Origin of the sequence: Rhizobium sp. WYJ-E13, assembly GCF_018987265.1 — a bacterium.
GTDB lineage: Bacteria > Pseudomonadota > Alphaproteobacteria > Rhizobiales > Rhizobiaceae > Rhizobium.
This window is the reverse complement of sequence record NZ_CP076854.1, coordinates 1379243-1494585: the sequence shown is the minus strand read 5'-3', so window position 1 is coordinate 1494585 and position 115343 is coordinate 1379243. Positions and strand designations below refer to the sequence as shown.

Below are 115343 nucleotides of genomic sequence, written 5' to 3'. Positions count from 1 at the left end.
AGCAATTGCTCGATGAGATGAGTGGCTCTGTTGTTGCTGGTCACCAGATCCGAGATGATCGCCTTCTGCTCCTGCTGGTCATCGGTGCTCGCCAGCATCTGCAGCAGCAGCTTGACGCTTGCCTGCGGCGTGCGCAGCTGATGGGCGGCCAGATCGGAAAAGCGCCGCTCCAGGGTCAGGGATCGGCCGAGCTTTTCGAGAAGCTGGTTGATCGACCGGCCGAGAGGCAGGAGGTCCTTCGGTAGATCCCCAACAGCAATGGCAGAAAGATCGTCCGGCGAACGGGTGCGGATCTGGCGCACAAGTCCGTGGATGGTCCGCAGACCGTTATGAATTCCGAGCCAGATCAAAAGGCCGATCACGGGGACCAGCACGAGCAGCGGAAAGAACAGGTTCAGAAGGATGTTGGAGACCAGCGTCTGGCGCAGGGAAATCTTTTCGCCGACTTCCATGACAATGCCGGAAGCCGGGATCGGCAGCGAATAGACGCGCCAGTCCTCGCCGCGATAGGCAAGGTCTGTGAAGCCCGCCTTCTGATACGGCACATCGGAGAGAAAGGCCGTGCTGCTATAGAACATGATTTTGCCGTTCACCCAGGCACGGAACATATGCGCATCGGCGTAGTCGTCTGCGTCCTCGTTGAAGGCGAGTTGATTGTCCATGCTGAAGTCGATGTCGTCGACCTGTTGCGGCGTGTGCTCCGGCGAATGCCGCAGCCGGTTATGCAACAGTCCCCACAACACGTTCGCATCGTTGATGAGTTGCGCGTCGTAGATGTTGTCGATCTCGCGTGTGGCGCTGTTGAAGGCGAAAGCGGCGATGACCATGATCGTCACCACGACGACAGGGGCGATCCTTAGGAAGAGCTTGCGCGTGAGGGTTGATGGGCTCATCGGTCGATCATGTAGCCGATGCCGCGGATCGATTTGATGAATTCGGTGCCGAGCTTCTTGCGCAGATTGTAGATCGTCACTTCGATGGCATTGCTTTCGACGCTGCTATAGGCATCGTAAAGTGCGTATTCTATGTCGTTCTTTGTCACGTAGCGACCGCTGCGCTCCATCAGCAGCTTGAGCAGATGGAATTCCTTTGCCGTCGTATGCACCTGTATATTGCCTTTGCGCGCCACCATTGCCGATGGATCCACCTCGACATCGCCGCATCGCAGCAGGCTTTCTGTCCGGCCGTCGCGGCGTCGGATGAGCGCGCGCAGGCGGGCAAGCAATTCATCGAGGTCGAAAGGTTTGACCAGATAATCGTCCGCGCCCTCGTCGAGACCTTCGACCTTGCTCCTGATCGCGTCGAGCGCCGTCAGCAGTAGGACGGGAACGGTGTTGCCCTTCCGTCGCATGCCTTTCAGGACCTCTATGCCGCCAAGCAGCGGCAGGTTTATGTCGAGTATAACGGCTGCAAAATCCGAATGCTCCGCCGCTTCGAGGCCTGACTGGCCCTCGCGCATCCAGTCGACGCCATAGGCGTGCTTCTCCAGTGCCTTCTTCAGGGATGAGCCGAGAATGCTGTCGTCTTCAACAAGCAGAATGCGCACTTTCGCTCCATTCCTGACGCAGGCAGATCCGGCTGATGTGAATTGCGATTTGAAGCATTGTTGTGGCAAGCCGCGATGGAAACGATCGCATGGATCACAATAGGCTGAACAATGACGGGCATCTTCCGCCAACCTGCGCCCAGCCTTGGTGAGGATCCGGCAGCTTGAGGCAGCGTGGCTAGGAAAGGCTGGCAGCTCCGGAAGAGCCTGGTCCGGTCATCCAACCGGCCAGAGCGCAATCACAAACGTCATCGAACCTGATCAATGAAGGTCGAGAAGCGCGTAAGGGTGGGGACCGACTGAAGAAGGCCTGTACTCACATCGTCGGCGAAAGCAAGGCTCTCTATGCCGCAATCGACAATAGCCTGCCGCGCGGCCGCCATCGAGGTGGGAGTCCACGATCCTGCCCACATTGAAGCCGAGCCTAAGGAAACGCTCATGCTCGGCGGAGTCCGATCGATACTCAATGAAGGCCCTGCAGCCGATTTCGCCGCTCACTCAACAATTCACGTTGAACCAGCTCTCTCGCTTCGTTCGAAAGGCCATTCGGCCCGGATAGTCCGAGCTCGACCAACCTCGCCTCGATTGTTCGGGGAACACTTTCTGCTTCGTGCTGGCAGAGCCGCACCAGCCACTTCCATTCATCGTTCGTCATGTCCCGTCGCACGACCATCAACTGCCTCCCCAAGGACGATCTTATTTTTTAGAGTATCACAATTCTCGGGGAAGGGCAGCAATGTCAACCGCCTCACAAAACGGGCGTCCGGGCTCCTCTGGAAGCCCGAGGCGAATTCATGCCACGCGCTTCAGCGCATCGCCGATCTTGGAGACAATCGTTTCGATCTCGCTCTTCTCGACGATCAGCGGCGGGGATAGGGCGATGATGTCGCCGGTGACGCGGATCAGCAGTCCCTTGCTGAAGCAGTCGACGAAGACGTCATAGGCACGCGTGCCCGGCGCTCCTGATCGAGGTGCGAGTTCGACTGCACCGACAAGGCCGAGGTTGCGGATGTCGGTGACATGGGGATGGTCCTTCAGCGCATGCAGGGCTTCCTGCCAGTGGTCGGACAGATCCGCGGCACGCGTGAGCAGCCCTTCTTCCTCGTAGACGTCGAGCGTGGCGATGCCCGCAGCGCAAGCGACCGGGTGGCCGGAATAGGTATACCCATGGAAGAGCTCGATCGCGTTTTCCGGACCCACCATCAGACCGTCATGGACCTTCCGGCTGGCAAACACCGCGCCCATCGGGATCGTGCCGTTCGTCAGGCCCTTCGCCGTCGTGACCAGATCCGGAGCAACGCCGAAATAGTCCGTTGCAAATGGTGTTCCAAGCCGACCGAAGCCGGTAATGACCTCATCGAAGATCAGGAGAATGCCGTATTTGTCGGCCGTGGCGCGCAATTTTTCCAGGTATCCTTTCGGAGGCAGGATGACGCCCGCCGAACCGGACATCGGCTCGACGATAACGGCGGCGATCGTCTCGGCCCCGTGCAACTGAACGAGACGTTCGAGATCGTCTGCAAGTTCGACGCCGTGGTCCGGCAGGCCTTTGGTGAAGGCATTGCGTTCCACGTCGAGCGTGTGGCGCATGTGGTCTGCGGGAATCTGCGGGAACATCCGGCGATTGTTGACGAGGCCTCCAACCGAGATCCCGCCGAAACCGACGCCATGATAGCCCTTCTCCCGGCCGATGATGCGGGTGCGTGTGCCCTGGCCGATTGCCCGCTGATAGGCGATTGCGATCTTCAGCGCAGTGTCGACCGATTCTGAGCCGGAACCGGTGAAGAAGATCCTGTCGAGCTTCGCATCGGCGCCGCCGGGTGCAATTTTCGCCAGTCTGGCGGCGAAGTCGAAGGCGATCGGATGTCCCATCTGGAAGGTCGGGGCAAAATCCATCGTCGATAGCTGACGCTCGACGGCCTGAGAGATTTTCTTGCGGCCGTGGCCGGCGTTGCAGCACCAAAGGCCCGCCGTTCCATCGAGAACGCGGTTGCCGTCGAGATCGGTGTAGTACATGCCCTCGGCGGACGCGAGCATACGGGGTGCCGCCTTGAACTGGCGGTTTGCCGTGAACGGCATCCAGAAATTGTCGAGCACCGGAGCGTTCGTCTTGCTGATCTGATCCATCTTGTCCTCCATTGGCTGCAGCAAACGTCCGCTAATTTCCTTGATCGAACAAGTCTTTTTCATTGGGTGCATAAGCTATTGATTTTACGAACTTGTGTTCGTAAAGTTTTCGGTATTTTGAACAACGCAAACGGTGCATGCATGTCGTTTGATATAGGCAATCGTCTTCGCTATGTCCGAACCGCCCACAAGCTTTCGCAGCGTGAACTGGCAAAGAAGACAGGGGTGCGAAATTCGACGATCTCGCTCATCGAATCGAACGCTTCGAATCCCTCGGTCGGCGCGTTGAAGCGCATCCTGGATGGCATTCCGATCGGGCTTGCGGAATTCTTCGCACTGGAGCCGGAGAGGCCCAAAAAGGCCTTTTACGCTGCCGAGGAACTGGTGGAGATCGGCAAGGGCGGCATCTCATACAGGCAGGTCGGCGAGAGTATGTTCGGCAGGCACCTGCAAATACTGAAGGAATGCTATCAGCCGGGTACCGACACGGGAAAGGTGCCCCTCGTCCATGAAGGCGAAGAGGGCGGTATCGTCCTCTCGGGGCGGCTCGAAGTCACCGTCGACAATGAACGGCGGATCCTCGGGCCGGGTGATGCCTATTATTTCGAGAGCCGTCGTCCGCATCGCTTCCGATGTGTCGGCCCCGTTGTCTGCGAGGTCGTCAGCGCCTGCACGCCCCCGACCTTCTAGGGACGGCCCACAATGCGGGCAGGAACCCGGTCAAGCGCCGTGGAGCTTCCGACGACGCCGATATTGCGATCGTCATGGCTTGCTCCGGGAGCGAGGACTGTCACACAGCGTCAGCTTTCAGTCTCGTAAATGCCGCGCCCGAAAGCTTGTCGAATACGTGGACACGATGCTGCTCGACGACAAGCTCGAGAATTGATCCGTCTGTGATCGCCACATGATCGGGAAGATGGATAACCGCAGAGGTTTCGCAGGATTCGACCGTGCCATAGACATAGGTTTCCGTTCCGATGCTTTCGGCATAGTCAACATGATAGCGAACGCGAAGACCGTCGCGGGTTTGATCCCGCGCCAATCCGAAATGACTGGGACGGACGCCAAGCGTGACCGCCTGGCCGATCTGGGCATCGGGGGCCTCCAGCGGCACGTTGAGCGCACCGAATCCAGGCACCTGCAGGGCTATCCCCCCGGGGCCAAAGGAAAGCAGTTCGCCTTCGAAAAAATTCATCTGGGGGGATCCGATAAACCCTGCGACGAACCGGTTCGCCGGCGTCTCGAAAAGCTCCAGGGGCGTGCCGATCTGTTCGACACGGCCGGCATTGAGCACGACGATGCGGTCCGCCATCGTCATCGCCTCGATCTGATCGTGCGTGACATAAATCATCGTTGCGCCCAGGCGCTTGTGGAGCCGGCTGATCTCGCCTCTCGTCTGTACGCGAAGTGCTGCGTCAAGATTGGACAGCGGCTCGTCGAAAAGGAACAGCTTGGGGTTTCGAACGATGGCTCGTCCGATCGCCACACGTTGCCTCTGTCCTCCCGACAGCTGTTTTGGACGCCGCTCAAGAAGTGGTTCAATCGCCAGCATCCTGGCCGCTTCCATGACACGGGCATCAATTTCGGCTCGCGTCATTTTGAGGTTTTCGAGGCCGAATGACAGGTTTTTCGCGACGGTCATGTGCGGGTAAAGTGCATAGGACTGAAACACCATCGCAATTTCTCGTTCGCCAGGGGCGGCCTGCGTAACGTCCTTGTCGCCGATCAGGACGCGTCCTCCCGTGACGTTCTCAAGTCCGGCGATCAATCGCAGAAGGGTCGATTTCCCGCAGCCGGATGGGCCGACCAAGACAACGAATTCACCCTCGTTCACATCAAGATCGATGCCGTGCAGAATACCGTGGTGGCCAAAGCTTTTTCTGACATCGTTCAATCTCAAACCGGCCATGTCCACTGTTCTCCCAGTAAGCTATGTCAAGCGAAGGTCGCTGATCGAGGCATAATTCAGCCGGCACTTTGCGGGGAACGAATTAGTTCGTCAAGATGACGAACATGAATTTTGCGCTTGCAGATGTTTCCATCCAGAGCGCGCCTGTCCGGATTCGCTTTCAAATGAGATGGGCGGGCGCGCCGCTCCTGGCTGCGGATCGTCCTCAGACCGGCGGGGGGAGGCGCCGTTGCTCGGGAAGGGCCTGCGGAGAAAAGAGAAGGTTGTGCAGGTGGTTGAGGCCGATGGCGAGCGCTCCAATCAATGTGGCGCGGCTGCCGAGGGCGCTTGCTTCGACGGTTATCCTGCGCCGGCTGGCCTTGGCGATGCCTTCGCGAATGCGCTGGACCATCAGCGGATGGCGGCCGATGCTGCCCCCAATAATGATGATGGTAGGATCAACGATGGCGTTCACGGACACGATCAATAGCGCCGCAATGTCTCCGACTTTCCGGATAACCTTGGCTGCAATCGGATCCTCCTCTTCGGCAAGCCTTAGGATATCTCGAACGGACGTGTCCTTTGCGCCACCTGAACGCTGGTAGAAGTCGCTGATTCCTTGCGCTGCAATGGCGCATTCCAACGCCCCGCGTTCCAGGCTGTCCTCGGCATAGGGATCGGCTCCGAACGGCAGGTAGGAAATCTCGCCTGCTGCGCCGCTCGCGCCACGCATCAGTTTGCCGTCCTGAAGCACGCCAAGGCCGATACCGGTACCAAGCGAAATGAATGCCACCGTATCAACCGCGACGGCGTGGCCCTGCCAAGACTCGCCTATGGCGGCTGCGTTGACGTCATTCTCCAAGACCACTGGACATGCAAGCCGATCTGCGAGCGTCCTGGCAATATTGATGCTGTCGAGGTCGACAAGGTTCGGGGCCATCGACAATGCGCCGGTCGTGGGTTCAACGACGCCAGGGGTTGCGATAGCGGCCACGAGGACATGCTCGCGCGCCACTCCGCTCTCGGCGAGAATTCGAGCAAGGGCTGACTCAACCTGTTCCAGCTGATGATAGCCACCACGACGGTCGGAAGGATATTCTATCTCTCCAACGATGTGGCCCACGATGTTGCCGAGCACGACCCGCGTTGTCGTTGCGCCCATATCGACGCCGACGGCATAGCCGGCGGTGCCGTTCACCTCGTAGGTAATGGCGCTGCGGCCGATGCGGCCGGTCGTAACGCCTTTTTCGCGAACCCAGCCGGCTTCTTCCAGAGTTCTGATGACCTCGGACATTGTCTGCTTGGAGAGCCCGGTGATCTTCGACAGGTCCGCCCGGGATGTTGGGCCGGTATGCAGCAATACGTCCATGACGGCGCGAACCGAAATCTGTCGCAGCACAGGAGGTGCGTTCTCAGTCAATGCCATGAGCCAAATATTCCGGTCGATATACGATTCCGCTTTTCGTCTGCATCTGCTTTTTCCACGAATGCCCGCCAATTTCAAACTGGTTGTTGACAGACCAAAGGCTCACCAATAATAAATTCGTCAACCTGCCGAACAAATATATAAAGAGAGCTGCGTTTGTCAAATATCTCAACTATCGCGCCAGATCTGCGGCCGGCGGTTGGCAATCGCCGCACGAAAGCTCCGGGTCTCGTCGCCGGTGTTGATCTCGGTGGCACGAAAGTGCTCGCGGGCCTATCTGACCTTGACGGCGACCTGCTGGCGACGATGGAAGAGCCGACGGCGCACGGCGAAGGCGCTCCTGTTCTCAAGCAAATTGTGCGCATGATCCTGACTCTTGCGGAGAGGCACCGCGATCGTGGTCCCTTGCTCAAGGCGGTCGTTGGCGTGCCGAGCGCCGTTTCGCCCTCCACTGGCCTTGCCTCCTTGTCGCCGAATCTCGCAATCCCGGCGGACAAGCCGCTTGCTCGCCTGCTTGAGGCCGGGTTGCCCTGTGGCGTGGTTGTCGAGAATGACGTCAATCTGGCAGCGTTTGCCGAGGCGACCCTCGGAAAGGCGCGAGATTGCACTTCTGTGGCCTTCATCGCCTTCGGAACGGGGGTTGGTATGGGGCTTGTTATCGACGGCAGGCTTTTTCGCGGTCACCACGGCCGCGCCGGGGAGCTTGGTCTTCTACCGCTCGGCACAAATCCGCACGATGCCGCACCGAAAGCAAGGGCTGGCCTCTTTGAGGACCAAGTCGATTCGCCGGCCGTTCGTGCTCTCTACCGAGATGGAACCGTGCCGGTGAGCGAGATCTTCCTCAGAGCGGGTTCAGGGGACGGGGAGGCGGCCGCTGCCATCGCAACGCTCGCAAAGTCCGCATCGGTCGGCCTCGCGTCCATTCAGGCGGTCTTCGATCCAGCATTGATGGTACTCGGAGGCGGCATCGGCTCGCGTCCGGAATTCGTCGAGCTCGTCTCGCAGCATATGTCGTCCCTGCTGCCGTTTGCGGTGCAGATTGAACCGACTTCTCTCGGTCCAGAGGCCGGAATGCGCGGTGCCCTGATGCTTGGTTTGCACGAACTTTCCAGCCAGGCTGCCGCATAAGAACAGGAGTTCGCCCATGACGAAGCCACGTCCAAAACCGCGTGTCCTTAACCCGCTTGCCGATGGGCAACTCGTATCGGAAAAGCCGGTCCAACTGCCGTTCATGGCACCGCGCCTGCAGGGTGATTGCTGGCCGGACGGCAAGATCGAAATTTCTGTCTGGGGTTGTGGAAAGATCGCGAACCTGACCTTCAGCGGTTGGCGTGGGCCTTTCATCTATGCGCCGAACCGCGTCGAAACCAGCGGCGGCGGCCTTTATGTGGCCCAGTCGGCACCGGTCGTGTTTTTGAAGGGGGCGAAACTGCGAACACTCATACCCTCGCGTCGTTGCGCTTGGTGGGGAAGCACCACGAAACGCGAACCGGTCGAGCGGCTGGGTGAACGGCGGATTGCCAGAACGGGATGGGGTGTCGCAATCGCCGAGCAGCGACCGGCCGGCATATTTCTCAGTGCAGGCGCATCGATCGAAGAAGCCACCAGGGCTCTCGACCTCGCTCAGGAGGACGTGATTGCGGAGGCCAACGCCTATGTAGCGCGTTGTGATGAGATGCCCGAGGCTTCTCCACTGATGCGCAGCATGGTTTCGCAGAGCCTTCATGCCGCACTTTCAAGCATTCGTCAGGACGAGCATGGGGATTTTGGCGGCCTTGCTGCCGGCCAGGCCTACAGCGCGCCGGCACGAACCTATTATCGCGACGGGTACTGGACGCTTCAGGCCCTGCTGGCGCGTGCACCCGATGCCGTACGCTCGCAGATCGAGCTACTGGCGCGCGGCATACAGCCTGACGGGGAGGCGCCGAGCGGCGTCATCCTGACCGGGCCGGCACAGGCCGAGGAATGGGAGAAGGTTCGCAGATCGCATCCACAGATCAAAGAGGAGCACCTGCGTCCAGGAGATTGGTGGAGCGACCACTTCGACAGTCCGTTGTTCTTCATTCTGACGATCGGCGACTATATCCGTTCGACGGGTGACAATTCTCCGCTGTCTGCTCATTGGGACAAGGTCGTTGCCATCCTTGATCGCTACTGCGCCTTGGATGAGGCCGGAAACGGCCTGCCGGTCAAGCCTGCCCACGATCGCGATTGGGCCGACAACGTCTACCGCCACGGCTACGTGTCATATGATATCGGCCTGTGGGTCGGTGCTCTCGACGTGATCGCCGCTTACGGCGAGGCAATTGACGAAAATATTGCCGCCAAGGCAGCCGCCATCGCCAAAAGAGCTCGCGCATCGATTGACGACGTCCTTCTTCAGGAAGGCGGAACCTATGCCGACTATGGGACGAAACAGGACTTCGTCGAGGATCATATGACGCTCGACAGTCTCACGCTGCTTCGGTACCGAGCCGTTTCGGCAGAAAGCGCAACAAGGGTTCTGGCCAAGGTGGCGTCGACCCTGGAAAGCCGCAGCAACAGCGATCAGCCCTACGGTGACTGGGGCGTCATGTGTGCCTTCCCACCCTTCAAGAGGCCTAAAGACACCCGCTCAAAATCGGCCTTTGCATATCGCTACCACAATGGATCGGACTGGCCCTACCTGTCGGGTCTTTATGCCGAACAGCGCCTGGTACACGGCCTTGCGGATGCGGAGTATCCGCTGCTGCGCTGGTGGGAAACCTGCCTGGAAGAAGGGTGGATGGGCGCCGTCGAATATTTTGCGCCGCCATGGGGGCGCGGCTCGCTGCTCCAGGGATGGAGCAGCATGCCGGCGATGGCTGCCCTTGCGCACAAAGACAAGCTGCGTTTGCGATGAGCTGAGACGTCGGCTCCGCAGAACATCGTCACGACCTTGTGGGGGGCAAACAATGCAAAAAAGCCGCCCGGAGGCGGCTTTTTCATTTGCTCGGGACCGGCTTTGGCTACTCTTTGGTCGCTCCGGCCATCAGCCCGCTCATCAGCATCCGCTGAAGGGCGGCGAACATGACGAGCACTGGCAAGACCGAGAGTACCGACATCGACAGCAGTCGCGGCCAATTGATGCCAAATCGTCCAACCGTATTGGCGAGCGCGACCTGGACGGTCCATTTGTCCTGATCGGTGATGATCAGGAACGGCCATAGGTAGTCGTTCCAGCGCCAGACGAGGTTGAACGCGAGAAGCGTACCAATTGCTGGGATCGAGAGCGGCACGATGATGCGCAAGAGGATACGCCACTCGGGCGTTCCGTCGATCCTGGCGGCCTCCAGAAGACTGTCGGGAATGTTCGTAATGTATTGCCGCATCAGGAACACCCCGGTCGGCGTCGCAGCGGGGGCGATGATGATGCCGGCGAGCGTATCGAGAAGATGAAGATCGCGCAGGACAAGAAATACCGGGATCATGACGATCTGCAGCGGCACCATCAGCGATGACATGATCAGCAGGAAAAACAGGGTATCGCCTTTGAACCTGAATTTCGCAAGCGCATAACCCGCCATGACGCTGATGGTGACGGACAGCAGTGCCGAGAGCACGGAGACGATCGCCGAATTGCGAAAGAAGATGAGGAATTTGGCTCGCGACACCGTTTCGATGAAATTCTGCAGCGTTACATGGGCTGGAAAAATGGTTGGCGGCCACTGGAATATTTCCTGTTGCGATTTCAGCGACGACAAGAACAGCCACACCGGCGGCATCAGGAAGACGAAGAGCGTCAGGGCCACGAAGGCGAGCCGCCAGGGCGAATAGATCCGTGTCATGTCTGGCTCCTCGACAGGCGCAACTGGACGATCGTCAGCAGCAGAAGAATTGCAAAGAGAACCATCGACTGGGCAGCGGCAACGCCGGCCTGCATCGGCTTTTGAAACGCCGTATCGTAGATCGTCTGGATCAGATAGACCGTCGCCTTTCCTGGCCCGCCCCCCGTCAGAGATACGACGAGCTCATAGACCTTGAAGGCCTCGATCGAGGACAGCACCAGAACCACCGCCATTGTCGGCCTGAGGAGCGGCAACGTTATATGTGTGAACTGGCGCCATTTGCTGGTGCCATCAATTGATGCGGCTTCATAGTAATCCGCCGAGATTGCGGTGAGGCCGGCGATGAAGATCATCATGTTGAAACCGGCCTGAGCCCATACCCAGGCGATGATCATCGCAATCTGAGCCATGGTATCTTGTTCGAGCCATGGAACGGGAGCAATTCCCGCAAGCGATAGCAGATAGTTGACGAGACCGTTGTTCAGGCCGAAAAGCCAGCGCCACGAGACGCCGATGATCAGCAGGCTGATCATCGAGGGAAAAAAGACGATCGTCCGGACAACTGCAAAGAACCTCGTCTGAGGCGACAGAAGCAGCGCCAGTGCCAGGGAGGCGACGATGTTCAGCGGTACCGCGATAACAACGAAGACGACCGTCTTGACGAGCGAGGTCTGAAAGTCGGCATCGCTCAAAAGCCCAAGGAAATTATCAAAGCCCACATATTGCGGAAGAGTGCTCGGCACCTGCGGGACGACCACCACGCCTCGCTTGAAGAATGCCATCATGAGGCCCTGGACAAGCGGATAGAGAGTAAAAGTAACGAGCAATGCGATCGTCGGCAGCATCAGCAGATACGGCCAACCGAGATTGAAAAGGCTGTTGCGCCGGCCTTTCGGCACCGGGTGGAAACCCAGTGCCGAACTGCCTTGTTGCGGGATCGCCGCCGTCACTTGCTCGCCTCAAGCGAACCGTCGGCGGCTTTCTTGATCTGCGCGATCGCCTCGGCCGAGGAAATCTGACCGGCGACAGCCTGAGTGACGGCGGTCTTGACCGTACCCCAGACGGCCTGCATTTGCGGCCAGGCCTGATCTGTCGCCGCGTAGACGGGGCTCGCGTTCAGTTCGTTCTGCATCGTGGTGATCGCCGCCGTCGCAGCCGGATTGTCATACTTGACCGGGGGTGCCTTGAGGTTGGCGGGGATCATGCCGAACGTCTTGGCGTATTGCGCCTGGATCTCGGGCGAGGTGACCCACTTTATGAATTCGATGGCTTCCGGCAGGTGTTGGCTGGTGTTGAAGGCGACGATGTAGTCACCCCCATAGATCGATGAAGCAACCGTTCCACGCGGCGTCGGTCCGGCCTGCCAGGCGAATTGCGCATTGGTAGCCAGGCCGGCGATCTGCCAGCTGCCGGACATATAGGCTGCCGCCTGACCTGCCGTGAAAAGTTCCTTTGGATTGTCCGAGCTCGCGCCGCTCCACAGGCCGGGCGGCATGGCAGCCTTGGTGATGTCGATGAATTTATCGAGCGTGCTCGTCCAGGCCGCCTCGTCCATCACGACCTTGACGGGTTCCTTCTCGGTGTAGATGTGGTTGCCATATTGATATTCGTGAACGATCCAACGGCTCGCCGAAACATCCCAGACCAGCGGATAGCGAGTGCCGGATTTCTCTGCGACCTCCTTGATCTTCGGAATGAACTCTTCCCATGTCCAACCGGTCGCCTGGTCCGGGATGGCAACGCCTGCCTTTTTGAAGGCGTCAGCGTTCAAGAAGATGCCAGTCGAAGTGACGCGCAGGGGTGCGGCAATCACCTTGTCGCCAAGCTTGGCTCCATCGGCCCAACCCTTGACGAAGTCGTTGATCCATTCCGGTCCAATCTCCTTGCTGAGGTCTGCCAGGAAGGGCCTGATGACCGGCTCCATGGAGGATGTCAGCGACAGATCCGGCATGATCCCCGATGCAGCATATTGCTGGAATTTCTGAATCATCCCGTCATAGGGTGTAATTTCAAGGTCGAAGGTCGTTTCGGGATGCAGCTTCGTGTACTGATCGAGGAGCGCGCGCGTATCCGCTTCCTCTTGATCGTTTTCGACATACCATACGAGCTTGAGCTCAGAGGCCGCGGCGAAGGACATTGTCATCGCCAGGGCGCTGGCGGTCATTAGAATTGTCTTTAGCGTTTTCATAGTTCTCCCTCTCTGGCTTGTCATTCTGACATCCGAAATGAACGGCCTGCAACTGAACTCCCTCAGGCCTTTGTTCGTAACCATGACGAATTAAATACGAGTTTTCCGGACTGTCAACACAACACATTCGGTTCAATGTGATTTAGTTCGTCCTGTTGACGAATAAATGCCGCATGCTATGAAAAGCCCAGAACAGGCGGAGGCCAGAATAGGCGGAGGTATGTGATGGAGATATTCGTCGAAGCGGTGGACGGCGGTATTCAGATGGCGCTCGATACGATCGCGGCAGCGGGAGGCGGAACGGTCTTCCTTCGGCCGGGCCGTCACTCCACAGGCGCGCTCCGATTGAGAAGCGATGTTACCTTGCATATCGAGGAAGGCGCTGTCCTCGCATTCGTGGCCGATTATGAGCTTTATTCCGAAAATGCCGTCAGCGTGCGCGCTGAGTCCTCAAACCGCGCCTATATCGTCGCGCAGGAGGCAATGAATATTGCCATCGTCGGCAAAGGCTCGATCGATGGACGCGGCGATGCCTTCCACACTGGCTTCGACGAGGGGGTGGGCACCTTCACTCCGGTAGCCGAACGTCCACGCGTGATCGTTTTTGAGGATTGCACCAACATTCGTTTGGAAGACGTCCACATTACGGATTCGCCTATGTGGACGATCCATCTCGTGCGCTGCCGGGATATCGGCGCTCGTGGGCTTCGCGTCTCCAATAACCGCCAGCTCCCCAATACGGACGGGATCGTTATCGACAGTTGCAGCGACGTCACGATTTCTGAAGCCGTCATTCGCACCGCCGATGACGGTGTGTGCCTGAAGACGAGCTTGAGCGACAAAGGAATTGGACGCTGCGAGCGGATCGAGATCTGCGATAGTGTGATTGAGAGCAAGAGTTGTGCTCTCAAAATCGGCACGGAGAGCTTCGGCGATGTATCTCAGGTCCGATTCCTGCGCTGCCGGATCGAGAATTCGAACCGTGGTCTTGGCATCTTTTCGCGCGATGGCGGCAAGATTGAAGACGTCGTTTTCCGCGATATAGAGCTCGATTGCAGCGAGACGCCTGATGGGTTCTGGGGCTCCGGAGAACCGTTCACGATAACCAAGCTCACACGCCGCCCGGAACGCCCCGCAGGAGCAGTCCGGATGGTGCTGGTCGAAAACGTCTCGGGGCGAAGCCACGGTGCCGTCAATCTCTTTGCGGAGGAGCCGGGCGGTATCGATGGGATCGTTCTGCGCGGGATCGATATCAAAATGGACGAAGGGCCGCTTGGCGCCGCAAAGCGGTACGACTTGCGACCGACAAATGCCGATCTGGCGCCGCCGAAGGGCGCGCAGGGGCGCGGCAACGCCTGGGTGCGAGGACAGGACGGGCAAATCGTCGGGCTTTTCGACTATCCAGGGGGATTGCCGGGCGTTTTTGCGCAAAATGTGACAGGGCTCGAGTTGGAAGACATAACGATCCGCCGGCCAGAACCGCTGCCTGCAGGATGGAACCCGGCAACCACAGTGCTGATCTCCTGAGACCGGCATGGCCTCTTTTCGACACTGAATGCTCAGACAAGGAGAAAATCATCAGAAAATTTGTGATATTGTGATTTATACTTGTTCCACTTTTGTGAGTGTGCGATCCTTCTAGACTGAAGCCAACGATTTCGACGTGCTTCACGTGAGGGGGTGTTCAATGGCGCGCATTACGCTCAGGCAGTTGCTGGATCACGCGGCGGAGGAGGGCTACGGCGTTCCCGCCTTCAACATCAACAACATGGAACAGGCGCTCGCCATCATGGAGGCCGCAGATGCGGCCCGCGCCCCCGTCATCATGCAGGCATCACGCGGCGCGCGCGCCTATGCGCATGACATCATGCTCAAGCACATGATGGACGCGGTCGTCGAAATCTACCCGCATATCCCGGTTTGTGTGCATCTCGACCACGGTAACGACCCGGCCAGCTGCATGACAGCCATTCAGGCGGGCTTTACCTCTGTGATGATGGATGGCTCGCTGAAGGCGGATGCGAAGACACCCGCCGACTGGGACTATAATGTCGGGGCGACAAAGCGGGTGACCGAGATGGCCCATCTCGGCGGCATTTCCGTTGAAGGCGAGCTCGGCGTGCTTGGCTCTCTGGAGACCGGGATGGGAGAGGCCGAGGATGGACACGGCGCGGAAGGCAAACTGTCTCACGACCAGCTGCTGACCAACCCGGACGAGGCGGTGAAGTTCGTGCGTGAAACACGGGTCGATGCACTGGCAATCGCCATGGGGACCTCGCACGGCGCCTACAAATTCACGCGCAAGCCTGATGGTTCGGTGCTGGCGATGAATGTCATCGAAGAGATCCACCGCAAGCTGCCGAACACGCACCTCGTCATGCACGGGTCGTCGTCGGTGCCGGTCGAGCTGCAGGAGATCATCAACAAATACGGCGGCCAGATGAAACCCACCTGGGGCGTACCGGTCGAAGAGATCCAGCGCGGCATCAAGAACGGCGTGCGCAAGGTCAACATCGACACCGATGGCCGTATGGCCATGACCGGGCAGATCCGCCGGGTCCTTCAGGAAGATCCGAGCGAATTCGATCCCCGCAAATATCTGAAGCCGGCAATGGCTGCACTCACCAAGCTATGCAAGGAGCGCTTCGAACAGTTCGGCACCGCCGGCATGGCGGATCGGATTACGCCCCTTCCGGTTTCGGCGATGGCAAAGCGCTATGCATCCGGCGCGCTCGATCCGGTGTTTTCCTAGATCTCATCGACTGACGGGCCGGACGCTTTTTCCCGGTTCGATATCCGGTGTCCCGGCTGACAGCGTCTGGCCGTGAAACGCCTTGAGCAGGGAGACGACATCATCGGTCTCACGCTCAACACGCGGAGCATCCCAGCCGAGTGCTTTTGCGGCGATGCCGGCAATATCCGTCAACCCTTCGTAGCTCAGCTGGCCCTCGATTGCGATCGTCGTGCGCCGGAGCACGATATCGGAGAGGTGAACCACAAGCTCATTGCGTGCGATCCAGTCGATCTCCCGGAAACTATAGTGTTCGGCAGCCGATACGCGCCGCTCGTCGGAATGATCGGAGGGGGAGATCACCATCGCCTCGGCCGTCGTCCCGTAGCGGTTCAGAAGTTGTTCTGCGCGTGCGGCGGTGATGCCTGCAGCCTTCGCGATCCTGTCGACGAAGACCCGCCTCGCCTGCGCGTCGGCCGGAAATGCCTTTCCGCCGCCAATCGGAAGGTAACGGGTCGACTGCTTGCGCGAACGCTCCAGCCGGGAAAGAACGGTGTCGGCAACCTCCTCGGCAAAACCGCGAAACGTCGTCCATTTGCCGCCGACGAGCGACATGATGGCAAATGGCCTCTGGTCGTCCGGTTCGATGACCGGGGCTGAATGGTCGCGGCTGATCAGGCCAGGGGCAGTTCCGTCGGAGGCCGGAAGCGGCCGGATGCCGCTATAGGTGTAGACGATCTGGTCGCGATCGAAGCGCAATGTCGGAAGCAGCGATTGCAAGCTCTGCAGGAAATAATCGATTTCTGGATCCTCGCAGCGCACAGTGTCGGGATCCCGGCTTGGAATATCCGTCGAGCCGACGAGCGCCAGTCCGAGATAGCCGTAGACCAGGCAGATGCGGCCATCATCGGCCTCGAAATAGATCATATGGCCGTTCAGGCTGCGAACCAGTTCTGGATGATCGATCAGGATATGGGAGCCCTTCGTGCCGCCGATCAGGCGAGAGGGCGCACCGAGTGCTTCGTTGACATGATCGATCCACGGCCCGGCCGCGTTCACGACGAGCCTCGGCCGGACCGAGAATTCAGTTCCATCCTCTTTTCGGAAAGACAGGCGGCCTTCGGATCTGGCCGTCAGGGTGGCAAAATTTGCCGCGGCACAATGTGGGTTCGCCTCAAGCCCGTCCTTGACGAGTTCGTAGACGAGGCGCTCCGGCCGGCTGATCTTTGCGTCGTAATAGATCCCGCCGGCAACGATGTCCGGCGTGACATGCGGCATTTCCTGCCTGGCCTTCCTTTTCAGGATCAGACGGTGGCGCGGCATTACACGATCGCGCGAACCGAAGAAGTCGTAAAGGGAAAGACCGATCTTGATGAGCACGGCTCCGCGGCTGCGGGGCGCGGTCTTAGAACCGGCCAATGTCCTGAGTGCCGCCCAGATGCCGCGTGTCCAGGAAAAGACCGGAATGAATGTCGGCAGCGCCTCGACGCAATGCGGCGCGTTCTTCAAGAGCAGATTGCGCTCCAGAGTGGATTGGGCGACCAGGCCGAATTCCCCGGTTTCCAGGTATTTCAATCCACCATGTATGAGGCGGGAGGGTGCTGCACTCGTTCCGGAACCGAAGTCCGACTTATCGACGATCATGCAGCTGACGCCCTGCAGCGCCAGGTCGCGAAACAGGCCGGCGCCATTGATGCCTGCTCCGAGGATGACGACGTCAATGTCGTTCTCGCTTGTATCCGGGCTGCGCTCGAGAGGGGTGAGGGTCATGGCACTGTCGTCCTAAACTGCGGCGTCTGCCGCGCTTTCCTGCGCAAGGCCAGCGATCTTTGGCCAGAGCGGCTTCATTGTTTCGGCGATCTCCAGGAACAGCCGGTAGCGCTTGTCATAGTCGGCGCTGCGGATGGGATTTGGCATGCAGTTTTCGCCCTGTTTTTTCGTCGTCGACGCGCTTTGCGGATCTGCGTAGATACCGGCGCCTGCGCCGGCGCAAAGTGCGGCTCCCCAGGCGGCGGCCTCGTCGGTGCCAGTCACCGTCACGGGCATTGCAAGAATGTCGGCAAACATCTGTACGACGGCGGGGTTGCGCGATACGCCGCCGGCAAGCCGCGCCTCCGTGAAGGCAAAGCCGTCGCGCAGCGCATCGACATGGATGCGGTGGTTGAATGCGATCCCCTCCAGCACGGCGCGCAGCATGTCACCGCGGTCATGCCAGCCGCCGAGTCCGAAGAAAGCCGCGCTTGCCGAAGCGCCATAAGGCGATCCGTAGAGATAGGGATGGAAAAGTACGGGAGAGGGGCGCTCGAAAGCCGCGTCGATTTCGGATGCGAGCAGAGCGTGGATGGATGTGCCGTCGGCGTCGCAACGTGCCCGATCGCCGGCGCATAGTTTTTCGATGAACCATTCGTAATTCGCGCTCGATGCAGGCGAAATCGACATGCTGTTCCAGACGCCCGGTGCAATTCCGTTGCGGCAGAACCAGCGTCGATCGACGCGCGGTTCAGAAGACAGCGTCTCATTGATCGAATAGGTTCCAGCAATGACGGCAACGACGCCATCGGCATAACCACCCGCGCCAAGGGCGGATGCGGTGACATCATGCAAGCCGGCAGCCACAGGCGTGCCCTCGACAAGGCCGGTCAGACGCGCCGCATCGGCTGTGATCCGTCCAACGATCTCGTCCGAGCGTGCGGCAGGCGGCAGAGTGCCAACAAGCGCCTGCAAGCCGAACAGACGCAGGGCGTCCTCGCTATAGTCTTGTGTCCTTACATTGGTGAATGAGGTGCTGGCTTCGGTCCGATCTGTGCCGACAGTGCCGGTCAGGCAAAAGCGCAGCCAGTCCTTGCAGCTCATGATGTGGCCGATACGCTTGAACCGTTCCGGCTCATGGTCGCGCATCCAGGCCAGTAGCGCCGACGGCGCCGAGACATGCGGGACTTGACCTGTCAGCTCGATCGCCTCTTCGGCGACCTTATTTTTCATCCACTGATCGACGATATCACCTGCGCGGCTGTCCAGCGATACGATGCCGTTGCCAAGCGGCATCTCCGACTGATCCAGCACATAGATTCCGTCGCCATGCGCCGTTGCCGCGACGGCCTGGATATCGTTTGCCGGGCGGCCGCTGAGAGCAATGGCCTCGCGGATCGCTTCGGCCGTTGCGGTCCACAATTCGTGCATGTCCCGTTCCACGAACCGCGGCCTCGGGATGAGCTGGGTCACGCGCCGCCGCGCGACGGCGATGGGTGTGCCGTCTATATCGAAAATGACGGCCTTCGTGACAGTCAGGCCACTATCGATCCCGAGAAGGCTCGGCATGCGTATTCACCTTTCTATCGTGACCGGGCAGCCCGGTCACATGCGCCCGCCACTGGTCCTGGCAATGACGACATTGATATCCTTGGACCGCATCCGATCAATGTGGACGGGCGGCGTCTTGTCGTCGACGATGACGACGTCGAATTCATCAAGCGCCGCGAAGCTGTGAAGCGCGCGCCGCTCGAACTTTGTATGGTCGGCAAGCAGGATGCGTTTGACGGAACAGTCGAACATGGCACGCTTCGTATCGACGGTTTCGGGCGATTGATGCAGCACGATCCCGTCGCTGATGGCGGACATCGAGATGAAGGCGATATCCGCCCGCAGACCCTTGATCTCACTGATCGTCATGCGCCCCATGAAAGCATTGCACCAGTTGTAATACTGGCCGCCGAGCGCCAGCAGGGTGACATCGTGCATGCCGGTCAGCGCATTCATCAACGTCAGCGAGTTGGTGATGGCGGTGATCGGCACTTTTGCGGAAAGATGCGATGCCATCTGCAATACGGTCGTCGAGTCGTCGAAGAAGATCGCCTGTCCGGGCTCCACGAATTGCATCGCCGCCTCTGCAATCACTTTCTTTTCCGCCGACTGTCGGCTTGAGCGGTAGACATCGCTGGACTCGATCAGATTGGTGGCCGCCGCAGTGACGATCCCGCGCGTTTTCCTGAAGATCCCGCGGCTGACGAGTTCATCCACATCGCGATGCGCCGTCATCAGGCTGATGCCGAAGCGGTCGGTCAGATCTTCGATGCGCATCGAACCCTCACTCATGACGGCCTCCGCGATCATCCGCCGGCGGGCGACCTGGCGCGTCTGGCGGCTGTCGCTGGTCAGTTGGTCCAACAGCTCATCGCCCTGATTGGTCTTCTGTGTCACGGGTCACCCTTGTCGCTGAATTCCATACCCCAGCTTCGTATAGTGATTGCCGTGCCAAGGCAAAGAAGGCGAAAGCGGCTTGACGTGGTTGAAAGGTCAAGGAGGGCGCCCGGTCGGGCGCCCTCCATCGCATTATTGGGCCAGAACGAACGGGCCGGTATACTTGTCGATATTGTCCTTGGTGATCAGCAGGCAATCGAACAGCTGCTTTTCGCTCTTGGCGCCGGTGCTGCCCGTCTTGATGACGTTATCAGCTTGCTTGACGGCCTCTTCGGAGAAGACGGCAACGGGCTGTAGGACGGTGTATTGCAACTCGCCTGCCTTGATCGCGGCGACCGCATCCGGTGAGCCATCGAAGCCGCCGACCTTGACGTTGGCGAGCTTGCCGGCTTCTTTCAGCGCTGAGATCGCGCCGAGTGCCATTTCGTCATTGCCGGAGATCACGCCGATGATGTCGGGATTGGCCTGCAACATGGACTGCATCTTGTTGTGACCCTGGGTGCGGTCCCAGTTAGCGACTTCCTGGGCGACCTTCTGAAGGTCGGGATACTGTGTCAGGACGGTCTCGTAGCCGTTGGAGCGCGTGGCGGCGTTGTTGTCAGATGGTGCGCCCAAGAGTTCGGCATACTTGCCCTTGTCGCCGACCGCTTCGACCCACTGCTGCGCGCCGATCGCCGCCCCCTGGGCGTTGTTCGAAACGAGCTGCGCCTTGGCGAGGCCTTCCTGGTTGATCTCGGCATTGACGAGAATGACCGGGATACCGGCGGCCACTGCCTTCTTGACCGCGCCGATCGAACCGTCGGCGTTTGCCGGATCGAGGATGATGGCGACCGACTTGTTGGTGATAGCCGTGTCGATCAGGTTGCTTTCGGTGTTGGTGTCGCCCTTATGCGCACTGACCGAGGCGGTGTAGCCGAGCTTTTCGGCTGTCGCCTTGGCGACGTTGCCTTCTGTCAGCCAATAGGGATTGGATGGATCATTGACGATGATCGTCATCTGGCCCGCCGCCCAGGCGGAGCTGACGAGGATCGGGGCAACAGCTGCGGCTGCCAGAAGAATGCGCATGCCTTTCTTAAACATAGTCTCTCTCCCTTTGTGAGTTCAGGTGCTGCCGGAAACCGGCGGTGCTTTCCGCGATCGGCCTTTTGGAAATCCAGGTACCGTCGTGGATAAGTTCTGCTGCTGACGTCAGGACGATTTTGTCCGGCGTCCGTATTGGATACTGTTCATGAGGACCGCGAGGACGATGACCGCGCCGGTAAAGACGGTCTGCCAGTAGGCCGACACACCGATGATGACGAGACCGTCCGACAGGAAGCCGATCACGAACGCGCCGAGCATCGTGCCGCGCACTGTGCCGCGCCCGCCGGTCAGCGCCGCGCCGCCGATGACGACAGCCGCAATCGCCGTCAATTCGTAGGTCGTGCCCGCCGTCGGACCGGCAGAGGTCAGCTGCGATGACAGGACCAGGCCGGCAATTGCCGCGCAGACGCCCGAAAGCACGTAGACGATGACCTTGACGCGCTTGACCGGCACGCCCGAGAGATCGGCCGCGCGCTCGTTGCCGCCAGAGGCGTAAAGCCAGCGGCCGAAAGCCGTGCGGCTCAAGACGATGCCGCAGATGATCGCAAGTACGGCGAGCACGATGACGCCGATCGGAATGCCGGCGAGGCGGTTGAAGCCGAGCCAGTCGAAACCGGTATTGCCGAGTTCCGGACGACCGCCGAGATTGTTGTAGGTCAGGCCGTTGGTCATAAGCAGCGCAATGCCGCGGGCGACATAGAGCACGCCGAGCGAGGCGACGAAGGCCGGAACCTTCAGATAGGCAACCAGCACGCCATTGACTGCGCCGACGACAGCGCCAAGAGCGCAGGTAATAACCACAACTGCCCAAACGGGCGGATAGAGAATGACGCCGAAAGCGCTAAGGGTGACGCCCTGCATGAGGAAGCCGGCAATGCAACCCGCAAGCCCGAGCGTCGAGCCGACCGACAGGTCGATGCCGCCATTCAAGATCACCAGAAGCATGCCGATCGCCAGAATGCCGAAGATCGCGACATGCGAGGCCATGGTCAGGAAGTTACCGAGGGTGAAGTAATAGGGCGACAGGAAGGAGAAGACCGCGATGATGACGATCAGCGCGAAGAAGGCGCGGCCTTCCAGGATCAGGCGCACGAGGTTGGTATTGCGCTTATGCCCATGCGATACTGATTTCTGTTCGGTAATGTTCGTGACTGACATAATCAGTGCTCCATAATTCCGGGCTAGTGCGCGACCACGGCTTCGCCTGACGCGGCCATGATCTTTTCCTTGGTGACGTCAGCACCGAATTCCGCTGAGATCCGGCCACGATGCATGACGATGATGCGGTGCGCGATGCTCAGGCACTCGTTGACCTCGGACGTCGAGTAGATGACGGCGAGACCCTGGCGGGCGCGTTCGGCAAGCAGCTTGAAGACTTCCGCCTTGGCGCCGATGTCGATGCCGCGGCTCGGCTCGTCGAGAAGAATGACTTTCGGGTCGGTCGCCAGCATCTTGCCGATAACCACCTTCTGCTGATTGCCGCCCGACAGCGAGCCGATGGCCGCCTCTCCTCCATCGGTCTTGACGTGGACTTTGCGAATGGAGGCATCGACGAGCTCACGCTCGCGACGGACGGATGTGAACAACACATTGGTAAAGGCACCGATGCTGGCGAGCGACAGGTTGGAGCCGACCGTCATCGTCTGGACGAGGCCGTCGCGCTGGCGATCCTCTGGCACCAGCACGAGGCCGCTTGCGATACGTCCGGCGATGCTCAACTGCCCGACGTCCTGGCCTTCAAGACGAATGGTGCCGCCACTGGCGCGCAACCGCCCGGCCACGCATTCCAGAAGCTCGGTGCGACCGGCGCCCATCAGGCCGTAAATGCAGACCACCTCTCCGGCCCGCACGTCCAGCGACAGGCGATCGACGGAGTTGAAGGCTGATCCCGAGGGGCCGGGAACGGTGAGATTATCGATCGAAAGCGCAGGCTTACCGAACGCATAACCTTCAGGCGGGTTGCCGAGATCGAAGTTGTCGCCCACCATGTTTCGCACGATCCATTCGAGATCGATGTCCCTGCGTTGCGCATAGGCAGTCATGGTGCCATCGCGCAGCACGACCGCATGGTTGGTGATCTGCAGCGCTTCCTCAAGATGATGCGAGATATAGACGATCGATACACCGCGATCGGTCAGGTCGTGGATGACTTTGAAAAGCATCTCGACTTCGGTGGCGCTGAGTGCTGAAGTCGGCTCATCCATGATCAGGATACGAGAATTGACCGACAGCGCCCGGGCGATTTCGACGATCTGCTGCTGGCCGAGACGCAGATCTTCCACCTTGGTCAGCGGATCGATCTCCTCTTCCAGTTCTTCCATCAAAATGCGCGTCTGGCGCTCTTCCTCCGCGAAGTCGACCACGCCGCCCTTGACGATCTCGCGGCCCATGAAGATGTTGTCGCGAACGCTGAGGTTGGGCGCGAGGCTGAGTTCCTGGTGAATAATCGAGATGCCGCATTCGCGTGCATGAGTGGAAGAGTTGAAGCTGATCGGCGTGCCGTCGAGAATGATCTCGCCTGACGTCGGCTGGACGACGCCTGAAAGGATCTTCATCAGGGTCGACTTGCCTGCGCCGTTCTCGCCGAAGAGGGTCGTCACCTGTCCACGACGAATATCGAAATTGACGCCTTTGAGAGCATGCACATTGCCATAAGATTTGGCTATGTTGCGGGCAGCCAGGACGACCTCGCCAAGGGTCTCGGATATGGGCATCGGCTCGCTCATTTGACTGTGACCTTGACCGGAGTGACGAGCCAGTTCTTGGGGTTGATCAGTTTGAACACGCCGACGACGGTCGCCGTCTTGCCATCGAGCTGGTCCGGATCGAGGCCGGCAAATACGGCCTTCTTCATCTCGTTATTGATCGCCGAACCGGCATCCTGATACTGGATCTGGTTGGTGAACTGGCCGAACTCGATCGCCCCCGTGGCATCGCGGAGGTCCGTGCCATTGACCGCAGGGCCGGTCTGGACACGGACCACCGTCTCGGGGGGGAGGCCGTCGATCTTCATCTCGTTTGTATTGGATTTGCGCGCGCCGAAAGTGCCGCTCAGCGTCACCGGGATGACCGGGCCGGTACTCGTGGCAACCCCGTATTTCTCACCGGCCGCCTTCTTGTCTGCAGCGATCGCCGCTGCGAGGTCGGACGCGGCAACGGCTCTCTTCTCGACATCCGCCTGGATCTTCGGAAACTGCTCGGCGCCGAAGGATTCCGGAGAAAAGGCCTGCTGCCGCACATCGCTCTCCGAGCCGATCTTGATGACGGTTGTATCGAGCGCAATTGCGCCGACGACCATGATTGCCACAACGGCACTGACGATGAACTTGAAGTTGCCTTTGCCTGGCGCGGATGTTGCGTGAGCGGGCTGAGTATTCATTGCTGGCGATCTTTGCGGCTGGTCGGATCTATGTCGAAAGAGGAGGAAACGGGTGAAGCCTCGCGGCTACTTCATCGAAGACGGCGCGTGTCGAAATCCGCATCGGCGCACAAAAACCTGCCGAGCTGAAAGGCGCGATGATCAGCGGAAACAATGTGCATCCGAACCTCCTCCATGCAGAACCAGCGCTTGTCTCCTCCAACCGCCAGGACCGTGGTTTTCTATCAGCGTCGATGGCCGCATGATAGGTAAGTGGTATTTATGTCAAAAATCATGTTATCAAATTTTGCGCCTGTCAACAGGTCTTTTGGCTCTCCGGGTCCTATGGCGTGAGATGCGCAGCTTCTGCGCGCAGCGATTAAAGAAGCTCTTTCGCGCACTTCGCTGTCGCTCAGGCAGCCAGAGCCTTTGCGTAACGTGGATTTATCTATTTGATTATAAGATATAAAATAAGCCTAATCCAGCACTCCGCAAATTCGATCGCCGGCGGAATGGTTCGAGAGCGTGGCCGTACCTCGCCCCTATCATGAATAGTATTTTACATGGAAAAAATTTCACAGTCAGAAAAATCTTACTGGAACAATGATATCTTTGTGTTATATTTTTGATGAGGCCTTGGGAGGTTTCGAAGAGCGCCAAGTCTGCAAGCCGCCAAAGGTGGACTGCCGGCTTTGCTCCGAGATTCGAAGTGTGGTCGTGTACGCTATTGCAGCCTGTGGCGACCAGGAGGATATGAGACATGACATCGACGCGCGCTTTGCCCCTCGCGATGTTCGACCTGGCAGGCGAATAATTTCAGATGACCACCAGCCGCGAGCTCATCATCGGTATCGATGCCGGTACGTCGGTCATAAAGGCCGTCGCCTTCGACCTTTCCGGCCGCCAGATCGCGACCGCATCTGTTCGCAACAAATATGCGAGCGGTAGCGACGGCTCGGCCACGCAGCCGCTTGCCCAGACCTGGAAGGATTGTGTGGCAGCCCTTCGTAGCCTTGGCGAGAAGGTCGAGGATCTTGCTTCGCGCGCGGCCGCCATCGCGGTGACGGGGCAGGGTGACGGAACATGGCTGGTCGGTTCGGGAAACCGACCGGTCGCCGATGCTTGGCTCTGGCTCGATGCTCGCGCTGCACCGACAGTGATTTCGCTTGCGGGCGAAGTGTCGAACCGGGCTCGTTTTGAACAGACAGGCACCGGGCTGAACACGTGCCAGCAGGGTGCGCAGCTTGCTCACATGGACCGGGTAATGCCGGAACTCCTGGATCAGGCAGAGACCGCGCTGCATTGCAAGGATTGGCTCTATCTCAATTTTACCGGCGTGCGGGCGACCGACCCCTCAGAGGCAAGCTTTACCTTCGGTGATTTTAGGATACGGCGTTATTCGCCTGTTGCCATCGAGGCGCTCGGACTGACGCATCGCCGCGCGCTCTTGCCCGATATCCTTGACGGGACGGAATTTATCCATCCGCTGACGGAGGACGCTGCACATGCCTGCGGGCTTCTCGCCGGCACACCGGTCAGTCTCGGCTACGTCGACATGGTGATGACCGCGCTCGGTGCCGGCGTTCGCAGCGGCGGACGCAACGCGGCCTGCTCGACGATCGGGTCCACTGGCGTGCATCTGCGGGCAAAGCCGGTGGCCGATGTTCATCTCAATCAGGAAGGCACCGGCTATGTCATTGCCTTGCCGATCCCAGGCACCGTCACGCAGGTGCAGACCAATATGGGCTCGACGATCAATATCGACTGGCTGCTGGATATGGCCACCTATCTGATGGCGGAGGCCGGAAAGCCTGCCACCCATGCCGAACTCGTCGGACGGATCGACCGCTGGTTTTCCGAAAGCCGGCCAGGTTCGGTCGTCTATCATCCCTATATTTCCGAGGCCGGAGAGCGCGGCCCCTTCGTCAATGCGCAGGCCCGCGCGGGATTTTCCGGCTTGTCGGTTCGCCACGGATTTCCGGATCTTGTTCGTGCGGTGGTCGAAGGTTTGGCGTTGGCGACGCGCGATTGCTACGCCGCCATGGGCGACATGCCCGAAGAATTGCGCATTACTGGCGGTGCCGTGCGCTCAAGTGCGCTTCGCCGTTCGCTCAGCGCGTCCATCAACGCGCCGATCCGTCTGTCTCGTCGCGAGGAGACAGGGGCGGCCGGTGCAGCGATGATGGCAGCTGTCGCGATCGGTGCCTACAAGACAATGGATGACTGCATCGCCGACTGGGTGACGCCGCTTCTCGGCGAAGCCGAAGAGCCGGTTGCGGAGGAAGCCCGGCGCTTCGATCTCTTGTTTTCCGCCTATGGCGATATTCGAAAGGCCATGCCCGCCGCCTGGGAAACACTGGCCAGAGCCGCGGCGATGCCGTCCATCAAATAGATCGTTGATGCAACAGGCATCCAAGGGAGCATGACATGACCGAACCTGAAATCCTGGATCTTTTCGTCATCGGCGGCGGCATCAACGGTGTGGGAATTGCCCGCGATGCGGCGGGGCGTGGCTTGAAAGTCGCCTTGTGCGAGAAGGACGATTTGGCACAGGGGACATCGTCCCGCTCGGGCAAGCTCGTGCATGGGGGGCTCCGCTATCTGGAATATTACGAGTTCCGCCTCGTACGGGAGGCGTTGATCGAACGCGAGGTGCTGCTCAATGCCGCACCGCACATCATCTGGCCGATGCGTTTCGTGCTGCCGCACAGTCCCGAGGATCGGCCCGCCTGGCTCGTCCGGCTCGGCCTCTTCCTCTACGATCATCTCGGCGGCCGCAAGAAATTGCCAGGCACCCGCACTCTCAATCTGCTGCGCGATCCCGAAGGCACGCCCATTCTCGATCAATATACCCGCGGCTTCGAATATTCGGATTGCTGGGTGGACGATGCCCGCCTCGTCACCCTGAATGCGGTGAGCGCGGCTGAGAAGGGCGCCCTGGTGCTCACACGGTCGCCGGCAGTGTCGGCGCGCCGGGAAAACGGCCAATGGACGATCAGCACGAAAAGCAGCACGAGCGGCGAAACGCGGACCTTCCGTGCCAAATGTCTCGTCAATTGCGCCGGCCCGTGGGTCACCGACATCATCAACCGCGTCGCCGGCTCCAATTCCAGCCGCAATGTGCGTCTCGTCAAGGGCAGCCACATCATCGTGCCGAAGTTCTGGTCCGGCTCCAACGCCTATCTGGTCCAGAACCATGACAAGCGTGTCATCTTCATCAATCCCTACGAGGGCGACAAGGCGCTGATCGGAACGACCGACATCGCCTATGAGGGCCGGGCCGAGGACGTGGCGGCCGACGAGACGGAAATCGACTATCTGCTGAAGGCGGTGAACCGCTATTTCAAGGAGAAGCTGCGCCGGCAGGATGTGCTGCACAGCTTCTCCGGCGTGCGTCCGCTGTTTGACGATGGCAAGGGCAATCCATCGGCGGTGACCCGCGACTACGTGTTCGATCTCGACGAGACGGGGGGAGCGCCGCTTCTCAATGTCTTCGGCGGCAAGATCACGACATTCAGAGAGCTTGCCGAACGTGGCATGCAGCGCCTCAGACATGTCTTTCCCAACATGGGCGGCGACTGGACGGAAAAGGCGCCGCTGCCGGGCGGTGAAATGCCCAATGCCGACTATGAGACTTTCGCCAACAGCCTGCGCGACACCTATCCCTGGATGCCGCGCAAGCTCGTCCATCACTACGGCCGTCTCTATGGCACACGCACGAGGAACCTGATTGCCGGGGCAACGGATCTGCAAGGTCTCGGCCGCCACTTCGGCGGGCAGCTTTATGAGGCGGAAGCCCGTTATCTCGCTACCGCCGAATGGGCGGAGACGGCCGAGGACATCCTCTATCGTCGAACCAAGCATTACCTGCATTTGAGCGAGGCAGAGCGAGCAGCCTTTGCCGACTGGTTTGCTTCATCCCATCTTGCCGCCGCCTGAGGAGGCCTTGATGCCGCTTTCGCTTTCGCTGAATACCAATCCGCTGGTCAACCGTTTTGCCGACCCGGACGACCTGATCGAAACGGTGGCGCGAGATCTGCGCATCCGCGATCTCCAACTGACGCATGAATTCATCAATCCGAGCTGGCAGGCCGCGGTCATCCGCCGCCTGACCCGCCAGATGAAGGCGGCGTTGGCGCGCACCGGTGTTCGCGTCACCTCGGGCATGACCGGACCTTATGGACGGTTGAACCATTTCGGGCACCCGGATACCGAGGTGCGCCGCTATTATGTGGATTGGTTCAAGACCTTCGCCGACATCACCGCTGATCTCGGCGGACATTCCGTCGGCACGCAGTTTGCGATCTTCACCTACAAGGACTTCGATGACGCAAGCCGGCGCGAGGAGCTGATAAAGATCGCTATCGACTGCTGGTGCGAAGTCGCGGAGCACGCCAGGGCTGCCGGCCTTTCCTACATCTTCTGGGAGCCGATGAGCATCGGCCGGGAATTCGGCGAGACGATCGAATCCTGCCTTTTGCTGCAGGCACGATTGACTGCTGCCGACATGGCGGTGCCGATGTGGATGATGGCCGATATCGACCATGGCGACGTCACCTCCGCCAATCCCGACGACTACGATCCCTATGCCTGGGCGCGGGTCGTGCCGAAGCTGTCGCCGATCATCCACATCAAGCAGAGCCTCATGGATAAGGGCGGCCACCGGCCGTTCACGGCGGAATTCAATGCCAAGGGGCGGATTCAACCTGCGCCACTATTGGACGCTTTTGCGGCAGGTGGCGCCAGTGACAACGAGATCTGCCTCGAACTTTCCTTCAAGGAACGCGAACCGAACGATCGCGAGGTCATCGCGCAGATCGCCGAAAGCGTCGCCTTCTGGGCGCCGCATATCGACACTGGCGCCGCAGACTTGAAGATATGATCCGGCCATCTACAAAGGCTGGTTGTTATCGGGCGAGATCGCCGTCGGAGAAATGGGAAGGATGCGTTGATGACGGATGCCGATGATACGCTTGCCGTGCGGGCCGCCTGGCTTCATTACGCGGGCGGACTGACGCAGTCCGACGTCGCCCGGCGCCTGGGCATCCCCTCGGTCAAGGCGCATCGGCTGATCGCACGTGCCGTGGCCGATGGTGTCGTCAAGGTCACGATCGACGGTGATATCGTCGAATGCGTCGAACTGGAGACGCGGCTCGCCGAGCGCTTCGGATTGCAATATTGCGAGGTCGCGCCCGATCTTGGCGAAGAGGGTCTGCCGCTTCGCGCGCTTGGTCATGCGGGGGCTGGCTATCTGAAGCGCGAGATCGAACATGGGGATCACTCGGTCATTGGTCTTGGCCATGGCCGCACGCTTTCGGCCGCCGTTCAATATATGCCGCGGACGAACGCCAAGCATATGCGTTTCGTTTCCCTGCTTGGGGGCCTCACGCGAAACTACGGCGCCAATCCCTATGATGTCATGCACCGCATCGCGGAAAAGACCGGCACGCACGCTTACGTCATGCCGGTCCCCTTTTTCGCCAACACTGCAGAGGACCGGGAGGTTCTCAGGGCACAACGCGGTGTCAAGGAAGTGTTCGATCTCGCCAATGCCGCCGACCTGAAGCTCGTCGGCCTGGGAACGGTGGACGCCGAGGCCCAGCTGGTGCTCTCCGGCCTAGTCGAGCCAGGCGAGATCGAGGACATCGCGGCCGCGGGCGGCATCGGCGAAATCCTCGGTCATTTTTTCAATGCGGATGGCCAGATCCTCGATACCGCTCTGACTGCACGCACGCTTTCGGCTTCCTTTCCGACAACGAAGAAGGAACGCCTCGTGGCACTGGCAGGCGGACAGGCGAAGGTGGCCGCCATACGGGCCATCCTGCGAAGCCGCCGCCTTCACGGGCTCATCACCGACGAACGGACCGCGCAAGCTCTTCTGGTCTGACGATCTGTTGTTAGCCAGTCGACCGCATAATCACATTTCATTTTGTTGATTTTCACATTTTTGATGTTATATTGTTGCTAATTAGGATTGGAGACCGATGAAACGGGAAGAACGCCAGCAGCTGATCGTCAATCTGCTCGTCGAGGACAAGACCGTCGACGTGGACGATCTTGCCGAGCGCTTTTCCGTATCCAAGATGACGATCCACCGCGATCTCGACGACCTGGAACAGGCAGGTGTCCTGCGTAAGGTGCGCGGTGGCGCGACGATCGATGCCGGTACACAGTTCGAGAGTGATTTTCGCATTCGCGAGCGTCAGGATGGCGAGGCCAAGGTTGCCATGGCGCAAGAAGCGCTGGCCATCATCGAACCTGGCATGACGATCATGGTCAATGACGGTTCGATGGCCGCGGTTCTCGGCGAGATGTTGTTGCGTAAGCGACCGCTGACGGTGATAACCAACAACGCGGCAATCATGGAGCGGTTGAAGGGCGAAAACGGCATAACCCTGATTGCACTCGGGGGCATTTATTCTGCTAAATTCAACGCCTATTTCGGCGTCGTGACCGAAGAGGCGCTGTCGCGCCTCAGGGCCGACATCGCTTTCATCTCGACGCCGGCGGTCAGCGGCAGGCTTGCCTATCACATGGACGACAATGTCGTTCGCGCCAAGCGGGCAATGATCTCTTCCTCGACAAAAAGCTGCCTTCTGGTGAACCACCAGCGCATCGGCCACACGGCGCTGCACGTCATGGCGGATCTGGCCGATTTCGACACTGTCATCACCGACAGCGCGCCAGCGGCCGCTGTCCTCGACGAATTCGATCGGGCGGGCATCAAGCTCACGATCGCTCCGGCACAGGATCAGGCATGACCGATAAACCGAAATTCTGGATTGGCACCAGCTGGAAGATGAACAAGACGCTTGCGGAGGCCGAGCATTTCGCGCGCAGCCTCGGGGCGGCCGATGCCGCGCGCGATCCGCTCATCCAGCGTTTCGTGATCCCGCCCTTTACGTCCGTGCGGGAGGTCAAGCGCATGCTTGCGAAGACCTCCGTCAAGGTCGGTGCGCAAAACATGCATTGGGCCGACCAGGGCGCCTGGACGGGGGAGATTTCTCCGCTGATGCTGAAGGATTGCGATCTCGACATCGTCGAACTCGGGCATTCCGAACGCCGCGAGTTTTTCGGAGAGACGGATGAGACAGTCGGGCTGAAGACGGAAGCTGCCGTTCGACATGGCCTGATTCCGCTCATCTGCATCGGTGAGACCCTTGCTGACCGGGAAGGTGGAAAAGCTGCGGAGATACTGGCGGCGCAGGTGCGCGGGGCGCTGTCGAAGCTCTCCGACGAGCAGAAATCCGCCGAAATCCTGCTTGCCTATGAGCCCGTCTGGGCGATCGGCGAAAAAGGCATTCCGGCGACGGCGGACTATGCCGATGCGCGCCAGGCCGAGATCATCGCGGTCGCCGAAGCGGCGCTCGGGCGGAAAATCCCCTGCCTCTACGGCGGGTCGGTCAATCCGCAAAATTGCGAGGAACTGATTTCGAGCCCGCATATCGACGGGCTCTTCATCGGCCGTTCCGCCTGGAACGTCGAGGGTTATCTCGACATTCTCGCGAAATGCGCCGCCAAACTCCAAGGAGAAAAACGATGAAGCTTGCAATTGCGGGAGATAGCGCCGGCGAAGGTCTCGCCAAGGTGCTCGCCGAACACCTCAAGGACCGTTTCGACGTTCATGAGGTGTCGCGCATCGACGATGGGCTCGACCCGTTCTATGCCAACCTATCGGATCGTGTCGCCTCGGGCGTGGTCGATGGCACCTATGACAAGGCAATCCTGGTCTGCGGCACCGGCATCGGCGTCTGCATCTCGGCCAACAAAGTGCCTGGCATCCGCGCGGCCCTGACGCACGACACCTATTCGGCCGAGCGTGCCGCTCTTTCCAACAACGCGCAGATCATCACGATGGGCGCGCGCGTCATTGGACCTGAGCTCGCGAAGTCGATCGCCGACGCATTTCTCGCCCAGACATTCGACCAGAACGGCCGTTCGGCCGGCAATGTCTTTGCGATCGATGAGCTTGATGCAAAATACAATGCGCGTTGAGAGCGGGACAAAAGTGGCCGGCCATCCGCCGGCCGCTCGTTTTCGCCGTAGGAATAATGAACGCAGTGATCATCATACCCTGGTTGACATCCGGTCGATCCGCTCGATAATTCTCAATCCTCCTCGTCCGGAGCGATCCGGTATCTATGCATCGATCAATCGTTGAGCGGTAAACTTATCGGTTATCAGCGTGCCGATGACACCGACACGCAAGGCGCCGGCGATTGCGGCTGTTTTCTTTGCGCCGCCGGCGAGCGCTATCACGCGGTCCACCCGGGTAAGGTCTTCAAGGGGCAGGCCGATGACGCGGTCGTCGAGAGGCGTCTTCACCGGTTTGCCGTCCTTGTCGAAGAAACGCAGAGAAATGTCTCCGACGGCGCCGGCCTCTGCGAGATCGGCGAGTTCGCGCGACGAAAAGATGTTGCCGGAGCGGGCAAGCAGTTCGGACGGCTCCACCGCGCCGATGCCGACGATGGCGAGCGTGATGCTCCCGAACAGATCCATAGTCTCACGAACGAAGGGATCTGCCTGCATCAGCAACTTGGCTTCCCTCGATGTCGTTACGCCTTGTACGGGAAGCAATTTCGGTTCGGCCCCCGTCAACCGCGCCAGGCGGGTGGTGAGCTGTGTGGCATGTGTCTGCACGGAGGGGTCGCCCATGCCGCCGAGGGTCTGGACGACATATTTCACCTGGGCGCTTTTCTGGGGATGGATGTTTTCGACCATCTTGAAGATCGTCTGACTCCAGCTTGACACGCCGATGATCTCGCCGGGTGAAAGCGTGACCTCGAGCAGGTGGGCAGCCGCTTCGCCGATACGGGCCATGATGGCGCCGTCCCGGTCCTCGGTACATTCGACGACGATTGCTTCCGGCAACTTGAATTTGTCGCGGAGCCCGCCTTCAAGTTCGCTATAGGTTCCGACAGGGGGGATCACGCTCGTGCGGACGATATCTTCCGCCTCGGCCCGTTTCAACATTCGCGATACCGTCGCCTGGGAAAGGCGCAGATGCTCGGCGATCTCCGCCTGCCGTCGCCCTTCGATGTGATACATCTGGGCCACTCTTGAAATCAGGCGGAGTTCATTGAGACGGGACATGAGCGATACCGGCTTGAATTTTTATTCACACTTAGCCGGTGTCGGTCGCGACGTCGAGCGGGCCAGCGCATCATTCCACGTATTCAGGAGACCGGTCCGATCGATCTCTTCGGGCCGGAGGACGTGCGTGCTTCTGGGTAACGCCTCGATCGTTTCGAGATCTTTCCACAGACCAAGCGAAAGCCCGGCAAGATAGGCGGCTCCGAGGGCGGAGGCTTCGGGAGCCTCGCACTGGATCACGGCATGCTCGATCAGGTTCGACACACATTGCATGAGGAAGCGGTTCTGGCTCGGGCCGCCATCGACGTAGAGGGCGCCGAGTTGGCCGCCGCTCTGGGCGCGCATGGCGGCGATCACGTCATGGACCTGGAAGGCGATTGAATCCGTTACCGACCGGGCCATCTGCGCGCGCGTCGTGGAAAAGTTGATCTGGGAGAAGAGGGCGCGGGCGCCGGAGCTCCAGTAGGGTGCGCCCAGACCAACGAAAGCCGGCACGAAGCCTGGTCCGCCCGGCTCGGCGGTCGCCGCGAGATCAACGAGGGCCGCCACATCGGCAAGGCCGAGAATGTCTGCCATCCAGGGAAGGCTTGCGGCTGAAACGAGGATGTTACCCTCGAAGGCGAAGGTCGGCACGCCGGCGATGCGCCATGCAATCGTCGTGGTTATGCCGTTTTGCGGCGCAATGAAGCGCGGCAGCGTCGTCATGACGGAAGAGCCGGTGCCGAACGTCACCTTGCCATCGCCCGGCTTGAAGGCGCCATGACCGAAAAGCGCCGCATGGCTGTCGCCGATGGCGGATCGGATCGGCGTGCCGTCCGGGATGCCGGGAAGGCCACGTATCGTGCCGAAATCGGCAGAACTGTCGAGCACTTCGGGCAACAGGGCGATATCGACGCCGAAGATCTGGCCGAGTTCCTCGCTCCACACCTGGCTTTGCAGGTCGAACAATTGGCTGCGGGCGGCATTGGAGGCATCGCAGACGTGGCGGCTGCCGCCCGTCAGGCAATGAATGAGCCAGCTGTCGATCGTGCCGAGACGCACGCGGCGACCTGCCGGAACGCGATCGAGCAGCCAGCGAAATTTCGATCCGGGAAACATCGGGTCGAGGGGAAGGCCGGTCAGCGCCTCCACACGGTCCAGATGCCCTTCGGCGATGAGGCGCTCGCAGTCCGGCGCGGTGCGGCGGCACTGCCAGCTGAGCACTGGTCCGAGCGCTTCGCCGGTTTCGGCATCCCAGACGGTTACGGACTCGCGCTGGTTGGACACCGCTATTGCCTCCACGGTGACGCCGGAAGCGTTTTTCAGGCATGCCTCGATCGCTTCGCAGACAGAGGCAAAGATGCGGCGGGGATCCTGCTCGACCCAGCCCGGCTGCGGATAGGAGATGCCGACGGCGGCCGATCCTCTCGCGACGACGTCGCCCGTCTCGGAAACCAGAACGGCCTTCGAATTGGTGGTGCCCTGGTCGATCGCCAGAATTGCCCGCATCATCTTCTCCTCAAACGAATGGCCGGGGCGGATGCCCGCCCCGGCTCAAAAGACCTGCTATCAGATTATTTACGCTTGATGAGCGCGGCGGCGGCATCGGCGATCGCTGCAGGTGCCATGCCGAATTCGTCGAGCAGGAATTCGGCAGAACCCGTCGGAGCGTAAACGCCGGGCACGCCGAGACGTTTCATCGGCACGGGGGCATTGTCGACGACCACTTCGGCGATGGCCGATCCCAGTCCACCGAAGATCGAATGCTCTTCCGCCGTCACGATCGCACCGGTCTCGCTGGCAGCGGCGATAATGGCCGTCTCGTCGATCGGGCGAACGGTTGCCATATTCAGAACGCGCGCCGAAATACCCCGCTCGGCCAGAATATCGGCAGCCTTGATCATGCGATGGGTCAACGTGCCGTTGGCAATCAGCGTCACGTCGGAGCCTTCGCGGAGAAGGTTCGCCTTGCCGAGCTCGAACCTATGCCCTTCAGCCAGAAGGTCGGGCACGCCGACGCGCGACAGGCGCAGGAAGCACGGACCATTGTAGCTTGCGGCCCATTCGACGGCGGCGGCAGTCTCGATCCGGTCGCAGGGGGCAATGACGGGCAGGTTCGGCAGAACGCGTGTCCAGGCGAAATCCTCGATCGAATGATGGGTCGGGCCGAGTTCGCCGTAAGCCATGCCCGAGGAAATGCCGACGAGCTTGACGTTGGCATTGGAGTAGGAAATGTCGGCCTTGATCTGCTCGAGCGACCGGCCGGTCAGAAACGGCGAGGCGGCGCAGACATAGGGCAGGCGTCCGCCATTGGCGAGGCCGGCACCAACGCCGACCATGTTCTGCTCGGCAATGCCGACATTGACGAGGCGATCAGGAAATTTCGACTTGAAACCACCAAGTTTCGACGAGCCGACGGAGTCGTTGCAGACGGCGACGATCGTTTCGTTTCCGGCCGCCAGGCGCTCAAGCGTCGCGGCAAAGGCATCGCGGCAGTCATAGAACTTCGTTGGGTTTACGGGCGCGTTCATTAGAGTGCCTCCGACAGTTCTGCCAATGCGGTTTCATACTGTTCCTTGCTCGGAACCTTGTGGTGCCAGTCGACCCGGTCCTGCATGAACGAAATGCCATGGCCCTTGTTCGTATGCGCAACGATGCAATGGGGGCGGTCGCTGCGATGCTCGAGAGCGGGCACGATCGCGCGCATGTCATTGCCATTGATTTCGCTGACCTCCCAGCCGAAGGCCTCGAGCTTCGGGCGAAGCGGGGCGAGATCGTTGGTGTCCGCGAGGGATGCACCCTGCTGGAATCTGTTGTGGTCGATGATCAGCGTCAGATTGTCGAGGCGGAACTGATATGCCGCCATGATGGCCTCCCAGTTGGACCCTTCCTGCATCTCGCCGTCGCCGGTGATGACATAGGTATGGTATTTCGCGCCCGAGAGTTTTGCCGCTTTCGCCATGCCGACAGCGACCGGCAGCCCGTGTCCGAGCGGGCCGGTATTCGTTTCGACGCCCGGCACCTTGTTGCAGTTCGGATGGCCGTTCAGGCGGGAATGCGGTTTCAGGAAGGTCGAGATTTCCTCTTCCGGAATGAAGCCGCGCTTGGCGAGTGCAACATAGAGCGCGCAGGCCGTATGGCCCTTCGAAAGCACGAACCTGTCGCGATCGGGATGCTTTGGCTGGTCGGGCCAGACGCGCAGCACGCGGAAGTAGAGCGCGGTGAGGAGATCGATCACCGACATCTCGCCACCGATATGGCCGGCGCCCGCCTCGTATACGGCCTGGAGGTCGCGCAGACGGATCTGGCGAGCAACACGTTCAAGTTCGGAAGGCTGCATCGTTTCCTCTTGTGAATAAATATTCATGTATTTATATTTTTGCACAGGCGCCGACTTAGTCAAGCCCCCTGTTAATCATTCTGCGCTGGTCATCACCCCAAAAGCTGGTTGACAGCACTTAGGCAAGTTGTTAATGAATTTTCCAGCAGGCATGAATATTTATTCTAGCTTGATGAAATACTGGCCGCCGGCCTTAATCTTCAGGGAGGAATGATGGTGGCGATCGACGTGAATGAGCAGAGCCGTCCGTCCGGCACGTTCGTCAGCAAGCTCACGGGAGCAACAGGCCCGCTGATCGGACTGCTTCTGCTCTGCCTTTTCCTGAGCTTCAGCACTGACGCCTTTCTTTCCGTCCGCAATGGTCTGAACATTCTCGACCAGATCACCGTGCTTGGGATCATGGCGGTGGGCATGACCTTCGTGATCCTGATCGGCGGCATCGACCTTTCGGTCGGTTCGGTTCTCGCTCTCGCGATGATGGTGATGGGCTGGACGGCGAATATCGCCGGCCTGCCACTCGGCGTCGGGATTGTAGTGGCGCTCATTGCCTCGATGATCAGTGGCCTGATCGTCGGTATCATGGTTACCTGGTTCAGGGTGCCTGCCTTCATCGCGACGCTTGCGATGATGTCGGCTGCGCGCGGCGTGGCCAACATGATCACTGATGGCCAACAGATCGTCGGCTTCCCCGACTGGTTCATGATGCTGGCGATCGACCGCCATTTCGGCATCCTGACCGCAACCGTCTTCCTGATGCTGGTTGTCGTCGCCGCGGCCTGGGTTTTCCTGCACTTCCGCGCAGAAGGCCGCATGCTCTATGCAGTCGGCGGCAATCCCGAAGTTGCCCGTCTTGCCGGCATCAACGTCCAGCTTGTGACCATTCTTGTATATGTGGCGAGTGCCGCGCTTGCAGGTCTTGCCGGTATCGTTCTTGCTGCCCGTCTGGACTCGGTTCAGCCGTCCAGCGGTTTTGGCTACGAACTGGACACGATCGCGGCCGTCGTCATCGGCGGAACGTCTCTGTCGGGAGGCGCAGGCGGCATTGGCGGCACACTGATCGGCGTGCTGATCATCGGCGTGCTTCGCAACGGCCTCAATCTGCTCAACGTCTCGCCCTTCCTGCAGCAGGTCATCATCGGCGTCGTCATCGTTCTCGCGGTCGGTGCGGAAACGATCCGCAAGCGGCGGGCTGCCTGATCATTCGGCTCGCAGATGGTGCGGCCGCCAGAAATTCCTCTCCGAAAGGTTTGGAGCGGAGCTATCACCCGAGGGGGAGGATACCCGAGGGTTCACTAACAACGGAGGAACTGACATGAAATTTGCGCGCACTCTGCTCGCGTCTGCCGCCCTGCTTGGCCTCAGCCTCGGATCCGTCCAGGCGGCCGAAGTCAAGAAGCTCGGCCTTGCCGTCGCCAATCTGCAGGCAAACTTCTTCAACCAGATCAAGCAGTCCGTCGAAGCTGAAGCCAAGAAACGTGGCATCGAGGTCGTCACCGTCGACGCCAAGGGCGATGGCCCGACCCAGGTCAACCAGATCCAGGACCTGCTGACCCAGGATATCGACGCGCTGATCTACATCCCGGCAGGCGCTGCTGCAGCCAGTGTGCCGGTCAAGCTCGCAAAACAGGCCGGCATTCCGGTCGTCAACGTCGACCGCAATGCTGAAGGCGCTCCGGGCGATACCTTCCTGGCGACGGATTCCGTCGCCTCCGCCAAGGCGGTTTGCGACTACATCCTCAAGGAAGCCGGCGGCAAGGGCAAGATGGTCATCATCCATGGCCAGAAGGGCACCACGCCTGAACTGGACCGCACCAAGGGGTGCCAGGAATCCCTGAAAGCCTATCCGGACGTGAGCGTCGTCGCCGAGCAATATTCCAACATGTGGAGCCAGGACGAGGGCTTCCAGATCATGCAGAACATGCTCCAGTCGAATTCGGATGTCTCGATCGTCTTTGCCCAGGCAGACGGACTGGCGCTCGGCGCGGCCCAGGCGATCAAGGTCGCCAATCCATCGCAAAAGATCGTGGTCGGTGGTTTTGATGGCGACACCGCCGCACTCGAGGCCCTCAGCAAGGGTGTGTTCGATGTGACCGCGACACAACAGACGCAGAAGATGGGCCGCGATGCGGTGGAGAACGCGGTCAAGCTCGCTGCCAAGGAAAAGGTGCCGCCGGTCCAGCTGATGGATGCCACGCTGACGACCAAGGAAAACGTGGCAGGCTTCATCGCCAACCATCCCTAATCAGCCGAAATCTCGAGGAGGTGTGCTGTGACCGAGCCGGTTTTATCCCTGAGGGGCATATCCAAGCGCTACGGACCGCTCCAGGTTCTGAAGAATGTTGACCTGGACGTCTATCCCGGCGAGGTGGTGGCGCTGCTCGGTGAAAACGGCGCAGGCAAGTCGACGCTGTCGGGCATTATTGCCGGATCGCGCACACCATCCGAGGGCACGATGACATGGCTGGGGCAGCCTTATGCCCCGGCCGCTCCACGCGAGGCGATCGACAAGGGCGTGGTGCTGATCCATCAGGAACTGCAGCTTTTGCCGCATCTTTCCATCGCTGAAAATGTCTTCATCGGTCGGTGGCCGATGAAGAATGGCGTGGTCGATCGCGCCCAGATGGTTCGCCGCGCCCAGGAACAACTCGCACGGCTGAATCTCCACATTCCCGCGACCCGAAAGGTCGCCGGCCTCTCGACTGCCAACCAGCAGCTCATCGAAATCGCCAAGGCGCTGGCATTGAACGCAAAACTCCTGATCCTCGACGAGCCGACCGCAGCCCTTGGCGGGGCGGAGACGGAAGCCCTGTTTGAGCAGGTGCGCAAGCTCCGCGCCGAGGGCGTCGGCATCATCTACATCTCCCACCGCATGGAGGAGATCAAGAAGATCACCGACCGGATCGTCGTGCTTCGCGATGGAGAGCGCGTCCATGAATTTGCCGACAGCTCGACGCCGGTGCGCACGATCGTCGAAAGCATGGTCGGCCGCTCGCTCGATCGCCTGTTTCCGACCCTTCCCGAGCCGACCAGCCGACCCGTACTTGAAGTGTCCGGCCTGACGTCGCCGGACGATTCCTTCCGCGATGTGAGCTTCGATGTTCATGCCGGCGAGATCCTCGGCATTGCCGGCCTCGTCGGCGCCGGCCGCACTGAACTCGTGCGGGCGATCTCTGGCGCCGATCCGATCAGCGCCGGCTCGGTCAGGCTGGAAAGCCAGCCGCTGAAGCTGCGCAGTCCCGCGGATGCGATTGCCAAAGGCATCGTGATGGTTCCGGAAGACCGCAAGGACCAGGGCCTCGTCGTTGCACACAGGATCAGCGAGAACATCATCTACGCCAATCTCGACAAGCTCGGCGGGCGCTGGATCACTGCCGGCATGAAGCGCGTCTTCGCCGAAAAGGCAGTGGCGAAATTCGGCGTCAAGGGGCGTGCGGAGCAATTCGCCTCCGATCTCTCAGGCGGCAACCAGCAGAAGGTCGTCATCGCCAAATGGCTGATGCGCGATCCCAAGGTCGTCGTGCTGGACGAGCCGACGCGGGGCATCGATGTCGGCGCCCGCGCCGGCATCTACGATATCATCGTCAACCTGGCCAAGCAGGGTGTCGCGGTGATCGTCGTGAGCTCCGATCTCGAGGAGGTTCTCGGCGTGTCGAACCGCATTCTGGTTCTGGCGCAGGGCAAGCAGGCAGGCATTCTGAAGCGTGACGAGGCGAACGACGTCTCGGTCATGGAACTGGCGACAATATAGGCAAAGACAGAAAGGAAGAGCGGTGTCCGACATCTCTCTCAACGCACCGAAACTATTTGATCTCAGCGGCCAGGTTGCCCTCGTGACGGGCGCCGGCAGCGGCATCGGGCAGAGGATCGCGATCGGTCTTGCCCAGTGCGGCGCCGACGTGGCGCTTCTGGATCGCCGCAGCGATGACGGTCTTGCCACAACTGCCAGCCATATCCGGGCTGCCGGCCGCCGTTCGATCGAAATCGCTGCCGACGTCACCAGCAAGACGTCTTTGGCCGACGCCGTCGCCCGCACTGAAGCCGATCTCGGGGCTCTCTCGCTTGCCGTCAATGCCGCAGGCATTGCCAATGCCAATCCCGCCGAGGAGATGGAAGAGGATCAGTACCAGACGCTGATGGACATCAACCTGAAGGGCGTCTTCCTGTCCTGCCAGGCCGAAGCGCGCGCCATGCTGAAGAACGGCCGCGGCTCCATCGTCAATATCGCCTCCATGTCGGGCGTCATCGTCAACCGCGGTCTCAGCCAGGCGCATTACAATGCCTCCAAGGCTGGCGTGATCCATATGTCAAAGTCGTTTGCCATGGAGTGGGTTGGGCGCGGCATCCGCGTCAACACGATTTCGCCGGGCTATACCGCAACGCCGATGAACACCCGCCCGGAGATGGTGCATCAGACCAAGCTCTTCGAAGAGCAGACTCCGATGCAGCGCATGGCTGGTGTCGACGAGATGGTCGGTCCGGCCGTCTTCCTGCTGTCGAATGCTGCAAGCTTCGTGACGGGCGTCGATCTGCTCGTCGACGGCGGCTTCTGCTGCTGGTGATGTCATGCGCAAGCTGATCGCAGGCAATTGGAAAATGAACGGTCTCATCTCCTCCCAAGCTGAGATCGAGGCGCTGAAGGGACTAACAGGCAGTGCGACGTGCGATATCGTCGTCTGCCCGCCCTTCACGCTGATTGATCGCGCCGTGGAGCGGGTCAAGGCTTCGAACCTGGTCATCGGCGCGCAGGATTGTCATGCGCAGCAGTCAGGCGCCCATACCGGCGAGGTCTCTGCCGAAATGCTTGCCGATATAGGCGCGCGTTATGTGATCCTCGGACATTCCGAGCGCCGCGTGTCTCATGGCGAAGATGATGAAATCGTCCTCGCAAAGGCGGTTGCTGCTCATCGGGCGGGCTTGATCGCGATCGTCTGTGTCGGCGAAACGCGACATGAGCGCGACGAAGGACGGGCGATCGAAGTGGTTGGCGGGCAGCTGAGAGAATCCGTTCCCGAGGGAGCGACGAGTGCAAATCTGGTCATCGCCTATGAGCCGGTATGGGCGATAGGAACCGGTCTGGTGCCGACCAATGAACAGATTGAGGAGGTCCATGCTGCGATCCGCCAGATGCTCGAAGGGCGCCTTGGGAGAGACGGTAGCTCGGTCAGGATCCTCTATGGCGGCTCGGTCAAGGCATCCAATGCTGCGGCTATATTCGGGCTTCGCAACGTGGACGGAGCGCTGGTCGGCGGCGCTTCGCTGAAGGCCTCGGAATTTGCCGGGATTATTTCCGCAGCCGTTTGAAATCTGGGTGACGAGGCAAGTGTCGTCGGTTTGCAGATCGGCGCGCTGACGTCCTCATCCCTGAAAGGAAAAGAGAATGCAACGCTTCGAAAACAAGACGGTGGTCATTACTGGAGCAAGCCGCGGCATCGGCGCGGCGATTGCCAAGCGCTTTGCACGCGAGGGCGCTAATCTCGTGGTCTCCGCCAATGAGGAAAGCGTGCATGCTGTTGCCGAGCAGATCAAGGCCGATGGCGGAAAGGCGATCTCCTTTGTTGGCGACGTCACTGACAAGGCAAGCGTCAAGGCGCTCTATGACGCAGCCGAAGAGGCCTTCGGCGCAGTCGATGTTTCCATCCAGAATGCCGGCGTCATCACCATCGCTCGCATCGAGGACATGACCGAAAACGAGTGGGACAAGGTCATGGCGGTCAACACCAAGGGCGTGTTCCTCTGCGCCCAGGAAGCGATCGCCCGTATGCGCAAGCATGGCCGCGGCGGACGCATCATCAACACGGCGTCCGGACAGGCACGCGACGGCTTCATCTATACGCCGCATTATGCCGCCTCGAAGATGGGCGTCGTCGGCATCACCCAGAGCCTTGCCAAGGAAGTCGCAACTGACGGCATCACCGTCAACGCTTTCTGCCCGGGAATCATCGAAACCGAAATGTGGGCCTATAACGACCAGGCATGGGGCAGGCTGCTCGGCAACTACGGTCCTGGCGAACTGATGAAAGAATGGGTGGAGGGCATCCCGATGAAGCGCGCCGGATCGGGCGAAGACGTCGCTGGTCTTGTCACCTTTCTTGCAAGTGACGACGCGGCCTATATCACCGGCCAGACCATCAACGTCGATGGCGGCCTGATCATGTCGTAGCGCCGTTCGACAATAGGAAACGGTGCTTTCATCACCGAGAGGCAATTCTCGCGAGATGATCTTTATTCAACCTCTTGCAGAACCAACCATTCGTCATTTACATAAGCAATGTTCTCAGGGCGGGGTGCAATTCCCCACCGGCGGTATCGAGGCAACTCGGAGCCCGCGAGCGCCTTCGTGAAAGCGAAGGGTCAGCAGATCCGGTGTGATGCCGGAGCCGACGGTCATAGTCCGGATGGAAGAGAGCAACGCAAAGGACGCCGCTCGGCACGCGGCGTTTCATATGCTTGTTCGCCCAAGGGAAAATGGTGGCTTTGATCGGCCATGAATGCCGCTCACGCGGCTAACCCTTGAAAGGCAGAGAAATGGCAATTTCCAAAATCGAAGATGCGATCGCCGCGATTGCGCGGGGCGAGATTGTGGTTGTCGTCGACGATCGCGATCGGGAAAACGAGGGTGATCTCGTCATTGCATCCGAAGCGATCACTCCGCAGGCGATCGCCTTCATGATGAATTATGCCCGCGGCCTCATCTGTGTGGCCATGGAAGGCGAGCGGCTGGACGAACTGCAGATCCCGCAGATGGTCCCCAACAATACCGAACTCCTGAAGACGGCGTTCACCGTCTCGGTTGACTATATCCCTGAAACGACGACCGGAATTTCGGCGGCTGACCGCGCCGCGACGGTTCGCGCGCTCATCGGGGAGAATTCCCGCCCCGAGGATTTTGCGCGGCCCGGCCATATCTTCCCGTTGCGTGCGCATCCGAATGGCGTGCTTTCTCGCCCCGGCCACACCGAGGCTGCTGTCGATCTCGCAAGGCTTGCCGGCCTGTCGCCATCGGGCGTCATCTGCGAAGTGGCCAATGATGATGGTACGATGGCGCGCCTGCCCGAGCTTGAGCAATTTGCCGAACGACACGGCCTCCATCTGATCACCATCGAGGATCTCATCGCCTATCGGGGCGTCAGTGCGCCCGGTAAGGCTGCCTAGCTGCCGGTTGTGCAGTAGGCGGAGCGCGCTCTGTCGGTTCAAAGAAGGCCCGATTATTCGGGCCTTCGATATTTTTCCAAGCCGTCAGACGACGAGTGCCAATGCCGGTCCCTGGTCGTCGCCCTTGCTCTCCGGCTCTTGGCCGACCGTGCTCTCCGGGGTGTCAGGGGCCAGCAGATTGAACTCCCTACGTTCTTTCTCCGACACGATCGCGAGGTCGATGACCTTCTGCAGGTTTGCAGCATGGCGGAAGGTAGGATCATCCTGTTTGCCGGTCCTGACCGCTTCGGCAAAGCGCTGATAATTGGTCAGCACCGGCGGCACTTCGATATCACGCCAGGTGGCGCTTTCAATGTCGTCGCCGAAGCAGCCGCGAAGATCCGAACCGTCCGGTCGATGGATGACCTCGAGGCTGCCTTTCTCGCCATAGATGCGCAGCTTCAGCTCGTTCAGATGACCGGTCGCCCAGCGGGTCGCATGAATGACGCCGAGCGCGCCATTGGCAAAATCGACCGACATGGTGAAGCTGTCGTTGGCGTCGAGCATATATTCGCCGATCTGGCCTCCCGGCGCCTTGTTGAAGGTTTTGAGCCGCGCAAAGACGTGGTCGATATCGGTCGCAGCGCCATAGGCGGCGAAATCGAGGATATGGATACCAACGTCTCCGAGCACGCCGTTCGAGCCATGACCGGTGGACAAGCGCCATAGCCAGCGCGACTCGGTGCGCCAGTCGCCCCAGGCGCGCGACACCAGCCAGCTCTGCAGGTAAGAGGCTTCCACATGCCTGATCGTCCCTAGCTCACCGGCGAGCACCATCTCGCGGGCGCGCTGTAGGGGCGCGACGTTGCGATAGGTGAGGTTGACCATGTTGATGACGCCGGCCGCCTCCGCGGCTTCCGTCATTTCCAGCGCCCTTGGATAATTTTCCGCCAGCGGTTTCTCACAAAGCACATGCTTGCCGGCCGCGATCAGCGCAAGGCTCGTCGCGTGGTGAACGCGGTCGGGCGTGACGTTTGTGGCAGCATCGAATCTCCCCCAGGCGATCGCCTCGTCGAGCGTGCTGAAGCGTTTTTCGATGTTGAAATGATCGGCGAATTCATTGAGGCGGATCCGATCCGTATCGACGGCGCCGACCACTTCGATACCATCGATCGCGAGGAAGCCGGCAACCTGGCTTTTGGCCATCATGCCCGTACCAAGAACGAGTAGACGCATTTCTATGCTCCTCAGCGGTAACCGGCTTCGCCGGCCTGGTGCAGTCTTGGGCCGCGTTCGACGATCGGCTCCAGTGCCTTTTCTACCGGTACATTCGGAGCATCGGTGATAGTCTTCAATGCACCCTCGGGGTTATAGGCCCACTTCACGCCGTTGATCAGCACCTTCTGCACATTCGCATCGTGATAGGTCGGGTAGGTTTCGTGGCCGGGGCGGAAATAGAAGATGTTGCCGGCACCACGCCGCCAGGTCAGGCCCGAACGGAAGACTTCGCCGCCCTGGAACCAGGAGATGAACACCGTTTCCAGTGGCTCCGGCACAGAGAACTGCTCGCCGTACATTTCCTCGTTTTCAAGCTCGAAATGCTCGCCGATGCCGGCAGCAATCGGATGGCGCTGATTGATCGTCCACAGGCGCTCGCGCTCACCGGCCTCGCGCCATTTGAGCGCACAGGGCGTGCCCATCAGACGCTTGAAGATCTTCGAGAAATGACCGGAATGCAGCACCAGCAGGCCCATGCCTTCCCACACCCGCTTGGCGACACGCTCGACGACGACGTCGGAAACCGCGCCATGATCCTTGTGACCCCACCAGGTCAGAACGTCAGTCTCGGCAAGCCGGGCTTCGCTCAACCCATGCTCGGGCTCCTGCAGGGTGGCGGTCGTCGCCGAAATCGCCGGATCGGTGTTCAGTGCCTTGGCGATCGTCGTGTGCATGCCCTCGGGATAGATGCCCCGGACGATCTCATTGGTTGTCTCGTGGATGTTCTCACCCCAGACGATGGTGCGAATAGACAAGTTTCTGCTCCTTCACAGCAAGTAGCGGACCGGAACCGATGGGAGGCGGCCAGATCCTGTTTGTTTGATGGGTTGTTCAGGCTGCGCCCTTGAAAGGAACCCTTTCGAGCGCGCGTCCGGATTGGTCGAAACGGTGAATGCGATCGCCGAGCGGCGACACGCCCAGTTGCTGGCCGGGCTGGTGGCTCGATACGCCGGTTTCTCGAACGGTAAGCGGTTCGCCCGAGCCGATGTCGAGATAGACGAAGCTGTCCGAGCCAAGGATTTCCGAGTGGATGACCGTACCTGTCCAGGCAGGATCCTGATCTCGAAACTCGATATGTTCGGCTCTGACGCCGATCGTGTGGGCATTGTAGGGAGCCGCGAACGGTCCGGAGAGGAAGTTCATCTTCGGCGAGCCGATGAAGCCGGCGACGAAAACCGAGTTTGGGGTCTCGTAGAGTTCGATCGGAGTTCCGACCTGTTCGACGACGCCGTCGCGAAGAACGCAAATGCGGTCGGCCAATGTCATGGCCTCGACCTGATCATGGGTGACATAGATCATCGTCGTGTCATGCATCCCGCGATGAAGCTTGGCGATCTCCAGCCTTGTGGCGACGCGCAATGCAGCATCGAGGTTCGACAATGGCTCATCGAACAGGAAGACCTTCGGGTCACGAACGATGGCGCGGCCGATGGCGACGCGCTGGCGCTGGCCGCCCGAAAGCTGGCGCGGCAGGCGCTCCAGATAGGGCGAGAGCTGCAGCATGCCGGCCGCTTGTTCAACGCGCGCCTTGCATTCTTCCCTGGTCCGGCCGGAAAGTTTCATGCCGAAGGCCATGTTTTCGTAGACCGTCATATGCGGATAGAGCGCGTAGGACTGGAAGACCATCGCGATGCCGCGCTTCGATGGGGAAAGACGATTGACCGGCTGACCATCGAAGGAAAGAGTGCCTGACGTGATGTCCTCCAGCCCCGAGATCAGTCGAAGCAAGGTGGATTTGCCGCAACCCGACGGGCCGACGAAGACCATGAACTCCCCCTTGCGGATGTCCATGCTGACGCCCTTGATGACTTCGAATGCGCCGAAGCTCTTGCGGATATTATCGAGTCTAATCTGTGCCATGTCACGCTTTCCTCAGCCTTTGACGCCGCCGGCCGTCAGCCCGGAAATGATCCGGCGTTGAAAAATAAGAACAAGGATGACGACGGGCACGGTGACGATGACCGATGCCGCCATGATATTGCCCCAGGGGATTTCGAACTGGCTGCCGCCGGAAAGCAGAGCGATCGCCACCGGCACCGTTCGTTGCGCGTCCGACGAGGTGAACGTCAGGGCGAACAGAAATTCATTCCAGGCCGTGATGAAGGCGAGCAAACCGGTGGTGACGAGGGCCGGCCACATCAGCGGCATGAACACCTGCGTGATGATGACCCAGGGGGAGGCGCCATCGACGATGGCCGCCTCCTCGATCTCGATCGGCAGATCGCGCATGAAAGTCGTCAGCACCCAGACCGTGAAGGGCAGGGTGAAGATCATATAGGAGAAGATCAGCGCGAATGGCGTATTGAAGATGCCGATCCAGCGTATGAGTTCGAAAAGCCCCGCCAGTACGGCGATCTGCGGAAACATCGACACCGACAGGATGGTCAGCATTAGGAGTGCCCGACCCCGGAAATGCACACGGGCAAGCGCGTAGGATGCGGTCACGGCAAGCAGCAGAGAGGCGGCGACCACGAGGCAGGCAATGAGCAGCGAATTGCTGAGGCTGCGGATGAAGCTGCCTGTCGTCAGCACGCCGGTATAATTCTCCAGCGAGATCGAGGTCGGCCAGTAGGTGACCTCGAAGAGGGCGGTGCCGACTTTGAAGCTCGTCAGGATCGCATAGTAGAACGGGAAAACCGCGATGACGACGATGACGGCGACCAGCAGATAGAAAAGCGTATTCTTGGTGGCTGTGAGCAGCATCAGTGTTCCCCACCCCCGAGTTTGACGCGGCCGAGCCATATGTAGAGCACGGTGACCGAGGCGATGATGAGAAAGAGAATGGTGGAGGCAGTTGCGCCATAGGCGAACTTGTCGAAATCGAAGAGGTTTTCGCGCGCCATGACCGACATGGTCTTTGTCTGGGCGTTGTTGGGCGTCAGCACGTAAATCAGGTCGAAGATGCGCATGGCATCGAGCATTCGGAAGATCACAGCGACCATGATTGCCGGGCGGATCAGCGGCAGGGTCAGACGCCAGAATACTTTGATGGGGTTGATGCCGTCGATCTTGGCAGCCTCGTAGATGTCGGCCGGAACCATTTGCAGGGCCGCGAGGATCAGCAACGCCATGAAGGGCGTCGTCTTCCAGACGTCGACGATCAGCACGGCAATCATCGCGGTATTTGGATCTGCCGTCCATGCGATCTTTTGGCTGATGAGCCCGAGGCCGAGAAACATGTCGTTCAGGATGCCGAACTGGTCGTTGAGCATCCAGGCCCACATCTTGGCCGAAACGATGGTCGGGATCGCCCAGGGAATAAGGATGGCGGCGCGCACGATGCCGCGGCCAACGAACTGCGCGTTCAGCACAAGAGCGACGATGAGGCCAAGCGCGGTTTCGATCGTCACCGAGAACAGCGTGAATTTTGCCGTGTTCCAGACCGCGCCCCACCAGGCGGGATCGGCCAGCAGCCCTCTATAGATCGTGCGACCGCTCTTCAGGGTGACCCAGGAAAGATAGTTGTCGAAGCCGACGAACTGGGCATCGCCGAGGTTCGTCAGCGACGCATTGGTGAAGCTGAAGTATATGGTGCGGAACAGCGGCCAGCCGGCAACGATGGCCAGGATCAGCAGGGTCGGAGCCAGGAAGATCCAGGCAGACCGGATGCGTTCCGAGCGCAGATCCGAAGAGATCGCTTTTGCGCGCGTGCCTGTGCTCAGATTTTGGGAGACTGCAACTTCACTCATGGAATATCCGCTTCATGAGACGATCGACGACGGCGCTATCGGAAGCGGCAGCGACGGGATATCCGACGCTGCCGCCCTGATCTGTTACCAGCCGCTGCCTTGCAGCGTCGTTAGATCGGCTTCGAGAAGCTCTAGGTTTTCTTCGGCTGTACCGCTGCCGGAGAGAGTATTGTGCACGGCGGTCCAGAACTTGGCGGAAACCTCGTTGTACTTGACCTTGGCAACAGCCGAAGGACGCGGCACAGCGTTTTCGAAGATCGGCTTCCAGTTCGGCATGAACGGTTGCGCGGCGGCAATGTCCTTGTCGTCATAAAGCGCCGACAGGGTCGGCAGGTTGGAAAGCTCGATGGCGCGCTGCTTCTGACTGTCTTTCGACGTCAGGAACTTGACGAGTTCGATCGCCGCATCCGGATTCTTTGAATATTTCGAGACGGCGAGATTCCAGCCGCCGAGCGTCGAGGAGGGCTTGTCTCCTTCTGCGGCAACGGGAAGCGTCGTCACGTCGAACTTGCCCTTGACCGGGCTGTCGGCGCCGTTGCCCAGTGCATAGGCGTAGGGCCAGTTACGCATGAAGACGGCGTTGCCGGTCTGCCAGACACCGCGGGATTCTTCCTCCTGATAGGCGAGCACGCCGCTCGGCGAAATCGTCCCGATCCAGCCCTTGGCGCGATTGAGTGCTGCCGCAGCCTTTTCGTTGTTGATTGAAATCGTGCCGTCGGTCTCGATGATCTGGCCGCCGCCTGATGATTTGACCCATTCAAGGGCATCGCAGGTCAGGCCCTCATAGGCATTGCCCTGGAAGACGTACCCCCAGAGATCCTTCTGACCGGCGGCGCGCTCCTTATCCTGGATTTCCTTGGCGGTTGCCTCCATCTCGTCCCAGGTCTTCGGCGGCTGCTTGCCATACTTCTCAAGCAGATCCTTGCGATAAAAGAGGGCTGGCGCATCCGTGTAAAGCGGCATTGCGACCAGGCGGCCGTTCACGGTTTGGGAGGCGACGATCGCCGGGAAGAAGTCGCCAATGACGTCCTTGGTGGCATCCTTCAGGTCGACGAACTGGTCTGCCAGCTGCGGAGCCCAGATGACATCCGTCTGGTAGACGTCGACATCCGTGTTGCCGGCTGCGAGCCAGAGCCGATACTGTGAGAACTGTTCCGTGGATGAAGACGGCATGGTGACGATCTTGACCGTATTGCCGGTGGCTTTCTCGAAGGCATCGAGCTGCTTGCGGAACAGATCGAGGTTCTTGCCGGTAGAGCTCGCTGAAATGCTGATCTCGGCGGCATAGGACGGTACTGACGCGCCAATAAGTGCAGCCGCGACGGCGGCCACCGTGAAACGAAACTTCATTTTCTCCTCCCAAAGACCAAATTGAAATCGATTTGGTTGAGGAAAACCTGTCAGAAGGGCGATATCCTGTCAAGGCGGATTCTCGACGGCTGCCGACGCTTGTTCAAAATCGAAGAATATTATTATAAATCAAACAGAAGGCTGGCAGCCGTGGTTCCGCGAGCCGTACAGATGGTCATCTCGGCGGCGAACAAAATTGAAATCGATTTGAGAGAATATAATTAACGGCATAGAATGTGGAATTCGCGAGGCCGATGGTATAGATGCCCGGCAGCGCAGGCGATGAAAGTCTTTTCGGTCAATGAAACTCAAAGAGTTCGCAAGACAACTTGGATTATCTCCGACGACGGTCAGCCGTGCGCTCAGTGGCTATCCCGAGGTAAGCGAGGTGACGCGCGCCCGCGTCGTTCAAGAGGCCGTGCGGCTGGGCTATAGACCGAATGTCAATGCGGTCAGGCTGAAAACCGGACGGGTTGGCGCCATTGGCGTTGTCATGGGGCGCGCCGGCGAGTTTCACTTTGCGGAGTTCATGGCCGGCATGGCGGAGCGCCTTGTTACGGAAGACACCGACATTCTCGTCATTCCGATGGCTAATCCGGAATCCGATGCTGAGATGCAGCTCTACAGGCGGCTGGCGGAAAGCCAGAGGGTGGATGCGATGATTGTGCATTCGCCTCGGCCCAATGACCAGCGCATCGCTCTGCTGCATGAGTTGGGAATGCCGTTTCTCGTTCACGGCCGTTCAGATATCGACGTACCCCACCCCTGGCTCGATATCGACAATGAAGGAGCCGTGCGCCGTGCGACCTCACATCTGATCGATCTCGGTCATACGAGGATCGCGATGATCAATGGCCGCCAAGGCGCGACCTATGCTCTGCATCGCGATATCGGTTACCGCAGCGCCTTGCAGAGCCACGGGATCGAAGTCGATCCGCAATTGATCGCCAACGGCAATTTCACCGACGAACTCGGCTTCCGTTTTGCACGGTCATTTCTCGAGCAGCCGAAGCGACCGACCGCATTTGTCGCCGGGTCCATGATGACGGCGCTCGGCATTTACCGGGCCGCGCGTTCGCTGGGGCTCCAGATCGGCAGCGACGTCTCGGTCATTGCTCACGATGACGTCTTTCCCTATCTGACGGCCGACAATATGGCCCCGTCGCTGTCGGCGACCCGCTCGTCGATGCGTGCCGCAGGTACGCGATGCGCCGATCTCGTGCTGCAGCTTTTGGCCGGGCGTTCGCCACTGGAAATTCACGAGCTTTGGCCGGTCGAGCTTATCCTACGCGAGTCCACCGGGCCGGTGCGGGCGCTCCAGACGTGAGCGGGAGACGTTTGTAGAACTGCCGAGATTGGCTTCCAACAGGAGCAGCGGCGAGATCTCTTAACATTAGTTCACCCATCTTGACGCGGGTTTGTGGCGTACTTGCTTCATCCATCGGAAGGATGAACATGACCGGCAAACTCGCTCGGCGAACACCGCGGATATCGAACGGGGCGAAGGCGAGCAACGCCTCGGGAGCACAATCCTACGTCAAGCTCATCTTGAGAGAGAGCATCGGATTCTCGATAGCTGCCCTCGTGCTTAGCGTCGCCGGGGCGAGCTATGCACATTACATGGTTCTGGCGTCGTTGTGGATTGCATCGCGCCTCGCCACCATCGAGCGCCACCGCAGGTGCTCGCGCACCGATAAAAGGCGGCTTGCCATGATGGATTATCTGCTGTCCCATCTGGCCGAGACGCTTTTGCTTCTCCAGTGGTTTTATATCGCAATCGTCGCTTTCGGCGGTTTTTTGCGTCACAGCCTGTCATTCTGCGAAGCATCGGGTCGTATTGAGGTTCAATCGTGCGGCTCCACGCCTCGCGCGAAATATCCGCATTCGCGGTTTCGAAGCTCGAAGCAACTGGCCGGGCCTGGGGTTTACAGCCCGGCCAGCTCATATCGAGCGAAATCGGGGAGTTCGCCCGATATATTGCGTTGCAAACATCCTTTCGAGACTTGCGACGACAGCCCGCTATGCGGACTTTGCGCGACCCTTGCGTGGGCGGGCTCGGTACCAAGCGGCACACCGATCGTCTTCATCTGTCAGCATCCTTTCGGATCGCATCTGACGGCATTAACCCGGATTCCGGATTGCCGTGGATTACGTGTTGTTAAGAGTTGTTGCGCGACCGAATGCGACACAGACGGATCGATGATATCACCCTCCGCAGGGTGTCCGCATGTCCGCCCCACTGCTGCGGCGGACATGCGGAACCCCGCCCGGTCCCCAGCAACAAATCTTGAACAAACGCCTTGCTTTTGCCGCGGGTTCGACATGCGTGCGCTCCCGGCCGCGCCTATCGATGAGGGGAACAAATCAGCAGGAGACGATCATGCCCCATGTCGAGATGACAATCGCCGATGTGTTGAACGACCCATTGATAGGACAATTGCTGCGCGCTGACGGCGTATCTGTCGAAGAATTCAAAATCCTGCTTCTGAATGCAGCGCGTTCGCAGTCCGCTTTACAAGATCCCGGCGGCCTTCAGCGGAAGGGAAGGGCCGTCAGTCCTGCGCTATCGCAACCACGGGCGTGAATATATAACCGCTGAGCCGCACGGTCTTGATGAAGGTCGGGTCCTTATGGTCGGGTTCGATCTTTTGGCGCGTGCGGCATGACCTTGAAGTCTTTCGATCCCTCGAATTTCGGGCCGTATATGGCTCCGGCACCGACGACGACGTCCCAATCATGAAATTTCTCGCGCCAGCCGCTCGGGCGCTCGCCATCCGAACCCGGTGTCATCGGCTCATCGGCACTGTAGGCATCGGCATCCGCGGCGTCGGCCACATTGCTCATTACCAGGGGCATAGCCAGCGCCGACACTATGACTAAGCCGGTATTTCTATCATAAAAGACAACTTTGGTTCCTGGGATGCTTCTTTGCCACGTCACGCCGCGACCGCGCGGAAGGTGCGCGAAAACAGCTTTGGAATGGATTTTGTCTTGTTAAGAGATGTTTCGGCTGAAGCAGGGCTTGAAACGCTTCGCGGATCGGAGTGGTGCATCCGACGCACGCCGGCACATCGAACGTGCCTGAATCGGCTCTTCGTTCATCTGCCTCGATCGGCAACAAATCGCAGCAGGCGTTAACATCACTTAAAACCGCTCCATCCTCCGAACCGCTACTTCCAGGCCGTCGTGCCGCTCCTTGTTGGAATGGACAAGTACAATGTGGCCAGCGAACTTGGTTTTTACAGCAAGGGCCGAACGCTATTGGACGACATCACCAGTCAAAACCTCTTCGGGGACGCTGGCCTGATGTTCGAGCTCTGGCAATCCGGAAGCTCACCAAAACGCAGGGTCGTGATCATGTCCGGCCTGAAGGATGACAGCCTCTCCTCCGATAGCCTGGCCGCATGGTTCAAGAACATCGGTCCGGTGTAGGGTCGCATTGTTTACAAGGATCGGGCCGCCGCAGTTTTTTTAGGGTAGGCTACGGTTTCCGCAGGTCGAGCGACGGCCCCGTCTGAGCAAGAACCGCTTCCTCATCGACACCGGCAATCGCGCGAAAAGATCCCGAAGATAAGCCGCCCATTTCACGTCGCAAGATATAGCAACAAAAGCATTCCCGCACACAAGACTTAATATAACGAAACCCAAGTTTGAAAAGAATCCCATAATTTGAGACGGGAGGTTCAACCGAAAGGAAAATGCTTCATGTCTGGCGAAAGCGCCTTCCATCCAGTTCTTGTCTATATTCCAGATCAACGGGGTTTGTACCTTGCCGGCGAGGTTTTGCGCAGCGGCAGCTTCGACGTCAGAAGTGTCGGGAATTTAACCGAGCTGGAGCTTGCACTGGAACTTGTGACTGCCTGCGTCGTCGTCACGGTCACATCGAAGATCGGAGAAGTTCGATCGCTGGCCAATATTCCGGTCGTCAACATCCAAGCCTTTGTTTTGCCGAACCACGACGCGTCGGCAGGTGAACAGTCGGCCCTGTTCGACAGACAGGCTTTCCTCGAACGGGTCCGAGACAACAACAAGTTTCCGTCGGGCGCATCCCGCTATGGTGCGCCGTTCGTCAACTGACTGCCACCGTCGGCGCCGTCGCGATTATCGCGGCAGTGCTCCAGGATTAAGGCACTCGGCGCGCCTTCGCCCCGATGCGGGTCAGTCAGTCCTTGTTCGTCGTGGCTGCCCGCAAGCTCGTGCTCGGGCGATTGCCCGATCTGCGATATTTCCGCGCGAATGCAGGCATTTCAGGCTCTAGACAGCACATCCCTTCAGAAAGATATCCGCGCACATTCTCGCCCTTGCCGCGATCTCTTCGATGTTGGGCGCCGGCAGCTGGCGCAGCATGGCGGCGCGTTGGGGTTCCATGATCATCATGCCGCGCAGCATGCCGCAAGCAGCGTGCGGATCCTCGATCTTGATCAACCCATGCTCTACCTGCCGGCGCAGCCAGCTTTCCATCGATGTATTGGTTCGGACGATCGCCTTCTCGTAAAAGGAGGTTGCGAGTTCAGGAAAGCGATCGGATTCACCGATGACGAGGCGGGTAATCGTGATCGTGTCCTGCGAGAGCGTCAGCATGCCATAGGCCATCAGCATGCGCTCCAGTCCCTGGCGGAGTTCTGTCGTTGCCAAGGTGCCGGGATCGAGCGCCAAGAGGAAGCGTCCGGTGCGATCCGAGACCATTTCGGAAAACAGATCTGCCTTTGTCGGAAACAGGCGATAGAGCGTTTTGGTCGAAACGCCGGCTTCCTGTGCGATCGCCGCGATGCTGACCGCGGCATAACCATTCTCGTGAAACTGCTTGTTGGCAGCCTCGATAAGCACGCCGCGTGTATCCTCGTCACAACGCATCTGCGGCCTGCCACGCTGCTTCTTCTCGATTTTGTGATTTTGGACCATCGTGATTTTCCGAATTCTCGTTGACATCTTTTTTTTAACGCATATTTTGGAAAATAGCAAGTTTCCTAAATTGAACTTGAGCCGAATATTAAGGCCGCAGCGGAGACGACGGCGACCTTCCACAAGGAGAGTGACGATGTCCGTCAAGAAGCTCTATGCCCTGAACAGCGACGCCGCACAGGCCGATATGCCGGCCACCGAAGCCACCGCTGAAACCACACCTGCAACGCTTGACGCCGGCAAGATGCCGCGTGTCACCGAGCCTGCTGCTGGGCCATCTACCGAGGCATCGGCTCGCCAGCGCAGCGGTCGCTCGCTGCTGATCGGCGTTGCCGCCATCGCCATCATCGCCGCAGGCGCCTATTACGGCCATAATTACTGGACGGTCGGCCGCTTCGAGGTCTCAACCGACGATGCCTATGTCCAGGCCGACAGCACCACGGTCTCCCCGAAGGTTTCAGGTTATCTTATGGAGGTTCTCGTTGCCGACAATCAGGCGGTGAAGGCTGGCCAGCCGCTCGCCCGCATCGACGACCGCGATTTCCGCACTGCGCTCGATCAGGCAAGGGCCGATGTTGCCGCTGCCGAAGCAACCGTCAACGCCAAGCAGGCGTCGCTCGATATCCAACAGTCGACCATCGCCGCTGCTCGCGCCACGCTCGACGTTGACCGGGCCAACGAGACCTTCGCGGAACAGAACAACAAGCGCTATACGAACCTGGCCACCAACGGTTATGCACCGGTTCAGACCGCCCAGCAGGCGGCTTCGGCAATCGCCGCCGCCCAGGCTACGATCGTACGTGACAGCGCTGCCCTCGACGCCTCGACGAAGCAGATCGAGCTACTGAATGCCGAGCTTGCCCAGGCCAGGGCGACACTTGCCCATGACCAGGCTGTCATGCATCAGGCTGAGCTTAACCTCTCCTATGCGACGATCGTTGCGCCCGTCGACGGTACGGTCGGCAACCGTACGCTACGCGTCGGCCAATATGTTCAGGCCGGAACCCAGTTGATGGCGGTGGTGCCGACGACGGCTGCCTACATCGTCGCCAACTACAAGGAAACGCAGCTGACCGATGTGCACGCCGGTCAGCCCGTCGATATCGAGGTCGATATGTTCCCGGGCCGCACCTATCACGGCCATGTCGACAGCCTGGCTCCGGCAAGCGGTCAGGAATTCGCTCTGCTGCCGCCCGACAACGCCACCGGCAACTTCACCAAGGTCGTTCAGCGCATTCCGGTGAAGATCGTGCTTGATGGCGATGCCGCCGAAAAGGGCGACCTGCGCCCCGGCATGTCCGTCCAGCCGAGCATCGATACCAAGGTCGATGCTACCAGGAACTAAGCGAAGGGGCAGGAGATCGTGTCATGTCCAGTATCGCAACAACATCAGGTGCTGTTCCGCAGCCGGGCGTCAGCACCAAGGCCAGCACAAGGGATTGGATCGCCGTTCTCGCCGGAATGATCGGCGCCTTCATGGCGATCCTCAATATCCAGATCACCAATGCCTCCCTCCTCGATATCGAGGGCGGCATCGGCACGGGCGTCGATAACGGCGCCTGGATCTCGACCTCCTACCTCATCGGCGAGATCGTCGTCATTCCGCTGACGGCCTATTTCAGCAATGTCTTCTCGTTCCGTCGTTATATCCTGGTCAATTCCATCCTCTTCCCGCTCTTCTCGATGGCCTGTGCCTTCGCCCACGATCTCGGCACGATGATCCTGCTGCGCGGCCTGCAGGGCTTTGCGGGTGGCGTGCTGATCCCCATGGCCTTCACCATGGTGCTGACCAAGCTGCCGAAGAGCCAGCAGCCGCTTGGTCTTGCCGTCTTCGCCTTGTCGGTCACCTTCGCCCCGGCCATCGGCCCGACGATCGGTGGCTACCTGACTGAGAATTACGGCTGGCAGACCATCTTCTTCATCAACACCATCCCGAGCCTCATCATGGCGGCGGCTCTCGCTCTGACGCTTGAAAAGCAGCCGATGCAGCTTCACCTTCTCAAGGAGGGCGATTGGGCCGGCATCGTCACCATGGCAATTGGCCTCTCGGCGCTGCAGACCGTGCTGGAAGAAGGCAACAAGGACGACTGGTTCTCCTCGCCCTTCATCGTCAAGCTCGGCATCTTGGCCTTCGTCTTCCTGGCCGCCTTCATCTGGATCGAGCTCACCGTCAAGAGGCCGCTGGTGAAGCTGCGCCTGCTCACACAGCGCAATTTCGGCATCGGCGTGCTGGTCAACGTGCTGGTCGGTGTGGCGCTCTTCGGCACGGTCTATATCCTGCCGCAATATCTCGGCCAGGTGCAGCGCTATAATGCCGAGCAGATCGGTAATGTACTTGCCTGGACCGGCCTGCCACAGCTCTTGCTGATCCCGCTGGTGCCGGTTCTGATGAAGCGCTTCGATGCCCGCTATATTGGCTTCCTTGGCATCTCGATCTTCGCGATCAGCTGCTTCATGAACATCACGCTCTCGGCCAACAATGCCGGCGACCAGTTCTGGATCCCGAATATCGTGCGCGCCATCGGCCAGGCCCTGGTGTTGACGCCGATCACTGCAATCACCACCGCCGGTATTGCGCCTGCCGATGCCGCTGCTGCCTCGGGCCTCACCAATATGCTGCGCAATCTCGGTGGTGCGGTCGGCACGGCTTCGCTCGGCACCATCCTGACGAAGCGCGAGCAGTTCCACTCGAACATCATCGGTCAGTCGATCACATTGACCCGTGACGAGGTGCGTGACCGCCTGACCCAGCTTACAGGTTATTTCACCCAGCACGGTGTCACCGATCCGGCCGTCGCATCGCAGGAGGCGATCGTCGCGCTCGGCCAGATCGTCAAGCGCCAGGCGCTGATCATGGGCTTCAGCGATACATTCGCTGTGATCGGCGTGGTGCTGGTGTTGGCAGCACTCGCACTGCTTCTCACTAAAAAGCCGCAGGCCGGTGGAGGTGCGGGCGCCCATTAACGCGCCCGCCGCTTCGGGCGGTGGCAGCCTCTGTGGGCCAGTCTCTCATCACTTCTTGCTCGGCCGTATTGCGGTTCTCAGCGTCAGCAACCGGTCGAGAGACTCAAGCGTCCGCTCGCGGGCGCTTCCGGCCAGCGCGAGCATAATGGCCTCGATGCAAACCAGCGTCGGCCCGTGCAGGGAGACATGGTCCGATTTGGCGCGGGGAATGACGATCGATGCCTCAGCATGTTTGCGCAGCACCGTATCCTCCTGACCGACCAGCATGACGATCGGAATGCCCAGGCGCTGGGCTTCGGCAATCGTCGTCATGCCTTCGCGGTGGGGCCTGCCGTGGGCCATCAAGATCAACGCATCGCCTTCTTCCATCGTCAGAAGCTGTTCGGCCAGCGCAATGCCAGTGAGGTTGAGCGCATAGGACGGGTAGCCGTTGCGGGAAAAGAGGCGAGCCGCATAGGTGGCGAGAATGCCCGAAGCGCCGATGCCGAAGACGCCGATGCGTTTTGCGTCGCGGATGACCGAGATCACTTTGCCCATCTCGGCGCGATTGGCTGGCGAGGAGAGCGCATCAAGAGCGCTACGGTGATCGTTGACGACGAAATCGATGGCGGAATCGGCGCTGCTGGCAAGCTCCCGTGTCGTAGCGGCCATCTTCTCCGAGGGCGAGTCCGTCTCGCCGATATGGGCTTCCAGCGTGTCCCTGAGGTCAACAAGCCCTTCGAAGCCGAGCGCCTGAATGGCGCGGATGACGGTTGCGTCCGAGGTGCCGGTCTCCGAGGCGATCTCGAGCGCCGATTTGCCGAGTACGGCGTGCCGGTGCTGATCGATATAATCGACGACGCTGAGCAGGCTTGGCGAAAGCGAGGCACGCCGATTTTTCAGCCTCTCCCCGAAACGGTCGATGCGGCGCAGCTTTTTCTGGGCTCTGGGGGCGTCGTCCATGCCAGCGAATACCTTCTCTTAATACTCATCTTAAGAAGGGTACCTTGTCGGATTTCGCCCGGCTTTGGAAGCCTGGAAACCGCTATTCCTGGGGCTTTTGCGGTCTCGGGCGTCCGGAAATATGGGACTGTACGACCGAGACCATCAGGTTGAGCGCCGCATAGGAATTGGAGATTGCTTCCTCGCGCGGCAGCAGGATGTAGCGTCCCTCCCGGCAGGCGGCGAGGAACTGGCAATAGTCCGATATCACCTTGTTCATCGCATCGATCTCCTCGGCCGGCGTGCCGCCGGTATCAGAGCGATAGGTGTCGAAGATAAAGTCAGCGTCAAGCTCCTGCAGGCGCTCGGCGCTGACCTCGATCCTATCGCCCTCCGGAATCGCGTCGATGATGGTGGGGAAGCGGAAGCCGGCATCGCGCAATACCCGGCCGAGCGCCCGATAGGTATGATAGATGCTGATCTTGCCGTTCTGCGCCTGCAGCACCGAGACGGTGACCTTGGATGGATCCATTACCTGCTTCAGCGCCTCGATCTGGGCGCGATAGCGGCGATCGAGAATAGCGAGGCGGTCTTCAGTACCCGTCAGATCGGCCAGCCGCTGGTAGATATGGGGGGCGCTGCCGACCGTATTGTCGATGATGATGGTTGGGGCGATCTTTTCGAGCTGTTCGACCGGCGTTGTGCGCCCCGGTTCGGTGATGATGAGATCCGGCTTGGCGGCGACGACGGCTTCCAGATCGACGGTGACGGCGCCGATATAGCTCATGCCGGAATTATCGAAATCTATGCCGGTCAGGATCGGGCTCGCACGCAGATAGGCCTTGCCGTCGAGGCCCGTGCGGCCGTGGCTCGCGACCGGGCGCACGCCAAGCTCGATCAGCGGAATGGTAATGTCGAGATCATGCATGGAGACGATGCGCTGTGGATGGACCGGCACCTCGACCTTGCGGCCGAAATCGTCGGTAAAGAGCCGTTTTGGCGCATCCTCGGCCAAAAGCGGAGTCGCGCTGACGGCGAGGGCGAGAAGGACGGCCGGTAAAAGCTTGAACATCGATATCCTCACAGAAGGTTTCGGCGCTTCCTGAGCAGAAGCAGAAGGATGGGAACGCCGACGATCGACAGCACGATGCCGGCCGGAAGCTGCAGGGGTGCAAAGGCAATCCGACCGATCGTATCGGCGGCAAGGACGAGTGCGGCGCCAAAGAGTGCGCTGCCCGTCAGCAACGCCGTCTGATTGCCGCGGATCGCCAGCCGCGCCATGTGTGGTGCGAGCAGGCCGACAAAGCCGAGGCTGCCGACGCAGGCGACACAGGCTGCGGTGAGCAACACGGGTGCCACAAAACGCAGGATGGAGAGATGGCGCAGCCGTACGCCGAGGCCGGTGGCGGCCTGATCGCCGAGCAGGGCGACATCCGCGGCACCCGCCGTCAGGAATAGGATCGCCGCGCCAATGATGGCGCAGACGAGAGCGATCGGAATAATATCCCAGGAGGCGGCATTGAGGCTGCCGGCGAGCCAGACCATTGCCGTCTGCAAATCGCGGATATCCGCGGTCGTCAGGATGATGGAAAGGGCGGCGGCCATCAGCCATGACAGGCCGACGCCGACCAGCACGAAACGCATGCGTGACAGATCTTGGGCGATGAAGACGACCAGAAGGGCGCTGAAGAGCCCGCCGGCCATGCCAACAAAAGGCCGCAGGACGGGACTGGCCGTCGGGAAAAAGACAATCAGTCCGATGACTGCAAGGCTTGCCGCTTCCTTGACGCCGAGCAGGCCTGGATCGGCAAGGCCGTTGCGGGTGAGCGATTGCATGGCTGCACCCGAAAGCCCGAGCATGGCGCCGGCGAGTACCGCGAGCATGATACGCGGCAGCCGGAATTCCCTGATGATGGCATGACCGTCGCCGGTTGCATGGACCGGATCGAAAATCACGGTGACGAGGTCGGCGAAACCGGCCTCGTGGCTGCCGAGCGGCGCTGCGGCAAGTGCCATGGCCACGACGAGGAGGCCAAGCAGGCCGCAGAGGATGACGCTGCGCAGATGGATGCGGCGGCGAAAAGGTCCGACGCTGAGCCGGCGATATCCGTTCTCGACTGCAATGGTCATCGGAAATATCTCGCCACGACCAAGATGAAGAGCGGCGCGCCGACGATCGCGGTCATGATGCCGGTGGCAAGCTCGTGCGGCCCGGCAATCACGCGTGCAGCAATATCGGCGGCAAGCAGCAGGGTGGCGCCGCAAAGCGCCGAGAGCGGCAGGGCAAATCTGAGATCACCGCTGGCAAGCCAGCGGGTTGCATTCGGCACGATGAGACCGATAAAGCCGATCGGCCCGGCGATCGAGACGGATGCGCCGCAGAGCAGCGCCGTTGCGACAAGACCGATTGCACGCGTGCTGCGCACCGGCACCCCGAGGCCTGTTGCCGCTGCGTCCCCGAGCGCCAGCGCATTGAGCCTTGGTGCGATCAACAGGGATAACAATGTGCCGATACCGATCGCCGGCAAGGCGGCCCCGATCGGTCCGTAGCCGATCCCTGCGAGATCCCCGGCGAGCCAGAGCCGCATCTCCTGCAGTGTTTCTTCGTCAAGGATGAGGATGGTGGATGTCAGCGACGAGGCGAGTGCTGAAAGGGCAATGCCGCAGAAGGTGACCTTGAGCACGGTCAGGCCCGAGCGGCCGGCCGAGGCGAGCATCAGCACGAGGGCAAAGAGCGCTCCGGCGCCGAGTGCGGCAACCAGCGGGCGGGCAAAGCCGCCGGCTAGAAAGGGCAGGGCGGTCGAGGCGACGACGGCAAGGCTTGCACCGGCATTCAGGCCGAGAATATGCGGCTCTCCGAGCGGATTGCGCAGCAGCGACTGCAAGAGCAGGCCGGCAATGCCGAGCGCAGCGCCGACCAGAAGTGTGCCGGCCAACCGGGCGAAACGAAGCTTCACCAGGATCTGGTGCTCGAAATTGTGGCTGTCAAAGGCGAAGACGGCTTTCAGGAGCGTCGCTGGCGCAACGGGTCGGGCCCCGATGCCGGCATGAATCGATGCCAGCGCGAGAAGAAGAACAGCAAGTGCTGCGAAGGCGGCAAGGCCGCGCACCGGGCGTATCTGCGCCGGCATGCTCGCGCCGGCGGTTGGCGCCGCGCTCATAATGATCGCTCCTTGCCCCCGCGCCCGGCTGCCGGAAGAAAGAGCGGCACGTGGGTTTCGGGATGGGAGAGCCGCACGACATTCACATTGAATACGTCGCGGATCAGTTCCGCTGTACAGTCACCGGGATGTTCGGCGATCGCGCGGATTGCGCCGTCCTTCAGGAAGACAAGGCGATCGGCATATTGCAGGGCGAAGTTGAGGTCATGCAACACAGCGACGATGGTGCGGCCATGGGCACGGGTGAGGTGACTCAGGAGGTCGAGCACTTCCACCTGATAATGCAGGTCGAGGAAGGTGGTCGGCTCGTCCAGCAGGATAACAGGCGTTTCCTGCGCGAGCGCCATGGCGATCCAGCAGCGCTGCCGCTGGCCGCCGGAGAGGCTGTCGACGGGGCGTGCGGCAAAGGACAGCGTATCGGTTATGCGCAGCGCGTGCTCGACGGCGGCATCATCTGCCTCCGTCCATTGCCGCAGGAAACCCTGATGCGGATAGCGGCCGCGAGAGACGAGATCGTAGACCGTCAGCCCCTCCGGCAAAAGCGGGCTCTGCGGCAGGAGGCCGAGCCTGCGGGCGATCTCGCGCGTCGGCATGGTATTGAGCAGGCGGCCGTCCAGATGCACCGTTCCGGAGGTGGGCTTTAAAAGTCGGGACATGACCGACAGGAGCGTCGACTTGCCGGAACCGTTCGGGCCGACCAGCATCGTCATCTTTCCTTCGGGGATATCGAGGGAAACGCTGTCGAGAATCTGCCGGCGACCGTAGCCGGCAGCAATGTCCTCGACCATCAATGGTATGGTGCGATCTTGCCCGGATGCATGATCGAGGCTGATGCTGTGTTTTTGTCCGTGTTGCATGTCCGCTTTCGCGCAGTTTTGCCGAGAGAAGAAGTATTCATGACTGTAGTAGTCAATTTTTTCCTGCTGTAAATTCTTCGACAAATAGGCTTCGATGAACGGAAAGCGCTTCAAAGGGCTTCAGCGGATGGGATATCCTATCTGGCAAAGGGGGTGTTATCCCGCTGACTCCACTCAATTTTCCGAGCCTAGTGCGGATATCAGGCGCATCGGGCAACGCCTGTCGACGATGGTCCGCAGCCTTATCCAGTCGGAAAATCTGCCGATTAAAAGTTGACTACTACATTCATGAAAAGAATAAGCCTGCCCATCGCGGTTGCGCGAATTTTCAAGATCGACAGTATGAATGGGGCGATATCCGCAAGGATACGAAGGTTGGATGAAGCAGAGAAAGACGGCTGGTGCGGGCAACGGGATCAATCATTTACGCGCGGTCTTTCTAATTTTAAGTGCGTGTGCTGCCTATCCGGTCATGGCTCAAGATGCGGCTGTCAATGCGAAGAAGACCGAGACGACAGCCGCCAAGAGGGGCAGCCGGGTGGACGGTGACATCACCGAGCTGAAGCCGATCGTTGTCAGGGGCAGCAGCAGGGATGGCGACACACAGGGCTATCAGCCGATCTCCACCGTGACGGCAACGCGCACTGACACGCCGCTTATCGACATTCCGCAGGCGGTCAACATCGTCAGCCAGGACGTGCTGAAGGATCAGAAGGCACAGTCGCTCGACGATGCCCTCTCCAATATCAGTGGCATCGGCCAGTCGAACACGCTCGGCGGCACGCAGGATTCCTTCATCCGTCGCGGCTTCGGCGACAATCGTGACGGCTCGATCCTCACCAATGGTCTGAAGACCGCCTTGCCGCGCAGCTTCAATGCCACCTCCGACCGCGTCGAGGTGTTAAAAGGCCCAGCATCCACTCTCTACGGCATTCTCGATCCCGGCGGTATGATCAACGTCGTCACCAAGAAGCCGGAGCAGACATTCGGCGGTGAGGTTTATGGCTCGCTTTCGAGCTTCGGTGGTGGAACGACCGGGCTTGATTTCACCGGGCCGATCGAAGGCACGGATTTTGCGTACCGTATCATCGGCGAATACAAGAAGATCGATTACTGGCGCAATTTCGGCGAGACGCGCGACTGGATCATCTCTCCGTCGCTGACCTGGTTTGGCGAGGATACCGAGGTCACGCTCTCCTATACACATGAGGATTACAGCGTACCCTTCGATCGCGGCACGATCTTCGATCTCAATACCGGCCATGCGGTTGACGTTGATCCCAAGATCCGTTTCGACGAACCCTACAATATTTCTGAGGGCAGCTCCGATATAGCGACCCTCAACGTCAAGCATGAGTTCAACGACAACTGGAAACTCAATCTCGATTATAGCTACAGCTATAACGAATATTCCGACAACCAAGCCCGCGTCATGGCCTACAATGCCAGGAACGGAAATCTGACGCGGCGCGCCGACGCGACGCAGGGCTCGGAAATCTACAATCACGCCGTCCGCGCCGACCTGACCGGTGATGTCGAGATCGGTGGCTTGCGCAATGAATTGCTGTTCGGCGCTTCCTATGACTATGCAGATACGTTCCGCAGCGATCTGATCCGTTGCCCGCAATCAGTGAACTTCAACATCTATAATCCGGTCTATGGCAAGATGCCGGCCTGCACCACCGTGTCTGCGGCAGACAGCGACCAGACCGAAAAGATCAATACGGCCTCGGCTTACTTTCAGGATTCGCTCTATCTCACCGATCAGTGGATCCTGGTGGGTGGTCTGCGATACCAGCACTATGAGCTGATGGCCGGCAAGGGACGTCCGTTTATTACCAATACGGACAGCAGCGGCGACAAGTGGCTTCCGCGCGGCGGCATCGTCTACAAGCTGACGCCGGATGTCTCCTTCTATGCCAATGCGGCTGAGACCTTCCGGCCGCAATCCTCGATCGCCAGCTATTACGGCAACCTGCCGCCGGAAGAGGGTATCTCCTATGAGATCGGCAGCAAGTTCGAGATGATGGACGGGCTGACCGCCAATGTGGCGCTCTATACCAGCGACAAGAAGAACGTCGCCTACAATGAAGCGGATCCGCTCACCGGGCTAACCGTCGTTAAAACGGCCGGCCTCGTGCGCGCCCGTGGCGTCGAAGTCGATATCGCCGGCGAGATCACCGATGAACTGAGCCTGATTGCCAGCTACAGTTTTACCGATGCGGAAGTGTTGAAGGGCGACTATGCGGGCAACTGGCCGGTCAATGTGCCGCGTCATACCGGCTCGCTGTTCCTAACCTATGATTTCGGCGGGGTTGGCGGCAACGGTAACACGCTGAAGATCGGCGCCGGCATTCGCGGCGCCGGCAAGCGGGCAGGCATCAATACCAATGCCTATTTCCTGCCGGGCTACATGGTGGCGGACGCTTTTGCGGCCTACACCGTGCAGTTCGAACGGCCGCTGACGATACAGCTCAACCTGAAGAACATTTTCGACAAGACCTATTATACCTCCTCGATCGGTTCCACGGCGCTCGCAAACCAGATCGGCGAACCCTTCAGCGCCACGCTTTCGGCAAGCGTGAAGTTCTGAGCGTCATGCTGCCCTGAGCAGGGGCAGCAGTTGTGCGCCCTGTCGTTTGATCTCCGAAAGATAGGGCGTGTCGGACAACACGAAATGGCTGATGCCGAGTTCCCGGTATTTGCGCAATGAGCGGGCGACATCCGCTGCAGAACCCACGAGCCAAGTCGTGCCCGCCCCGCCGCCGCCGAACTTGCCGGGCGTGGTGTAGAGATTGTCGTCGAGCACTTCACTGCGCTGGTGCAGATCGAGCAGGCGCTGCTGGCCGACGGCGACGGCGCGGTGGTGATCGTGCCAGCCAGCACCGCTATTGTTTGCCATCTCGGCGACCTTCGCCTCTGCGTCGGCCCAGGCCACTTCGGTGGTGTCGCGCACCAGCGTCGTGATCCTCAGCCCGAATTGAAGCGGTGGCAGGTCGCGGTCGAGGTCACGGCTCAGCTTCTTCAGGCGTTCGATCCGCTCCCTCACGCCATCGAGCGGTTCACCCCAGAAGAGCTGAACATCGGCTTCAGTAGCGGAGACACGCTCTGCTGCTTCCGAGGCGCCGCCGAAATAGAATTTCGGATGACGCCGCTCGCCGCGGGCTTGGATGCGCGGCACGACGGTGGATTCGCGGACCCCGAAATGTTCACCGGCATAAGTGATGTTTTCCTCGGTCCATAGTTTTCGCACCAGCCGCATGAATTCCTTGGTGCGGCCGTAGCGATGCGCCTGATCGCCCTCGCTGTCGCCATAGGCAGCAAGATTGTCCTTGCCAGAGACGATATTGATGCGCACCCGCCCACCTGTGAGATGGTCGAGCGAGGCTGCCGCCGACGCGAAATTCGCCGGCCGCCAGTAGCCGGGGCGGATTGCGATCAGCGGCTCGAAGGTGGTGGTGCGTGCCGCAAGCGCAGTGGCCAGCGTGAAGGTGTCGGGACGGCCCCAGCCGGTGCCGATGAGCGCGCCCTTCCAGCCGTGCTCTTCCAGCGCCCTGGCGTGGCTGGTCAGCGTTTCCAGGCTGTTATGGTCTGCGGTCGCGGAATCGCCGCGATGGCCGGCTTTGACGGCATTGGGGATATACCAAAGGAATTCCGGATTGCTGCTCATGCGATATGCCTGCCGTTCTCTGTGATTGAATGAGAAGGAATAGTGCGGCCGGCTGCGTTGCAATCGCCCGCATGTTCTGCGAAGGAGGGATTATCCGGCCGCCCGGGCCGATGTGCCCTGCCGGGCTCTCAGCGCCAGCCCATTCGGTGGACGCCGCAGACCGAGGTTCTCGCGCAGCGTCGTGCCTTCGTACTCCTCGCGGAAAAGACCGCGCTTGCGCAGGATCGGCACGACCTGATCGACGAAGTCGGTCAGCCCCTTCGGCAGGACCGGCGGCATGATGTTGAAGGCATCCGCCGCACCATTGTCGAACCATTCCTGCATCGCGTCGGCCACCTGCTCCGGCGTGCCGACAACCGTGCGGTGTCCGCGGGCGGTCGCGACCGCCAGATAGAATTCGCGCAGCGTCATATTGTTGCGCGAGACCAGATCGGTGACCAGTTTGAGGCGGCTCTTGTTGAGCTCGGTGTTGTCGGGCAGTGGTGGGGCTGGATCGTCGAGCGAATATCCGGAGAGATCGACGTCCTTGTAGTGGCGCGACAGGATGTTCCAGGCGACCGAGGGGTGAACCAGCGACTGGATATATTCGTAATTTTCCCGTGTTTCGGCCTCCGTGCCGCCTAAGACCGGGAAGATGCCGGGGCTGATCAGCAGTTCATCCGGGTTGCGTCCATAGCGGCCGAGCCGTCCCTTGACGTCCGCATAAAATTCCTGAGCGTCCTCCAGCGTCTGGTTCGCGGTGAAGATCATCTCGGCGGTACGCGCCGCGAGCTCGCGACCCGGCTCGGATGCGCCGGCCTGGACGATGACGGGATAGCCCTGCACCGGGCGGCCGACATTCAAGGGGCCGCTGACGGAGAAGAACTGGCCTTTGTGGTCGAGCTGATGCACCTTGTCCGGATCGAGATAGACGCCGCTTTCCTTGTCACGGATGAAAGCGTCGTCCTCATAGGAATCCCACAAGCCCTTCACCAGATCGACGAATTCCTCTGCCCGCGCATAACGGTCGGCATGAGCCGGATGGCCGGGGATCGAGAAATTCTTGGAGACATCGGCTCCCGTGGTGACGACGTTCCAGGCCGCGCGCCCCTTGGAGATATAGTCGAGCGAGGCGAATTTGCGGGCAAGCAGATAGGGGTCTTCATAGGTGGTGGAGGCGGTTGCGACAAAGCCGATATGGCTTGTGACCTGAGAAAGCGCCGCCCACAGGGTCACCGGCTCGAAATGGGCGCCCTGCGCGGTGCGGCGCAGCGCTTCGGGGTCTTTGGCCCGCTCCCAGCCGGCCGGGCTGTCGGCAACGAAAACCAGGTCGAATTTGCCGCGCTCGGCGGTCTGGGCGAGCTCGCGATAGTGATCGACATTCAGGCCGGCATCGGCTTGTGCGTCCGGGTGGCGCCAGGCGGCGACATGATGGCCGGTTGCCATGATGAACGCGCCAAGCCGTATCTGTCTTTTCTGATTAGCCATGATGACGATCTCCTTTGGTTTCAGGCAGCGTGACGGCCGGCGGCATCAACCCCGAGCCGTCTCAGAAGACGGGTTCGGATCTGTGCGAAGCGCGGATCGCCGTGATCGCGTGGCGCCGGCAGATCGATGCGCAGATCCTCGACAAAACGGCCCTCATCGAGCACCAGGATTCGGTCGGCGAGCGAGATCGCCTCATCGACATCATGGGTGACGAGCAGAACGGCGGGGCGGTGTTTCGCACAAAGCTCCCGCAAGAGGTCATGCATCTTCAGCCGGGTCAGCGCATCGAGCGCGCCGAAGGGTTCGTCGGCCAGCAGCAGGACCGGCTCACGCACCAGCGAGCGGGCGAGTGCCACCCTCTGCTGTTCGCCGCCGGACAGCTGGTTCGGCCAGGCAGTTTCCCGTCCTTCGAGACCGACTTCGGCGAGCGCCCTGCGTCCGGCTTTCTGTCCGGCTTTATCCGGCAGACCGAGCGTGACGTTCTGAATGACCGTGCGCCAGGGCAGCAGACGGGCATCCTGAAAGACGACCGAAAGTTCTTCCGGCGTCTCAAGCGTCCCAGTTCCCTCGACCTCGTGGTCGAGGCCGGCAAGGGCTCTGAGGAACGTGCTCTTGCCTGAGCCGCTTTTGCCGAGCAGGGCGACGAACTCGCCCTCGCCGATATCGAGATCGACGCCGTCGAGGATTGTCTTCGCCGCAAAACGTCGCACGAGCTTTTCCACATGCACGGCAGGTTTCAGTTGGCCAGAGTGCGGCGCCATGAAAGGACCCTCCGTCCGAGCAGGCGGACGAGGCCGTCCGAGACGAGGCCGAGCAGCACATAGACCACCAGGCCGACGAGGATGACGTCGGTCTGGCCATAGGTGCGAGCGAGATCGATCATGTAGCCGAGGCCGCTGGTGGAGTTGATCTGTTCGACCACCACGAGCGACACCCAGCAGAGGGTCACGGCAAAGCGTAGACCGAGAAGGAAGCCGGGCAGAGCGCCGGGCAGCACGACCTGAAAGACGAAATCCTTCTGGCTCATGCGGAGCGTCTCGGCGAGTTCGACATAGCGGCTGTCGATGCTGCGCAGTGCGTTGTGCGTGTGGATGTAAATCGGAATGATGACGGCAAGCACGATGGTCGTGACCTTCATGCCTTCGCCAATCCCGAACCACAGGATAAAAAGCGGGATCAGCGCCAGCGTCGGGATGGCACGCTTGATCTGGATCGGGCCATCGATCAGCGCCTCGCCGATGCGGGACAGACCGGCGAGGACCGCGAGAGCCGTGCCGATGACAAGCCCGATGCTGAGGCCGAGCAGCGCACGGGTCGCAGAGGTCAGGAAATTATCCTGAAGGCGACCCTCGGCGATCAACCGTCCAAAGGCCTCGACGACCGTCCAGGGCGCCGAGAGAATGCGCGGATCGATCCACCCCAATGCCGATCCGGCAACCCAGGCCAGCACCAGCAGTGCCGGACCGATCTGCAGTCCGAAGGGTATCTCGCGTCCGGGGCCGAGCCTGCGACGGGCGCGGGAGGCTGAGGGTTTTGCCGTGTCGGTGACGCCAGCGCTTCCACGCGGCGATATCCGTGACGCCTTGACGTTATCTGCATCCCAGGTGGTTGCCATGCTTGCGATCTCCTCTCTTCGCTATGGACGGCATGTGCGATCACTGGCTTCTTGGCAGAGCGCCTGCGGCGATTTTTTCGAAGCGGTTGTCGAAGATCTGTTCGACGTCGAAGGGCTTGTAGCCAAGCTCGCTGGCCAAGAGGTTGATGGTTTCCTGATGGCGCTTCTTCACGTCCGCCCAGCTATCGGGGATGACCTGGGTGCCTGCGAGCTTGATAAGAAATTCGGCATCCTCGCGGCTGAGGCCCTGCTGGCCGATGTAATATTCCCTGATCCAGATCTCGGGGTTCTGATCGACCCATTCGGTTGCGCGCGCCCAGAGGCGGACATATTCGGCAAGGGCGGCTGCTTTTGCGGGATCGTCCAGCACCCATTGCGGTGCATAGAGATGGGCTGGGTCGTCACGCAGGCCGTGCGCGACGAGGCTTGCGCCATCGGAGCCATATTGACTGATGTAGCGACGGATATTGACGCCGCCGAGCGGCGCGATATCGACCTGCTTGCTGGCCAGTGCCTTCGGATAGACGTCACCGGTGCTCGGCAACTCGACCAGCGTGGCGTCTTTCTTTGTCAGGCCTGCGGCATGGAGCGCGCGAAGCACGAGCGTACCTTGGGCCTGGCCAGGGCTGAAGGCGATGCGCTTGCCGCGGAAATCTGCGAGCGACTTGACGTCGACGTCGGGCGCAATGCCGAAGCGGTAGATTGGATTGGCAATCGGGTCTTTCCGTTCGCGATAGGCGATATTGCGGACGGGCAGGTTGTTCCAGGTCGCGAAGATCGACGGGATTTCGGCCACGGAGCCGACATCAAGTGCATGCGCGCGGAAGGCTTCGGAGGTCTGGGGGCCGCCGCTGAGATTGGCCCATTTGACCTCGAAGGTGAGTTCCTTGATGAGGCCGGAAACCTCCAGAGCTTTCTGCGTGATCGGATCACCGATCGTCAGAACCGTTCCCGTCGGCACCTTGTCGAGCAGCGGTGCGCTTGCCTCGGCCGCTGCAACGCTGCTGAGCATGCCAAGAGAGATGAGGCCGAGCACAGCCGTTCCCAGTGTTTTTGCCAATGTCATCGTTGATGTTTCCCGTTTGAGGTTGCAATGTCAGGAAGCGATGACGGCAAGGGTGTCGAATTATCTATAAAATCTATAGACTAGTTATTTCTTTCGTTTGCCGGTTCATGAAAAATCATACCAATTGTGCCAGCGTGGCGGACTCGCGTGTTGTTGGTCGAGGGCATGGCTGTTCCTTGCTGAGGCAAGAAGACGCGGGCCGACCTTGGGATATAATCGAAGTGAAAGCGGTGAAAACAATTCAGTACCCAAGCCATTCCGTCCTGGAACATTCCATTCTGGTCTTCTCTTAACTTTCGAGAAACCTTGTCTTGCTTCGGGTTGGCTATGAAATTCTCGCTCTCTGATACTTGGTTACATTCCTTTACGTTCCGCTGTTAAAGTCACAGCCGAAAGATCTGCTGAAGCGACTTGACGGTTGGACTGACGATGCTTGGTGCTGAGATCCCTGCATTCCTGGAGGCGTGTCCGATGGCGGTGCTCGTGCTCGACGCCGCCGGCCGCGTCATCTTTGTCAATGCCGAAGCCCGGCATCTCCTCCAACTCGAAGACCAGCCTGCCGGAATGGACATTGCCGAACTCATGCCGGAATGGCCGCTGTTCTCAGGCGTCTCCACCGCTTTCACCAGCGATCGTTCCGGTCATCGTCGATCATACCGCGTACAGGTCATGAAATGGTCCGCAGGCACAGAGACGGTCACAGCTGCTTTCCTCGAGCCTGTTGATGACGAGCGTCCGGCAGGTTACGCGGCGCGCGAGGCCAATCTGCGCCTGCGCTATGTCATAGAGATGCTGCCGGAAGCGGTCTGCGTGTTCGACGCCAACGACCGCTATGTTCTCTGGAACCAGAAATATGCCGAGCTTTATGCCGACATAGCCGAGCACCTGAGGCCCGGTGCCGCGTTCGAGGATATTTTGAGGACCAGTCTCGCCGGGGACAAGATGCGAGAGCGCGTCGAGGACAAGGAGGCCTGGTTCAGCGCCCGCATGCAGAAATTCCGCCAGCCGGTTTCGCAGGAGGAACAGCAGTTGCGGGACGGCCGGTGGCTGCGCCACGACGACCGGCGCACGCCCGACGGTGGCGCCATCGGCATGCGCATCGATATTACCGGCCTCAAGCAGCGGGAAGACTGGCTTCGCCAATTGTTCGACGCCAATCCCATGCCCATGCTTTTGTGCGATGGCGAGAGCCTTGCCATTCTTCAGGCCAACCAGGCAGCCGTTGATTTCTATGGCTTCCAACTCGCGATGCTACTGTCGAAGCGGGCTTGCGACATGCATGTCGACGACGAACTCCAGGCATTCGAGAAGATCCTCCTTCATCTCGACGGTGACCGTGATACACGAACGATCTGGCGACAGACGACGCTGGACGGATCGGAGCGCCACGTGCTGATCTATGTTCGCCAGCTCCTCGAGGGGGCCGAGCGCCGGCTGCTGCTTACCGTCGCCGACGTCAGCGACAGGATCCTTGCAGAGGCTGAGGCCAATCGTTTGGCACATCATGATATTCTCACAGGCCTGCCGAACAGGATGCAATTCTACAAAGCGCTCGAAAAAGCCCTTGCATCGGAGGATCGGGAAAAGGTCATCATCTGCTGCCTGGATCTGGATGGGTTCAAGCCTGTCAATGATACGTTTGGCCATGCTGCCGGCGATGATGTGCTGAAAAATGTCGCCGGGCGGCTGCAGATACATGCGCGGGGCCATCTGGTCGCCCGCCTCGGCGGTGATGAATTCGCAATCCTGATGAAGGGGCAAAGAGGTGAGGCGATTGATCTCGCTGAGCGCTGTATCGACGCCTTCCAACAGCCTTTTGTGATCAATGGACTTGCCATCCGTCTCGGTGTCAGCATCGGCATTGCTGCGGCGGACGGAGTGGACGGCGAAGCGCTCGTGCAGGAGGCGGACCGGGCGCTCTATCGCGCCAAGGCCGATGGCCGCAACACCTGGCGCATGACACCTCTGGATCTGCCTGTTCCGAAGCGGGCTAAGGCCTGATCGTCCCGTCAGTTCTCCTGTCTTGCAGCAAGCAGCCAATCACGAAGCGTTTTTGCCTCGCGCGAGAGGCCCTTTGCCTCGATGAGCCAATAAGCCTTGTCCATATCGGAAGCCCGCTCGAAGAGGGAAACAAGCGAACCTGCCGCGATCTCTTCTGCAATCAGCGCGGTTGGGCAAAGGCCGACACCCTGGCCACTGATCAACGAGCCGATCATGAGATTGAAGTCGGCAAAAATAGGTCCGGCCTTCGGCGCGGAATGGATGCCGGCACCTGACAGCCAGCGCGCCCAGGCATCGGTCGTCTCGTCATGCAGGATTTCGCAGGCAAGCAGGTCGGCTGGCTTGTGAAATGGGCCATGCCGGGCGAGGAATTCTGCCGAACAGGTTGGTCTGGTTTCGGCATCAAGGAGCTTGATGGCGCCGGTGCTCGGCCGGAATCCGTGGCAGATCAGCAGGTCGGCACCGGCCGCTTCGGGCGTCCTGGCATCCAGCGCATAGACGATGTTGATCCTGATTTCAGGAAAAGCAATTCTCAGCCTGGGCAGCTGCGGAATGAGCCATCGCACTGCCATGGAGGGAATGCACGCAACGCTGACCGGGCGGCTGTTTGCTTCCAGCCTCAACTGCCCGGCGGCGACGTCGATATGCGCCAACGCATAGGTGACGGCCGCGCCAAATTCCCTGCCGGCGGCCGTCAACGTCACGCCACGGCTATGACGCCGAAACAGGGGGATACGGAGCCAAGTCTCCATTGCCTTCACGTGCTGGCTGATGCCGGTGGGATTCAGATTCAGTTCGGCAGCCGCCCGGACAAAGCTTTCGTGGCGCGCGGCCGCTTCGAATGCCCGTAGGGATGCGAGGGGAAGGTTTCTCATGTCGAGATGACTAAGCAAAACTTGTCCATAGCGCAAGAATCATCTCGGTTGCCCAATGCCGCAGCCTCGCTAAGAGTGCTCATCGACTTATCGTGTCTCGCGGGGCACAAGACCCGAAAACCGCCAGCGGAGCGAAAATATCAGGATGTCGAAACAGTCGATCGTGCCAATTCCTTCTGACGCAGCCGAGCGACGCGCAGCACCGCCCGTGGTCGTCTATCCCGTCGAGACGCTGCCGTTGGCCGATCTCAGTCTTTTCGAGAGTGCCCGGCAAACGCTGACGAAGGTCAGCGAACTGATCGTGCCGCCGCGCGAGGCGGGCAGCTTCCATGTTCCGCAGGGGCATTTCTTCCGCATCGTCAGCGTGGACGGCCCACAGGTCGGTGACCTCAATCTGTGGAACGCCGCCGATCTCACCGAACGGTTTTTCAGCGGCAAGACGCGGGCATTGCATGCCACCCATGTCGGTGTCGGCGATCGTCTCTGGAGCACGCTGCCCTATCTGCGCCCCATGGCGACCATCACCTATGACAGTCTCGGCTGGTACGGTTGGGATGAGGATGGCGCCGGCATTCATGACGTCATCGGCACCCGCTGCGATCCCTATACCAACCGGTTGCTGAAGGACGGTGATTATCATCACTGCTGCCATTCGAACCTGACGCGAGCGCTTGCCGCCGATACGGGCATGCCGCTCCAACAGGCCGAGATGCATGTGCATGATGTGCTCAACGTCTTCATGTGCACCGGCTTCACCAGGGATACACACCAGTATTTCATGAAGGCCAGTCCCGTGCGGCCGGGAGATTTCATCGAATTCTTTGCAGAGATCGATCTTCTCGGAGCATTGTCGGCCTGCCCGGGCGGGGATTGCGGCGCAAGCCATTCCAGCGATGTGGCCGCCTGCCATCCTTTGAAGGTCGAGGTATGGAAACCCGATCCCGCGACGCTTGCCAATTGGACGCCGCCGGAGGCAAATCCCTATCCGAGAACGCATCGGTAGAGCGGTGACCACCCTGATCTTGCGCAGACGAACAGTCAGACGATCAGGATCGCCCTGAAGTCGTTGACATTGGTGCCGGTCGGGCCGGTTTCGAACAGGTCTCCGATGGCTTTGAAGCCGGAATAGCTGTCGTTGGTATCGAGCACGCGGCGCGGGTCGAGACCGGCAGCGCGCAGCCGCTTGACGGTACCGCCGTCGGAAAATGCGCCGGCATTGTTTTCCGAGCCGTCGATGCCGTCAGTGTCGGCGGCAAGCACGTGAATGGCGTCATACCCGTCGATCGCCAGTGCGAGCGCGAGCGCGAATTCGCAGTTGCGGCCGCCTTTGCCGCCCTTGGCGCGCAATGTCACCGTCGTCTCGCCGCCGGAGAGAATGACGACCGGTTTCGTGAAGGGCCGGTCGCGACCCGCGACCTCGCGGGCGATCGCCGCTAGCACCAGCGCCACGTCGCGCGCTTCCCCTTCGATGGAATCCGACAGGATCGCCGGTGTTATGCCCTGAGAACGGGCGAGCTCGGCTGCGGCTTCGAGCGATACGCCGGCCGAGGCGATGATGTGATGTTCGTGGCGGGCAAAGACCGGATCGCCCGGTCGCGGCGCATCGGCCTTGGGGGAGTTCAGATGATCGATAGCCGCCTGTGGGAGCTTGAGGCTGTATTGCCGGATGATCTGAAGCGCATCATGCCGGGTCGAGCTGTCGGGAACGGTCGGGCCAGAGGCCACATGGGCGGGGTTGTCACCGGGAATATCGGAGACGATCAGGCTGACGACGCGGGCCTTCGTCGCTGCCGCCAGCCGTCCGCCCTTGATGGTGGAGAGATGCTTGCGCACGACGTTCATGGCCGAGATCGGTGCGCCTGAGGCAAGCAGCAGCTCATTGAGCAGGATCTCGTCCTGCAGTGTCAGCCCTTCGGGCGGGGAAGGCAGCAGCGCCGAGCCGCCGCCGCAGATCAGGGCAATGACGAGATCGTCCTCATTCAATCCTGCGACAGCCGCCATCAGTTGCCTGGAGGCGGCAAGGCCGGCGGCATCGGGAACCGGATGGGCAGCTTCGATGATCTTAATGTTCTGCGTTTCGCAGCCATAGCCGTAGCGGGTAACGACCACGCCTTCGAGGGGCCCGTCCCACACGCCTTCCAGCGCACGCGCCATCTGTGCCGCTCCCTTGCCGGCGCCGATCACCACCGTCTTACCCCTGGGTTTCTGCGGCAGATGCGCGGTGATGCCGGTCAGGGGATCAGCGGCACGCACGGCTGCGGAAAAGAGCAAGGTCAGGAAATCGCGGGGGGAGGGCAGGGTCATGATGACCTCTCTGGAGATACGACGGGATGGATGGCTTCCGCTCCGTTAGGCATGACTGTCGACATATCGCTTGTCAATGCGGTGGCCTCCCCCAACCGCTCGGCGCGGTTGATAATCTGCGATATGCGGCTATCTATCGAGAAGAAAAGCAACAACCATTTGGAGAATTTACATGGTCAACGAACAGCAGTTGATCTCGAAGATTACCTGGCGGCTCATGCCATTCCTCGGAATCCTTTACCTCATTGCATATATCGATCGTCAGAACGTCAGCTACGCCAAGCTCGAAATGGTCGATGCGCTCGGCATGAGCGAATATGCCTATGGCCTTGGCGCCTCGCTCTTTTTCATCGGCTATTTCCTCTTTGAAGTGCCGAGCAACCTGTTCCTCGACAGGTTCGGCGCACGCGTCTGGTTCGCCCGCATCCTGGTCTCCTGGGGCATCGTCACCATCCTGCTCTCCTATACGCAGAATGCGACGATGTTCTATATCCTGCGCTTCCTGCTCGGTGTCTGCGAGGCGGGCTTCTTTCCCGGCGTCCTCTATCTTCTGACGCTTTGGTTTCCGTCGTCCTATCGTGGCCGCATGGTAGGGCTGTTCATGATCTTCAGCGCGCTTGCCAATGCGGTCGGCGCGCCGGTTGGAGGCATGCTGCTCGATCTCGACGGCCTGCTCGGCCATGCAGGATGGCAATGGGTGTTTCTGGCAACCGGCATTCCGGCCGTCATCGCCGGTATCGTCACCTTCTTCTATTTTTACGACCGGCCCGAAAGTGCAAGTTTCCTCAGTGACAAGGAGAAGGACTGGCTCGCAAATCGGCTTGCATCCGAGAATTCCGGCATGGACCACAATGCCGAAAACGGCTTCAAGGCGCTCGTCGACCCCCGCGTCCTGTTGATGGCGCTCTGCTACATCGCCTTTCCGCTCGCAGCTTACGGCCTCAGCTACTGGCTGCCGACGATCGTTCGCGCCTTCGGTGTCAGCAACACCATGAACGGCTTCATCAACATCATCCCCTGGGTGCTCGTCGCGATCGCCTTATGGGCGGTGCCGGCTGCCGCTGACCGGGCGAAGGCAAAGACGCCCTATATCGTCATTCCGGCCTTCATCGGTGCTGCCTGCCTTCTCTTGTCCGCACTCGTTTCGAACCACGTGCTGCAATTCGTTTTTCTTTGCGTTGCCGCAGCCGGCATCTTCGCGCCGCAGCCCGTCTTCTGGAGCCTGCCCTCGCGCTTCCTGAAGGGGGCGGGGGCTGCGGCCGGGCTTGCCGCCATCAATTCCGTCGGCAATCTCGGCGGCTTCGTTGCCCAGAACGTCGTACCCTGGATCAAGGATGAGACGGGAAGCATCATTGCACCGATGTTCTTCCTGGCCGCCTGCCTTGCCGCCGGCGCACTGCTGGTCTTTGTCGTCGCGACCGTGATGGCGCGCAAGGAGCATGACGCCGTGCCGCGCGGCGCCTGACGACCCTGTAAATCAAAGCCTCGGCACCAAATGTGCCGAGGCTGTTTTCCGCAGGGCGGCGGACTTACGCCAATTCATCCTGCAGCGAGCGGCTGACGAGCCGCATGAGATCGTCCTTCACGCCGGGAGCTGCGGCGATGACCGGGCCACCGGTCAAAAGAGTGCCCTTGCCGGGGAAGGTTTCGGTCCAGCCGCCGGCCTCGCGGATCATCAACAGCCCGGCCATGCAGTCCCAGGCGTTGATATGCGGTTCATAATAGCCGGCGAGCCGACCGCAGGCGACCTGCGCCAGCATGAGCGCACCGGACCCGTTGCGGATGAACATGCCACCTGCCTCCAGCAGCAGGTGGATGAAGATCGAGACCTGCTTCAGCGGAATGCGGAAATTGGCGCCGACACCGAGAAGCCCGGTGCCGATCCTGGTGGTCTTGTCGACGCTGATCGCCTTGCCGTTCAGAAAGGCGCCGGCGCCTTTCCTCGCCACGAAAAGATCGCCCGATGTCGGTTGGCAGATGAGGCCGAGCACGGTTTCTTCGCCCTTCATGATGGCGATCGAGATGCACCATTGGTCGATGCCGTGCACGAAGCAGCTCGTGCCATCGATGGGATCGACGACCCAGAGATAACCGGAAGGACCTTCTGCCAGTCCTTCCTCTTCACCGAGCACGCCATCATCGGGGAAGGCGGCGGTGATGCGCTCGCGGATCATTGCTTCCACGGCCTTATCGGCCTGGCTCACAACATCCTGGCCGTTCAGCTTGTGGCCTGTTTCCAGTGAGGAGAGATCGGAGAAGTAGGAGAGCGCCTTACCTGCCGCATCAAGGATCACGTCTTTGGCAAGCACGAAGCGGGCATCATCAGGAAATTCGCAATGCATGGGGATCTTTCGGAAAGGAATCAGGGCCTGAAGCTCTGGCGGAAAACGAGCTCAGGAATGACGCGTTCATAACCCGGCGGCAAGTCCGGATTTGCCAGGCGCCGCTCCATCAGTTCGACGGCGCGCAGCGCCATGACCAGCGGATCCTGACGGAAGGTGGTCAGCTGATAGCTCAGCCAGGACGCCTCGGGAACATCGTCGAAGCCGATGATGGCGACATCCTCGGGAATGCGCAGCTTGGTCTCCTGCCGCACATAGTCCATCAGCCCAAAGGCGATCTGGTCGTTGGCGCAGTAGACGGCGTCGGGACGCATCTTTTGCGAAAACAGGGCGCGGCCCGCGGTAATGCCGCTCTCATAATCCGAATCCGCGCCGCGCCCGATGAACACTTCTGCGCCCAGACCTTCGGCCGTCGACAGGAAGGCGCTTTCGCGCTCGATGATGCTCGGTGTGCCGGTGTGGGAGCCGGCAACTGCCAGGCGGCGTCGTCCACCCTCGAAAAAGACTGTCGCCGCCTTGCGGGAGGCTTCCGAGTTGCCGGCGCGCACATGGTCGGCATCCGGTTCGGAGCGGCCGATGACGATGAGCGGCTGGCCGTTGCGCTGCGCAAGCTCGAAGAAGCTTGCCGGCGGCGAGCCGGAAAGGATGATGATCGCCTCTGCGCGATGGCCGATCAGCATCTTCTGGGCGGCCAGCAGTTCGACTTCCGTCTGGCCGGTGTTGATGAGGATCGGAATGCTGCCGCGCTGGATCAGGAACTTGGCGAGCGCTGCGGCGAGATGGGCGCGGAAGCCGATTTCCGGCTTGGTGGCGACAATGCCGACAAGACGGCTCTGATTGGCCAGTACGCCGCGCGCAAGATCGTTGACGTGGTAGCCGAGTTCCTCAGCCGCGCGCAGCACCTTCTCGCGCGTCGCGGGTGCAACGCTTGCTCCCGGCGTAAAGGTGCGCGATACGGCCGAGCGGGAAACACCGGCAAGCTGCGCCACCTGTTCGGCGCTCACGAAGCGCATGCGCTCCTTCTTCTGTGCCTTGCCGTCGTTCACAGGACCATCACTCATCGGTTTTCCCTCAACGCGCCCCGTGCGCGATAAAAACATTTGCCTTCCAGCACCGCTCAACGATCAGCATTGAAGACTGGTGCTGGATGAGCCGCGGACGGGTGATGCGATGTGGCAATCTCCACCAGCAGATGATGAAGAGAGAAACGATGGCAGTAAGTTGACACTGGGCGCGCCGGAGGGGCGGTCCAAGTCTTGTCGTTTCAGGAATTCATCCCCGTCCATTTTCTCTGCCCATTGCGCGGGTGCAATCATGTGGCACAGCCGTGCAATTGCCCGGGCCGACACCTAACGGTGGTTCTTTGCAGACGAATGACAGATGAGAGATTTTTCCGGCTGGGCGGAATGAGCCGCAACCAATACCGTCGTCAGTTTCTGGCGAGCATGGCCGGGATTGCAACTCCAATCCCGGCCGAGGAGGCGAGAGGCAGCGGCGATACCGAGGGATCAGGTCAATGCCGCTTTAGTGCGTCAAGTGATTCTCGAAGCCGTTAATCGCAGACCCGTACGGTTTCGGTGTGATAGCCGCCGTCGTAGCGGTTGCGGACGTCACGATCCTCGTACCAGCACCGCGGCGGTGGCGGACCTGCATCATAGTAGCGCGGGCCGTCGACATAGCGGGGACCGCTATTGACGATGGCGCCGCCGATCAGGCCACCGACGACACCAGCTGCCAGGCCGCCGGCAATGGCACGGCCGGTATTGTCGTGGTGATGATGGTCGCGTGCGGCAGCAGGTTGAATAGCCGAGCCCACAAGGGCCATCGCAATCAACAGACTGCCAACAATTCTCTTCATAACATTCTCCTTAGTCGCAAATCGCCCCTATAGAACATAAAATGCTCCACGGCGGCGTTTGTTCGTTCAAATCTTGCACCTTTTGAGGCAGGCCCGCCAAGAAATGGCGCGCAGGGCCTCAATTTATATTTTGCACTGAAATCCTCAGGGCGAATTCGGCTGGGTCAAACGCGCAATCGCAACTGCCGGCGTCAGGTCGCTGATTCCGTCACCGTTTCTTCCAGCACGTCCTCGGGAATATCGTCGAAGGAAGCGTAGTTGAGATTGTAAAGCTTCGAGTAAAGCTTGCCATTCTTCATGAGCTGCTGGTGATTGCCGCTTTCGACGATTTCGCCATTCTGCAGCACGATAATGCGATCGGCTTCCCGGATCGTTGCCAGGCGATGGGCGATGACGAGGCCGGTACGGTTTTCGAGCAGCTTCACCAGCGCCTTCTGGATCAGCATCTCCGTATAGCTGTCGATATTGGCGGTCGCCTCATCGAGCACCAGGATCTTGGCGTCGGCCACCAATGCGCGGGCAAAGGAGAGAAGCTGGCGCTGGCCGAGCGAGAGATTGCCGCCGCGCTCGCCGAGCATGCTGTCGTAACCTTGGGGCGAGCGCATGATGAAGTCGTGCGCGCCGACAGCCTTGGCAGCCTCGATCACCTGCTCGCGGGTGGCTTCCGTCTTGTGATAGCGGATGTTTTCAAAAACCGTGCCCGTGAAGAGGAAGGGCTCCTGCAGCACCATGGCGATCTGCTGGCCGAGAGAATCCTGCGTCAACTCGCGGACGTCATGGCCGCCGACAACGACCTGTCCCTGCTGCACTTCGTAGAAGCGGTGGATCAGCGACATGCAGCTCGATTTGCCTGAACCGGTCGGGCCGACAAGGGCAACCGTCTCGCCGGGATTGACCCTGAAGCTCACATGCTTGAGTACCGGGTGCTTCGGATTGTAGCCAAAGACGACATCGCGGAATTCGACAGAGCCGTCCATGTCGGGCGAAAGCACCTTGGCATCCGGAGCATCCCTGATTTCGACCGGCACGTCGAGCACGTCGGTCAAACGTTGGCCTGACGCCATGGCGCGCTGCATGACGGAATATTGCAAGGTCAAAGAACGGATCGGGTCGAAGAAGCGCTGGATATAGAAGAGAAAGGCGACAAGCACGCCGACATCGAGCGCCTGGTTCAACACGCGCGCGCCGCCGACGACGATGACGAGCGCCATGGCGATACCGGTCAGCGTATCGACGATCGGCACCATGATCTGCGCGTAACGGGCTGCAGTCAGATGCGTCAGCAGATTGGCATGCGCCTTGTCGTCGTAAAGCGTGAAGTTGACCTCCTGCCGGTCCATGCTCTGGACGGCGCGCACGCCATGGATCGCTTCGGCCAGGGCGCCGTTCGCCACCGAGTTCGTCTCGTGCGCTGCCATGAAGGATTTGCGGGCAAGCGGCAGCCAGAACAGGCGCACGACGAAGAGAACCGGCAGCACCGACAGCGTTAGCAAGCCGAGCTTGAAGTCGAGATAGAGCATCACGAAGACGATGCCGAAGAGCAGGAAGATATCGCCGACCGAGAGTACGCAGGTTTCCAGGAATTCCTGCATCGAGTTGACGTCGCCCTGCAGGCGCGACATCAACCGGCCGACCTCGGTCTTGTCCATGAAGGAGAGCGACACGCGCTGGAGATGGGAGAACATCGCCTTGCGGATATCGAAGAGCACGTTTTCCGCTACGCCGCCAACCAGCGTTTCCTGAAAGTAGCTGGCCCCGTAGTTGATGAGGATGGCAATCAGGAAGGCGACGATCGCCAAGGTCAGTGCTGAGCCATTGTCGCCCGGCTGCATGCCATGGTCGATGGCGTAGCGGATGATCAGTGGAATGAGAAGCTGCATACCGGTGAAGACCAGCACCGAAATCACCGACAGGATCACATCGCGCCGGTAGGGATGCACGAAGGCCCAGATGCGCTTGACGATGTTGGAATCGAAGACCTTGCCGAAGATTTCTTCTTCGACCCGCTGCGATCCGACGACCGCCCTTGGCGGGCGCCTGCCATCCTCGCGAACGTCAGGACGCTCGGTTTCCAATTCTTCGGCCATCCTGTTTCCTCCTGCGCCGGTTTCTTACGCGCTCAAAGCGTCGTCGCCCGGTCGCACCTGCAAATCGTAAAGTGCCTTGTATCGTCCGCCGAGCGCCAACAGCTCGTCATGCGTGCCCTGTTCGACGATGCGGCCATCCTCGATGAAGAAGATCTTGTTGGCATGCATCAGCGAACTCAGGCGATGGGCGACGATGATCGTCACGCGATCGGCCGCGTAGCGGCGCATGGCGCTGCGAATGCGCTGTTCCGTTGCCGCGTCGATCGCCGCGGTCGAATCGTCGAACACCATGACCGCGGGTTTCAGCATCAGCGCGCGGGCGATCGAAAGCCTCTGGCGCTGGCCGCCCGAAAGCGAGACACCGCGTTCGCCGACGACCGTGCCGTAGCCCGTCGGCAGGCCCAGCACGTAGTTGTGCAACTGCGCGCTTTCGCTGGCGCGCTCGATTCGGCCTTCCTTGGCCCAGGGGTCGCCATAGGCGATGTTGTTCTCGATCGTCGTCGTGAACAGGAAGGAATCCTGCTGCACGACGGCGACGGAGCGGCGCAGTGACTGCAGGGTCGCCTTGCGAATATCCTGTCCGTCGATGGTGATCTTGCCGCCGGTCACGTCATAGAAGCGCGGGATCAGATGCGCGAGCGTCGATTTGCCGCTGCCGGGCGGGCCGACGATACCGATCGTCTCACCGCGCTTCGCCTCAAAGCTCACGTCGTGCAGAACCTCGTGCATCGGCGAACTCGGATAGGCGAAGCTGACATTCTCGAAGCGCAGCGTACCGTCCGTTACCGTCAACTCCTTCGAATCCGGGGCGTCGCGCACGGCGATTTCAAGATCCAGAAGGTCAAAAAGGCGCGTACCGCAGGTCGAAGCGCGGGCGAAGGCGTTGACCATCAGGCCGAGCTGGCGCACCGGCATCTGCAGGATGGTCATGAAAGTCAGGAACGAGGCGAGCGTGCCGACGGTGATCTCGCCGGAATGCACCTTGCCGCCGCCGACCCACAGCACCAGACCCATGGACGCAAAGAAGGAAAAGGTCATGGCGCTGGTATTGATGACACGGATACCGACGCGCTGATGGGCAAGTTGCAGCGCATTTTTCGAGGCGTCGTCGAACTTCGACAGTTCGTGCTCCTGCGCTGCGAAAGCGCGCACGACGCGGATGCCGCCGAGATTTTCCTCCATGATGCGCGTCAGCACCGAAAGCCGCTGCTGCAGGTCGAGCCAGGTGGCGCGCAGGCGAAGCTGGGTGACGGAAGAACGCCAGCCGACGAAGGGCACGAAGGAGAGCGCCAGCAGACCGAGCACCACGTCGGTCGAGAGCAGCATATAGGCGCCGATACCGATCAGCATGGTCAGCAGGAAGACGCGCACGAGCGCCGTCGAGAAATACATGCGCACGCCTTCGAGATCGAGCAGGCCGACGGTAATGAGATCACCTGAATGCACGCTGTCATGGAAAGAGAAGGAGAGGCGCTGGATTTTCTCGTAACAGGCAAGGCGCAGCTCGTAGCCCATATGGTGGCCGACTGCCTCGCTGTAGTAGTTCTGGATCATCGTGAAGATGCCGCGCAGCACGCTGGCGCCGAGCAGAAGCAGCGCCGTCGTCAAAAGCGCGTCCTGCGCGTGCTGTCCGATCGTACCTCCGTGAAGCGCCACCTGCGTATGGTCGACGGCCTGGCCGAGCAGGCGAGGGATCAGCAGCTGGAAGGTTGAGGCGATCAGCGTGGCGCCGATGGCGAAACCGGCTTGCCAGGGATGGCGGAAGGCCATGACGGTGATGCGGAACAGTGTGTAGAGGCCCTTGCCCCACCCCGCCGCGGTTGCAAGCGCCATCGAAGCCGAAGGCTTCGTCGCGCGTATGGACGCATCGCTGCTCACGGTATTTTTCCAATAGATGTGTGCTCGGACCAAATGGCCCGGAAAGAAGGCAAATCCATGAAGGGATTGATAGCACACCCACTTTTGCCGATTCCGGCAGGGGGTTCAAGTAAAGAATTCACCAGCCGGTTATTTTTACGTGAGCCTTCCTCGCATTGGATGGCAGCGTTACCGTCGGCCCCGCCGCCACACGCAGCAGGGGTATTTTCCGGCTCGAAAACGAAAATCTCGGCGCTCCACATCGCCGGTGGAAATCCTCCTTCCGGGCATGTATGGTCCGCTCGCCAACCAGCACGAAGAGGCTTCGATGTCATCCACGATCCGGATTGCAAATCAGTTTCTCAAGGTCGATGTTTCCTCGCTCGGTGCGGAAATGCAGGCGCTGACATCGAGTGATGGGCGCTCCTGGGTCTGGAATGGTGACGCCGCCTTCTGGACTGGTCGTTCACCGATCCTGTTTCCGATGGTCGGCAAGGCGCCGAACGATATCCTGAAAGTCGATGGCCAGTGCGCGCCGATGGCCCAGCACGGTTTTGCCCGCCGCAGTGAATTTGCGCTGGCATCTTCGTCCGAGACGAGCTGCCGCTACGAGCTTGCCGCTTCAGAGACGACGAAGGCGGTCTATCCCTTTGATTTCCTGCTGGCCGTCATCCACAGCGTCGAAGGCCGGGCTCTGACCGTTGCCGCCGAAGTCACAAACCGCGACAGCCGCTCGATGCCTTTCGGCCTCGGTTTCCATGCGGCCTTTCTCTGGCCGCTGCCGGGTGCTGCAAAGAAGCCGCATACCATTACGCTGGACAATGGTGCCGAGCCGGCGCTGCGAAGGCTCGAAGGAGGGCTGATATCGCCGAAGAAACTTGCCTCGCCCTTCATGGCTGGCAGCCTGGTGCTCGACCACTCGATGTTCGAGCAGGATGCGATGATCTTCCCCGAAGGTGCAGGCTCCGGTCTGCGTTATGAGGCCGAAGGTGGCCCGGCCATGCATTTCAGCTTCGAGAACCTGCCCAATCTGGCGCTCTGGACCAAGCCCGACGCTCCCTTCCTCTGCATCGAGCCCTGGCACGGAACAGCCGCCGAAGATGGCGGTCCGGACGATCTGGAGGGCCGCCCCTATACGATGGTGCTTGCTGCGGGCCAAACGACGCGGTTTTCCTTCACCGCCGAAATCCTCGCCTAGGCCGGACTCATTTTCCGTTTTGGATCAGGGTGTTGGGCAGGTGGTAAAATAAACTTCTTGCTACCTTGTGCTTTTCACGCTTTCATACACGACTAGTTTAATAGACTATGGGGCAGGGTGAGGGCGTCTTCTCCAGCCTGTCATGGTTCCGGACGGAACCCGATTTAGCGGCGATTGTTTTGCATGGCCGCATGAACCTGCCCAACGCATGGCTTCAGATGTTCTGCGTTGAAACCTCGATCGAGACACATGCGGATGAGCCGCAAGGGAGTTGAGATGACGGTTCAGGGACTTTTTTCCGGGAAAGCGATTGCGGCGGCGCAAATTTCCGCTGTGCCGCGTATTGCGATCGTCGGCCGTGGTTTTTCCGGCATGATGATGGCGGTAGCGCTGATGCGCACCGTGCGTACGCCGTTCCACCTCCAGCTTTTCGATCCGAATTCCACAGTCAACGGCGGTCAGGCACTCTCCTCGGCACGGTCGTCCACCATTCTCAATACGCGCGTTCGCGACCTCTCCGTCTCGCTCGGCGATCCCGACGATTTCAACGACTGGCTTTGTAGCAATGCCGAGTTCCGCGCCGCCGTGCCTGCCGCGATTCCGGGCTTCCGGCAGATCTTCGTGCCCAGGGAAATCTTCAGCGATTATGTCTACCAGCGCTTTTCCGAAGCGCTGGCCGCCCGTCGGGACATTACTGTCCAGGTCTGTCACGATCCGGTCGTGGCAATCCGCAGGAGCCATGGCAACCGCTTCCTGCTCGAAAGTGCCAATCCTGCCAATCCGCTTTTCGATACCGTTATCCTCGCGACCGGCTACGGCCTGCCTCGCTCCGAGGCCGAAGAGCAGGAAGTCTCACCGGTCAGGGCGCAGCGCCTTGTTGCGCGTCCTCATACGGTGCTTCTCGGCAGTGGCATTCGCGTCGTGGACCAGCTGCTGCAGCTTCGCGACTCCGGTTATGCCGGGCAGGTAACGATCATTTCACGGCACGGTTTCCTGCCGCAGAGCCACACGCCGAATTCCGCAGATCCGGTCTTCCCGGCCGAGGCGCTGCCGCAAGGCCTGCCGGACATCGTCAGCTTCATCCGCCAGGCCTGCCGCGAGGCGGAAGAGGAGGGGCGAAGCTGGCAGTCGGTCATGAACGGCCTTCGCAGGCACGCCCGTTCGCTCTGGCGTTCGTTGCCGGCGCGCCAGAAGCGTCAGTTCAACCGGCATCTGCGGGCGATCTATGACAGCCACCGCAACCGCCTGCCGGAAACCATGCATCTGCGCCTGAAGCGCGAACTTACCGAGGGCCGCACCGTGCTCAGGCGTGGTCGCGCCGGGCGCCGGGGTCTCAGCGGCCTGTTCTTCATGCCGGCCGGTTCGTCCAGCGAAGTGGTCATCCACGCCGAACGCATCATCGATTGCCGTTGTCATGCGCCTGATCTCTCCGCTCCTCTGATTCAGAGCTTGCTTGCGGCGCGTCTCGCCATGCCTGACGAGCTTGCGCTTGGCTTGGCGGTCAATGCGCGCGGCGAACCGTTCCTGGACGACGGCTCGTCGATTGATGGACTCTTTGCGGTTGGTCCGCTCGGTCTCGGCAGTCTGCCGGACATCGATCTCGTGCCTGAGATCGTCACGCAGGCCTATTCGGCTTCGGAGCGAATTGCGGCACGCTTCTATCCGCAGAGCCAGGCCGTCTGAGGAAATTCCTCGTTCAGCTGGAACTATAAGCCCCTGCCGGCGTTAAACTGCGCTGGTGAATCGTTTAGCGGGGGCCGATGGAAGCCTTGAACCGATATGATACGTCTCTTGAAGACGAGGGGCGTTTCCGGGTGCTCGTCGATGCGATTACCGACCATGCGATCTACATGCTAAGCCCCGAAGGTCTTGTGGCGAGCTGGAATTCCGGCGCCCAGCGTTTCATGGGTTATCGCGCTTCCGAAATCCTCGGCCAGCATTTTTCCTGTTTCTACGTCGATGTCGACAGGCAGGTCGGTCTGCCCGCCAGGGCGCTTAAAATTGCCGTGACGGAAGGACGCTTCGAGGGGGAAGGCTGGTGCCAGCGCAAGGATGGCACGCGCTTCTGGGCGCATGTCATCATCGATCCGATCCGCCATGCGTCCGGCGAGTTGATGGGTTTTGCCAAGATCACCCGCGACCTGACTGAACGCAAGGAGGCCGAGAACGCGTTGAGGCGCAGCGAAGAGCAGTTTCGCCTTCTCGTTCAGGGCGTCTCCGATTATGCGATCTACATGCTTGATCTCGAAGGCAACGTGACGAGCTGGAATTCCGGCGCTGAGCGCATCAAGGGTTACAGGTCAGAAGAGATCATTGGCCGACACTTTTCCACTTTCTATACAGATGAGGATCGCCTTAACGGATTGCCTCAGCAGGCACTGGCCATCGCCAGCCGCGACGGACGGCTCGAAAAGGAAGGCTGGCGCCAGCGCAAGGATGGCTCCCGCTTCTGGGCCAGTGTAGTGATCGATGCGATCAGGGACGATTTTGGCGAGATTATCGGTTTTGCCAAGATTACTCGCGACATCACTGAGAAGCTGGAAACGCAGCGTGCGCTGGAGCGGACCCGCGAAGAACTTTTCCAGGCGCAGAAGATGGAAGCGATCGGCCAGTTGACCGGCGGTATCGCGCACGACTTCAACAATTTGCTGATGGCGGTGCTGGGTAGCCTCGAAATCCTCAAGAAGCGCATGCCGCAGGACCCCGCTCTGTCGCCGCTTGTCGACAATGCCATGCTCGGCGCCCAGCGCGGCGCGGCATTGACCCAGCGCATGCTCGCCTTTTCCCGCCGTCAGGAGTTGCAGGTGGAGACGATTGATGCTTGCGAGCTCTTGCGCGGTATGATGGACATGGTTTCGCGCTCCCTCGGCCCGATCGCCTCGCTTGAAACCGAAGTTCCCGAGAGTCTGCCGGCGATCGCCACCGATCCGAACCAGCTCGAGACGGCCGTACTCAACCTCGTCGTCAATGCCCGTGACGCCGTGTCGGGTGGTGGCCGTATCAGGATCAGCGCTTCAGAAGAGGTCGCGTCGGAGGACGGCAATCTGCCGCCCGGTCATTATGTTCGTGTCGTCGTCAGCGATGACGGGGAAGGTATGGACGAAGAGACGCTGAAGCAGGCCACTACGCCCTTCTTCACCACCAAAGGTGTCGGCAAGGGCACAGGGCTCGGCCTTTCCATGGTGCAGGGTCTTGCCGGCCAGTCCGGCGGCAGGCTCGTTCTGAAAAGCCGGCTCGGGGAGGGAACGGCGGCGGAGTTGTGGTTCCCGGTCGCGGAAGCCGAATGCGTGGTCGAACAGCCTGAACAATCCTTGCCCGAGACCTTAATCAGTTCGCGACCGCTGCGCATTCTTGCCGTCGATGACGACGGGCTGGTCTTGATGAATACGGCCCTCATGCTGGAAGATCTCGGTCACACCGTATTCGAGGCGACCGCCGGCGCCGATGCGCTCGATATTCTTCGCCACGAAGAGGTCGATCTCGTCATTTCCGATCATGCCATGCCACGCATGACCGGTTCGCAACTGCTGCTCGCAATCCGGGCCGAATGGCCAGATATGCCTGTCATCCTTGCGACGGGCTTTGCCGAAATTCCCGAAGGCGTCGGTATCATTGACGTGCCACGCCTCGGCAAACCCTTTTCACAAGCCCAGCTTGCCGAAGCGATCGGGCGGGCAATCGCTTGACGCGCAGAGGCCTATTGATTCCCATCCTTCCATGGCGACCTTCAAGTTCATGGAGCAGGTGATCACCGCGACCAACCTTGCCGTCGATCTCAAGCCGATCGACATCTCCGAACTGCCCGAAGATGAACATCAATCCTTGATTGAAGGAGAGGCGGCGAGGATTGAGGTCAACAGACAATTCCTGTGCGTGTCATGGGGATCCAGCGCACTCAAGTTCCTGAATTCGGGAGAGTTCTTCCTGGCCCTTACCGCAGTCATGCGCAAGACAATCACCGTCGCAAACGCCCAAGTCAGGGACGCTGTGTGACGGCACACCAAGATAACAGCGGACTAAGCTTCGACTGACTTGGTAACGACAGACGGCGACGACTCGCCTTCATGATGAAAGTCGAGAAGCCTGCCGTCCCGATCAGGGTGATCGCTCATGTTCCCCGGCGTACCCTGATCTCGTTTCGCACGATATAGACGAGCAGCCCCGCCACCATGATCGCCAGCACATACCAGGTGATCGCATAGACAAGATGGTTGTTCGGGAAGTCGAGGACCGTCAGCCCTCCGACGGGCAAGCCGCCGGCATTGGGCGTCGCGTCCGCGTCGATGAAAAACGGCGCGACATCTGCGATGCCCCGCTTTTCGGCAATGGCTGGCACATCGCGCGAATACCAGCGGTCGGCAACCGGATCGTTGGAGCGTAAGAGCATGCCTTTCGGCTCGCTCATGCGCATCAGCCCGGTGACGCTTGCGGGTTTGGCAATCCAGCTCTCCGGTCGTGAAGCCGGGTCGCGGCGGTCGGTCGGCACGAAGCCGCGATTGATGAGGATCGCGCTGCCATCCGCGAGCCGAAGCGGCGTCAGCACCCAGTAGCCGGCGCCAAGCGCTGTCGATGCGGTGACAAGCGTTTCCTTGTCGTTTTCGAAGGCGCCTGTTGCCGTCACTCGCCGATATTCGTCATCGGCGGCATTGACCTTGCCCCAGTCGGCGCGAGCTGGCGGGACGACGGGTTCGGCGTGGACGCGCGCATCGACGCGGGCGATCAGATCGAGTTTCCAGGAGAGCCTATAGACTTGCCAGGTGCCGAGCGTGATCAGGGCAGCGATGAGGGCCAGAAGGCCGAGCCCAAGGATCGCAAGTGTGACGGCCGAACGCGGCCTGTCCTGTTGGTCGGAAGAGAGATCGGTCATGAGTAAACCGCAATGGGCGGCGTTGCCGCCGCCCATTTCCCCAGCCGTTACGGCATGTTCTTCATCATTTCTGGGCTCATCGGCATCATGTTCGTATTCAGGTGATACATGACCCAGAGCGAACCCGACAGCGCGATCGCGACGATGATGATCGTGAAGATCAGCGCCATGATCGTCCAGCCGCCTTCCGACTTCGTATTCATGTGCAGGAAGAAGATCATGTGAACGACGATCTGCACGGCGGCGAACACCATCACGAAGATCGCCGTCACAACATGATTTTCGAAGACCTCTCCCATGACTAGCCAGAAGGGGATGGCAGTCAGGATGACGGAGAGAATGAAGCCCGTCACGTAGCTCTTGAATGTGCCGTGACCGGCCTGATGCCCGTGACTATGGCCGTGGTGAGCCTCGTGGGCATCCTCATGTGCCGGTGCTTGCGAACTCATCCAAGAACTCCCATCAGATAGACAAAGGAAAAGACGCCGATCCAGACGACGTCGAGGAAGTGCCAGAACATCGAAAGGCACATCAGACGCCGGCGGTTGGCTTCGATCAGACCGTGCATGGATACCTGCACCATCAACGTGACCAGCCAGATGATGCCGAAGGTGACGTGCAGACCGTGTGTGCCGACCAGCGTAAAGAAGGACGACAGGAAGGCACTGCGCTGCGGTCCTGCGCCCTCATGGATGAGGTTCACGAACTCATAGAGTTCGAGGCCGATGAAGACTGCGCCGAAGAGGCCGGTCACGGCCAGCCAAAACAGCGTTTCCGCCTTTGCGTTGCGCTCCATCTGCAGCATCGCAAACCCGTAGGTGATGGAGGAGAGAAGCAGCATCGACGTGTTGATGGCGACCAGCCTCAGATCGAAGAGATCGGCCGGCGACGGGCCGGCCGCATAGCTGCGGCCGAGCACGGCATGGGTGGCAAACAGCACCGAGAAGATCAGGCAGTCGCTCATCAGATAGAGCCAGAAGCCCAGATTGGTGCTGTTCTCCGGATGATGGTCTTCCGTGAGGTAGAATTCAGGCCTTTCGGCCGTGTCGATAGTGTGATCGCTCATGGTCTCTTACACCTGCTCGGCAAGCAGCTTGGTGCGCTTGCCTTCCGTTTCGATGACTTCATCCGCAGGGATGTAGAAGTCACGCTTGTAGTTGAACGTATGGCCGATCGCGACGATGAGCATGGCGACGGCCGAGACGACCACCAGCCACCACATGTACCAGATCAGGCCGAAGGCGAGCGCCACGCTGATGGCGGACAGAATCGCGCCGGTGCCGGTATTCTTCGGCATGTGGATAGGCTTGAAGCCGCCGAGCGGACGCTCATAGCCGCGGTTCTTCATGTCGTACCAGCTGTCGTGATCATGCACGACCGGCGTGAAGGCGAAATTGTAGTCCGGCGGCGGCGAGGAAGTCGACCATTCCAGCGTACGACCGTCCCACGGGTCGCCGCTGTCGTCGCGCAGCTCTTCGCGCTTCCTGAAGGAGACGACGATCTGGATCAGGAAGGACGCAATGCCGAGCGCAATCAGGCCGACGCCGAAGGCGGCGATGATGAACCAGATCTGCAGCGACGGATCGTCGAACTGGCTCATGCGGCGGGTGACGCCCATCAGGCCGAGCACGTAGAGCGGCATGAAGGCGAACCAGAAGCCGATCTGCCAGAACCAGAAGCTCATCTTGCCCCAGAAGGGGTCGAGCTTGAAGCCGAAGGCCTTTGGAAACCAGTAGTTCACACCGGCGAACATGCCGAACAGAACGCCGCCGATGATCACGTTATGGAAGTGCGCGATCAGAAACAGCGAGTTGTGGAGGACGAAGTCGGCCGGGGGGACGGCAAGCATGACCCCGGTCATGCCGCCGATGACGAAAGTCACCATGAAGCCGACCGTCCACAGCATCGGCACCTCGTAGCGGATGCGGCCGCGATACATGGTGAAGAGCCAGTTGAACATCTTCGCCCCCGTCGGGATGGAGATGATCATCGTGGTGATGCCGAAGAAGGAATTGACGGAAGCGCCCGAACCCATCGTGAAGAAGTGATGCAGCCACACGAGATAGGAGAGGATCATGATCACGCAGGTGGCGTAGACCATCGAGGCGTAGCCGAAGAGGCGCTTGCCGGAGAAGGTCGCGACCACTTCCGAGAAGATGCCAAAGGCCGGCAGAACGAGGATATAGACTTCCGGGTGGCCCCAGATCCAGATGAGGTTGATGTACATCATCGGATTGCCGCCGAGGTCGTTCGTGAAGAAGTTCGTTCCGGCATAACGATCGAGCGACAGGAGGGCGAGCGTCGCGGTCAGGATCGGGAAGGAAGCGACGATCAGGATGTTGGTGCAGAGCGCCGTCCAGGTGAAGACCGGCATTTTCATGAAGGTCATGCCCGGCGCGCGCATCTTGACGATGGTCGCGATCAGGTTGATGCCTGACAGCGTCGTTCCGACACCGGCGACCTGCAGGCCCCAGATATAATAGTCGACGCCGACGCCTGGACTATAGGCGGCACCCGAGAGCGGCGGATAGGCGAGCCAGCCGGTCTGTGCAAATTCGCCGATGAAGAGCGAGATCATGATGATGATGGCGCCTGCCGTCGTCATCCAGAATGAGAAGTTGTTGAGGAACGGGAAGGAGACGTCGCGCGCACCGATCTGCAGCGGCACCACGAAGTTCATGAGGCCGGTGACGAAGGGCATCGCCACGAAGAAGATCATGATGACGCCGTGGGCGGTGAAGATCTGGTCGTAGTGATGCGGTGGCAGGGGGCCTTCAATGCCGTTGAAGGCAACCGCCTGCTGTACGCGCATCAGGATGGCATCCGAAAAGCCGCGCAACAGCATGATGACGGCGAGGATGACGTACATGATGCCGATCTTCTTGTGATCGACGCTGCAGATCCAGTCGTTCCAGAGCGAACCCCAGAACTTGAAATAGGTGATGATACCCAGCACCGCGATGGCGCCGATGACGACGCCGATGAAGGTCACGACCAGGATCGGCTCGTGATACGGGATCGCGTCGAGGGTCAACCGGCCGAAGATGAACTTCAGGAGGTCAGGATTGGAAAACATGGAACAACCCGTTCATTATGTCTTGCGACGCAAAGCGCCAGGTTAATTGTTGTTGAGCTGCGCCGGCGCCGGATCGCCGCCATTGCTATTGCCGGGCATGGAATGGCCATCATGCTGCATGTCCATTCCGGGCATGTTCTGCATGCTGCTGCCATCGGTGCTTTCGGCAGGCTCGCTGCGTGCGGGAGCGCCCGTTGCGGGCACGGTCGCTGCAGGTGCGACAATGCCTTCGTCCGCATGGCGGTTGTCGTAGGTCAGCTTTTCGCGGTTTTCTTCGCTTTCCTTGCCGCCGCCGCCCATCATGTCGATGTGCATCATCTCGCTCGCGCACATCTTGCCCGGCGTGGCGCACATGTTGAGGATCGCATCGTAGAGATCGGCATCGGCGCGGGCATAGTATCGCACCGGCTCCTTCTCGCTCGGCTTTTCGAGCTTCAGATAGGCGTCGCGGTTGAGCATCGTGCCCTGCTGCTTGACCTGCGCCACCCAGGCGTCGAAGCCCTCCTGGTTCAGGCCGTGGAACTTGAAGCGCATGTGCGAGAAGCCCTCACCGCTGTAATTTGCGGAGAAGCCGTCATATTCGCCTTCCTTGTTGATGACGGCGTGCAGTCTCGTCTGCATGCCGGGCATGGCGTAGATCTGCCCGGCAAGGGCAGGAATGAAGAAGGAGTTCATCACCGAGGAGGCGGTGATCTTGAAGTCGATCGGTACGTCGACGGGAGCTGCGAGCTCATTGACCGTCGCAATGCCGAGGTCGGGATAGAAGAACAGCCATTTCCAGTCGAGCGCCACGACCTCGACGGTCAGCGACTTGGTATCTGCCGGAATGGCACGGTCCGCATCGATACGGTCGAGCGGGCGGTAGGGATCGAGCTTGTGCGTGGAAATCCAGGTGACGGCGCCAAGCGCAATAATGATGGCGAGCGGTGCTGCCCAGATCACGATTTCGAGGCGGGTCGAATGGTGCCATTCGGGCGCGTAGTTCGCGGTCGTGTTGGAGCGCCGGTAGCGCCAGGCGAAAAGCAGCGTGAGGAAGATCACCGGAATGATGATCAGCAGCATCAGCACCGTGGAGACGATGATGAGGTCGCGCTGCTGGGTGGCAATATCGCCCGAAGGCGACATGACCACCAAATTGCATCCTGCCAAAAAAAACAGCGGCAAGACTAATAGAAGGCGGGAAAACTTTGGCAGTTTTTGCACGTCTCTAAGCTCTTTTTGTTTCGTTCGATTGCCGACTAAAGCACTGGCACGAGCAGCGATATGAGGTCTTTGGTCGCAGTGCAACATGCATTTTGCACCGCAGGAGAAGTCAGCCTCCACAACGCCGCGAAATCCTGATGGAAACGAGAAGGAATTTTGCCGACGCTGATTTTTGTATATCCGAAATACAGGACTTTGCCCAATAAAACTCTGGAATAGGTCGGGATAGGTATCACGCGATTTTTCCATCGCATCGATTTTTGAGAATTCGGCGTCAACTATTTGCGCAACAAGGACTTGATAAGCTGCAAATATGGAACAAGATCAGCTTGAGGTGCTTTGTAAAAAGCACCTTGAACGAGGGAGGCGTTTCATATGGCTACTGCCACACATTTAGGACCATCATCTTCATCGCTGGAACGGGATGCGCGGCGCATTCACGATGACAAGCCGGTTTCGCCCGGCAGCATCGCGGTCGGCGTGGTGATCGGTCGCATGTCTGAGTTTTTTGATTTCTTCGTTTACGGCCTTGCTTCCGTACTCGTCTTTCCACAACTTGTCTTTCCCTTTGCGCCGGACCGGCTGACGGGCACGCTCTATTCCTTTGCTATCTTCTCGCTCGCCTTCCTTGCCCGCCCTGTCGGCTCGGTCGTTTTCATGACGATCGATCGTCTGTACGGGCGCGGCACGAAGCTCACCATCGCGCTCTTCCTGCTCGGTGGTTCGACAGCATCAATCGCCTTCCTGCCGGGTTATGACGAGATCGGCTACTGGTCGATTGCGCTGCTGGCCCTCTTTCGCCTTGGCCAGGGCTTTGCCCTTGGCGGCGCATGGGATGGCCTTGCCTCGCTGCTTGCTCTCAATGCGCCGCCGAATCACCGCGGCTGGTATGCGATGATCCCGCAGCTCGGCGCACCGATCGGCTTTGCGCTGGCGAGCATCCTGTTCGGTTACTTCGTCGCCAATCTTTCCCCGGAAGACTTCCTCTCATGGGGCTGGCGTTATCCGTTCTTCGTCGCCTTTGCGATCAACGTCGTCGCCCTCTTTGCCCGTCTTCGGCTTGTCATGACCAAGGATTTCGGCACGCTCTTGGAGCAACATGAGCTTGAAGCAGCCCCAATCCTCGAGGTGCTGCGCATCCACGGCCGCGATATCCTGATCGGCGCCTTCGTGCCGCTTGCAAGCTTTGCCATGTTCCACCTCGTCACCATCTTTCCGCTCGGCTGGATGAACCTTTACGGCAACCAGCCGATCGGCGCCTTCATGGTGGTGCAGGTCATCGGCGCCATGGTCGGCATCGTTGCCATCATTGCCTCTGGCATGATCGCCGACCGCATCGGCCGGCGTAAGCAACTTGCGATCTGCGCCGTGCTGATTGCGATCTTCAGTTTCGTTGGCCCGTTCCTGATTGGCGCCGGCAACAGCGGTCATGACGCTTTCGTCATCATCGGCTTCGGCGTGCTCGGGCTTTCCTTCGGGCAGGCAACCGGCTCGATCTCGTCGCGTTTTGGCCGCGGCTACCGCTACACCGGTGCGGCCTTCACCTCCGACCTTGCCTGGCTGGTCGGCGCCGGCTTCGCACCGCTGGTGGCGCTCAGCCTGTCGAGCCAGTTCGGCCTGACCTTCGTCGGCTACTACCTGCTCTCAGGAGCGATCTGCACGCTGGCGGCTCTCGCCTTCAGCAGGGCGCTGGAACAGCGCGAGTAGCGCGCATAGAGGCATAACAAAAAGGCCCGCCTGGAAAACCCGGCGGGCCTTTTTATTTGGGGATCTTATTTTCGAGCTTTACTGCGCCATCTGCGGCTGCTTGGCAGCCCGCGCGGCGGTCAATTCAGCGGTCGTATGGTTGAGACGGTCGGCGAGCACGCGCATGATCTCCACGGCCATTTCCGGGAAATCGCTCAGAAGCTTGAGGAAATGTTCCTTGCTGATGCGTAGGACTTCGAGTGGTGAGGTGGCGCGCACGGTCGCGGTACGCGAGACGTCGCAGAGAATGGCGATTTCGCCGACGATGGAATTGACCTCGACATCGGCGACCTTGATCTCACCGGCAGGCGAGGAAACGATGATGTCGGCCGTGCCTGACAGAACGACATAGGCAGCGTCGCCGACATCGCCCTGGCGGAACAGGTTCTGGCCGGCGTGGTAGGTCATGCGATCGGAGGTGAAGGCCAAGAGCTTGAGTTTCGCTGGTGCGATCCTCGAGAAGATCGGCACCCGCCGCAGCATTTCGACTTCATCTCTCAACAGCATGAGCGTTACAACCCCCTGCCGCATGGTCCTTGATCATGCGCTAAAAACCAATTCCAAGCGCCTTGCGGGCGCCGTCTCTGCCGCCCCAATAGAATATTACGATAACAGTTCCTTGAACATCCCGTTTTTCTCGGAAAGTTCCGGATAGTTGCCCGCCTCGGCAAGGCCGCCGCGATCGAAGAGCAGAATTCGATCGAAGATTTCCGCAAGCTTGGCGTTGGACAGCACCCAGATGATCGCCGGGCGCTTGCCTTCCTCATGCAGGCCTTCGATGACGTTGTGGATGATCTGGTCCTGGATGCGCTGGTCAAGCGCCGGGATCGGCCGGTTGAAGATGAAGTAGTCGGAGCGCTTGAGCAGGGCGCGGGCGAGATTGAGCTTCTGCCGCTGCACCCCCGTCAGGCGCTTGCCGCCAGAACCCACATCGAATTCCAGCCCGATCGACAATACGTCGTCGTAGAGATCGAGTGCATCGAAAAGTTCACCCATGATGAGGCGGATGCGGTCGGAGGCATCGGCCTGCTGATAGGCGATGCGGCCGAAGAGCACATTGTCCATCAAGCTCGCGGAGGCCGTAAAGCGGTTTATATCATAACGCTCGATCAGCTCGGCGAGATCGTCGGGGATGTTCTGGTGGAACTGCTTGCGGGCGTCGACGATCTTGTCCATCAGGGCCTGGGTCAAAAGACCGAAGCGATGCCGAGGTTCGATATAGGCGAAGCTCAGGCGGATGATGCTTGCCCGGTCTTCCGGTGTTGCATCCTCGAAGCGCTTGCCCTGCAGCTTCTGCAGCAGCGCCTGGTAGGTCGGGATGTCATCCGCAGTCATGAAGGTGAGCTGCTGGAAGAAAGGGTGGTCCGGCGGCAGGTCGTGGAAGAGTTCCACCGCGTTTTCGGCGATTTCCAGGCCCATCGCATAGAGGTCGGTGCTCAGTCCGGTATCGCGGAAGAGCTGCTGGAAATAGGGATGGCCGGCAAGCCGGCGGTTGTTCATCAGCGGCCGTTTCATCGTGCCGAAGAGCAGGTTTTCGCCGACGGTCGCCTGTGTGTTGTAAGCGTCGAAATCGAAGGGCACGACGATGGCGTCGAGGTTTTCCTGGGCGAGCCGCTCGCGCAGTGACCTCCGAAGTTCGACGATATGGCTACCGAGCGCAGTATGAACCTCGGTATTGACGGTGGAGCGCAATGCCAGATCCAGAATGTCCTGCGACATCATGACGGCGTCGAGCACCGGCCGGATCGCCTTCAGCAGGTCTTCAGGTCCGTTCGCGCCGGCTGCCTTGTAATCAACCCAGTCGCTGTTGAGATCGAGCGTCGGGTTGCCGGCCTTCTGCGATTCCGCGACATGCCACTTGTATTCCTGCGCGGCCTTGCCGTCATATTCGGGTTCCTTCATCGGCGCATGCTTGAGGCCGTAGAGCAGATTGTCGCGCAGCGTGCCGTGGAAGAAATAGCTGTCGGCTGCTGCATAGGAGATGCGCCGGCCGGTGATCGATTCCGGCAGATCCAGCAGGTCCTGCCCGTCGATCGTGATGCGGCCGGAATCAGGCCAGACGAGCCGGCCAAGCGCTTCGGCGAAGGCTTCCGCGCCGCTGCCGTTCGGCCCGACGATCGCAACCGTCTCGTTTGGTTTGATCTCAACCGAGACATGGTCGACGAGGCGTGCGCCGCTGTCGTCGCTGACGGAGAGGTTTGTGACGACGAAGGAGCTCGTCAGCGGTGTCACCGGTGTCGTGGCCAGCTCCTGGATGCGGCTTTCGATCAGCGGCTCGACATTGAACTGCTCGTAGACCTGCGCATATTTGACCTGCACGTCCTGGCGCATCTGGTCCCAGTCGATCAGTTCCTTCAGCGGGCCGGGAAGGTCCTTGTAGGCGGAAATGACGGCGACGAGCTGACCGATGTCGAGTCGGCCCTGCAGCGCCAGATAACCGCCGATCGCATAGAACAGGAAGGGCGTGACCTGGGCGAGGAAGTTGTTGATGAACTTGACTAAAAACTTCCACTGATAAAGGTCGTAGCGGATCGAGAAGATGCGGCCGAGGCGGGTGGCGATATCGGCGCGCTCGAAGTTGGAGGTATCGTTGCCGTGGATCGTGCCGATGCCGTCGACGATCTCGCCGACACGGCCTGAAAGTTCGCGCGCGGTCAGCTGGCGCTGACGGCCGAGTTCCAAGAGACGCTTGCGCATGCGGGGAATGACGATGGCCTGCACGCCGACGATGGCAGCCGCGATCATGCCAAGCCAGAAATTCTGGATGATGATGAAGGCAAGGGCGGTGATCGCCTGACCGCCGAGCAGGGCGGGTGAGACGAAGGCGTCGCCTGTGAAGCCACCCATCGGCTCCACCTCATCCTTGATCATGGTGGCGATCTCGGCGGATTTCACCCGCTTGAAATGGGCAGGCGGGAAACGAAGCACGCGATCGATGAGTTCGAAGCGGATGCGGCGCAACATGCGCTCGCCGAGCCGGCCTTTGTAGGTGTTGATGTAGAACTTGAAGAGGCCGTTCAGCACGACGAGCGCCAGGAAGACCAGGCTCAGTGCCATCAGCATCTGGAAGCGGTTGAGCTCCAGGCCCTTGAAGATTTCGACATGCCCGATCAGTGGGATGTCGTAGGCGATGTGCATGAAGGTCTGTCTTGCGCCCGGCCCTTCGAAGCCGTCACCCTGAATTGGTCCATTGACGATCTGCTTCGGCAGATCGAAGGACAGGAAGTAAGGCACCATGGAGGCTGCGACGACCAGCAGAATCCAGAGCTGCTGCAGCCGCGTATTCTTCCAGATGTAGCGCGCGAGGCTTTTTTCCATGGCTAACCGTCAGACTGTGGGGGAAAGTCCGCACCGTGATCCTGATGCTGAAGAAAGGGGAATCTCCGAATACAGGACCATGCAGTCAGACCGCCGATATCGCAACGAAAACAAGGCGGAGCGGACTGATGTCGAAACGCCGATTCTCGCCGGAAATTTTCTTATATCACATGAATTTTAGAATAGGCGAGGGTTTCAGCCGATCATTGAACGAATGATGGCTGCACTTTTTACGGCACCATCGAGATCGAGTGAAACGGCCGGACGCGGCGGGGCGACAAGTGCCCTTTCGACCGCAGCCTTGACGTCGTCGAGCGTCATCCCCTGCTCCGGCAGGATTTCGGCAAGGCCTAACGCCTGCAGCCGTTCGGCGCGCACGGTCTGTTCCGTCTCACCCGCAGCCACGAAGGGGATGAGGATCGAGCGGCATTGGGTGCGCAGGAGATCGCCCACCGTATTGTAGCCGGCCTGCGAGATCGAGACTTTCGCACCGCGCAGCAGCGAGGGGAAATCCTTGCGGAACCGTACCAGCGTGACATTGGCGGGGGCATCTTCCGACAATGCGGAAAAGTCGGCTGTGGGAAGGTTGGGGCCGGTAATCAGCAGCCAGCTGATATCGGCAGGCAGAAGTGCGGCCGCATCGCGGGCGGCGCGGATCAGTTCCAGCCCGACGGCGCCGCCGCCCGCCGAAGCGATGATGTCGAATGTCTCGGACGGTTCCGGTGCCGGCGGTGGAGCGACGAGACCGGTATAGCGCAGCCGGTCGGCGATCTCGGCTGTCAGCGGAAAAGTATCTTCCAGACGCACAAAGCCCGGATCGCCGTGAATGAGCACGGCGTCGAAATGGTCCCTGACCAGTTTGACGGTTTCCTCGTCGCGGCCGGGCTTGCGGTTTTCCTGCAGGATGTCGCGCACTGAGCTTAAGAGCTTCGGCCGCGGGTTGGCCTTTCCGATTGCATCGAGCAGGGGCAGAAGTTCGAAGCGCATCTGTCGGCGGCCAAAGGGGAAGGCCTCGATAATGACGACTTCGGGCTTCGCTTCCTCAAAGGCTTTCAGAAGCAGGTCGCGGCGTCTGGACAGAAATTCTTCGCCTGCCGCCTGTCCGTCGGCATCGGCAAGGCCGGAAAAGCCGACGTTGCTGGCGACGACCGGCGGCAGTTCGATGGCCTTCACACCGTCGCCCGGAAAGCCCGGCACAGGCAGGCCGCCGGTGACGACGGTAACTTCGAAGCCGTCCTTTACCAACGCATTGGCGATGCGGCTGGCGCGCGCAATATGACCGATGCCGAGCAGATGCTGGACATAAAAGAAGATGCGGGGAGCCGTCATGACGCCTTCTGCCATTCTGCCTCGAAGAGGCCGCTCAGCTGACGGATGCTGGAATGGTAATCGAAATGGTCTCGCACGCGTTCCTCCGCCGCATCGCCCAGCCGTTTGCGCATATCGGGATTGCGGATCGCCGTCTCGAGCGCCTTTGCAAGGGCTGCCGGATCCTCCGGCGGCACGACCAGACCGTTCTCGCCGTCGCTTAGCAGTTCCGGTACGCCTGAGACATTGGTGGAGAGACAGACGAGCCGCTGGCTGGAAGCCTCGACCAGTACATTCGGCAGGCCGTCGCGGTCGCCATTGGCGGCTATGCGGCAGGCGAGCGCGAAGAGGTCGGCGCGGCGATAGTGATCGAGCACGTCTTCCTGCGCCAGCGCGCCCTTCCAGGTGATGCGCTCGGCAAGGCCGAGTTCAGCGGCAAGCTCTTTCAGCTTGGAAAGCTCCTCGCCGCCGCCGATATGGTCCATGCGCCAGTTGATGTCCTCAGGCAGCAGGGCAAGCGCGCGCAGCAGCACGTCGTAGCCCTTCTTTTCCACCGCGCGGCCGACGCTGAGGATGAAGACGGGGTCGGCGGGATCGCTGCCGTTGCGGTTCGAGCGCTCACCCGCGAAATGGCCGAAGCGGGCGAGGTCGAGCCCGTGATAGCTCAGATGGACCGCATCCTCGCGCCTCGTCAGCGCCTTCATATGCTCGTAGCCGCTGCGGGTGCAGGTGACGGCCCAGCGGGCACTTCCGAGCTTCTGGCCGAGGTCCCAGTCGGGCGAGGTCCAGATATCCTTGGCATGGGCCGAGCAGGTCCACGGCGTGCCGGTCAGAATGCTCGCATATTCCGTCACGGAAGCCGGCGTATGGATAAAATGAGCATGCAGCCACTCGCCGTTGTCAGGCCATTCGCGCGCAAGGACCAGCGCTTGGCCGAGCCGGCGGAAGCGGTTGCGGGAGATGTCGCGCGGCAGATCGGCAAAGAAACGCTTCATCAGCGCGCCGAAGCCAGGTTTCGAAAAGCCGGCAAGAAGACCCTTCAGCACGCGGATCGGCTCTTCGTGCAGATATTCCGGAAGATAGACGACGCGCGCCTTGATCTCGTCATGGACGGGATGACGCTTCTTGTCGGTCGGCCGGCGCATGGAAATCAGCGTCAGGTCGAAGCCGGCCTGTTCGAGACCGAGCAATTCCTGGGCGATGAAGGTTTCCGAAAGGCGGGGGTAGCCTTTCAGCACGACGAGAATCTTGCGGCGTGGCGACAAAGGATGGCTCTTTATTCTGCGCCGACGAGGGAAAGATGGCGTCCTCGGCTGTCCAGCCACATGCCGACCGTGCGGGAAATATGATCCAGCCCCTCGAGGTGCATGTTGCAGCCGCTCTTTGATGGCGGCAGCCGTGAGGGCAGGCGCTTCAACGTTTCGGCCATGATTGCCGGGTCAGCAGATTGCTCGGGCAGCAGCATATCGATGAGGCCGAGTTCGCTGGCGCGGCGGGCGCGCAGTAGCTGCTCCTCGCGCGGGGCGACGCGTGGGACGATGAGCGCCGGCTTGTCGAAGGAAAGGATCTCGCAATAGGTGTTGTAGCCACCCATAGCGACGACGGCAGTGGCACCGTCGATCAACTCCTCCATGTGGTTGTCGAACTCGATCACCTCGATATAGGGGATCTTCTCCCCTTTTTTGACCAGCTTTGCCCGTTCGGCCGCCGGCATATAGGGACCAAGTACGACAAGCGCCTTCTGGGTCAGCGTCTCGTCGGCCTCATAGGCATTCATCACGTCGTGAACGAGATCGGAGCCGTCACCGCCGCCGCCTGTCGTCACCAGGATATAGTCGTCCTTGCGGGCATTCAGCGAGTTCTTGCCCTTGGAGACGCTACGCTGCAGGAAGCCGACGAAATCCATCTTGCGGCGAACGCCGGCAGGCACGTCGAGGCCGACAAGCGGATCGTAGAAGTCCGGCGGCCCGTAGACCCAGATGCTGTCGTAATACTGGTCGATCTTCTGCATGACGCTGTTTCTCTTCCACTCGGCTTCGAGCAGATGCGGTGCGTCCATGATCTCGCGCAGACCGAGCACCAGAGTGGTACCGCGCGCTTTCAGATAGGCAAGCGTTTCCTCGATCTCGCCCTTCAGGCCCATCGGCTCCTTGTCGACGATGAAGATATCGGGTTCGAAGGTCTCGGCGGTGTGACGAATGCTCGACTCGCGCATCTTCAGCGTATCCTGAAGATCGATGTGGCTGGCGAGCGACGTATATTCACCGTTGCGAAGCTTGATGACGCTCGGGATCTTCACGAAGTCGACGCGGGCACGATAATCGAAGGCGCCGGCAATCGTCGCGCCCGAGATGATCAATATGTTCAGGCCGCGATAATCCTCGACGAGGGCATGGGCGATCGTGCGACAACGGCGCAAGTGGCCGAGGCCGAATGTATCGTGGCTGTACATAAGGATGCGTGCATCTTCGAGGCGTCTGGCCATGTGTGTGCCCTCTGAGGTGGACGACATACTTCTACCACCCCCGCAAATCGGAGGCCACGAGGCGACGGACGCGAAGCAGCCCGTCGAACTCGACGCTATTTGTAGGGATCTGCCGCATCGCGCAAGCCATCTCCCAGAAAATTGAATGCCAAAATCACTAGCACAACCGGAACGATTGGGAACAGTAGCCATGGATAGAAGGCGATGACGCTTACGCTCTTGGCCTCCGTCAGCAGGATGCCCCAGCTGGTAATGGGCGGCCGCAGGCCGAGGCCGAGGAAGGAGAGCGCCGTCTCACCGAGGATCATACCCGGAATGGAAATGGTGGCGGATGCGATGAGATGCGACATGAAGCCGGGCACGAGATGCCGGCCGATGACACGGGGCGTGCTGGCACCCATGAGCTGGGCTGCCTGGACATAATCTTCCTCGCGCAGCGCCAGAAGCTTGGAGCGCACGGCGCGGGCAAGACCCGTCCAGTCGATGATGCCAAGAATGACGGTGATGCCGAAATAGATGACGATCGGGCTCCATGTCACCGGCATGATGGCGGCGAGCGCCATCCAGAGCGGCAACGAAGGCAGGGATTGCAGCACTTCGATCAGGCGCTGGACGATGAGGTCGAAGATACCGCCCCAGTAGCCTGCAAGGCCGCCGATCACGATACCGAGCACGAAACTGATGGAAATACCGATCAGCCCGATGGTGAGCGAGATGCGCGCGCCATAAAGGATGCGTGAAAGCACGTCACGGCCAAGACGGTCGGTGCCGAGTAGGAACATCTGACCGCCGATTGCGGGGCAGACGAGATGAAAGTCGGAAGCGACAAGGCCCCAGAGCTTGTAGTCATCGCCACGGCAGAAGAAGCGGATCGGCTGGATGTCGTTCTGGTTGTCGGTATAGAGACGGTGCAGCGTATCGATATCGAGCGTCATCTTCCGGCCATAGACGAAGGGGCCGACGAAATTGCCCTCGCTGTCGAAAAGACGGACGCGCTGCGGCGGCGAATGGATGAAATCGACGTTGCGGGTATGCAGCCCGTAAGGCGCCAGGAACTCGACGATCAGGATCATCAGGTAGACGGCGGCGAGGAAAATGCCGGATGCAAGCGCCAGCCTGTGGCGCTTGAACTTCCACCACATGAGCTGCTTTTGCGAGGCAAGGTGGATACGAGACTGCGCGGATGTCATGGTCTCCGTTGCGATCGGGTCGAACGGGGCGGTCGAAACATAGTGCGGCAGCGGCGCACCGGGAGCGGGTAGGGGCGACATTATTTGGTGCTCCTGCCTTGCAGACGGATGCGGGGATCGAGGAAACCGAGCGCGATATCGGAAATCAGCACACCGATGACGTTGAGGAAGGCGAGGAACATCAGGAACGAGCCGGCAAGATACATATCCTGGCTCTGCAGTGCCTTGATTAACATCGGCCCCGTGGTTTCCAGCGACAGAACGATGGCGACGATTTCGGCGCCCGAAATAATCGACGGCAGGATCGAGCCGATATCGGCGACGAAGAAGTTGAGCGCCATACGCAGCGGATATTTGACCAGCGCGCGCACCGGATGCAGCCCTTTGGCGCGCGCCGTCGTCACATATTGCTTCTGCATCTCGTCGAGCAGGTTGGCGCGCAGGCGGCGGATCATGCCGGCGGTCCCCGCCGTGCCGACGATGATGACCGGGATCCAGAGATGGGCGAGGATGGACCGCGCCTTAGCCCAGCTCATCGGCTCGTTCAGATATTGCTGGTCCATTAGATGGCCGATGGAAAGTCCGAACCAGACATTGGCGAAATACATCAGGATCAGTGCCAGCATGAAGTTCGGGATGGCGATGCCGAGCAGGCCGAGGAAGGTCAGGCCGTAATCGCCCCAGCTGTACTGATGGGTTGCCGAATAGATGCCGATCGGGAAGGCAATCAGCCAGGTGAGAAGGATGGTCGAGAAGGAGACGAGGATCGTCAGCCACAATCGGTCGCCCACGACGTCGGAAACCGGCAGCTGATATTCGAAGGAATAGCCGAAATCTCCGTGCAGCATGCCGCCGACCCAGAAGAAGTAGCGCATGATCTCCGGCTGGTCGAAGCCGTATTGATGGCGCAACTCCTCGATTTCCTGCAGGTTGGCGGTTTCGCCCTGGGCGCGCAGTTCGGCGATCTGGCTTTCGAAGAAGTCGCCGGGCGGCAGTTCGATGATGACGAAGACCAACGCCGATATCACAAGCAAGGTCGGCACCATGGCGGCGATACGCCAGAGGATATAGCGGATCATCGCTCAGGCCTCCTTGAACCAGAAGGTGTCCGGCATGTAGACGCCGAGGAAGGAGGTCGGATCGAAGCCGTAGAGCGCATGCTCCGGCACGTTCTGCATTTTGGCGGATCTGAGGATCGGCTGCAGCGTGCTGTTGATGAGGCCGATCGAAAAAACCTGCTGGGTATAGAGGGACAGCATCTTGTGCCAGATAACCTCACGCTCTTGCGTCGTAGCACTTGCGCCCCACTGGTTCAGGAGATCCACAAGCTCGGCCGCCTCCGGCAGATCGGGCGCCTTGCCCTCCTGCCCGGCCGAAAGATAGTACATGCCCCAGAGCGGCCATTGAAGCTGGTCATCCAGTGTAGGGGCTAGTCCATAAGGAGACATGTCGGCGGTCGGCACGCCGTTGTCCAGCCCGTACCAGATCGACATCATTATCGAGCCGCTCATGGCGCGATTGCGGAAGACGTCGCGCTGCGAAGTGCGGGTGAAAAGCGCCAGACCGACGTCGGCCCAGTGATCGTGCACGAGCTCCAGAACGTCCGTGTCGAGATTGCTCTCGCCGGCTGTCTCGACGGTGATCTCGGCGCGGCGTCCATCGGGCAGCAGGCGGATGCCATCGCTGTCGCGCTTGTCGAGGCCGAGTTCGTCGAGCAGCTTGTTGGCCGTGTCAGGGTCGAAATCCACATAGGCGTCGGCATATTCCTGCTTGAAGAGCGGGCTTTCCGGCAGCACCGTATCGGCGCTCGCCTTGCCGAGACCGTAGAAGGCCACCATGTTGATCTCATGCCGGTTGATCGCCAGCGACAAGGCCCGGCGAAAGCGCACGTCGCGAAAGAGCGCGCGCCAGGCGTCGTCGGCGACATTGAGGTTCGGCAACAGTGTGATGCGCGAGCCGCGCGCCATCTTCCAGAGAGCGACCTTCACCGGGAAGCGCTTTTCCGCCGCTTTCAGGAAGGTGTAGTCGTTGAAGTCTATGCCGGTCGCCTGCAAGTCGGATTCGCCAGCACCCGCCTTGGCGGCGATGATCGAGGAAGACGAGACGTTGAGGATGAAGCGGTCGAGATAGGGCAGCTGCATGCCGTTTTCGTCCACGCGGTGGAAGAACGGATTGCGCTCGAAGACGAACTGATCGGCCGGCGGAGCCGTGCGGTTTTTCCAGGGATCGAGCGTCGGCAGATCGGGATTGTTGGGCCGGGAAGCCAGCGCCATCTTGATGTGCAGATCGGCCCACTTCTTGGCACGGTTCTTTTTCATCAGCTCCTCGAGCTTGGCCTTGTCTTGAAAGCCCTTGTGGAACTGTTTCAGGTAGTGGCCTGGGCCATAGATGACGAGCGGCAGAGGTCCGGCAAGCGCCGACAGGAAAACCGGGTTGGGCTTGTCCCAGCTATAGCGCACAATCAGCTCGTCGAGCACTTCGAAGCGCGGCAGGGAGCCATGTGGACGTAGCTCCAGCGCGCCGCCGCCGGGCGTCAGTTCCTTGTTGAGGATGACGTCTTCCCACCAGTATCGGAAGGCTTCGGCCGTGAAAGGATGCCCATCAGACCATCTGTGCCCGTCGCGCAGGTAGAAGGTAAAGACCGTGTCATTCTCCGAGGTGAAGTCACGAAGGATATCGGGCTGGAACTGCAGCTTCGTGTCGTAGCCGACCAGCCGCGAATAGCCGTAGACGGTCATGTAGCGGATATCGCGCACACCGCCGATGATGGTGCGCACGTTGCCGCCATAGGTGCCGGGCACGCGGCCCATCTCCTTGAGATTGACGATACGCGGCTCAGTCGGAATGCGCTCAGCCATTGGCGGCAGGCTGCCGTCAGCGACCCTGGCCTTCAAAATTTCCGGTTCGGCGATCTGCTGTGCCCGCAGCACCGAAGGCGCGAAAGCCGAGCCGATCAGGCCGCCGAGAAAGATGCGGCGCGTCACCATCAGACCAGCTCCTTTGCGTCGGCGCCCTTACGGGCGCGCACCAGATGGCCGCCGCCGAGGTCGGCAAAGGCGAGTTCGGAGGCATCGTCATGATCGGCCGTGAAGACGCTGCCCCAGTTCTGCTTGTCGGCTGCACCGTTTTCCTGCAGCGCCTTGAAGTCGAGCGGCCGGTCGAGATCCGGGAAGGGAACGGCGGCAAGCAGTGACTTCGTGTAGGGGTGGACCGGGTTTCGTAGGATGATCTCGCGGGGCGCGATCTCAACGATACGGCCCTTGCACATGACGGCGATGCGATCGGCCATATAATCCACGACGGCGAGGTTGTGCGAGATGAAGAGATAGGTGAGCCCCAGATCCTTCTGCAGGTCTTTCAAGAGATTGAGGATCTGTGCCTGAACCGAGACGTCGAGGGCCGAGACCGGTTCGTCGAGGATGATGAGCTTGGGACCGAGAGCGAGCGCGCGGGCAATACCGATGCGCTGGCGCTGGCCGCCGGAGAAGCTGTGCGGATAGCGGTTGAGATAGCGCCGGTCGAGGCCGATCGCGCCCATCAGCGCCTCGACCTTGGCCTTGCGTTCGCCACTGTTGCCGCGGTCATGGATTTCGAGCGGTTCGCTGAGAATATTGCGCACCGTCATGCGCGGCGAAAGCGAGGAGACCGGATCCTGGAACACCATCTGGATTTTGGTGCGCAGGTCCTGCAGTTCCGAGCCCTTGACGGAGAGGACGTCGATGACCTCGTTGCCGTCGTTGAAGACGACTGCCCCGCTATCCGGGGTGATCGCGCGCATCAGGATCTTGCTGACCGTCGTCTTGCCGCAGCCGGATTCGCCGACCAGCCCCAGACATTCGCCACGGCGGATATCGAAGGTGACATCATCGACGGCATGAACGATGGCCGCTTCCTGCCCGCCGAAGAAGCCGCGCTTGCGCGTCTTGTAGGTCTTGGAAAGATTGGCGACGGAAAGCAGCACGCCCGGCGCTTCCTTTTCGACCGACTTCTTCTTGCCGATCAGCGATTCCAGATTGACCGGAACCTCGCGAAGTGCCTTCAGCCGCTCGCCTGGCTTCATGTCGAAATGCGGAACCGCGGCCATCAAGGCCTTGAGATAAGGATGCTGCGGATTGCGGAAGATTGCCTCGACCGGGCCGGCTTCCATGATTTCGCCGTGATAGATCACCACCACTTCGTCGGCCATATTGGCGACGACACCGAGATCGTGGGTGATGAGCAGCATGGCCATGCCGAGCTTGGCCTGCAGGTCGCGCAGCAGTTCGAGGATCTGCGCCTGGATCGTCACGTCGAGTGCCGTCGTCGGCTCGTCGGCAATCAGCAGCGCCGGCTTGCAGATCAGCGCCATCGCGATCATGGCGCGCTGACGCATGCCGCCTGAGAGTTCGAACGGATACATGTCGTAGGTGCGCTTGGGATTGGAAAAACCGACGAGGCCGAGCATTTCCTCGGTGCGCTCGCGCGCTTCTTTCTTATCGGCGTCCGTGTGGATCAGCAAAACCTCGCTGATCTGGTTGCCGACCGTGTGGAGCGGTGAGAGCGACGTCATCGGCTCCTGGAAGATGGTCGCCATGCGGCGGCCGCGCAGGTCGCGCATCTCAGCGCTATCGCGCGACAGCGCCAGGATATCCGTCGCCTTCCCATCCAGCGGATCGGTAAACAGGATGCGACCACTTGCATGTGCCGGGGCCGGCAGGATGCCCATGATCGCCTGGCTGATGACGGATTTGCCGGAGCCGCTTTCGCCGACGAGGGCAGTCACTTTCCCCGGCAGGATGCGGAGATTGGCTTCCTTTACGACGCGCAGCCGGTCGCCGAAAACGGAGAAGGCGACATCCAGATTCTCAACACGCAACAAGTCGGCTGCAGACGCCATACCAATGAAATTCCCAGTCTTTATGTGTTCCCGTTAAGGCACACTATCGTACCGCAAACGGGGTGTCCAGTTGATGACAGACATGGGAAAAAGCAGCACATGCGCCCGTTTTACAGGGCGCTTGATGGGAGGGTTCTCATATACGACGCAGCGGCTAAAACGGCTGCAATGTTGGCGCGTGGTTACTGAATGAATTTTTCGATCGGCGTGCGTTTTACCTGTTTCTTGTCGCGGTGAAGCATGATGACCTGTTCGGCTTCCGAAAGGCCGTTCTGAACGGCTTCGCGGAAACCTTCGTCGACGTGAATGGCAGAGGCCGGCGCGCGCGGTTGCAGCACCGTCACTTTCTGGCGGATGCCGCGCAGCTTTTCTTCGCCGAGCGTTATCCATTCGCCGCCGCAATAGCCGGCAAAGGCCTGGCTCGCGACGACCTCGCGGCTATATTTCTTCGTCAGTACCTGCAGGCGCTGCACCTCGTTCACCGCCGAACCGAAGGCAGAGAAGGTGAGGCGGTCCTTCAGGCCGACATTGCCGAACATGACGTTGCCGACATGCAGACCGATGCCGTAGCCGATCTTTGGAAGCCCCTTCGTCTCGCGATCCTTGTTGAGTTCGGCAACTCGCGCCTGCGCGTGATGTACGGCGGAAAGCGCTGCCTCGCAGGCAATCTTGGACGGGTCCTTGTGGCGGCCGCAGGGATAGACGGCGAGAAAGCCATCGCCGAGAAAGCTCAGGATTTCGCCGCCATTGCGGTTGAAGGGTGCGGCGATCGCATCGAAGAACTGGTTGAGCGTATCGATATAGGCCTGCCGGCCCTCCTTCTCGGCATACATGGTCGATTCGCGCATGTCGGCCATCACGAGGGCCGCACGGATCGTCTCGCCGTCGCCGCGGCGAACCTGGCCGTTCAGCACGCGTTTGCCGGCATCGCCGCCGAGATAGGTGGTCAGCATATTGTTGGCGAGCTTGGCAAGCACCGCCATCTTGGCGGCGACCGCCAGATGGTTCTGCATGCGCAGCAGCGCATCGATCATGTCGTCGGAAAACCCGGCCGGGCTGTCGGTCGACCATGAACCCATCATGCCCTGCACCGAGCCGTCACCGAACGGCTGCACGAAGGCGAGATAATCGGTGATTTTTTCCTGCCGCAAATCCTCGAAAATCGGGAATTCATTCGGGCCGTCAGGCATGATGCGGCGGCGGATATGCTGCAGACTGTTGTCGAGAAGGTAGAAATAGGGGCTCTGCAGGAAACGATCCGGCTTCTGACCGGCAGGCATGCGAAAGCCTTCGATGGTTACGCCGCTCGCGCGCTTCCAGGTGAAGCTCAGTGCGTCGTAGAGCGGATGCAGCATCGAGAAGGTCAGGTGCACGCGCGCGAGTGGCAGGCCGGCGGACGCAAGCCGCTCGCAGAAACCACGCACGATGTTTTCGAGGTCGTCACCGGCCAGCGAAGAATTCGTCAGCCATTCAGCAACACGGTCCAACAAAATGGAGGATACGCTGGATTCGATCGTGCTCATTCTTGGTATTATCCTCATGTCGCACGTCCATCCCCGAAGACAAAACAACCCTGACCTGCCCATTCACGATGAGCAGATCGCAAAGAATTCAGGATGTACGAGCGGTATTATCGTGTCAACGATGTGCCGATGACCCGGCACTGACACCCGCCAGCTTCCGACCTCCTGGAAACGGGCGAGCAATCTTTGCAAAGTGGTTCATTATCATCTGGCAAAATAGGCACGCTGAAAGTGCGAAACAATGGGATCAGGAATTTTTTTGTGCGTCCCGGTTGCCGGGATAGCGCCCCCCGAGTCATTTCGGCCACACTCGGCTAATGAGTCCAGGGCGCGGCACGGAAAGGCGCTGCGAAGAGGCCGGGTTTAATTTGCCGCGATCATGCATTAGATCAGCGTTCGGATTCACTTTTCGCAAGAGGCATGGCCTTGGACGCACGCTCTTCCACCTTCAAGACGCTTTCAAAGAAGATTGAGGCCCGCACGGCGCGCGCTGGCATTATCGGCCTTGGCTATGTCGGTTTGCCGCTTGCGATGGCTGTGGCACGCAGCGGCTTTACTGTGACCGGCTTCGATATCGACCCGAAGAAGATCGTCGCGCTGGATGCCCGCCGCTCCTATATCGATGCGGTGACGAATGAGGCGCTGACAGCCGAGATCGATGCGGGGCGTTTTTTCTCGACGACCGATTTCGCCGGCCTTGCGGATTGCGACGTGGTCGTTATCTGCGTGCCGACGCCGCTCACCAAACATCGCGATCCCGATCTCTCCTTCGTGGAAGCGACGTCGCGGTCGATCGCCGCCCATCTGCGGCCGGGCCAGCTCATCGTGCTGGAATCGACCACCTATCCCGGCACCACCGATGATATCGTGAAGGTCATTCTCGAAGAGACCGGGCTGAAATCCGGTTCCGACTTCTTCGTCGGTTTCTCGCCTGAGCGCGAGGACCCCGGCAACCAGCATTACCACACCGCGACCATCCCCAAGGTCGTTGCAGGTGACGGCGCAGATGCCCTGTCGCTGATGAAATCCTTCTACGGGACAGCCGTTTCGACCGTCGTTCCTGTCTCCTCCAATGCGACGGCGGAAGCGGTGAAGCTCACCGAAAACATCTTCCGCTCGGTCAACATCGCACTCGTCAACGAGCTGAAGACCGTTTACGCGGCAATGGGGATCGATGTCTGGGAAGTCATCGACGCGGCCAAGACCAAGCCGTTCGGTTATATGCCCTTCTACCCCGGCCCCGGCCTCGGCGGCCACTGCATTCCGATCGACCCCTTCTACCTTACCTGGAAGTCGCGCGAATACGAACTGCCGACCCGTTTCATCGAGCTTGCCGGCGAGATCAATTCGGCGATGCCGCGCTATGTCGTCGGCAAACTGGCCGAGGCGCTGGATATTCGTGCCGGCAAGGCGCTCAGCCGCTCATGCGTCCTCGTGATTGGCCTGGCTTACAAGAAGAACGTTGCCGATATCAGGGAAAGTCCGTCGCTGCGCCTCATTGAAATCATCGAGGAACGTGGCGGCAAGGCGGATTATCATGACCCCTTCGTCGCGGAGATTCCGCCGACGCGCGAATATCAGGCGCTGAAGGGCCGGAAATCCATCGACCTGACGCCGGAAGCCATTGCGGGATACGACGCGGTTCTCATCGCGACCGATCACGACATGATCGACTATGCGGCTCTTTCGAGGAGCGCCAAACTGATTGTCGATACCCGAAACGTCTTCAGCCGGCTCGGCCTTACTGGCGATCACGTTATCAAGGCGGAACGAGGGCGCCGGAAAGCTGCTTGCCGGTGATCTGGCTGGCGGCGACGGCATAACCGCCGGCGGCACCATCGATGAAGTGCATGTGGTCGCGCGACAGTGGCGTCGGCACGAAGCATGTCACCAGTGCCGATGACTGGCGGTGCAGGCCGTAGCGAGCCACGCCTCTTTCCTGCGCCTGCTTCAGCAGCGTCTCGATGCGGGCGAGATGAGCTACATCCACGTCGATGGTCATCTTCAGTCCGTCGTCGAACTTTCGGAAATCCGAATTACCCGCGATGTCCCGCTTGTAGCGGCGCGCGTTGAAATGAGCGAAGGTGAGGCCGAATTTGTGCAGGAAAACGAACAAACCGGTCTGCAGGAAGATGAACAGCTTTTGCCGCAGTCGTCTGCCTTTGGGCGCCGTCGCATTCACCTCGCGATTGATGGCACTCATTGAAAAAGCAAACTCCGGCCCATCTTCCGGCACCGGATGGCCATTGCGGTTCTGCTCGGCGGTGATGGAAACGATGCCGGCGACGAGAGCCTGAAATTCCGGCCCTGGACCAGCTTCGCCCGGTACGGCGATGATCGAGACGATCTCGCCGTTGCGGGCCTCGATCGGGCTCCAGCGACAGGAGAGGCCGGTCAGATCCGGCCGAGTGCCGGGCGCGGCCTTTTCGACGCCGTACCGGCCCATCTTCATGTTCTTTTCGGCCCAAAGCGTGCCGCCGCCGGAAAACATTGCATAGGTGACGTAAGGACTTGCCGAATAGCGAGCGACGCGTACATCGAGACCTTCCGCGCGAATATCGGTGATCGGCACGATGGCGATACGAAGATCGAGGTCAAGATCCTCCTTCACCCAGACCTGTGTCGCGGCAAGTGCTGCGCGTGCTTCCTTCTCAAGCGAAGCGGGCAAGGCGATCAACGCGCCGTCACCGGCAAAGACAAAGGGATAGTCGCCCTTGCCAACGGCATTCAGCACCGCGGAAATGACGCTGGCACCGGCCATGTTGACGTCCTTGTAGCGGCCGCCGGAAATCGCCTTCGTCGAGCCGACGATATCGGCCATCGCCAGCACCCACCCTTCGGGCAGCGGCTGGTAATTGCTCTCATCGGTCACGCCTTCGAAGTCGCTGAAGACAGGCACGTTGGCGAAGAATGCGTCGCTGGATATCTCGTTCATGGGGCCGAGTTTATCACAGACCCGTGGTACCGCCGCAACGGCAATTTGTGGTTCCGGCAATCGACTTGCACCGCATCGATATGGTAGCACCGCTGACATATTTTATGACGGACAGGACAAGATGAGCCGCCTCGATAGCTTCATTCGCCGATTGTCGGCTCAACGCGATATTCTCAATGCCATCATCGATCTGGTGGAAGAGGTGGAGGGGCCGGTGCTCGAATTCGGCCTCGGCAATGGCCGCACCTACGACCATCTGCGCGAGCATTTTCCCGACCGTCGCATTATCGCCTTCGATTGGGAAATACGCTCCTATTCCGCGTCCACGCCGCCGGCCGAAAATATGGTGACCGGCAATATCCGTGATACCGGCCAGACGTTCCTCGGGATCAATGCCGCGCTGGCCCATGCCGATATCGGCACCGGCCATGACGAGATCGATGCCGTGACGCTGACTTGGCTGCCGCAACTGATGGCCGGCGTGCTGACCCATCACGGCATTGCCGTCAGCGGCCTGCCGCTGGAACATCCCGAGCTTTTACCTCTGCCTCTGCCCGGCGGCATCAAGGAAGGCCGGTATTTCCTCTACCGCAGGAAATGATCCGCGCTTATGAGACGCAGGAATAGGACGCAGCCGAAAGCGCGGCATATTTTGCCTCGAAGTCGGCCGCGATTTCGTCCAGCGTCACGCTGCCCAATCGCCGCAGGAGCAGGGCCTGCGCCTCCTTCATCGCATCTTCGAGAGCCGCATTCACAGCCTGTTCCACGAGGCATTTCGGCTGATCGTCGGCCGGGCCGATGGCGAAAAGATGCGGTTCGCCGATGGCATTGTAGACATCGAGCAGCGTGATTTCCGACAACGGGCGCACCAGCGTCCAGCCCCCGCCATGCCCCTTTTCGGAACGGACATAGCCCTGTTCTCGAAGGCCGGCCATGGTGCGGCGCACGACGACGGGATTGGTGTTCAGCATCTTTGCAATCATTTCGGAGGTCGCCGAATGCTCATGCCGATCCATGTGGATCAACACGTGCAGCATGCGTGAAAGGCGGCTGTCGTTGCGCATGAAGTTCTATTCCCTTCAATCGAATGGGTCATTATCACAAGCGGATCGTAACAAGACAAGTGACATGCTGCTTGACTGCGCCATTTCATGTAACTTATGTTGGTTCATGATTGAAGCGGCGTCAAAGGAGAGGTCCATGTCATTCGAAGCCATCGTCATCGGCGGAAATTTCGCTGGCCTATCCGCAGCCATGCAGCTTGCCAGGGCGCGACGACGGGTTCTGTTGATCGATGCCGGCGCGCCGCGCAATCGGTTTTCGCAGGCGTCACATGGCTTCCTGGGCCAGGATGGCCAGGCGCCGGAGGCGATCATGCGGGAGGGAAAGCGGCAGCTTTCGCTTTATCCGAACATCATCATCCGCGACGGGGAAGTTGTTCAGGCGCGTACCGATAGCGGC

98 protein-coding genes, 1 pseudogene and 1 riboswitch (2 of these 100 running past the window's edge) are annotated in these 115343 nt (G+C 60.2%); of the genes and pseudogenes, 37 read left to right on the top strand and 62 right to left on the bottom strand.

Features of this window, described 5'->3' with window-relative positions; all coding sequences use genetic code 11:
* The 3 genes from KQ933_RS28345 to KQ933_RS28335 all read right to left on the bottom strand — a co-directional run.
* On the bottom strand, nucleotides 1-893 hold the 5' portion of the coding sequence (locus KQ933_RS28345; protein ID WP_216759320.1) for an ATP-binding protein. It extends 484 nt beyond the left edge of the window; 893 of the gene's 1377 nt are visible here — the first part of the coding sequence; the start codon lies at nucleotides 891-893; its stop codon lies beyond the left edge, outside the window.
* Entirely contained in the window at nucleotides 890-1546 is a 657-nt protein-coding gene (locus KQ933_RS28340; protein WP_216759319.1) for a response regulator transcription factor, read from the bottom strand. The genes KQ933_RS28345 and KQ933_RS28340 overlap by 4 nt, the downstream gene beginning before the upstream one ends.
* 792 nt (nucleotides 1547-2338) lie before the next feature.
* Complete coding sequence (locus KQ933_RS28335; RefSeq protein ID WP_216759318.1) at nucleotides 2339-3673, bottom strand: aspartate aminotransferase family protein; 1335 nt, start codon at nucleotides 3671-3673, stop codon at nucleotides 2339-2341.
* A gap of 141 nt (nucleotides 3674-3814) precedes the next feature.
* On the opposite strand from KQ933_RS28335, the gene KQ933_RS28330 reads away from it, so the two are divergent.
* A complete protein-coding gene (locus tag KQ933_RS28330; RefSeq protein WP_216759317.1) occupies nucleotides 3815-4363 on the top strand; it encodes a cupin domain-containing protein in 549 nt (182 codons plus the stop codon).
* Nucleotides 4364-4463: 100 nt separating this feature from the next.
* Here the strand turns inward: KQ933_RS28330 and KQ933_RS28325 are convergent, their stop codons facing one another.
* Together KQ933_RS28325 and KQ933_RS28320 are read right to left on the bottom strand one after the other, a co-directional pair.
* Nucleotides 4464-5582, bottom strand: coding sequence for an ABC transporter ATP-binding protein (locus KQ933_RS28325; RefSeq protein ID WP_216759316.1), 1119 nt, complete (start codon nucleotides 5580-5582; stop codon nucleotides 4464-4466).
* A 205-nt stretch (nucleotides 5583-5787) separates the two neighbouring features.
* On the bottom strand, nucleotides 5788-6987 hold the full coding sequence (locus KQ933_RS28320; protein WP_216759315.1) for an ROK family transcriptional regulator: 1200 nt from the start codon (nucleotides 6985-6987) through the stop codon (nucleotides 5788-5790).
* Between the two features lie 156 nt (nucleotides 6988-7143).
* On the opposite strand from KQ933_RS28320, the gene KQ933_RS28315 reads away from it, so the two are divergent.
* Nucleotides 7144-8115, top strand: a complete 972-nt coding sequence (locus KQ933_RS28315) for an ROK family protein (protein WP_216759314.1) — start codon at nucleotides 7144-7146, stop codon at nucleotides 8113-8115.
* 16 nt (nucleotides 8116-8131) lie between these two features.
* The gene (locus tag KQ933_RS28310; RefSeq protein WP_216759313.1) at nucleotides 8132-9868 is read left to right on the top strand and encodes a GH116 family glycosyl hydrolase; all 1737 of its coding nucleotides are present in this window, start codon (nucleotides 8132-8134) and stop codon (nucleotides 9866-9868) included.
* A gap of 106 nt (nucleotides 9869-9974) precedes the next feature.
* Here KQ933_RS28310 and KQ933_RS28305 read toward each other — a convergent pair whose 3' ends face one another.
* Genes KQ933_RS28305 through KQ933_RS28295 form a run of 3 tightly spaced genes read right to left on the bottom strand, consistent with a single transcriptional unit; the run spans nucleotide 9975 to nucleotide 12957 of the window.
* Nucleotides 9975-10793 carry a carbohydrate ABC transporter permease gene (locus KQ933_RS28305; protein WP_216759312.1) on the bottom strand — a complete coding sequence of 273 codons (819 nt, stop codon included), beginning with the start codon at nucleotides 10791-10793 and terminating at the stop codon, nucleotides 9975-9977.
* A complete protein-coding gene (locus KQ933_RS28300; protein WP_216759311.1) occupies nucleotides 10790-11743 on the bottom strand; it encodes a carbohydrate ABC transporter permease in 954 nt (317 codons plus the stop codon). The genes KQ933_RS28305 and KQ933_RS28300 overlap by 4 nt, the downstream gene beginning before the upstream one ends.
* Nucleotides 11740-12957 carry an ABC transporter substrate-binding protein gene (locus tag KQ933_RS28295; RefSeq protein WP_253958356.1) on the bottom strand — a complete coding sequence of 406 codons (1218 nt, stop codon included), beginning with the start codon at nucleotides 12955-12957 and terminating at the stop codon, nucleotides 11740-11742. Before KQ933_RS28295 ends, KQ933_RS28300 begins: the two co-directional genes overlap by 4 nt.
* Before the next feature lie 249 nt (nucleotides 12958-13206).
* Here KQ933_RS28295 and KQ933_RS28290 point away from each other — a divergent pair, with 249 nt between their 5' ends.
* Both KQ933_RS28290 and fba read left to right on the top strand, forming a co-directional pair.
* Nucleotides 13207-14508, top strand: a complete 1302-nt coding sequence (locus KQ933_RS28290) for a glycoside hydrolase family 28 protein (RefSeq protein WP_216759309.1) — start codon at nucleotides 13207-13209, stop codon at nucleotides 14506-14508.
* Between the two features lie 160 nt (nucleotides 14509-14668).
* A complete protein-coding gene (gene fba, locus KQ933_RS28285; RefSeq protein WP_216759308.1) occupies nucleotides 14669-15733 on the top strand; it encodes a class II fructose-bisphosphate aldolase in 1065 nt (354 codons plus the stop codon).
* 3 nt (nucleotides 15734-15736) lie between these two features.
* On the opposite strand, the gene KQ933_RS28280 is transcribed toward fba, so the two are convergent.
* From KQ933_RS28280 to KQ933_RS28250, 7 genes are all read right to left on the bottom strand, one after another.
* Nucleotides 15737-17482 carry a glycerol-3-phosphate dehydrogenase/oxidase gene (locus tag KQ933_RS28280; protein ID WP_216759307.1) on the bottom strand — a complete coding sequence of 582 codons (1746 nt, stop codon included), beginning with the start codon at nucleotides 17480-17482 and terminating at the stop codon, nucleotides 15737-15739.
* A 12-nt stretch (nucleotides 17483-17494) separates the two neighbouring features.
* Nucleotides 17495-19030 carry an FGGY-family carbohydrate kinase gene (locus tag KQ933_RS28275; RefSeq protein ID WP_216759306.1) on the bottom strand — a complete coding sequence of 512 codons (1536 nt, stop codon included), beginning with the start codon at nucleotides 19028-19030 and terminating at the stop codon, nucleotides 17495-17497.
* Nucleotides 19031-19066: 36 nt separating this feature from the next.
* A complete protein-coding gene (locus KQ933_RS28270) occupies nucleotides 19067-19909 on the bottom strand; it encodes a DeoR/GlpR family DNA-binding transcription regulator (RefSeq protein WP_216759305.1) in 843 nt (280 codons plus the stop codon).
* A 132-nt stretch (nucleotides 19910-20041) separates the two neighbouring features.
* Nucleotides 20042-20989: a D-ribose ABC transporter substrate-binding protein gene (locus tag KQ933_RS28265; RefSeq protein WP_216759304.1), complete on the bottom strand. Its 948-nt coding sequence runs from the start codon at nucleotides 20987-20989 to the stop codon at nucleotides 20042-20044.
* A 108-nt stretch (nucleotides 20990-21097) separates the two neighbouring features.
* Nucleotides 21098-22150, bottom strand: a complete 1053-nt coding sequence (locus KQ933_RS28260) for an ABC transporter permease (RefSeq protein WP_216759303.1) — start codon at nucleotides 22148-22150, stop codon at nucleotides 21098-21100.
* A 23-nt stretch (nucleotides 22151-22173) separates the two neighbouring features.
* A complete protein-coding gene (locus KQ933_RS28255) occupies nucleotides 22174-23718 on the bottom strand; it encodes a sugar ABC transporter ATP-binding protein (protein ID WP_216759302.1) in 1545 nt (514 codons plus the stop codon).
* Nucleotides 23715-24371 (bottom strand): DUF2291 domain-containing protein, encoded by a 657-nt coding sequence (locus KQ933_RS28250; protein ID WP_216759301.1) that lies wholly within the window; start codon nucleotides 24369-24371, stop codon nucleotides 23715-23717. The genes KQ933_RS28255 and KQ933_RS28250 overlap by 4 nt, the downstream gene beginning before the upstream one ends.
* 799 nt (nucleotides 24372-25170) lie before the next feature.
* On the opposite strand from KQ933_RS28250, the gene KQ933_RS28245 reads away from it, so the two are divergent.
* The 7 genes from KQ933_RS28245 (at nucleotide 25171) to KQ933_RS28215 (ending at nucleotide 32345) form a co-directional block, all read left to right on the top strand.
* The gene (locus KQ933_RS28245; protein ID WP_216759300.1) at nucleotides 25171-26742 is read left to right on the top strand and encodes an FGGY-family carbohydrate kinase; all 1572 of its coding nucleotides are present in this window, start codon (nucleotides 25171-25173) and stop codon (nucleotides 26740-26742) included.
* A 35-nt stretch (nucleotides 26743-26777) separates the two neighbouring features.
* Nucleotides 26778-28289, top strand: coding sequence for a glycerol-3-phosphate dehydrogenase (locus KQ933_RS28240; RefSeq protein WP_216759299.1), 1512 nt, complete (start codon nucleotides 26778-26780; stop codon nucleotides 28287-28289).
* A gap of 10 nt (nucleotides 28290-28299) precedes the next feature.
* Nucleotides 28300-29232 carry a sugar phosphate isomerase/epimerase gene (locus tag KQ933_RS28235; RefSeq protein ID WP_216759298.1) on the top strand — a complete coding sequence of 311 codons (933 nt, stop codon included), beginning with the start codon at nucleotides 28300-28302 and terminating at the stop codon, nucleotides 29230-29232.
* Between the two features lie 69 nt (nucleotides 29233-29301).
* Nucleotides 29302-30237: a sugar-binding transcriptional regulator gene (locus KQ933_RS28230; RefSeq protein WP_216759297.1), complete on the top strand. Its 936-nt coding sequence runs from the start codon at nucleotides 29302-29304 to the stop codon at nucleotides 30235-30237.
* 97 nt (nucleotides 30238-30334) lie between these two features.
* Nucleotides 30335-31111, top strand: a complete 777-nt coding sequence (locus KQ933_RS28225; protein ID WP_183798641.1) for a DeoR/GlpR family DNA-binding transcription regulator — start codon at nucleotides 30335-30337, stop codon at nucleotides 31109-31111.
* Nucleotides 31108-31893 (top strand): triose-phosphate isomerase, encoded by a 786-nt coding sequence (locus KQ933_RS28220; protein ID WP_216759296.1) that lies wholly within the window; start codon nucleotides 31108-31110, stop codon nucleotides 31891-31893. The genes KQ933_RS28225 and KQ933_RS28220 overlap by 4 nt, the downstream gene beginning before the upstream one ends.
* Entirely contained in the window at nucleotides 31890-32345 is a 456-nt protein-coding gene (locus KQ933_RS28215) for an RpiB/LacA/LacB family sugar-phosphate isomerase (protein ID WP_216759295.1), read from the top strand. The genes KQ933_RS28220 and KQ933_RS28215 overlap by 4 nt, the downstream gene beginning before the upstream one ends.
* Before the next feature lie 144 nt (nucleotides 32346-32489).
* Here KQ933_RS28215 and KQ933_RS28210 read toward each other — a convergent pair whose 3' ends face one another.
* The 4 genes from KQ933_RS28210 to KQ933_RS28195 all read right to left on the bottom strand — a co-directional run bounded on the left by KQ933_RS28210 (nucleotide 32490) and on the right by KQ933_RS28195 (nucleotide 36762).
* Entirely contained in the window at nucleotides 32490-33443 is a 954-nt protein-coding gene (locus KQ933_RS28210) for a sugar-binding transcriptional regulator (RefSeq protein ID WP_216759294.1), read from the bottom strand.
* A gap of 21 nt (nucleotides 33444-33464) precedes the next feature.
* Nucleotides 33465-34931: an FGGY family carbohydrate kinase gene (locus KQ933_RS28205; protein WP_216759293.1), complete on the bottom strand. Its 1467-nt coding sequence runs from the start codon at nucleotides 34929-34931 to the stop codon at nucleotides 33465-33467.
* Between the two features lie 65 nt (nucleotides 34932-34996).
* Nucleotides 34997-35953, bottom strand: a complete 957-nt coding sequence (locus KQ933_RS28200) for a transketolase family protein (RefSeq protein ID WP_216759292.1) — start codon at nucleotides 35951-35953, stop codon at nucleotides 34997-34999.
* Nucleotides 35953-36762, bottom strand: coding sequence for a transketolase (locus KQ933_RS28195; protein WP_216759291.1), 810 nt, complete (start codon nucleotides 36760-36762; stop codon nucleotides 35953-35955). The genes KQ933_RS28200 and KQ933_RS28195 overlap by 1 nt, the downstream gene beginning before the upstream one ends.
* Before the next feature lie 213 nt (nucleotides 36763-36975).
* Here KQ933_RS28195 and KQ933_RS28190 point away from each other — a divergent pair, with 213 nt between their 5' ends.
* The 7 genes from KQ933_RS28190 (at nucleotide 36976) to ribB (ending at nucleotide 43914) form a co-directional block, all read left to right on the top strand.
* Nucleotides 36976-37959 carry an ABC transporter permease gene (locus tag KQ933_RS28190; protein WP_216759290.1) on the top strand — a complete coding sequence of 328 codons (984 nt, stop codon included), beginning with the start codon at nucleotides 36976-36978 and terminating at the stop codon, nucleotides 37957-37959.
* 115 nt (nucleotides 37960-38074) lie between these two features.
* Nucleotides 38075-39004: a sugar ABC transporter substrate-binding protein gene (locus KQ933_RS28185; protein ID WP_216759289.1), complete on the top strand. Its 930-nt coding sequence runs from the start codon at nucleotides 38075-38077 to the stop codon at nucleotides 39002-39004.
* Between the two features lie 27 nt (nucleotides 39005-39031).
* Entirely contained in the window at nucleotides 39032-40510 is a 1479-nt protein-coding gene (locus KQ933_RS28180) for a sugar ABC transporter ATP-binding protein (RefSeq protein ID WP_216759288.1), read from the top strand.
* A gap of 22 nt (nucleotides 40511-40532) precedes the next feature.
* On the top strand, nucleotides 40533-41321 hold the full coding sequence (locus tag KQ933_RS28175; protein WP_216759287.1) for an SDR family oxidoreductase: 789 nt from the start codon (nucleotides 40533-40535) through the stop codon (nucleotides 41319-41321).
* 4 nt (nucleotides 41322-41325) lie between these two features.
* On the top strand, nucleotides 41326-42063 hold the full coding sequence (gene tpiA / locus KQ933_RS28170) for a triose-phosphate isomerase (RefSeq protein WP_216759286.1): 738 nt from the start codon (nucleotides 41326-41328) through the stop codon (nucleotides 42061-42063).
* 76 nt (nucleotides 42064-42139) lie between these two features.
* Nucleotides 42140-42922: a glucose 1-dehydrogenase gene (locus tag KQ933_RS28165; RefSeq protein WP_216759285.1), complete on the top strand. Its 783-nt coding sequence runs from the start codon at nucleotides 42140-42142 to the stop codon at nucleotides 42920-42922.
* 106 nt (nucleotides 42923-43028) lie between these two features.
* A riboswitch (FMN riboswitch) is annotated at nucleotides 43029-43173 on the top strand.
* Between the two features lie 114 nt (nucleotides 43174-43287).
* Nucleotides 43288-43914: a 3,4-dihydroxy-2-butanone-4-phosphate synthase gene (ribB, locus tag KQ933_RS28160; protein ID WP_183798673.1), complete on the top strand. Its 627-nt coding sequence runs from the start codon at nucleotides 43288-43290 to the stop codon at nucleotides 43912-43914.
* A gap of 84 nt (nucleotides 43915-43998) precedes the next feature.
* Here ribB and KQ933_RS28155 read toward each other — a convergent pair whose 3' ends face one another.
* The 6 genes from KQ933_RS28155 to KQ933_RS28130 all read right to left on the bottom strand — a co-directional run bounded on the left by KQ933_RS28155 (nucleotide 43999) and on the right by KQ933_RS28130 (nucleotide 50210).
* Nucleotides 43999-45129 carry a Gfo/Idh/MocA family protein gene (locus KQ933_RS28155; RefSeq protein WP_216759284.1) on the bottom strand — a complete coding sequence of 377 codons (1131 nt, stop codon included), beginning with the start codon at nucleotides 45127-45129 and terminating at the stop codon, nucleotides 43999-44001.
* Nucleotides 45130-45140: 11 nt separating this feature from the next.
* On the bottom strand, nucleotides 45141-45926 hold the full coding sequence (locus KQ933_RS28150; RefSeq protein WP_183798679.1) for a ThuA domain-containing protein: 786 nt from the start codon (nucleotides 45924-45926) through the stop codon (nucleotides 45141-45143).
* Between the two features lie 76 nt (nucleotides 45927-46002).
* On the bottom strand, nucleotides 46003-47031 hold the full coding sequence (locus tag KQ933_RS28145) for an ABC transporter ATP-binding protein (protein ID WP_216759283.1): 1029 nt from the start codon (nucleotides 47029-47031) through the stop codon (nucleotides 46003-46005).
* Between the two features lie 12 nt (nucleotides 47032-47043).
* Complete coding sequence (locus KQ933_RS28140) at nucleotides 47044-47874, bottom strand: carbohydrate ABC transporter permease (protein WP_216759282.1); 831 nt, start codon at nucleotides 47872-47874, stop codon at nucleotides 47044-47046.
* The gene (locus KQ933_RS28135) at nucleotides 47874-48860 is read right to left on the bottom strand and encodes a carbohydrate ABC transporter permease (RefSeq protein ID WP_216759281.1); all 987 of its coding nucleotides are present in this window, start codon (nucleotides 48858-48860) and stop codon (nucleotides 47874-47876) included. The genes KQ933_RS28140 and KQ933_RS28135 overlap by 1 nt, the downstream gene beginning before the upstream one ends.
* A gap of 84 nt (nucleotides 48861-48944) precedes the next feature.
* On the bottom strand, nucleotides 48945-50210 hold the full coding sequence (locus tag KQ933_RS28130; protein WP_216759280.1) for an ABC transporter substrate-binding protein: 1266 nt from the start codon (nucleotides 50208-50210) through the stop codon (nucleotides 48945-48947).
* A 301-nt stretch (nucleotides 50211-50511) separates the two neighbouring features.
* Between KQ933_RS28130 and KQ933_RS28125 the strand changes: the two genes are divergently transcribed.
* On the top strand, nucleotides 50512-51537 hold the full coding sequence (locus KQ933_RS28125) for a substrate-binding domain-containing protein (RefSeq protein ID WP_216759279.1): 1026 nt from the start codon (nucleotides 50512-50514) through the stop codon (nucleotides 51535-51537).
* A 1053-nt stretch (nucleotides 51538-52590) separates the two neighbouring features.
* A complete protein-coding gene (locus KQ933_RS28120; protein ID WP_216759278.1) occupies nucleotides 52591-52794 on the top strand; it encodes a hypothetical protein in 204 nt (67 codons plus the stop codon).
* Here the strand turns inward: KQ933_RS28120 and KQ933_RS33595 are convergent.
* Both KQ933_RS33595 and KQ933_RS28115 read right to left on the bottom strand, forming a co-directional pair.
* Nucleotides 52763-52870 (bottom strand): annotated as a pseudogene (locus tag KQ933_RS33595) (DNA-binding response regulator); the annotation flags it as partial. The gene KQ933_RS28120 and the pseudogene KQ933_RS33595 overlap by 32 nt on opposite strands.
* Nucleotides 52839-53066, bottom strand: coding sequence for a hypothetical protein (locus KQ933_RS28115; RefSeq protein ID WP_216759277.1), 228 nt, complete (start codon nucleotides 53064-53066; stop codon nucleotides 52839-52841). The gene KQ933_RS28115 and the pseudogene KQ933_RS33595, both read right to left, overlap by 32 nt.
* Before the next feature lie 363 nt (nucleotides 53067-53429).
* Between KQ933_RS28115 and KQ933_RS28110 the strand changes: the two genes are divergently transcribed.
* Together KQ933_RS28110 and KQ933_RS28105 are read left to right on the top strand one after the other, a co-directional pair.
* The gene (locus tag KQ933_RS28110) at nucleotides 53430-53642 is read left to right on the top strand and encodes a hypothetical protein (protein ID WP_216759276.1); all 213 of its coding nucleotides are present in this window, start codon (nucleotides 53430-53432) and stop codon (nucleotides 53640-53642) included.
* 273 nt (nucleotides 53643-53915) lie between these two features.
* On the top strand, nucleotides 53916-54287 hold the full coding sequence (locus KQ933_RS28105; protein WP_216759275.1) for a hypothetical protein: 372 nt from the start codon (nucleotides 53916-53918) through the stop codon (nucleotides 54285-54287).
* Between the two features lie 177 nt (nucleotides 54288-54464).
* Here KQ933_RS28105 and KQ933_RS28100 read toward each other — a convergent pair whose 3' ends face one another.
* Nucleotides 54465-55112, bottom strand: a complete 648-nt coding sequence (locus tag KQ933_RS28100; protein ID WP_216759274.1) for a TetR/AcrR family transcriptional regulator — start codon at nucleotides 55110-55112, stop codon at nucleotides 54465-54467.
* Nucleotides 55113-55248: 136 nt separating this feature from the next.
* Between KQ933_RS28100 and KQ933_RS28095 the strand changes: the two genes are divergently transcribed.
* A complete protein-coding gene (locus KQ933_RS28095; RefSeq protein ID WP_216759273.1) occupies nucleotides 55249-56457 on the top strand; it encodes an HlyD family secretion protein in 1209 nt (402 codons plus the stop codon).
* A 23-nt stretch (nucleotides 56458-56480) separates the two neighbouring features.
* Complete coding sequence (locus KQ933_RS28090; protein WP_216759272.1) at nucleotides 56481-58076, top strand: DHA2 family efflux MFS transporter permease subunit; 1596 nt, start codon at nucleotides 56481-56483, stop codon at nucleotides 58074-58076.
* A 48-nt stretch (nucleotides 58077-58124) separates the two neighbouring features.
* Here KQ933_RS28090 and KQ933_RS28085 read toward each other — a convergent pair whose 3' ends face one another.
* From KQ933_RS28085 to KQ933_RS28065, 5 genes are all read right to left on the bottom strand, one after another.
* Nucleotides 58125-59018, bottom strand: coding sequence for a MurR/RpiR family transcriptional regulator (locus KQ933_RS28085; protein ID WP_216759271.1), 894 nt, complete (start codon nucleotides 59016-59018; stop codon nucleotides 58125-58127).
* Between the two features lie 82 nt (nucleotides 59019-59100).
* A complete protein-coding gene (locus KQ933_RS28080; protein WP_216759270.1) occupies nucleotides 59101-60069 on the bottom strand; it encodes an ABC transporter substrate-binding protein in 969 nt (322 codons plus the stop codon).
* A gap of 8 nt (nucleotides 60070-60077) precedes the next feature.
* Entirely contained in the window at nucleotides 60078-61127 is a 1050-nt protein-coding gene (locus tag KQ933_RS28075) for an iron ABC transporter permease (protein WP_216759269.1), read from the bottom strand.
* Entirely contained in the window at nucleotides 61124-62128 is a 1005-nt protein-coding gene (locus KQ933_RS28070; RefSeq protein WP_253958435.1) for an iron ABC transporter permease, read from the bottom strand. Before KQ933_RS28070 ends, KQ933_RS28075 begins: the two co-directional genes overlap by 4 nt.
* Nucleotides 62129-62154: 26 nt before the next feature.
* Entirely contained in the window at nucleotides 62155-62946 is a 792-nt protein-coding gene (locus KQ933_RS28065) for an ABC transporter ATP-binding protein (RefSeq protein WP_253958434.1), read from the bottom strand.
* A 448-nt stretch (nucleotides 62947-63394) separates the two neighbouring features.
* Between KQ933_RS28065 and KQ933_RS28060 the strand changes: the two genes are divergently transcribed.
* Nucleotides 63395-65608, top strand: a complete 2214-nt coding sequence (locus tag KQ933_RS28060) for a TonB-dependent siderophore receptor (protein ID WP_216759266.1) — start codon at nucleotides 63395-63397, stop codon at nucleotides 65606-65608.
* A 3-nt stretch (nucleotides 65609-65611) separates the two neighbouring features.
* Here KQ933_RS28060 and KQ933_RS28055 read toward each other — a convergent pair whose 3' ends face one another.
* From KQ933_RS28055 to KQ933_RS28035, 5 genes are all read right to left on the bottom strand, one after another.
* The gene (locus tag KQ933_RS28055) at nucleotides 65612-66685 is read right to left on the bottom strand and encodes an LLM class flavin-dependent oxidoreductase (protein ID WP_216759265.1); all 1074 of its coding nucleotides are present in this window, start codon (nucleotides 66683-66685) and stop codon (nucleotides 65612-65614) included.
* Between the two features lie 90 nt (nucleotides 66686-66775).
* A complete protein-coding gene (locus KQ933_RS28050; RefSeq protein WP_216759264.1) occupies nucleotides 66776-68152 on the bottom strand; it encodes an LLM class flavin-dependent oxidoreductase in 1377 nt (458 codons plus the stop codon).
* A gap of 20 nt (nucleotides 68153-68172) precedes the next feature.
* A complete protein-coding gene (locus tag KQ933_RS28045; protein WP_216759263.1) occupies nucleotides 68173-68913 on the bottom strand; it encodes an ABC transporter ATP-binding protein in 741 nt (246 codons plus the stop codon).
* Complete coding sequence (locus KQ933_RS28040; RefSeq protein ID WP_216759262.1) at nucleotides 68889-69767, bottom strand: ABC transporter permease; 879 nt, start codon at nucleotides 69765-69767, stop codon at nucleotides 68889-68891. The genes KQ933_RS28045 and KQ933_RS28040 overlap by 25 nt, the downstream gene beginning before the upstream one ends.
* A gap of 40 nt (nucleotides 69768-69807) precedes the next feature.
* Nucleotides 69808-70833, bottom strand: a complete 1026-nt coding sequence (locus KQ933_RS28035; RefSeq protein WP_216759261.1) for an ABC transporter substrate-binding protein — start codon at nucleotides 70831-70833, stop codon at nucleotides 69808-69810.
* Between the two features lie 471 nt (nucleotides 70834-71304).
* On the opposite strand from KQ933_RS28035, the gene KQ933_RS28030 reads away from it, so the two are divergent.
* Nucleotides 71305-72834: a diguanylate cyclase gene (locus tag KQ933_RS28030; RefSeq protein WP_253958355.1), complete on the top strand. Its 1530-nt coding sequence runs from the start codon at nucleotides 71305-71307 to the stop codon at nucleotides 72832-72834.
* 8 nt (nucleotides 72835-72842) lie between these two features.
* On the opposite strand, the gene KQ933_RS28025 is transcribed toward KQ933_RS28030, so the two are convergent.
* Entirely contained in the window at nucleotides 72843-73709 is an 867-nt protein-coding gene (locus KQ933_RS28025) for a LysR substrate-binding domain-containing protein (RefSeq protein ID WP_216759260.1), read from the bottom strand.
* 145 nt (nucleotides 73710-73854) lie between these two features.
* Here KQ933_RS28025 and KQ933_RS28020 point away from each other — a divergent pair, with 145 nt between their 5' ends.
* On the top strand, nucleotides 73855-74712 hold the full coding sequence (locus KQ933_RS28020) for a DUF1989 domain-containing protein (protein ID WP_216759259.1): 858 nt from the start codon (nucleotides 73855-73857) through the stop codon (nucleotides 74710-74712).
* 35 nt (nucleotides 74713-74747) lie between these two features.
* Here KQ933_RS28020 and KQ933_RS28015 read toward each other — a convergent pair whose 3' ends face one another.
* Nucleotides 74748-76013 (bottom strand): glycerate kinase, encoded by a 1266-nt coding sequence (locus tag KQ933_RS28015; protein WP_216759258.1) that lies wholly within the window; start codon nucleotides 76011-76013, stop codon nucleotides 74748-74750.
* 172 nt (nucleotides 76014-76185) lie between these two features.
* Here KQ933_RS28015 and KQ933_RS28010 point away from each other — a divergent pair, with 172 nt between their 5' ends.
* Entirely contained in the window at nucleotides 76186-77478 is a 1293-nt protein-coding gene (locus KQ933_RS28010; RefSeq protein ID WP_216759257.1) for an MFS transporter, read from the top strand.
* Between the two features lie 64 nt (nucleotides 77479-77542).
* Here KQ933_RS28010 and KQ933_RS28005 read toward each other — a convergent pair whose 3' ends face one another.
* From KQ933_RS28005 to KQ933_RS27985, 5 genes are all read right to left on the bottom strand, one after another.
* On the bottom strand, nucleotides 77543-78355 hold the full coding sequence (locus KQ933_RS28005) for an inositol monophosphatase (RefSeq protein ID WP_216759256.1): 813 nt from the start codon (nucleotides 78353-78355) through the stop codon (nucleotides 77543-77545).
* A gap of 20 nt (nucleotides 78356-78375) precedes the next feature.
* On the bottom strand, nucleotides 78376-79416 hold the full coding sequence (locus KQ933_RS28000) for a LacI family DNA-binding transcriptional regulator (RefSeq protein ID WP_216759255.1): 1041 nt from the start codon (nucleotides 79414-79416) through the stop codon (nucleotides 78376-78378).
* A 491-nt stretch (nucleotides 79417-79907) separates the two neighbouring features.
* Entirely contained in the window at nucleotides 79908-80213 is a 306-nt protein-coding gene (locus tag KQ933_RS27995; protein ID WP_216759254.1) for a hypothetical protein, read from the bottom strand.
* 191 nt (nucleotides 80214-80404) lie between these two features.
* Nucleotides 80405-82300, bottom strand: coding sequence for an ABC transporter ATP-binding protein (locus KQ933_RS27990; protein WP_216759253.1), 1896 nt, complete (start codon nucleotides 82298-82300; stop codon nucleotides 80405-80407).
* Between the two features lie 24 nt (nucleotides 82301-82324).
* A complete protein-coding gene (locus KQ933_RS27985; RefSeq protein ID WP_216759252.1) occupies nucleotides 82325-84178 on the bottom strand; it encodes an ABC transporter ATP-binding protein in 1854 nt (617 codons plus the stop codon).
* 307 nt (nucleotides 84179-84485) lie between these two features.
* On the opposite strand from KQ933_RS27985, the gene KQ933_RS27980 reads away from it, so the two are divergent.
* From KQ933_RS27980 to KQ933_RS27965, 4 genes are all read left to right on the top strand, one after another.
* Nucleotides 84486-85355, top strand: a complete 870-nt coding sequence (locus KQ933_RS27980; protein ID WP_216759251.1) for an aldose 1-epimerase family protein — start codon at nucleotides 84486-84488, stop codon at nucleotides 85353-85355.
* A gap of 276 nt (nucleotides 85356-85631) precedes the next feature.
* Nucleotides 85632-87038, top strand: coding sequence for an FAD/NAD(P)-binding protein (locus KQ933_RS27975; RefSeq protein WP_216759250.1), 1407 nt, complete (start codon nucleotides 85632-85634; stop codon nucleotides 87036-87038).
* Between the two features lie 77 nt (nucleotides 87039-87115).
* Nucleotides 87116-89041, top strand: a complete 1926-nt coding sequence (locus KQ933_RS27970) for a PAS domain-containing sensor histidine kinase (protein WP_216759249.1) — start codon at nucleotides 87116-87118, stop codon at nucleotides 89039-89041.
* 31 nt (nucleotides 89042-89072) lie between these two features.
* Entirely contained in the window at nucleotides 89073-89348 is a 276-nt protein-coding gene (locus KQ933_RS27965) for a hypothetical protein (RefSeq protein ID WP_216759248.1), read from the top strand.
* 115 nt (nucleotides 89349-89463) lie between these two features.
* On the opposite strand, the gene KQ933_RS27960 is transcribed toward KQ933_RS27965, so the two are convergent.
* The 5 genes from KQ933_RS27960 to cyoA are packed head-to-tail and all read right to left on the bottom strand — an operon-like array spanning nucleotide 89464 to nucleotide 94501.
* Complete coding sequence (locus KQ933_RS27960; protein ID WP_216759247.1) at nucleotides 89464-90222, bottom strand: SURF1 family protein; 759 nt, start codon at nucleotides 90220-90222, stop codon at nucleotides 89464-89466.
* Nucleotides 90223-90269: 47 nt separating this feature from the next.
* A complete protein-coding gene (cyoD, locus tag KQ933_RS27955; RefSeq protein WP_216759246.1) occupies nucleotides 90270-90671 on the bottom strand; it encodes a cytochrome o ubiquinol oxidase subunit IV in 402 nt (133 codons plus the stop codon).
* The gene (cyoC, locus tag KQ933_RS27950; protein ID WP_216759245.1) at nucleotides 90668-91288 is read right to left on the bottom strand and encodes a cytochrome o ubiquinol oxidase subunit III; all 621 of its coding nucleotides are present in this window, start codon (nucleotides 91286-91288) and stop codon (nucleotides 90668-90670) included. Before cyoC ends, cyoD begins: the two co-directional genes overlap by 4 nt.
* Nucleotides 91289-91294: 6 nt before the next feature.
* Nucleotides 91295-93298: a cytochrome o ubiquinol oxidase subunit I gene (cyoB, locus tag KQ933_RS27945; protein WP_216759244.1), complete on the bottom strand. Its 2004-nt coding sequence runs from the start codon at nucleotides 93296-93298 to the stop codon at nucleotides 91295-91297.
* Nucleotides 93299-93340: 42 nt separating this feature from the next.
* Entirely contained in the window at nucleotides 93341-94501 is a 1161-nt protein-coding gene (cyoA, locus tag KQ933_RS27940; RefSeq protein ID WP_216759243.1) for a ubiquinol oxidase subunit II, read from the bottom strand.
* Between the two features lie 375 nt (nucleotides 94502-94876).
* Between cyoA and KQ933_RS27935 the strand changes: the two genes are divergently transcribed.
* Complete coding sequence (locus KQ933_RS27935) at nucleotides 94877-96208, top strand: MFS transporter (RefSeq protein WP_216759242.1); 1332 nt, start codon at nucleotides 94877-94879, stop codon at nucleotides 96206-96208.
* A 78-nt stretch (nucleotides 96209-96286) separates the two neighbouring features.
* On the opposite strand, the gene KQ933_RS27930 is transcribed toward KQ933_RS27935, so the two are convergent.
* From KQ933_RS27930 to KQ933_RS27885, 10 genes are all read right to left on the bottom strand, one after another.
* The gene (locus KQ933_RS27930) at nucleotides 96287-96754 is read right to left on the bottom strand and encodes a cyclic nucleotide-binding domain-containing protein (RefSeq protein ID WP_183725830.1); all 468 of its coding nucleotides are present in this window, start codon (nucleotides 96752-96754) and stop codon (nucleotides 96287-96289) included.
* A 96-nt stretch (nucleotides 96755-96850) separates the two neighbouring features.
* Nucleotides 96851-99565 carry an ABC transporter ATP-binding protein gene (locus KQ933_RS27925; protein WP_216759241.1) on the bottom strand — a complete coding sequence of 905 codons (2715 nt, stop codon included), beginning with the start codon at nucleotides 99563-99565 and terminating at the stop codon, nucleotides 96851-96853.
* Between the two features lie 195 nt (nucleotides 99566-99760).
* Nucleotides 99761-100894, bottom strand: coding sequence for a glycosyltransferase family protein (locus KQ933_RS27920; RefSeq protein WP_216759240.1), 1134 nt, complete (start codon nucleotides 100892-100894; stop codon nucleotides 99761-99763).
* Nucleotides 100891-102138, bottom strand: a complete 1248-nt coding sequence (locus KQ933_RS27915; protein ID WP_216759239.1) for a glycosyltransferase family 4 protein — start codon at nucleotides 102136-102138, stop codon at nucleotides 100891-100893. Before KQ933_RS27915 ends, KQ933_RS27920 begins: the two co-directional genes overlap by 4 nt.
* 11 nt (nucleotides 102139-102149) lie before the next feature.
* The gene (locus KQ933_RS27910) at nucleotides 102150-103358 is read right to left on the bottom strand and encodes a glycosyltransferase family protein (RefSeq protein WP_216759238.1); all 1209 of its coding nucleotides are present in this window, start codon (nucleotides 103356-103358) and stop codon (nucleotides 102150-102152) included.
* A 95-nt stretch (nucleotides 103359-103453) separates the two neighbouring features.
* The gene (locus tag KQ933_RS27905; RefSeq protein WP_216759237.1) at nucleotides 103454-104629 is read right to left on the bottom strand and encodes an ABC transporter permease; all 1176 of its coding nucleotides are present in this window, start codon (nucleotides 104627-104629) and stop codon (nucleotides 103454-103456) included.
* Complete coding sequence (locus tag KQ933_RS27900; RefSeq protein WP_216759236.1) at nucleotides 104629-105627, bottom strand: ABC transporter permease; 999 nt, start codon at nucleotides 105625-105627, stop codon at nucleotides 104629-104631. Before KQ933_RS27900 ends, KQ933_RS27905 begins: the two co-directional genes overlap by 1 nt.
* Before the next feature lie 3 nt (nucleotides 105628-105630).
* Complete coding sequence (locus KQ933_RS27895) at nucleotides 105631-107535, bottom strand: ABC transporter substrate-binding protein (protein WP_216759235.1); 1905 nt, start codon at nucleotides 107533-107535, stop codon at nucleotides 105631-105633.
* On the bottom strand, nucleotides 107535-109424 hold the full coding sequence (locus KQ933_RS27890) for an ABC transporter ATP-binding protein (protein ID WP_216759234.1): 1890 nt from the start codon (nucleotides 109422-109424) through the stop codon (nucleotides 107535-107537). Before KQ933_RS27890 ends, KQ933_RS27895 begins: the two co-directional genes overlap by 1 nt.
* Before the next feature lie 182 nt (nucleotides 109425-109606).
* On the bottom strand, nucleotides 109607-110947 hold the full coding sequence (locus tag KQ933_RS27885) for an adenylate/guanylate cyclase domain-containing protein (RefSeq protein ID WP_216759233.1): 1341 nt from the start codon (nucleotides 110945-110947) through the stop codon (nucleotides 109607-109609).
* Nucleotides 110948-111367: 420 nt separating this feature from the next.
* Between KQ933_RS27885 and KQ933_RS27880 the strand changes: the two genes are divergently transcribed.
* Entirely contained in the window at nucleotides 111368-112747 is a 1380-nt protein-coding gene (locus tag KQ933_RS27880) for a nucleotide sugar dehydrogenase (protein WP_216759232.1), read from the top strand.
* On the opposite strand, the gene KQ933_RS27875 is transcribed toward KQ933_RS27880, so the two are convergent.
* Nucleotides 112707-113882, bottom strand: coding sequence for a DUF3095 domain-containing protein (locus tag KQ933_RS27875; protein WP_216759231.1), 1176 nt, complete (start codon nucleotides 113880-113882; stop codon nucleotides 112707-112709). The genes KQ933_RS27880 and KQ933_RS27875 overlap by 41 nt on opposite strands.
* A gap of 121 nt (nucleotides 113883-114003) precedes the next feature.
* Between KQ933_RS27875 and KQ933_RS27870 the strand changes: the two genes are divergently transcribed.
* Nucleotides 114004-114483 carry a class I SAM-dependent methyltransferase gene (locus tag KQ933_RS27870; protein WP_216759230.1) on the top strand — a complete coding sequence of 160 codons (480 nt, stop codon included), beginning with the start codon at nucleotides 114004-114006 and terminating at the stop codon, nucleotides 114481-114483.
* A 7-nt stretch (nucleotides 114484-114490) separates the two neighbouring features.
* Here the strand turns inward: KQ933_RS27870 and KQ933_RS27865 are convergent, their stop codons facing one another.
* The gene (locus KQ933_RS27865) at nucleotides 114491-114946 is read right to left on the bottom strand and encodes an Rrf2 family transcriptional regulator (protein ID WP_216759229.1); all 456 of its coding nucleotides are present in this window, start codon (nucleotides 114944-114946) and stop codon (nucleotides 114491-114493) included.
* Between the two features lie 136 nt (nucleotides 114947-115082).
* On the opposite strand from KQ933_RS27865, the gene KQ933_RS27860 reads away from it, so the two are divergent.
* A protein-coding gene (locus tag KQ933_RS27860; RefSeq protein WP_216759228.1) for an NAD(P)/FAD-dependent oxidoreductase crosses the window boundary here: on the top strand, nucleotides 115083-115343 show its 5' end (the start). Its footprint extends 645 nt past the window's final position; only the first 261 of its 906 coding nucleotides appear in the window; it begins with the start codon at nucleotides 115083-115085; its stop codon lies beyond the right edge, outside the window.

Bases quoted from the DNA above. Each gene is read 5' to 3' on its own strand.
- KQ933_RS28070 (WP_253958435.1), bottom strand. From the start codon at position 62,128: ATGCCGGCGCAGATACGCCCGGTGCGCGGCCTTGCCGCCTTCGCAGCA.
- KQ933_RS28185 (WP_216759289.1), top strand. From the start codon at position 38,075: ATGAAATTTGCGCGCACTCTGCTCGCGTCTGCCGCCCTGCTTGGCCTC.
- KQ933_RS27870 (WP_216759230.1), top strand. From the start codon at position 114,004: ATGAGCCGCCTCGATAGCTTCATTCGCCGATTGTCGGCTCAACGCGAT.
- KQ933_RS28055 (WP_216759265.1), bottom strand. From the start codon at position 66,685: ATGAGCAGCAATCCGGAATTCCTTTGGTATATCCCCAATGCCGTCAAA.
- KQ933_RS28210 (WP_216759294.1), bottom strand. From the start codon at position 33,443: ATGTCCCGTCTCAATGAACTCCGCCTGATTTCAAGAGTGGCCCAGATG.
- cyoD (WP_216759246.1), bottom strand. From the start codon at position 90,671: ATGAGTTCGCAAGCACCGGCACATGAGGATGCCCACGAGGCTCACCAC.
- KQ933_RS28140 (WP_216759282.1), bottom strand. From the start codon at position 47,874: ATGCTGCTCACAGCCACCAAGAATACGCTTTTCTATCTGCTGGTCGCC.
- KQ933_RS28050 (WP_216759264.1), bottom strand. From the start codon at position 68,152: ATGGCTAATCAGAAAAGACAGATACGGCTTGGCGCGTTCATCATGGCA.
- KQ933_RS27895 (WP_216759235.1), bottom strand. From the start codon at position 107,535: ATGGTGACGCGCCGCATCTTTCTCGGCGGCCTGATCGGCTCGGCTTTC.
- KQ933_RS28215 (WP_216759295.1), top strand. From the start codon at position 31,890: ATGAAGCTTGCAATTGCGGGAGATAGCGCCGGCGAAGGTCTCGCCAAG.
- KQ933_RS28255 (WP_216759302.1), bottom strand. From the start codon at position 23,718: ATGAGCGAGCCGATGCCCATATCCGAGACCCTTGGCGAGGTCGTCCTG.
- KQ933_RS27960 (WP_216759247.1), bottom strand. From the start codon at position 90,222: ATGACCGATCTCTCTTCCGACCAACAGGACAGGCCGCGTTCGGCCGTC.
- tpiA (WP_216759286.1), top strand. From the start codon at position 41,326: ATGCGCAAGCTGATCGCAGGCAATTGGAAAATGAACGGTCTCATCTCC.
- KQ933_RS27925 (WP_216759241.1), bottom strand. From the start codon at position 99,565: ATGGAAAAAAGCCTCGCGCGCTACATCTGGAAGAATACGCGGCTGCAG.
- KQ933_RS28080 (WP_216759270.1), bottom strand. From the start codon at position 60,069: ATGTTCAAGCTTTTACCGGCCGTCCTTCTCGCCCTCGCCGTCAGCGCG.
- cyoB (WP_216759244.1), bottom strand. From the start codon at position 93,298: ATGTTTTCCAATCCTGACCTCCTGAAGTTCATCTTCGGCCGGTTGACC.
- KQ933_RS28010 (WP_216759257.1), top strand. From the start codon at position 76,186: ATGGTCAACGAACAGCAGTTGATCTCGAAGATTACCTGGCGGCTCATG.
- KQ933_RS27880 (WP_216759232.1), top strand. From the start codon at position 111,368: ATGGCCTTGGACGCACGCTCTTCCACCTTCAAGACGCTTTCAAAGAAG.
- cyoC (WP_216759245.1), bottom strand. From the start codon at position 91,288: ATGAGCGATCACACTATCGACACGGCCGAAAGGCCTGAATTCTACCTC.
- KQ933_RS28335 (WP_216759318.1), bottom strand. From the start codon at position 3,673: ATGGATCAGATCAGCAAGACGAACGCTCCGGTGCTCGACAATTTCTGG.
- KQ933_RS28000 (WP_216759255.1), bottom strand. From the start codon at position 79,416: ATGAGTGATGGTCCTGTGAACGACGGCAAGGCACAGAAGAAGGAGCGC.
- KQ933_RS28230 (WP_216759297.1), top strand. From the start codon at position 29,302: ATGACGGATGCCGATGATACGCTTGCCGTGCGGGCCGCCTGGCTTCAT.
- KQ933_RS28240 (WP_216759299.1), top strand. From the start codon at position 26,778: ATGACCGAACCTGAAATCCTGGATCTTTTCGTCATCGGCGGCGGCATC.
- KQ933_RS28220 (WP_216759296.1), top strand. From the start codon at position 31,108: ATGACCGATAAACCGAAATTCTGGATTGGCACCAGCTGGAAGATGAAC.
- KQ933_RS28200 (WP_216759292.1), bottom strand. From the start codon at position 35,953: ATGAACGCGCCCGTAAACCCAACGAAGTTCTATGACTGCCGCGATGCC.
- KQ933_RS28245 (WP_216759300.1), top strand. From the start codon at position 25,171: ATGACCACCAGCCGCGAGCTCATCATCGGTATCGATGCCGGTACGTCG.
- KQ933_RS27910 (WP_216759238.1), bottom strand. From the start codon at position 103,358: ATGGCCAGACGCCTCGAAGATGCACGCATCCTTATGTACAGCCACGAT.
- KQ933_RS27995 (WP_216759254.1), bottom strand. From the start codon at position 80,213: ATGAAGAGAATTGTTGGCAGTCTGTTGATTGCGATGGCCCTTGTGGGC.
- KQ933_RS27980 (WP_216759251.1), top strand. From the start codon at position 84,486: ATGTCATCCACGATCCGGATTGCAAATCAGTTTCTCAAGGTCGATGTT.
- KQ933_RS28295 (WP_253958356.1), bottom strand. From the start codon at position 12,957: ATGACCGCCAGCGCCCTGGCGATGACAATGTCCTTCGCCGCGGCCTCT.
- KQ933_RS28325 (WP_216759316.1), bottom strand. From the start codon at position 5,582: ATGGCCGGTTTGAGATTGAACGATGTCAGAAAAAGCTTTGGCCACCAC.
- KQ933_RS27975 (WP_216759250.1), top strand. From the start codon at position 85,632: ATGACGGTTCAGGGACTTTTTTCCGGGAAAGCGATTGCGGCGGCGCAA.
- KQ933_RS27935 (WP_216759242.1), top strand. From the start codon at position 94,877: ATGGCTACTGCCACACATTTAGGACCATCATCTTCATCGCTGGAACGG.
- KQ933_RS28195 (WP_216759291.1), bottom strand. From the start codon at position 36,762: ATGCAGCCTTCCGAACTTGAACGTGTTGCTCGCCAGATCCGTCTGCGC.
- KQ933_RS28045 (WP_216759263.1), bottom strand. From the start codon at position 68,913: ATGGCGCCGCACTCTGGCCAACTGAAACCTGCCGTGCATGTGGAAAAG.
- KQ933_RS28125 (WP_216759279.1), top strand. From the start codon at position 50,512: ATGAAACTCAAAGAGTTCGCAAGACAACTTGGATTATCTCCGACGACG.
- KQ933_RS28025 (WP_216759260.1), bottom strand. From the start codon at position 73,709: ATGAGAAACCTTCCCCTCGCATCCCTACGGGCATTCGAAGCGGCCGCG.
- KQ933_RS28030 (WP_253958355.1), top strand. From the start codon at position 71,305: ATGGCGGTGCTCGTGCTCGACGCCGCCGGCCGCGTCATCTTTGTCAAT.
- KQ933_RS28145 (WP_216759283.1), bottom strand. From the start codon at position 47,031: ATGGCACAGATTAGACTCGATAATATCCGCAAGAGCTTCGGCGCATTC.
- KQ933_RS28265 (WP_216759304.1), bottom strand. From the start codon at position 20,989: ATGTTTAAGAAAGGCATGCGCATTCTTCTGGCAGCCGCAGCTGTTGCC.
- KQ933_RS27920 (WP_216759240.1), bottom strand. From the start codon at position 100,894: ATGACGGCTCCCCGCATCTTCTTTTATGTCCAGCATCTGCTCGGCATC.
- KQ933_RS28305 (WP_216759312.1), bottom strand. From the start codon at position 10,793: ATGACACGGATCTATTCGCCCTGGCGGCTCGCCTTCGTGGCCCTGACG.
- ribB (WP_183798673.1), top strand. From the start codon at position 43,288: ATGGCAATTTCCAAAATCGAAGATGCGATCGCCGCGATTGCGCGGGGC.
- KQ933_RS28330 (WP_216759317.1), top strand. From the start codon at position 3,815: ATGTCGTTTGATATAGGCAATCGTCTTCGCTATGTCCGAACCGCCCAC.
- KQ933_RS28225 (WP_183798641.1), top strand. From the start codon at position 30,335: ATGAAACGGGAAGAACGCCAGCAGCTGATCGTCAATCTGCTCGTCGAG.
- KQ933_RS28085 (WP_216759271.1), bottom strand. From the start codon at position 59,018: ATGGACGACGCCCCCAGAGCCCAGAAAAAGCTGCGCCGCATCGACCGT.
- KQ933_RS27965 (WP_216759248.1), top strand. From the start codon at position 89,073: ATGGCGACCTTCAAGTTCATGGAGCAGGTGATCACCGCGACCAACCTT.
- KQ933_RS28090 (WP_216759272.1), top strand. From the start codon at position 56,481: ATGTCCAGTATCGCAACAACATCAGGTGCTGTTCCGCAGCCGGGCGTC.
- fba (WP_216759308.1), top strand. From the start codon at position 14,669: ATGGCGCGCATTACGCTCAGGCAGTTGCTGGATCACGCGGCGGAGGAG.
- KQ933_RS27970 (WP_216759249.1), top strand. From the start codon at position 87,116: ATGGAAGCCTTGAACCGATATGATACGTCTCTTGAAGACGAGGGGCGT.
- KQ933_RS28035 (WP_216759261.1), bottom strand. From the start codon at position 70,833: ATGACATTGGCAAAAACACTGGGAACGGCTGTGCTCGGCCTCATCTCT.
- KQ933_RS28105 (WP_216759275.1), top strand. From the start codon at position 53,916: ATGTCTGGCGAAAGCGCCTTCCATCCAGTTCTTGTCTATATTCCAGAT.
- KQ933_RS28015 (WP_216759258.1), bottom strand. From the start codon at position 76,013: ATGACCCTGCCCTCCCCCCGCGATTTCCTGACCTTGCTCTTTTCCGCA.
- KQ933_RS28155 (WP_216759284.1), bottom strand. From the start codon at position 45,129: ATGCGTCTACTCGTTCTTGGTACGGGCATGATGGCCAAAAGCCAGGTT.
- KQ933_RS28095 (WP_216759273.1), top strand. From the start codon at position 55,249: ATGTCCGTCAAGAAGCTCTATGCCCTGAACAGCGACGCCGCACAGGCC.
- KQ933_RS28280 (WP_216759307.1), bottom strand. From the start codon at position 17,482: ATGACCCTCACCCCTCTCGAGCGCAGCCCGGATACAAGCGAGAACGAC.
- KQ933_RS28320 (WP_216759315.1), bottom strand. From the start codon at position 6,987: ATGGCATTGACTGAGAACGCACCTCCTGTGCTGCGACAGATTTCGGTT.
- KQ933_RS27885 (WP_216759233.1), bottom strand. From the start codon at position 110,947: ATGAGCACGATCGAATCCAGCGTATCCTCCATTTTGTTGGACCGTGTT.
- KQ933_RS28290 (WP_216759309.1), top strand. From the start codon at position 13,207: ATGGAGATATTCGTCGAAGCGGTGGACGGCGGTATTCAGATGGCGCTC.
- KQ933_RS28075 (WP_216759269.1), bottom strand. From the start codon at position 61,127: ATGACCATTGCAGTCGAGAACGGATATCGCCGGCTCAGCGTCGGACCT.
- KQ933_RS27890 (WP_216759234.1), bottom strand. From the start codon at position 109,424: ATGGCGTCTGCAGCCGACTTGTTGCGTGTTGAGAATCTGGATGTCGCC.
- KQ933_RS27930 (WP_183725830.1), bottom strand. From the start codon at position 96,754: ATGCTGTTGAGAGATGAAGTCGAAATGCTGCGGCGGGTGCCGATCTTC.
- KQ933_RS27905 (WP_216759237.1), bottom strand. From the start codon at position 104,629: ATGTCGCCCCTACCCGCTCCCGGTGCGCCGCTGCCGCACTATGTTTCG.
- KQ933_RS28190 (WP_216759290.1), top strand. From the start codon at position 36,976: ATGGTGGCGATCGACGTGAATGAGCAGAGCCGTCCGTCCGGCACGTTC.
- KQ933_RS28130 (WP_216759280.1), bottom strand. From the start codon at position 50,210: ATGAAGTTTCGTTTCACGGTGGCCGCCGTCGCGGCTGCACTTATTGGC.
- KQ933_RS28165 (WP_216759285.1), top strand. From the start codon at position 42,140: ATGCAACGCTTCGAAAACAAGACGGTGGTCATTACTGGAGCAAGCCGC.
- KQ933_RS27875 (WP_216759231.1), bottom strand. From the start codon at position 113,882: ATGAACGAGATATCCAGCGACGCATTCTTCGCCAACGTGCCTGTCTTC.
- KQ933_RS28135 (WP_216759281.1), bottom strand. From the start codon at position 48,860: ATGAGTGAAGTTGCAGTCTCCCAAAATCTGAGCACAGGCACGCGCGCA.
- KQ933_RS28310 (WP_216759313.1), top strand. From the start codon at position 8,132: ATGACGAAGCCACGTCCAAAACCGCGTGTCCTTAACCCGCTTGCCGAT.
- KQ933_RS27865 (WP_216759229.1), bottom strand. From the start codon at position 114,946: ATGCGCAACGACAGCCGCCTTTCACGCATGCTGCACGTGTTGATCCAC.
- KQ933_RS28040 (WP_216759262.1), bottom strand. From the start codon at position 69,767: ATGGCAACCACCTGGGATGCAGATAACGTCAAGGCGTCACGGATATCG.
- KQ933_RS27990 (WP_216759253.1), bottom strand. From the start codon at position 82,300: ATGGCCGAAGAATTGGAAACCGAGCGTCCTGACGTTCGCGAGGATGGC.
- KQ933_RS28100 (WP_216759274.1), bottom strand. From the start codon at position 55,112: ATGGTCCAAAATCACAAAATCGAGAAGAAGCAGCGTGGCAGGCCGCAG.
- KQ933_RS28275 (WP_216759306.1), bottom strand. From the start codon at position 19,030: ATGCCGAGCCTTCTCGGGATCGATAGTGGCCTGACTGTCACGAAGGCC.
- KQ933_RS28235 (WP_216759298.1), top strand. From the start codon at position 28,300: ATGCCGCTTTCGCTTTCGCTGAATACCAATCCGCTGGTCAACCGTTTT.
- KQ933_RS28115 (WP_216759277.1), bottom strand. From the start codon at position 53,066: ATGCCCCTGGTAATGAGCAATGTGGCCGACGCCGCGGATGCCGATGCC.
- KQ933_RS28005 (WP_216759256.1), bottom strand. From the start codon at position 78,355: ATGCATTGCGAATTTCCTGATGATGCCCGCTTCGTGCTTGCCAAAGAC.
- KQ933_RS28020 (WP_216759259.1), top strand. From the start codon at position 73,855: ATGTCGAAACAGTCGATCGTGCCAATTCCTTCTGACGCAGCCGAGCGA.
- KQ933_RS28260 (WP_216759303.1), bottom strand. From the start codon at position 22,150: ATGTCAGTCACGAACATTACCGAACAGAAATCAGTATCGCATGGGCAT.
- KQ933_RS28250 (WP_216759301.1), bottom strand. From the start codon at position 24,371: ATGAATACTCAGCCCGCTCACGCAACATCCGCGCCAGGCAAAGGCAAC.
- KQ933_RS27900 (WP_216759236.1), bottom strand. From the start codon at position 105,627: ATGATCCGCTATATCCTCTGGCGTATCGCCGCCATGGTGCCGACCTTG.
- KQ933_RS28065 (WP_253958434.1), bottom strand. From the start codon at position 62,946: ATGGTCGAGGACATTGCTGCCGGCTACGGTCGCCGGCAGATTCTCGAC.
- KQ933_RS28205 (WP_216759293.1), bottom strand. From the start codon at position 34,931: ATGCGGGCAATTCTGGCGATCGACCAGGGCACCACCAATTCGAAGGCC.
- KQ933_RS28060 (WP_216759266.1), top strand. From the start codon at position 63,395: ATGAAGCAGAGAAAGACGGCTGGTGCGGGCAACGGGATCAATCATTTA.
- KQ933_RS28120 (WP_216759278.1), top strand. From the start codon at position 52,591: ATGCCCCATGTCGAGATGACAATCGCCGATGTGTTGAACGACCCATTG.